Source organism: Georgenia sp. AZ-5, assembly GCF_043952095.1.
Lineage (GTDB): Bacteria > Actinomycetota > Actinomycetes > Actinomycetales > Actinomycetaceae > Georgenia.
The window spans coordinates 1,686,924-1,802,266 of the sequence record NZ_JBINOU010000001.1; the positions used below are offsets into that span (position 1 = coordinate 1,686,924).

94 protein-coding genes, 2 pseudogenes and 1 riboswitch (2 of these 97 cut by a window edge) are annotated in these 115,343 nt (G+C 74.7%); of the genes and pseudogenes, 69 read left to right on the forward strand and 27 right to left on the reverse strand.

Features of this window, described 5'->3' with window-relative positions:
- The 10 genes from nusA to ACF0H8_RS08095 form a co-directional block, all read left to right on the forward strand.
- On the forward strand, positions 1-333 hold the 3' portion of the coding sequence (gene nusA, locus ACF0H8_RS08050) for a transcription termination factor NusA (protein ID WP_395288429.1). It extends 723 nt beyond the left edge of the window; the window shows 333 of its 1,056 coding nt (coding positions 724-1,056); its start codon lies off the left edge, out of view; it ends in the stop codon at positions 331-333.
- 29 nt (positions 334-362) lie between these two features.
- On the forward strand, positions 363-743 hold the full coding sequence (locus ACF0H8_RS08055) for a YlxR family protein (RefSeq protein ID WP_395290840.1): 381 nt from the start codon (positions 363-365) through the stop codon (positions 741-743).
- A 57-nt stretch (positions 744-800) separates the two neighbouring features.
- Complete coding sequence (gene infB / locus ACF0H8_RS08060; protein WP_395288430.1) at positions 801-3,755, forward strand: translation initiation factor IF-2; 2,955 nt, start codon at positions 801-803, stop codon at positions 3,753-3,755.
- An 84-nt stretch (positions 3,756-3,839) separates the two neighbouring features.
- A complete protein-coding gene (gene rbfA, locus ACF0H8_RS08065; RefSeq protein ID WP_395288431.1) occupies positions 3,840-4,337 on the forward strand; it encodes a 30S ribosome-binding factor RbfA in 498 nt (165 codons plus the stop codon).
- On the forward strand, positions 4,334-5,410 hold the full coding sequence (gene truB, locus ACF0H8_RS08070) for a tRNA pseudouridine(55) synthase TruB (protein ID WP_395288432.1): 1,077 nt from the start codon (positions 4,334-4,336) through the stop codon (positions 5,408-5,410). The genes rbfA and truB overlap by 4 nt, the downstream gene beginning before the upstream one ends.
- Positions 5,411-5,455: 45 nt before the next feature.
- Positions 5,456-5,722, forward strand: a complete 267-nt coding sequence (locus tag ACF0H8_RS08075) for a hypothetical protein (protein ID WP_395288433.1) — start codon at positions 5,456-5,458, stop codon at positions 5,720-5,722.
- A gap of 131 nt (positions 5,723-5,853) precedes the next feature.
- Entirely contained in the window at positions 5,854-6,873 is a 1,020-nt protein-coding gene (locus ACF0H8_RS08080) for a bifunctional riboflavin kinase/FAD synthetase (protein WP_395288434.1), read from the forward strand.
- Between the two features lie 135 nt (positions 6,874-7,008).
- Positions 7,009-7,278 carry a 30S ribosomal protein S15 gene (gene rpsO, locus ACF0H8_RS08085; protein WP_395288435.1) on the forward strand — a complete coding sequence of 90 codons (270 nt, stop codon included), beginning with the start codon at positions 7,009-7,011 and terminating at the stop codon, positions 7,276-7,278.
- A gap of 239 nt (positions 7,279-7,517) precedes the next feature.
- Positions 7,518-9,953 carry a polyribonucleotide nucleotidyltransferase gene (locus ACF0H8_RS08090; RefSeq protein ID WP_395288436.1) on the forward strand — a complete coding sequence of 812 codons (2,436 nt, stop codon included), beginning with the start codon at positions 7,518-7,520 and terminating at the stop codon, positions 9,951-9,953.
- Between the two features lie 2 nt (positions 9,954-9,955).
- Positions 9,956-11,368 carry a M16 family metallopeptidase gene (locus ACF0H8_RS08095; protein WP_395288437.1) on the forward strand — a complete coding sequence of 471 codons (1,413 nt, stop codon included), beginning with the start codon at positions 9,956-9,958 and terminating at the stop codon, positions 11,366-11,368.
- A 49-nt stretch (positions 11,369-11,417) separates the two neighbouring features.
- On the opposite strand, the gene ACF0H8_RS08100 is transcribed toward ACF0H8_RS08095, so the two are convergent.
- Positions 11,418-12,083, reverse strand: coding sequence for an alpha/beta family hydrolase (locus ACF0H8_RS08100; RefSeq protein ID WP_395288438.1), 666 nt, complete (start codon positions 12,081-12,083; stop codon positions 11,418-11,420).
- Between the two features lie 269 nt (positions 12,084-12,352).
- Between ACF0H8_RS08100 and ACF0H8_RS08105 the strand changes: the two genes are divergently transcribed.
- The 3 genes from ACF0H8_RS08105 to dapB all read left to right on the forward strand — a co-directional run bounded on the left by ACF0H8_RS08105 (position 12,353) and on the right by dapB (position 15,999).
- Positions 12,353-14,728 (forward strand): glycoside hydrolase family 3 N-terminal domain-containing protein, encoded by a 2,376-nt coding sequence (locus ACF0H8_RS08105; RefSeq protein WP_395288439.1) that lies wholly within the window; start codon positions 12,353-12,355, stop codon positions 14,726-14,728.
- A 42-nt stretch (positions 14,729-14,770) separates the two neighbouring features.
- Positions 14,771-14,995: a hypothetical protein gene (locus tag ACF0H8_RS08110; RefSeq protein ID WP_395288440.1), complete on the forward strand. Its 225-nt coding sequence runs from the start codon at positions 14,771-14,773 to the stop codon at positions 14,993-14,995.
- 212 nt (positions 14,996-15,207) lie between these two features.
- Positions 15,208-15,999 (forward strand): 4-hydroxy-tetrahydrodipicolinate reductase, encoded by a 792-nt coding sequence (gene dapB / locus ACF0H8_RS08115; protein ID WP_395288441.1) that lies wholly within the window; start codon positions 15,208-15,210, stop codon positions 15,997-15,999.
- A gap of 24 nt (positions 16,000-16,023) precedes the next feature.
- Here the strand turns inward: dapB and ACF0H8_RS08120 are convergent, their stop codons facing one another.
- Complete coding sequence (locus ACF0H8_RS08120; RefSeq protein ID WP_395288442.1) at positions 16,024-16,716, reverse strand: GNAT family N-acetyltransferase; 693 nt, start codon at positions 16,714-16,716, stop codon at positions 16,024-16,026.
- 91 nt (positions 16,717-16,807) lie between these two features.
- Between ACF0H8_RS08120 and dapA the strand changes: the two genes are divergently transcribed.
- The 7 genes from dapA (at position 16,808) to ACF0H8_RS08155 (ending at position 27,056) form a co-directional block, all read left to right on the forward strand.
- Positions 16,808-17,725: a 4-hydroxy-tetrahydrodipicolinate synthase gene (dapA, locus tag ACF0H8_RS08125; RefSeq protein WP_395288443.1), complete on the forward strand. Its 918-nt coding sequence runs from the start codon at positions 16,808-16,810 to the stop codon at positions 17,723-17,725.
- A gap of 207 nt (positions 17,726-17,932) precedes the next feature.
- On the forward strand, positions 17,933-19,618 hold the full coding sequence (locus ACF0H8_RS08130; RefSeq protein ID WP_395288444.1) for a ribonuclease J: 1,686 nt from the start codon (positions 17,933-17,935) through the stop codon (positions 19,616-19,618).
- Positions 19,619-19,783: 165 nt separating this feature from the next.
- Positions 19,784-20,650 carry a purine-nucleoside phosphorylase gene (locus ACF0H8_RS08135; RefSeq protein WP_395288445.1) on the forward strand — a complete coding sequence of 289 codons (867 nt, stop codon included), beginning with the start codon at positions 19,784-19,786 and terminating at the stop codon, positions 20,648-20,650.
- A complete protein-coding gene (locus tag ACF0H8_RS08140; protein ID WP_395288446.1) occupies positions 20,647-22,119 on the forward strand; it encodes a purine-cytosine permease family protein in 1,473 nt (490 codons plus the stop codon). The genes ACF0H8_RS08135 and ACF0H8_RS08140 overlap by 4 nt, the downstream gene beginning before the upstream one ends.
- Positions 22,116-23,189: an ADP-ribosylglycohydrolase family protein gene (locus tag ACF0H8_RS08145; RefSeq protein WP_395288447.1), complete on the forward strand. Its 1,074-nt coding sequence runs from the start codon at positions 22,116-22,118 to the stop codon at positions 23,187-23,189. The genes ACF0H8_RS08140 and ACF0H8_RS08145 overlap by 4 nt, the downstream gene beginning before the upstream one ends.
- The gene (locus ACF0H8_RS08150; protein WP_395288448.1) at positions 23,186-24,196 is read left to right on the forward strand and encodes a PfkB family carbohydrate kinase; all 1,011 of its coding nucleotides are present in this window, start codon (positions 23,186-23,188) and stop codon (positions 24,194-24,196) included. The genes ACF0H8_RS08145 and ACF0H8_RS08150 overlap by 4 nt, the downstream gene beginning before the upstream one ends.
- 145 nt (positions 24,197-24,341) lie before the next feature.
- Positions 24,342-27,056 carry a DNA translocase FtsK 4TM domain-containing protein gene (locus ACF0H8_RS08155; protein ID WP_395288449.1) on the forward strand — a complete coding sequence of 905 codons (2,715 nt, stop codon included), beginning with the start codon at positions 24,342-24,344 and terminating at the stop codon, positions 27,054-27,056.
- Positions 27,057-27,098: 42 nt separating this feature from the next.
- On the opposite strand, the gene ACF0H8_RS08160 is transcribed toward ACF0H8_RS08155, so the two are convergent.
- Positions 27,099-28,577 carry a CapA family protein gene (locus ACF0H8_RS08160; protein ID WP_395288450.1) on the reverse strand — a complete coding sequence of 493 codons (1,479 nt, stop codon included), beginning with the start codon at positions 28,575-28,577 and terminating at the stop codon, positions 27,099-27,101.
- Between the two features lie 62 nt (positions 28,578-28,639).
- Here ACF0H8_RS08160 and pgsA point away from each other — a divergent pair, with 62 nt between their 5' ends.
- The 3 genes from pgsA (at position 28,640) to ACF0H8_RS08175 (ending at position 30,358) form a co-directional block, all read left to right on the forward strand.
- On the forward strand, positions 28,640-29,290 hold the full coding sequence (pgsA, locus tag ACF0H8_RS08165) for a CDP-diacylglycerol--glycerol-3-phosphate 3-phosphatidyltransferase (RefSeq protein ID WP_395288451.1): 651 nt from the start codon (positions 28,640-28,642) through the stop codon (positions 29,288-29,290).
- Positions 29,290-29,811, forward strand: coding sequence for a CinA family protein (locus tag ACF0H8_RS08170; RefSeq protein ID WP_395288452.1), 522 nt, complete (start codon positions 29,290-29,292; stop codon positions 29,809-29,811). The genes pgsA and ACF0H8_RS08170 overlap by 1 nt, the downstream gene beginning before the upstream one ends.
- Positions 29,812-30,052: 241 nt before the next feature.
- Positions 30,053-30,358, forward strand: a complete 306-nt coding sequence (locus ACF0H8_RS08175) for a helix-turn-helix domain-containing protein (RefSeq protein WP_395288453.1) — start codon at positions 30,053-30,055, stop codon at positions 30,356-30,358.
- Positions 30,359-30,432: 74 nt separating this feature from the next.
- On the opposite strand, the gene ACF0H8_RS08180 is transcribed toward ACF0H8_RS08175, so the two are convergent.
- The 6 genes and pseudogenes from ACF0H8_RS08180 to ACF0H8_RS08205 form a co-directional block, all read right to left on the reverse strand.
- Positions 30,433-31,230: a DNA-formamidopyrimidine glycosylase family protein gene (locus tag ACF0H8_RS08180; RefSeq protein WP_395288454.1), complete on the reverse strand. Its 798-nt coding sequence runs from the start codon at positions 31,228-31,230 to the stop codon at positions 30,433-30,435.
- The gene (locus ACF0H8_RS08185) at positions 31,223-32,629 is read right to left on the reverse strand and encodes an MFS transporter (protein ID WP_395288455.1); all 1,407 of its coding nucleotides are present in this window, start codon (positions 32,627-32,629) and stop codon (positions 31,223-31,225) included. Before ACF0H8_RS08185 ends, ACF0H8_RS08180 begins: the two co-directional genes overlap by 8 nt.
- Before the next feature lie 265 nt (positions 32,630-32,894).
- Positions 32,895-33,197 (reverse strand): ArsR/SmtB family transcription factor, encoded by a 303-nt coding sequence (locus tag ACF0H8_RS08190; RefSeq protein ID WP_395290841.1) that lies wholly within the window; start codon positions 33,195-33,197, stop codon positions 32,895-32,897.
- 331 nt (positions 33,198-33,528) lie between these two features.
- Positions 33,529-34,086, reverse strand: a pseudogene (locus tag ACF0H8_RS08195) (M20/M25/M40 family metallo-hydrolase); the annotation flags it as partial.
- Between the two features lie 286 nt (positions 34,087-34,372).
- Positions 34,373-34,495: pseudogene (locus tag ACF0H8_RS08200) on the reverse strand (hypothetical protein); the annotation flags it as partial.
- A 325-nt stretch (positions 34,496-34,820) separates the two neighbouring features.
- Positions 34,821-39,815 (reverse strand): ATP-dependent helicase, encoded by a 4,995-nt coding sequence (locus tag ACF0H8_RS08205; protein WP_395288456.1) that lies wholly within the window; start codon positions 39,813-39,815, stop codon positions 34,821-34,823.
- Positions 39,816-39,913: 98 nt separating this feature from the next.
- Between ACF0H8_RS08205 and ACF0H8_RS08210 the strand changes: the two genes are divergently transcribed.
- The 6 genes from ACF0H8_RS08210 (at position 39,914) to ACF0H8_RS08235 (ending at position 43,528) form a co-directional block, all read left to right on the forward strand.
- Positions 39,914-40,156: a DUF3046 domain-containing protein gene (locus ACF0H8_RS08210; protein WP_395288457.1), complete on the forward strand. Its 243-nt coding sequence runs from the start codon at positions 39,914-39,916 to the stop codon at positions 40,154-40,156.
- 77 nt (positions 40,157-40,233) lie between these two features.
- The gene (locus ACF0H8_RS08215) at positions 40,234-40,443 is read left to right on the forward strand and encodes a hypothetical protein (protein WP_395288458.1); all 210 of its coding nucleotides are present in this window, start codon (positions 40,234-40,236) and stop codon (positions 40,441-40,443) included.
- Positions 40,444-40,516: 73 nt separating this feature from the next.
- Entirely contained in the window at positions 40,517-40,912 is a 396-nt protein-coding gene (locus ACF0H8_RS08220) for a Crp/Fnr family transcriptional regulator (protein WP_395288459.1), read from the forward strand.
- A 54-nt stretch (positions 40,913-40,966) separates the two neighbouring features.
- Positions 40,967-41,473 (forward strand): NAD(P)-binding domain-containing protein, encoded by a 507-nt coding sequence (locus ACF0H8_RS08225; protein WP_395288460.1) that lies wholly within the window; start codon positions 40,967-40,969, stop codon positions 41,471-41,473.
- 376 nt (positions 41,474-41,849) lie between these two features.
- Positions 41,850-42,914, forward strand: a complete 1,065-nt coding sequence (gene recA / locus ACF0H8_RS08230; RefSeq protein ID WP_395288461.1) for a recombinase RecA — start codon at positions 41,850-41,852, stop codon at positions 42,912-42,914.
- Positions 42,915-42,919: 5 nt separating this feature from the next.
- Entirely contained in the window at positions 42,920-43,528 is a 609-nt protein-coding gene (locus ACF0H8_RS08235; RefSeq protein ID WP_395288462.1) for a regulatory protein RecX, read from the forward strand.
- 140 nt (positions 43,529-43,668) lie between these two features.
- On the opposite strand, the gene ACF0H8_RS08240 is transcribed toward ACF0H8_RS08235, so the two are convergent.
- The 6 genes from ACF0H8_RS08240 to gcvP form a co-directional block, all read right to left on the reverse strand.
- A complete protein-coding gene (locus ACF0H8_RS08240; RefSeq protein ID WP_395288463.1) occupies positions 43,669-44,568 on the reverse strand; it encodes an amino acid ABC transporter permease in 900 nt (299 codons plus the stop codon).
- Complete coding sequence (locus ACF0H8_RS08245) at positions 44,565-45,245, reverse strand: amino acid ABC transporter permease (protein ID WP_395290842.1); 681 nt, start codon at positions 45,243-45,245, stop codon at positions 44,565-44,567. Before ACF0H8_RS08245 ends, ACF0H8_RS08240 begins: the two co-directional genes overlap by 4 nt.
- A 106-nt stretch (positions 45,246-45,351) precedes the next feature.
- On the reverse strand, positions 45,352-46,230 hold the full coding sequence (locus ACF0H8_RS08250) for a glutamate ABC transporter substrate-binding protein (RefSeq protein ID WP_395288464.1): 879 nt from the start codon (positions 46,228-46,230) through the stop codon (positions 45,352-45,354).
- A 50-nt stretch (positions 46,231-46,280) separates the two neighbouring features.
- Positions 46,281-47,084, reverse strand: a complete 804-nt coding sequence (locus ACF0H8_RS08255; protein WP_395288465.1) for an amino acid ABC transporter ATP-binding protein — start codon at positions 47,082-47,084, stop codon at positions 46,281-46,283.
- Between the two features lie 565 nt (positions 47,085-47,649).
- Positions 47,650-48,780: a glycine cleavage system aminomethyltransferase GcvT gene (gcvT, locus tag ACF0H8_RS08260; protein WP_395288466.1), complete on the reverse strand. Its 1,131-nt coding sequence runs from the start codon at positions 48,778-48,780 to the stop codon at positions 47,650-47,652.
- On the reverse strand, positions 48,777-51,692 hold the full coding sequence (gene gcvP / locus ACF0H8_RS08265; RefSeq protein ID WP_395288467.1) for an aminomethyl-transferring glycine dehydrogenase: 2,916 nt from the start codon (positions 51,690-51,692) through the stop codon (positions 48,777-48,779). Before gcvP ends, gcvT begins: the two co-directional genes overlap by 4 nt.
- 148 nt (positions 51,693-51,840) lie before the next feature.
- Positions 51,841-51,932, reverse strand: a riboswitch (glycine riboswitch).
- Positions 51,933-52,079: 147 nt separating this feature from the next.
- On the opposite strand from gcvP, the gene miaB reads away from it, so the two are divergent.
- Positions 52,080-53,693, forward strand: a complete 1,614-nt coding sequence (gene miaB, locus ACF0H8_RS08270; protein WP_395288468.1) for a tRNA (N6-isopentenyl adenosine(37)-C2)-methylthiotransferase MiaB — start codon at positions 52,080-52,082, stop codon at positions 53,691-53,693.
- Positions 53,694-53,743: 50 nt separating this feature from the next.
- Here the strand turns inward: miaB and ACF0H8_RS08275 are convergent, their stop codons facing one another.
- Both ACF0H8_RS08275 and ACF0H8_RS08280 read right to left on the reverse strand, forming a co-directional pair.
- Positions 53,744-54,313, reverse strand: coding sequence for a YbjN domain-containing protein (locus ACF0H8_RS08275; protein ID WP_395288469.1), 570 nt, complete (start codon positions 54,311-54,313; stop codon positions 53,744-53,746).
- Positions 54,310-54,843, reverse strand: a complete 534-nt coding sequence (locus ACF0H8_RS08280) for a YbjN domain-containing protein (protein ID WP_395288470.1) — start codon at positions 54,841-54,843, stop codon at positions 54,310-54,312. The genes ACF0H8_RS08275 and ACF0H8_RS08280 overlap by 4 nt, the downstream gene beginning before the upstream one ends.
- Before the next feature lie 53 nt (positions 54,844-54,896).
- On the opposite strand from ACF0H8_RS08280, the gene miaA reads away from it, so the two are divergent.
- From miaA to ACF0H8_RS08295, 3 genes are all read left to right on the forward strand, one after another.
- The gene (miaA, locus tag ACF0H8_RS08285; RefSeq protein ID WP_395288471.1) at positions 54,897-55,841 is read left to right on the forward strand and encodes a tRNA (adenosine(37)-N6)-dimethylallyltransferase MiaA; all 945 of its coding nucleotides are present in this window, start codon (positions 54,897-54,899) and stop codon (positions 55,839-55,841) included.
- Positions 55,838-56,752, forward strand: a complete 915-nt coding sequence (gene dapF / locus ACF0H8_RS08290; protein WP_395288472.1) for a diaminopimelate epimerase — start codon at positions 55,838-55,840, stop codon at positions 56,750-56,752. Before miaA ends, dapF begins: the two co-directional genes overlap by 4 nt.
- A gap of 124 nt (positions 56,753-56,876) precedes the next feature.
- Entirely contained in the window at positions 56,877-58,208 is a 1,332-nt protein-coding gene (locus ACF0H8_RS08295) for a hypothetical protein (RefSeq protein ID WP_395288473.1), read from the forward strand.
- A 63-nt stretch (positions 58,209-58,271) separates the two neighbouring features.
- On the opposite strand, the gene ACF0H8_RS08300 is transcribed toward ACF0H8_RS08295, so the two are convergent.
- Positions 58,272-58,898 (reverse strand): class I SAM-dependent methyltransferase, encoded by a 627-nt coding sequence (locus ACF0H8_RS08300; RefSeq protein ID WP_395288474.1) that lies wholly within the window; start codon positions 58,896-58,898, stop codon positions 58,272-58,274.
- A 168-nt stretch (positions 58,899-59,066) separates the two neighbouring features.
- On the opposite strand from ACF0H8_RS08300, the gene hflX reads away from it, so the two are divergent.
- The 3 genes from hflX (at position 59,067) to ACF0H8_RS08315 (ending at position 63,761) form a co-directional block, all read left to right on the forward strand.
- The gene (gene hflX / locus ACF0H8_RS08305) at positions 59,067-60,647 is read left to right on the forward strand and encodes a GTPase HflX (RefSeq protein WP_395288475.1); all 1,581 of its coding nucleotides are present in this window, start codon (positions 59,067-59,069) and stop codon (positions 60,645-60,647) included.
- Positions 60,647-62,653: an ATP-dependent DNA helicase gene (locus ACF0H8_RS08310; RefSeq protein WP_395288476.1), complete on the forward strand. Its 2,007-nt coding sequence runs from the start codon at positions 60,647-60,649 to the stop codon at positions 62,651-62,653. The genes hflX and ACF0H8_RS08310 overlap by 1 nt, the downstream gene beginning before the upstream one ends.
- Positions 62,654-62,750: 97 nt before the next feature.
- Positions 62,751-63,761, forward strand: a complete 1,011-nt coding sequence (locus ACF0H8_RS08315; RefSeq protein WP_395288477.1) for an L-lactate dehydrogenase — start codon at positions 62,751-62,753, stop codon at positions 63,759-63,761.
- 1 nt (position 63,762) lies between these two features.
- On the opposite strand, the gene lexA is transcribed toward ACF0H8_RS08315, so the two are convergent.
- On the reverse strand, positions 63,763-64,446 hold the full coding sequence (lexA, locus tag ACF0H8_RS08320) for a transcriptional repressor LexA (protein ID WP_395288478.1): 684 nt from the start codon (positions 64,444-64,446) through the stop codon (positions 63,763-63,765).
- Between the two features lie 210 nt (positions 64,447-64,656).
- On the opposite strand from lexA, the gene ACF0H8_RS08325 reads away from it, so the two are divergent.
- Complete coding sequence (locus tag ACF0H8_RS08325; protein ID WP_395288479.1) at positions 64,657-65,208, forward strand: LysM peptidoglycan-binding domain-containing protein; 552 nt, start codon at positions 64,657-64,659, stop codon at positions 65,206-65,208.
- 220 nt (positions 65,209-65,428) lie between these two features.
- Positions 65,429-66,025, forward strand: coding sequence for a transcriptional regulator NrdR (gene nrdR, locus ACF0H8_RS08330; RefSeq protein ID WP_395288480.1), 597 nt, complete (start codon positions 65,429-65,431; stop codon positions 66,023-66,025).
- A 122-nt stretch (positions 66,026-66,147) separates the two neighbouring features.
- On the opposite strand, the gene ACF0H8_RS08335 is transcribed toward nrdR, so the two are convergent.
- From ACF0H8_RS08335 to ACF0H8_RS08350, 4 genes are all read right to left on the reverse strand, one after another.
- Positions 66,148-67,938 (reverse strand): AMP-binding protein, encoded by a 1,791-nt coding sequence (locus ACF0H8_RS08335; protein WP_395288481.1) that lies wholly within the window; start codon positions 67,936-67,938, stop codon positions 66,148-66,150.
- Between the two features lie 319 nt (positions 67,939-68,257).
- Positions 68,258-69,292 (reverse strand): L-glyceraldehyde 3-phosphate reductase, encoded by a 1,035-nt coding sequence (gene mgrA, locus ACF0H8_RS08340; RefSeq protein WP_395288482.1) that lies wholly within the window; start codon positions 69,290-69,292, stop codon positions 68,258-68,260.
- A gap of 55 nt (positions 69,293-69,347) precedes the next feature.
- On the reverse strand, positions 69,348-70,568 hold the full coding sequence (gene serA, locus ACF0H8_RS08345; RefSeq protein WP_395288483.1) for a phosphoglycerate dehydrogenase: 1,221 nt from the start codon (positions 70,566-70,568) through the stop codon (positions 69,348-69,350).
- Positions 70,569-70,743: 175 nt separating this feature from the next.
- Complete coding sequence (locus ACF0H8_RS08350) at positions 70,744-73,041, reverse strand: HelD family protein (protein WP_395288484.1); 2,298 nt, start codon at positions 73,039-73,041, stop codon at positions 70,744-70,746.
- A gap of 281 nt (positions 73,042-73,322) precedes the next feature.
- On the opposite strand from ACF0H8_RS08350, the gene ACF0H8_RS08355 reads away from it, so the two are divergent.
- From ACF0H8_RS08355 to ACF0H8_RS08365, 3 genes are all read left to right on the forward strand, one after another.
- Positions 73,323-74,306, forward strand: a complete 984-nt coding sequence (locus tag ACF0H8_RS08355) for a proteasome assembly chaperone family protein (RefSeq protein ID WP_395288485.1) — start codon at positions 73,323-73,325, stop codon at positions 74,304-74,306.
- 170 nt (positions 74,307-74,476) lie between these two features.
- Positions 74,477-75,901 carry a nitrate/nitrite transporter gene (locus ACF0H8_RS08360; protein WP_395288486.1) on the forward strand — a complete coding sequence of 475 codons (1,425 nt, stop codon included), beginning with the start codon at positions 74,477-74,479 and terminating at the stop codon, positions 75,899-75,901.
- Between the two features lie 401 nt (positions 75,902-76,302).
- Positions 76,303-76,509 carry a cold-shock protein gene (locus tag ACF0H8_RS08365; protein ID WP_043498042.1) on the forward strand — a complete coding sequence of 69 codons (207 nt, stop codon included), beginning with the start codon at positions 76,303-76,305 and terminating at the stop codon, positions 76,507-76,509.
- Between the two features lie 56 nt (positions 76,510-76,565).
- Here ACF0H8_RS08365 and ACF0H8_RS08370 read toward each other — a convergent pair whose 3' ends face one another.
- Positions 76,566-77,417 carry a spermidine synthase gene (locus ACF0H8_RS08370; RefSeq protein WP_395288487.1) on the reverse strand — a complete coding sequence of 284 codons (852 nt, stop codon included), beginning with the start codon at positions 77,415-77,417 and terminating at the stop codon, positions 76,566-76,568.
- Positions 77,418-77,463: 46 nt separating this feature from the next.
- On the opposite strand from ACF0H8_RS08370, the gene ACF0H8_RS08375 reads away from it, so the two are divergent.
- From ACF0H8_RS08375 to dnaE, 23 genes are all read left to right on the forward strand, one after another.
- Positions 77,464-78,717 carry a DNA polymerase IV gene (locus tag ACF0H8_RS08375; RefSeq protein WP_395288488.1) on the forward strand — a complete coding sequence of 418 codons (1,254 nt, stop codon included), beginning with the start codon at positions 77,464-77,466 and terminating at the stop codon, positions 78,715-78,717.
- Between the two features lie 54 nt (positions 78,718-78,771).
- Positions 78,772-79,149, forward strand: a complete 378-nt coding sequence (locus ACF0H8_RS08380) for a DUF3040 domain-containing protein (protein WP_395288489.1) — start codon at positions 78,772-78,774, stop codon at positions 79,147-79,149.
- Positions 79,150-80,245: 1,096 nt separating this feature from the next.
- Positions 80,246-80,677, forward strand: coding sequence for a division/cell wall cluster transcriptional repressor MraZ (gene mraZ / locus ACF0H8_RS08385; RefSeq protein WP_395288490.1), 432 nt, complete (start codon positions 80,246-80,248; stop codon positions 80,675-80,677).
- 174 nt (positions 80,678-80,851) lie between these two features.
- Positions 80,852-81,871, forward strand: a complete 1,020-nt coding sequence (rsmH, locus tag ACF0H8_RS08390; protein WP_395288491.1) for a 16S rRNA (cytosine(1402)-N(4))-methyltransferase RsmH — start codon at positions 80,852-80,854, stop codon at positions 81,869-81,871.
- A complete protein-coding gene (locus ACF0H8_RS08395) occupies positions 81,868-82,275 on the forward strand; it encodes a hypothetical protein (protein WP_395288492.1) in 408 nt (135 codons plus the stop codon). The genes rsmH and ACF0H8_RS08395 overlap by 4 nt, the downstream gene beginning before the upstream one ends.
- A complete protein-coding gene (locus ACF0H8_RS08400; RefSeq protein ID WP_395288493.1) occupies positions 82,272-84,053 on the forward strand; it encodes a peptidoglycan D,D-transpeptidase FtsI family protein in 1,782 nt (593 codons plus the stop codon). Before ACF0H8_RS08395 ends, ACF0H8_RS08400 begins: the two co-directional genes overlap by 4 nt.
- A gap of 50 nt (positions 84,054-84,103) precedes the next feature.
- Complete coding sequence (locus ACF0H8_RS08405; protein ID WP_395288494.1) at positions 84,104-85,675, forward strand: UDP-N-acetylmuramoyl-L-alanyl-D-glutamate--2,6-diaminopimelate ligase; 1,572 nt, start codon at positions 84,104-84,106, stop codon at positions 85,673-85,675.
- Positions 85,672-87,291, forward strand: coding sequence for a UDP-N-acetylmuramoyl-tripeptide--D-alanyl-D-alanine ligase (gene murF / locus ACF0H8_RS08410; RefSeq protein ID WP_395288495.1), 1,620 nt, complete (start codon positions 85,672-85,674; stop codon positions 87,289-87,291). Before ACF0H8_RS08405 ends, murF begins: the two co-directional genes overlap by 4 nt.
- Positions 87,288-88,382, forward strand: a complete 1,095-nt coding sequence (gene mraY / locus ACF0H8_RS08415) for a phospho-N-acetylmuramoyl-pentapeptide-transferase (RefSeq protein ID WP_395288496.1) — start codon at positions 87,288-87,290, stop codon at positions 88,380-88,382. Before murF ends, mraY begins: the two co-directional genes overlap by 4 nt.
- Positions 88,379-89,869, forward strand: a complete 1,491-nt coding sequence (gene murD, locus ACF0H8_RS08420) for a UDP-N-acetylmuramoyl-L-alanine--D-glutamate ligase (protein ID WP_395288497.1) — start codon at positions 88,379-88,381, stop codon at positions 89,867-89,869. The genes mraY and murD overlap by 4 nt, the downstream gene beginning before the upstream one ends.
- Positions 89,866-91,179 (forward strand): putative peptidoglycan glycosyltransferase FtsW, encoded by a 1,314-nt coding sequence (locus ACF0H8_RS08425; RefSeq protein ID WP_395288498.1) that lies wholly within the window; start codon positions 89,866-89,868, stop codon positions 91,177-91,179. Before murD ends, ACF0H8_RS08425 begins: the two co-directional genes overlap by 4 nt.
- Complete coding sequence (locus tag ACF0H8_RS08430; RefSeq protein WP_395288499.1) at positions 91,172-92,338, forward strand: UDP-N-acetylglucosamine--N-acetylmuramyl-(pentapeptide) pyrophosphoryl-undecaprenol N-acetylglucosamine transferase; 1,167 nt, start codon at positions 91,172-91,174, stop codon at positions 92,336-92,338. Before ACF0H8_RS08425 ends, ACF0H8_RS08430 begins: the two co-directional genes overlap by 8 nt.
- The gene (murC, locus tag ACF0H8_RS08435; RefSeq protein ID WP_395288500.1) at positions 92,331-93,728 is read left to right on the forward strand and encodes a UDP-N-acetylmuramate--L-alanine ligase; all 1,398 of its coding nucleotides are present in this window, start codon (positions 92,331-92,333) and stop codon (positions 93,726-93,728) included. The genes ACF0H8_RS08430 and murC overlap by 8 nt, the downstream gene beginning before the upstream one ends.
- A gap of 347 nt (positions 93,729-94,075) precedes the next feature.
- Positions 94,076-94,921, forward strand: a complete 846-nt coding sequence (locus ACF0H8_RS08440) for a cell division protein FtsQ/DivIB (protein WP_395288501.1) — start codon at positions 94,076-94,078, stop codon at positions 94,919-94,921.
- A 176-nt stretch (positions 94,922-95,097) separates the two neighbouring features.
- Positions 95,098-96,360 carry a cell division protein FtsZ gene (ftsZ, locus tag ACF0H8_RS08445; protein ID WP_395290843.1) on the forward strand — a complete coding sequence of 421 codons (1,263 nt, stop codon included), beginning with the start codon at positions 95,098-95,100 and terminating at the stop codon, positions 96,358-96,360.
- Positions 96,357-97,148, forward strand: a complete 792-nt coding sequence (locus ACF0H8_RS08450; protein WP_395288502.1) for a polyphenol oxidase family protein — start codon at positions 96,357-96,359, stop codon at positions 97,146-97,148. The genes ftsZ and ACF0H8_RS08450 overlap by 4 nt, the downstream gene beginning before the upstream one ends.
- A gap of 216 nt (positions 97,149-97,364) precedes the next feature.
- Positions 97,365-97,856: a cell division protein SepF gene (locus tag ACF0H8_RS08455; protein WP_395288503.1), complete on the forward strand. Its 492-nt coding sequence runs from the start codon at positions 97,365-97,367 to the stop codon at positions 97,854-97,856.
- Positions 97,857-97,859: 3 nt separating this feature from the next.
- Positions 97,860-98,156 carry a YggT family protein gene (locus tag ACF0H8_RS08460; protein WP_395288504.1) on the forward strand — a complete coding sequence of 99 codons (297 nt, stop codon included), beginning with the start codon at positions 97,860-97,862 and terminating at the stop codon, positions 98,154-98,156.
- 118 nt (positions 98,157-98,274) lie between these two features.
- A complete protein-coding gene (locus ACF0H8_RS08465) occupies positions 98,275-98,892 on the forward strand; it encodes a DivIVA domain-containing protein (protein ID WP_395290844.1) in 618 nt (205 codons plus the stop codon).
- A gap of 71 nt (positions 98,893-98,963) precedes the next feature.
- Positions 98,964-99,806 (forward strand): signal peptidase II, encoded by an 843-nt coding sequence (locus ACF0H8_RS08470; protein ID WP_395288505.1) that lies wholly within the window; start codon positions 98,964-98,966, stop codon positions 99,804-99,806.
- Entirely contained in the window at positions 99,799-100,731 is a 933-nt protein-coding gene (locus ACF0H8_RS08475; protein WP_395288506.1) for an RluA family pseudouridine synthase, read from the forward strand. The genes ACF0H8_RS08470 and ACF0H8_RS08475 overlap by 8 nt, the downstream gene beginning before the upstream one ends.
- A complete protein-coding gene (locus ACF0H8_RS08480) occupies positions 100,731-101,300 on the forward strand; it encodes a GNAT family N-acetyltransferase (protein WP_395288507.1) in 570 nt (189 codons plus the stop codon). Before ACF0H8_RS08475 ends, ACF0H8_RS08480 begins: the two co-directional genes overlap by 1 nt.
- Positions 101,301-101,409: 109 nt before the next feature.
- Positions 101,410-104,961: a DNA polymerase III subunit alpha gene (dnaE, locus tag ACF0H8_RS08485; protein ID WP_395288508.1), complete on the forward strand. Its 3,552-nt coding sequence runs from the start codon at positions 101,410-101,412 to the stop codon at positions 104,959-104,961.
- A gap of 180 nt (positions 104,962-105,141) precedes the next feature.
- On the opposite strand, the gene ACF0H8_RS08490 is transcribed toward dnaE, so the two are convergent.
- Both ACF0H8_RS08490 and ACF0H8_RS08495 read right to left on the reverse strand, forming a co-directional pair.
- On the reverse strand, positions 105,142-106,422 hold the full coding sequence (locus ACF0H8_RS08490; RefSeq protein WP_395288509.1) for an MFS transporter: 1,281 nt from the start codon (positions 106,420-106,422) through the stop codon (positions 105,142-105,144).
- Between the two features lie 256 nt (positions 106,423-106,678).
- Complete coding sequence (locus ACF0H8_RS08495; protein WP_395288510.1) at positions 106,679-106,912, reverse strand: RNA-binding S4 domain-containing protein; 234 nt, start codon at positions 106,910-106,912, stop codon at positions 106,679-106,681.
- Positions 106,913-107,016: 104 nt separating this feature from the next.
- Here ACF0H8_RS08495 and hisD point away from each other — a divergent pair, with 104 nt between their 5' ends.
- Positions 107,017-108,369: a histidinol dehydrogenase gene (gene hisD / locus ACF0H8_RS08500; protein WP_395288511.1), complete on the forward strand. Its 1,353-nt coding sequence runs from the start codon at positions 107,017-107,019 to the stop codon at positions 108,367-108,369.
- Between the two features lie 45 nt (positions 108,370-108,414).
- On the opposite strand, the gene ACF0H8_RS08505 is transcribed toward hisD, so the two are convergent.
- Positions 108,415-110,913 carry a RecQ family ATP-dependent DNA helicase gene (locus ACF0H8_RS08505; protein ID WP_395288512.1) on the reverse strand — a complete coding sequence of 833 codons (2,499 nt, stop codon included), beginning with the start codon at positions 110,911-110,913 and terminating at the stop codon, positions 108,415-108,417.
- Between the two features lie 119 nt (positions 110,914-111,032).
- On the opposite strand from ACF0H8_RS08505, the gene ACF0H8_RS08510 reads away from it, so the two are divergent.
- From ACF0H8_RS08510 to ACF0H8_RS08525, 4 genes are all read left to right on the forward strand, one after another.
- Entirely contained in the window at positions 111,033-112,754 is a 1,722-nt protein-coding gene (locus tag ACF0H8_RS08510) for a DUF222 domain-containing protein (protein ID WP_395288513.1), read from the forward strand.
- Positions 112,755-112,932: 178 nt separating this feature from the next.
- On the forward strand, positions 112,933-114,090 hold the full coding sequence (locus tag ACF0H8_RS08515) for a histidinol-phosphate transaminase (protein ID WP_395288514.1): 1,158 nt from the start codon (positions 112,933-112,935) through the stop codon (positions 114,088-114,090).
- Positions 114,087-114,731 carry an imidazoleglycerol-phosphate dehydratase HisB gene (gene hisB / locus ACF0H8_RS08520; RefSeq protein ID WP_395288515.1) on the forward strand — a complete coding sequence of 215 codons (645 nt, stop codon included), beginning with the start codon at positions 114,087-114,089 and terminating at the stop codon, positions 114,729-114,731. Before ACF0H8_RS08515 ends, hisB begins: the two co-directional genes overlap by 4 nt.
- Positions 114,728-115,343, forward strand: the 5' portion of a protein-coding gene (locus ACF0H8_RS08525) for a hypothetical protein (protein WP_395288516.1). Its footprint extends 269 nt past the window's final position; only the first 616 of its 885 coding nucleotides appear in the window; the start codon lies at positions 114,728-114,730; its stop codon lies off the right edge, out of view. The genes hisB and ACF0H8_RS08525 overlap by 4 nt, the downstream gene beginning before the upstream one ends.

Below are 115,343 nucleotides of genomic sequence, written 5' to 3' on the forward strand. Positions count from 1 at the left end.
GAGCTGAACGGCGAGAAGATCGACATCGTCGACTACTCCGACGACCCCGCCCGGTTCGTCGCCAACGCCCTGTCGCCCGCCCGCGTCAGCAGCGTCGAGGTCGTGGACCCCGAGGCCAAGGCCGCCCGCGTCGTCGTCCCCGACTACCAGCTCTCCCTCGCCATCGGCAAGGAGGGGCAGAACGCCCGGCTCGCGGCCCGTCTCACGGGCTGGCGGATCGACATCCACTCCGACACGGAGGACCTGGCCGCGCCCGAGGGGGCCGCCACCGCCGCCGTGCACGAGGAGTCGACTTCGCCACACGGTGAGCAGCCAGGGGCGGCGCAGGGGTAGAGTGTCCGGTGGGCACGCGCCCGGAATCCATGAGTACACGCAGCGAGACACCCACGCCCGTTACCGGGCCGGTGCGGACCTGCACGGGATGCCGGGGACGGGCCACGAGGTCTGCCCTGGTACGCCTCGTCCTGGACGCGGCCACGCAGCGCGTGGTCGTCGATCCGGGTCGCAGCGCACCGGGCCGGGGCGCCTGGCTCCACCCGAGCCGGGAGTGCCTCGACCTCGCCCTCAGGCGCCGGGCCATCCCCCGGGCCCTGCGAGCCGCGGGGCCGGTGGACACCGGCGCCCTGGGCGGGTGGTTCGACCAGCACGCTCATCCGGCGCCCGATGCGCCGGGTGAGGCAAGAGTCATCGACGAAGAAAGCGGGTTGGAAGCCGATGGGCACCCGATGAGTACCCAGCGATGAGCTGCCAGCACTAAGAGCGGTCCTCCCTGTCCCGGGACGGACCGAGACAGGAGAGTTGTGGCAAAGGTCCGCGTCCACGAGCTCGCGAAGGAGCTCGGCGTCGACAGCAAGACGGTGCTCGCGAAGCTGCGCGAGCAAGGGGAGTTCGTGAAGTCGGCGTCGTCGACGATCGAGGCCCCGGTCATCCGTCGGCTGCGCGAGGCATTCCCCGCCCAGCAGGCCGGGGGAACCCCCAACGGCGGCACGAGCGCCGCCAAGCCCGCCGCGAAGCCGGCCGCCCGTCCGGCGGCCCCGAAGGCGGAGGCTCCGCAGGAGCCCACCCAGGCCGCGTCCGCGGCACCGACCCCCGCGCCGGCGGCACCGAAGGCCCCCGCGCCCCAGGCCCCGGCCCCTCAGGCACCCGAGGCTCCCGCGCCTCAGGCGCCCGCGGCCAAGCCGGCCGCGCAGGCGCCGGCCCCGCAGGCACCCGCCCAGCACGCCCCGGCCGCGCCGTCGGCGCGTCCCGGCGCGCCCAAGCCGGGTTCCACCCGTCCGGCGGGCGGGCCCGACTCGAAGCCCGGCAGCGCCCCCCGGCCTGGCGCCGACGCGCCGCGCCCCGGCGGGCAGCGTCCGGGCGCGCCGCGCCCGGGCAACAACCCGTTCGCGACCTCTCAGGGGATGCCCCGTCAGGGCGGCTCCGGCTCCGCCGGTCCGCGTCCGGGCGGTCCGCGTCCCGGCGGTCCCCGTCCGGGGAACAACCCGTTCGCGACCTCCCAGGGCATGCCCCGTCCGGGCGGCTCCGGCGGCCCGCGCCCGGGTGGCACCGGCGCGGCCGGCCCGCGCCCGGGTGGTTCCGGGGGCCCGCGGCCCGCGGCGCCGCGTCCCGGCGGCCCGCGCCCGAACCCCGGCATGATGCCCGGGCAGAGCTCCGTCGGCCGTCCCGGCGCGCCGGCACGCACCGGTGGTGGCCGCGGCCGTCCCGGCGGTGGCGGTCCCGGTGGTGGCGGCGGCTTCGCCGGCCGTCCCGGCGGTGGCGGTCCCGGTGGCGGCGGCGGCTTCGCCGGCCGTCCCGGCGGCGGTGGCCGCGGCGGCCGCGGCGGCACGCAGGGCGCCTTCGGGCGCGCCGGCGGCCGTCCGGTGCGCGGGCGGAAGTCCAAGCGTGCGAAGCGCCAGGAGTTCGAGCAGCAGTCCGCGCCGTCGCTGGGCGGGGTGCAGGTCCCGCGCGGCAACGGCAGCACGGTCGTGCGCATCCGCGCGGGCGCCTCGCTGGCGGACTTCGCCGACAAGATCGACGCCAACCCGGCGAGCCTGGTGACGGTGCTCTTCCACCTGGGCGAGATGGCCACGGCCACCCAGTCCCTGGACGAGGACACCTTCAAGGCCCTGGGCGCCGAGCTCGGCTACCTCATCGAGGTCGTCTCCCCGGAGGAGGAGGAGCGCGAGCTCCTCGAGAGCTTCGACATCGACCTCGAGGCAGAGGAGGCCGGCGAGACCGACGAGGACCTCCACGGCCGTTCGCCCGTCGTCACGGTCATGGGCCACGTCGACCACGGAAAGACCAAGCTCCTCGACGCCATCCGGTCCACGGACGTCGTCGCGGGCGAGGCCGGCGGCATCACGCAGCACATCGGTGCCTACCAGGTGACCACCCAGCACGAGGACACCGAGCGCCCGATCACCTTCATCGACACCCCCGGCCACGAGGCGTTCACCGCCATGCGTGCCCGTGGCGCGCAGGTGACGGACATCGCGATCCTCGTGGTCGCCGCGGACGACGGCGTCATGCCGCAGACCGTGGAGGCGCTCAACCACGCCCAGGCCGCCAACGTGCCGATCGTCGTGGCCGTGAACAAGGTGGACAAGGAGGGCGCCAACCCTGCCAAGATCCGCCAGCAGCTGACCGAGTACAACCTCGTGGCCGAGGAGTACGGCGGCGACACCATGTTCGTCGACGTCTCCGCCAAGAACCGCACGGGCATCGACGACCTCCTGGAGGCCGTCCTGCTCACCGCGGACGCGGCCCTGGACCTGCGGGCGAACCCCAACAAGGACGCCCGCGGCGTGGCCATCGAGGCGAACCTCGACAAGGGCCGTGGCGCGGTGGCGACCGTGCTGGTGCAGTCCGGCACCCTGCACGTCGGCGACGCGATCGTGGCCGGCACCGCCCACGGGCGCGTGCGAGCCATGTTCGACGACCACGGGGAGAACATCACCGCGGCGCCGCCGTCGTTCCCGGTCCAGGTGCTCGGCCTGCAGTCGGTGCCGCGCGCCGGTGACAACTTCCTCGTCGCACCCGACGACCGCACCGCCCGGCAGATTGCCGACAAGCGCGCGGCCGCCGAGCGCGCCGCGACGCTGGCCAAGCGCCGCAAGCGCGTCAGCCTCGAGGACTTCACCAAGGCGCTCGAGGAGGGCAAGGTCGAGAACCTCAACCTCATCATCAAGGGCGACGTCTCCGGTGCCGTCGAGGCGCTGGAGGACGCGCTGCTCAAGATCGATGTGGGCGAGGAGGTCGCGCTGCGCATCATCCACCGCGGTGTGGGTGCCATCACGCAGAACGACGTCAACCTCGCGACGGTGGACAACGCCGTCATCATCGGCTTCAACGTCCGTCCCGCCGAGCGGGTCGCCGAGCTGGCCGACCGCGAGGGTGTCGACCTGAAGTTCTACTCGGTGATCTACGACGCGATCGACGACGTCGAGAACGCCCTCAAGGGCATGCTCAAGCCGGAGTTCGAGGAGGTGCAGCTGGGCACCGCGGAGATCCGCCAGGTGTTCCGGTCCTCCAAGTTCGGCAACATCGCCGGTTCGATCGTCCGGTCGGGCCTCATCCGCCGCAACGCCAGCGCGCGTCTCACGCGTGACGGGGTCGTGGTGGCCGACAAGCTCACCATCGAGTCCCTGCGCCGGGAGAAGGACGACGTCACCGAGGTCCGCGAGGGCTTCGAGTGCGGTATCGGTCTCGGCTACAAGGACCTCCAGGAGGGCGACATCATCGAGACGTTCGAGATGCGCGAGAAGCCGCGCGCCTGACGCTCTCACCACCCCGGCGGCCCCGCGGCGCACATATCGTGCCCGTGGGGCCGCCGTGGTCCCACCACCAGCAAGGAGACACCCATGGCCGACGCGCCCCGCGCCCGCAAGCTCGCCGAGCGCATCCAGCAGATCGTGGCCCGCATGCTCGACACCCGGATCAAGGACCCCCGCCTGGGCTTCGTCACGGTCACGGACGTCCGGGTGACCGGCGACCTGCAGAACGCGACGATCTTCTACACCGTGCTCGGCTCGGAGGAGGAGCGGCGGTCCTCCGCCGCGGCGCTCGCCTCGGCGAAGGGGCTCATCCGCTCGGAGGTCGGCAAGCAGACCGGTGTGCGCCTGACGCCGACCATCGAGTTCGTCCTCGACGCCGTCCCGGAGACGGCCGCCAGCCTCGAAGAGGCGCTGCGCACCGCCGCCGAGCGGGACGCCGAGGTCGCGGCGCTGGCCTCCCGGGCGAGCTACGCCGGCGAGCCCGACCCGTACCGCCGGCCCGCCGAGGAGGACGAGGACGAGGCCGGCGACGGTGAGCCCGCCGACGCCCAGCCGGCCGACGACCTCGGCGACCGGCGCGCGTGACCGCCCGTCAGGCTCCCGCAGGGAAGGGGCGCGCCCACGAGCGGGTCACGGTCCCGCGCGGGCACGTCCCGGCCGCTGACGGGCTGCTGGTCGTCGACAAGCCGCAGGGCTGGACGAGCCACGACGTGGTCGCCCGCACCCGGCGCCTCGCCGCGACGAGGAAGGTCGGCCACGCGGGCACCCTCGACCCCATGGCGACCGGCGTCCTCATCCTCGGCATCGGCCGGGCCACCCGGCTGCTCACCTATCTCGTGGGCGCCGACAAGGAGTACACCGCCACGGTCAGGCTCGGCCAGGCCACGGTCACCGACGACGCGGAGGGCGAGGTGACGGCAGCCGCCGGCGCCGAGGCCGTGCTGCGCGCCGACGGCGGCGTCGACGAGGCGGCCCTCGAGCGCGGGCTCGCCGCGCTGCGCGGGCCCGTCGCCCAGGTGCCCAGCGCCGTCTCGGCCATCAAGGTCGACGGGCGGCGTGCCTACGCGCGGGTCCGGCAGGGCGAGGACGTGGCGCTCCCGGCCCGCCCGGTCACGATCCACCGGCTCGAGCTCACCGCGCCGCCGCGCGTCGTGCGGGTGGGGCCGGACGGCCCGACGCTCGTGGACGCCGACGTCGTCGTGGGGTGCTCCTCGGGCACCTACGTGCGCGCCCTGGCACGCGACCTCGGCTCCGCGCTGGGCACCGGCGGTCACCTGACGGCGCTGCGCCGCACCGGCGTAGGGCCGTTCACCCTCGAGCAGGCGCGCACCGTGGAGGAGCTGGCGGCCGAGGTCACGGCGGCCGCCGACGCCGCGCTCCCGGCCGGGCTGAGCACCATGAGCCTGACGGAGGCGGCCACGGCGTGCTTCCCCGTGCGCCACCTCGACGAGGGGGAGACGGCCGCCGTGCGCTCGGGCCAGTTCCTGCCGGCGACGGCGGCAGCGGGCGTCACGGGGGCCGGCGCCACCGGGGCCGCCCGCGCCGGCAAGGCGGGGGAGGCGGTCGTCGCGGCACTCGCCCCCGACGGTCACGTCGTCGCCCTGCTGGCGGACAGGGACGGGCGGGCGAAGCCCGTGCTGGTGCTGGATCCGGCCTAGAGTTTGCCCAGGGGTGCACCGGACGCCCCTGGAGAGGACGCATCCATGAGCGAGACCACTGCTGACACCCGGGACGCGGAGCAGCCGGGCGGCTGCGCCTGCGGCGGCCACGGCCACGATCACGGCGAGGGCCACCACCACGGCGAGGGCCACCACCACGGCGAGCGCCACGGCCTTCAGGTGCGGGACCTGGCCGCGGGCCGGCGCAACCTCGGGCTCAAGGCCGCGCGCCCCGGCGAGGGGACCGACGAGGCCGAGCTGGCGGAGCAGGGGCCCCGCCCGGGCGGCGGCTGCGCCTGCGGGCGTCACTGAGGTAGCTCGCACGCAGGTAGGGTCGACTGGTCGCCGGCGGCGCCGGCCCGCCCGGCCTGACCGGGCAGGGACCGCGCGCCCCGGCGACCGCCCCACGGGGTGCCGTCACAGCTTCAGCCAGGAGGGCTTGCGTGCAGGTGTGGAGAGGGGCCGCGGAGGTCCCCGCTGACCTCGGGCCCACCGTCGTGACCCTGGGCATCTTCGACGGGGTGCACAAGGGCCACCAGGTGGTCCTCGGGGCGACGGTGGCCGAGGCGGAGGCCTCGGGCCTGACCTCGGTGGCCATCACGTTCGACCCGCACCCCGCCACCGTGCACCGGCCCGACCAGCACTTCGAGCTCATCGCGTCGCTCACGGACCGGCTCGAGCGCCTCGCCGCGACCGGGCTCGACGCCGTCCTGGTCCTCGAGTACACCCTCGACCTCGCCCACAACTCCCCGGAGGAGTTCTCCCGGCGGTACGTCCGGGACCTGCTGCACGCCGCCGTCGTCGTGGTGGGGGAGGACGTCCGCTTCGGCTGGCAGAACTCCGGCGACCAGCACACCATGGTCCAGCTCGGCCACACGCTCGGCTTTGGGGTGACCATCCTCAAGGACATCGTCTGCCAGGACAACGGCCGGCGCTGGTCCTCCACCTGGGTGCGCGAGCTGCTCGCCCAGGGCGACGTGGCCGGCGCCGCCGACGTGCTGGGCCGCCCCCACCGCGTGCGCGGGGTGGTCGTGCACGGCGCCAAGCGCGGCCGCGAGCTCGGGTACCCCACGGCCAACCTGCTCGCCGACGACCTCGGCGTGGTCCCCGCGGACGGGGTGTACGCCGGGTGGCTCATCCGCCCCGACCACGCGCCCGACGACGGCACCTCCAAGCGCCTGCCCGCCGCCGTCTCCGTGGGCACCAACCCCACCTTCCACGGCGTCGAGCGCACCGTCGAGGCCTACGTGCTCGGCCGGACGGACCTGGACCTGTACGGCGAGGAGGTCGTGGTCGAGCTCGTGGCGCGGCTGCGGCCGATGGTGGCCTTCGACGGCATTGCCGCGCTGCTCGACCAGATGGCCGACGACGTCCGCGCCACCGCGGAGATCCTCGGCGTGCCGGGGCCCCGCCGGCCCGACGCCGCGGCCGGCGTCCCCGCCGCCGCCCCCGAGGCCGGCTGACGGGTGTGGCGAACGCCCGCTCGTGGCCGCCGCCGGAGCCTGATACGCTGACCTCTGCCGTCAAGCCGGCCACGGATGCGTCATGCCCGGGTGGACATGCCCCGGAGCTCCGTGCAACGACCAAGAAGGAGAACCATGGCCCTCGCTGCGGACGTCAAGCAGTCCATCATCAAGGAATACGCCACCCACGAGGGTGACACGGGTTCCCCCGAGGTCCAGATCGCTCTGCTCAGCCAGCGGATCAAGGACCTCACGGAGCACTTCAAGACCCACAAGCACGACCACCACTCCCGTCGTGGTCTGATGCTGCTGATCGGTCAGCGCAAGCGCCTGCTCGGCTACCTGGCCCAGGAGGACATCGAGCGCTACCGCAGCCTCATCGCGCGGCTGGGTCTGCGCCGCTGAGCGACCGACCGGCTCGGACCTGTGGGTCCGGGCCGGTCATGCATGCCCGCCCGTGCGGCGGGCACGGTGTCCGGGTCGCGGCCCGGCGCCCCAACTGAAACACATCAACCACACCGCACCGCTCATGCGCGACCGGTCCTCGGTAGTGGCCTCCGGAACGCGGGCGACTGCTCCCTTCCGTGGGCCTCGATCGATGACCGCCGGGCATCGGGTGCGGACGGACCCGAAGGAGGGCACCCGTGGAGGGACCCGAGATCAAGTTCGCCGAAGCCACGATCGACAACGGCAAGTTCGGCACCCGCACAGTCCGCTTCGAGACCGGACGCCTGGCCCGCCAGGCCGCCGGCTCGGCGGTCGCCTACCTGGACGAGGACACGATGGTGCTCTCGGCCACCACGGTGGGCAAGCACCCCAAGGACCAGTTCGACTTCTTCCCGCTGACGGTGGACGTCGAGGAGCGCCAGTACGCGGCCGGCAAGATCCCCGGCTCGTTCTTCCGCCGGGAGGGCCGCCCCTCGACCGAGGCGATCCTGGCCTGCCGCCTCATCGACCGCCCGCTGCGCCCGTCCTTCGTCAAGGGCCTGCGCAACGAGGTCCAGATCGTCGAGACGGTCCTGGCCATCCACCCCGACGACGCCTACGACGTCCTCGCCATCAACGCCGCCTCGATGTCCACGCAGATCTCCGGGCTGCCCTTCTCCGGCCCCATCGGTGGCGTGCGCCTGGCGCTGATCGACGGCCAGTGGGTCGCGTTCCCGCGCTACACCGAGGTCGAGAAGGCCGTCTTCGCGATGGTCGTCGCCGGCCGCGTCGTCACCAAGGACGACGGCACCACCGACGTCGCCGTGATGATGGTCGAGGCCGAGGCCACCGACAACGCCTGGACGCTCATCAAGGAGCACGGCGCGCAGGCGCCGACGGAGGAGGTCGTGGCCGACGGCCTCGAGGCCGCCAAGCCGTTCATCCAGGCCCTCGTGGAGGCGCAGCAGCAGCTCGCCGCGGAGACGGCCAAGCCGACCGCCGAGTTCCCGCGCTTCCTGGACTACGAGGACGACGCCTACGCCGCCGTCGAGGAGCACGTCTCCGCCGACCTGGCCGAGGCCATCACCATCCCGGGCAAGCAGGAGCGCGAGGCTCGCCAGGAGGAGATCCGCGCCGGCATGCTCGAGGCGCTCGCCGAGCGCTTCGAGGGCCGCGAGAAGGAGCTCTCCGCCGCCTTCCGCGCCGCCACGAAGGAGGCCGTGCGCCAGCGCGTCCTCAAGGACGGCGTGCGCATGGACGGGCGCGGCCTGAAGGACATCCGCACCCTCTCCGCCGAGGTCGAGGTCATCCCGCGGGTGCACGGCTCGGCGCTGTTCGAGCGCGGCGAGACCCAGATCCTGGGCGTGACCACGCTGAACATGCTCCGCATGGAGCAGCAGCTGGACACCCTCAGCCCGGTCACGCGCAAGCGCTACATGCACAACTACAACTTCCCGCCGTTCTCCACCGGTGAGACCGGCCGCGTGGGCTCGCCCAAGCGCCGGGAGATCGGCCACGGCGCCCTGGCCGAGCGCGCGCTCACGCCCGTGCTGCCCAGCCGCGAGGAGTTCCCCTACGCGATCCGTCAGGTCTCCGAGGCGCTCGGGTCCAACGGCTCGACCTCGATGGGCTCCGTGTGCGCCTCCACCCTGTCGCTGCTCAACGCCGGCGTGCCGCTGCGCGCGCCCGTCGCGGGCATCGCCATGGGCCTGATGTCGGACACCGTCGAGAACGAGGCCGGGGAGTCCGAGATTCGTTATGCCGCGCTGACCGACATCCTCGGCGCCGAGGACGCCTTCGGCGACATGGACTTCAAGGTCGCCGGCACCCGCGAGTTCGTCACGGCCATCCAGCTCGACACCAAGCTCGACGGCATCCCCGCCTCCGTGCTGGCCGGCGCGCTGACCCAGGCCCGCGACGCCCGCCTGTACATCCTCGACGTGATGAACGAGGCGATCGACACCCCGGACGAGATGGCCCCGACGGCGCCGCGCGTCATCACCGTCAAGGTCCCCGTGGACAAGATCGGCGAGGTCATCGGCCCCAAGGGCAAGATGATCAACCAGATCCAGGAGGACACCGGCGCGGACATCTCCATCGAGGACGACGGCACCGTCTACATCGGCGCCGTCGACGGCCCGTCGGCCGAGGCCGCCCGCCAGGCGGTCAACGCCATCGCCAACCCGCAGATGCCCGAGGTCGGCGAGCGGTTCGTCGGCACGGTCGTGAAGACGACGTCCTTCGGCGCCTTCGTCTCCCTCACCCCCGGCAAGGACGGCCTGCTGCACATCTCGCAGATCCGTCGCCTGGTGGGCGGCAACCGCGTGGACAACGTCGAGGACGTGCTCCAGGTGGGCCAGAAGGTCCAGGTCGAGCTCGCCGAGATCGACCCGCGCGGCAAGCTCTCGCTCCACGCCGTCGTCGAGGGCGAGGAGAACGAGGGCGAGGGCGGCGAGCCCGACGGCGAGCTGCCCGCGGCGGAGCGCACCGAGGGCGGCCGGGAGGACGGCCGCCGGGAGGGCGGCCGCCGGGAGGGTGGCCGCCGCGAGGGTGGTCGCGACGGCGGACGCCGCCGTGAGCGCACGCGCACGCGCCACCACGACGGCGACGCCGAGGGCGGTGCCCCGGCGGAGACCGCCGAGGCCGACGCCTGAGGATGCCCCAGCCGCTGATCCTGGGCCCGGCCGGGGCACCGGGCACGGAGGTCCGCACCGAGCAGGACGGCAGCGTCATCCGGCGCTCCGTCCTGCCCGGCGGCATCCGGGTCCTGACCGAGGCCATGCCGGCCCAGCGCTCGACGGCGGTGGGCGCGTGGGTGGCCGTCGGCTCGCGTGACGAGACCGACGGCCACCACGGCTCCACCCACTTCCTCGAGCACCTGCTGTTCAAGGGCACGACCAGCCGCTCCGCGCTCGACATCGCCGAGGCGTTCGACGCCGTGGGCGGGGAGGCGAACGCGGCCACCGGCAAGGAGCACACCTGCTACTACGCGCGGGTGCTCGACGCCGACGTGCCCATGGCCGTGGACGTCATCACCGACATGGTGACCTCCTCGCTCATCGACGCCGAGGAGCTCGAGACCGAGCGCGGCGTCATCCTCGAAGAGCTCGCCATGAACGACGACGACCCGACGGACGTCGCGCACGAGCGCTTCACGGCCGCCGTCCTCGGCGACCACCCGCTCGGCCGGCCTATCGGCGGCACCCCGGAGACCATCCGAGCCGTCCCGCGCGACGCCGTTGTCGAGCATTACCGGCGCACCTACGTGCCCCGCGAGCTGGTGGTCACGGCCGCGGGCAGCGTGGACCACGACGCCCTGTGCGCCCAGGTGCTGGAGGCGGTGGAGGCGGGCGGCTGGGCCCTCGACGCCGGCGCGGTGCCCGCCGAGCGGCGCCTGGGCGCCGTCGTCGCCGGCGCGCGCGGCGTTGTGCCCGGCTCCGGCGCCATGGTGGTGCCGGGCCCCGAGGCCGCGCTCATCCCGGAGGCGGGCAGCGCGGTGACCGTGCGCCGTCCCACCGAGCAGGCCAACGTCGTGCTCGGCGGGCACGGCATCGCCGCCGGGGACGATCGCCGTTACGTCCTCTCGGTCCTGACCACGGTGCTCGGCGGGGGCATGAGCTCGCGCCTGTTCCAGGAGGTGCGGGAGAAGCGCGGGCTGGCGTACTCCACCTACGCCTTCGCCTCCTCCTACGCCGAGGCGGGCACCTTCGGTCTCTACGCCGGCTGCGCGCCGGCGAACGTGCCGCAGGTCGTCGAGCTGCTTCGCACGGAGTGGGAGCGCCTCGCCGCGGACGGCATCACGGCCGAGGAGCTGCGGCGCGGCGTCGGCCAGCTGCGCGGCAACATGGTGCTCGGGCTGGAGGACAACGGCTCGAGGATGTCGCGCCTCGGCCGCGCCGAGATCGTCCACGGCGAGCTGACCAGCCTGGACGAGATGATCGAGCGCATCTCCGCCGTCACGGCGGAGGAGGTCGGCGGGCTCGCCGCCGATCTCGCCGCGTCGCCGCGGTCCCTCGTGGTGGTCGGCCCCTTCGACGACGACGCCGCGTCGCGCCTGCTGCACGGCTGACGGAGGCTGCGGGCCCCGCCCGGCGCGCCGCTCCCGGCGCGCCGTGTGGTCACGCCGGCGGCGCGAGGCCCAGCACCTCGCTGAGCCACCCCGTGACGGCGGCGCGCACGGCCGGCACGTCCTTCTTCAGGGCGTGGTCGCCCGCCACGACGACCACGCGGCGGCCCGGCCCCTCCGGCGGCACGCCGAACGCGTCCCGCTCTCCCTGCACCACCAGCGTGGGCACACCGGCGCCGTCGAGCTCCGGCAGGCGGCTCGGGCGGTCCGCGCGGCCGGGCGGCTGCAACGGGAAGGCCAGGCACAGCACCCCGATCGCCCCCACGGCGCTGGCCGTCCGGCACGCCACCCGGGCACCGGAGGAGCGCCCGCCCACGACCAGGGGCAGCCCCGAGAGCTCGGCGGCCCGCAGGCGGGCGGCGACGGCCGTCCAGGCGGCGTCGAGCTGGCGGGCCGGCGCCGGCGCACGGCGCCCCGCCACCCGGTAGGGCTGCTCCACCAGCGCAACGCTGAGCCCCAACGCGGCGGCCGCCGCCGTGGCGGCGCGCAGGTCCGGCGCCTGGATGCCGCCGCCCGCGCCGTGGCCGAGCACGAGCGCGCCGCGCGGGGACGCCCCCGGCCGCAGGTGCACGCGCGCCGGACCGTGCGGGGTGTCCACCTCCGTCGTGGTGTCCGTTGTCGGGTCTGGCGCCGGGGCGTCCGGGCGGCGGGCGGTCACGGCCCGATCGTAGGCGTGCACCGGATCGTCCAGGCCCGCGGCCGTGCGTCGCCCCAGACGGCGCCGCACCGACACCGGAGGCAACCAATGGCAACTTATTGCCATTGGCGTGCCGGACGCAACAGAGTGACGTCGTTCCCGAGGATCAATTGGGAAGACGTCCGGTTCGAAGCCGAGCCGGGCTGCCGGGTCCCTCGCGATCCGGCACGCACAGCGGTACGGGGGCACCGCGGCAGGCGCGCGTGCCCGACGAGGTCGAAGGAGACCGAATGAGCAGCACCAGGAAGCGCCGGGGAGTCGCGGGCGTCCTTCTCGCGATGCCCCTCACCATCGGGTTGGCCGCGGGCGCCCTGGCGGCCCCGCCGAGCCACTCCAGCGCCGGCGGCAACCCGCCGGCGCACTCCAACGCCGGCGGCGCCAAGTCCCCGGACGTGGAGTCCCGCGTCAAGCCCATCATCAAGAAGGGCCAGCGCGAGTTCCGCGACCTCAACGCCAACGGCAAGCTCGACGTCTACGAGGACTGGCGCAAGCCGACCGACGAGCGCGTGGCGGATCTCCTCGGCCAGATGACGATCGACGAGAAGGCCGGTCTCATGCTCATCCAGACCCTGAACGCAGGGTGTGAGGGCGCGGTCGTGAATCCGGCGACGGACTACATCGAGAACCAGCACATGCACCGGTTCATCTTCCGCAACGTCGTCGGCTCCACCGCCTCCGCGTGTGGTGCTCCGGGCACCCCGCAGGTCACCCCGGCGCAGGCGGCGGAGTTCACGAACTCGGTGCAGGAGATGTCGGAGGCCACGCGCCTGGGCATCCCGGCCCTGTTCAAGTCCAACGCCCGCAACCACATCGAGCACGACGCCCGGGTGGGGATCAGCGAGGCCGCGGGTGCGTTCAGCGCGTTCCCGAAGGAGGCGGGCATCGCCTCGGCCGCTCTCGGCGACGAGGAGTACATGGGCGTGGTGGAGGACTTCGCCTCGGTCATGGGCGAGGAGTGGTCCTCGGTCGGCCTGCGCGGCATGTACGGGTACATGGCCGACCTCTCCACCGACCCGCGCTGGTACCGCGTGCACGAGACCTTCACGGAGGACGCGGACCTCGGCGCGGACATCATGGGCACGCTCGTCGAGACGCTGCAGGGCCCGGTCGACGAGAACGGCCTGTCGCTCAGCCCGGACACCGACGTCGCGCTCACGATGAAGCACTTCCCCGGCGGCGGCCCGCAGGAGCTCGGGCTAGACCCGCACTACGCCCACGGCAAGACGCAGGTCTACCCCGGGGACGGCTTCGAGGAGGCCCTCAAGCCCTTCGAGGCGGCCATCGACGCCGGTGTGTCGTCGATCATGCCGTACTACGGCGCCCCCATCGACGTCACCTACGACGGCGTCACCTTCCAGGAGACCGGCTTCGCCTTCTCCGGTGAGATCGTCAACTGGTTGCTCCGTGACCAGATGGGCTTCAAGGGTTACGTCAACTCTGACACCGGCATCATCAACGACCGCGCGTGGGGACTCGAGTCGGCCACCGTCCCCCAGCGCGTGGCGGCTGCCGTCAACGGTGGCACGGACACGCTGTCGGGCTTCAACGACGTCCAGACCATCCTCGACCTCGTGGACGCCGGGCTCGTGACCGAGGAGCGGGTCGACCTCGCTGCCGAGCGCCTGCTCGCCCCGCTGTTCGACCTCGGCCTGTTCGAGGACCCGTACGTCGACCCGGCGGTGGCGACGGCGACCGTCGGCAGCGACGAGAACCGCGAGGTGGCCCAGCTGGTGCAGCGCAAGTCCGTCGTGCCGCTGCAGAACTCCGGCGTGCTGCCCCTCAAGGCGGGGTCGAGCGTCTTCGTCATGGGCCAGTACAACGAGGACCAGGTGGCCGAGTTCGGCTACGACGTCATCAACGGCAACGAGGAGGGTGTCGAGGCCGCCGCGGACGCGGACGTCGCAGTCATCAACGTGACGGCCGCGACCGACCGGACGGTCACCGGCGCCTACCGGTCGAACTTCAACGACACCGGCTGGTTCAACCCGAGCACCAAGTCGTTCAGCGACACCGACGACCCGAGCACGACCGCCGACTTCTACGTCGTCGGCGGCCTCGACCCGGAGTACGGTGTCAACCCGGTCGTCATGGACGGCGTGCCGGGCCTCGACGGCAAGAGCCCGTGGGGCGCCTCGGACCGCTGCGTCGCCGAGGGCGGCGAGGCCGCGATCAACAACCCCAACCCGACGCCGTCTTGCACGGACAACCGTCTCGGTTTCGGCGGGGCGCTGCCGTGGGAGTCGAACGTCCTCGACTTCACCGGCATGGCCCAGTCGCAGTCGTGGCGCGTGACCCCCTCGCTCGAGGAGATCCAGACCGTCATGGACGAGGTCGGCGCGGAGAACGTCGTCCTCAGCGTCTACTTCCGCCAGCCGTACGTCCTCGACGAGGCCAGCGGGCTGCAGGACGCGGGCGCGATCGTCGCCGGCTTCGGGGTCACCGACTCCGCGCTGTGGGACGTCCTCTCGGGCAACTTCACCCCGCAGGGCAAGATGCCGTTCGCTCTGGCGAACAACGTCGAGGCCATCGCCACGCAGGCACCTGACCTTCCGGGCTACGCACCGGAGGACACGTTGTTCCCGCTCGGCTTCGGTCTGACCTACTAGGGAGTTGCTGGTCCGGGGGCCCGTGCTGCCGGCCACAGTCCCATGGAGGACCCGCTCACCTCGGTGGGCGGGTCCTCCGCCGTCTGGGCGACGACCGGGCGCTGCTTGGGCCGGCATCCGAGCCAGCGAAGGCCGTGCTTCGGGAACAGCCCGGCGGCGCTGACGAACATCTTCTCCGGCGACTTCGCGCCGCAGGGCCGGATGCCGTTCGCGCTGGCCGGCACCCGCGAGGCGATCGAGCGGCAGAACAGCGACACGCCGGGCTAGGACGAGACAGACGACAGCGCACTCTTCGAGTACGGCTTCGGCCTCACCTTCGAGGACGCCAAGTCGTGACGAGAGATTGACCGGCAACACCTGGCTGCGCCCAGGCGGGCCGCACCACCGGTCGGGCCCGCCGTCACGTCCGCCGCCCCGAGGGCGGTCCGCATGCCGTCCGTGACGGTGCCGGCCGGCGCCACGAACTAGGCTCCGTCGACGTGACTTCATCTCTTGCTGTGGCCGTGGTGGGTGCGAACGGCCGGATGGGCCGGGCGGTGTGCGCGGCGGTCGACGGCGCCGCGGACCTCGAGCTGGTGGCCCGGCTGGGCTCCTCGGACAGCATCGACTCCCTCGCCGGCGGCGCGGCGCGGGTCGCGGTGGACTTCACCGTCCCGGCCGTCGCCGAGCCCAACGTGCACGCGCTCATCGACGCCGGGCTGCACGCCGTCGTGGGGACCACCGGCTGGACGGACGAGTCCCTCGGGCGGGTCCGTGACCACCTCGCCGAGGCCAACGCCGCACGCGCCGGCGAGCCAGGCGCCGAGGACGGCCCGCTCGGCGTGCTCATCGCCCCGAACTTCGCGCTCTCCGCCGTGCTGGCCATGACGTTCGCCCAGCAGGCCGCGCGCTTCTTCGAGTCCGCCGAGGTGGTCGAGCTGCACCACCCCGACAAGGTGGACGCCCCTTCCGGCACCGCGCTCACGACGGCGCGGCACATCGCCGCCGCGCGGGCCGACGCCGGCCTGGGCCCGGTGCCGGACGCCACGTCCAGGCAGGTCGACGGGGCGCGCGGCGCCGTCGTCGACGGCATCCACGTCCACGCGGTGCGGCTGCGTGGCCTGGTGGCCCACGAGGAGATCCTGCTGGGCAACCCGGGGGAGCAGCTGACGATCCGCACGGACTCCTTCGACAGGTCGAGCTTCATGCCCGGCGTGCTGCTCGCCGTGCGCGAGGTGGTGCGCCGCCCGGGGCTGACCTTCGGGCTGGACCAGGTGCTCGACCTGGGCTGAACACCCGACGCGCGGCAGCGGGCGTCAGAGGTCCGCGTACCAGCAGATCTCCGTGACCGGCGCGCCGGCGACGTCCAGGGTGCGCCGCAGGCCTGCCGGGGCGAAGCCCGCCTGGCCGAGGAAGCGCGCGCGGCACTCGTCGCCCTGCACCGCCCATGCCTGCACGCGGGCCGTGCCCTGCTGGCGCAGCAGGTCCGCGCACGCCGCGAGCAGGCGGGAGCCGTGACCCTGCCGCCCGTGCTGGGCGGGCACCTCCAGCGCCACGATCTCCGCCACCGCCTCCTGCGCCGGGGGGCCGTCCCGCCCGGGGCCGGCGTCGCCGTCGAGCTCCACCCCGACCTCCGCGGGGGCGAACGCGGCGAAGCCGACCACCTGCGCGCCCGCCACGGCCGTGAGCACGCGGTGCCGGGGCGAGGGCGGCGCGGTGATGGCCTCGCGCCAGGACGCCGCCAGCGACGTCGCGTCGAGGGCCGCGAGGACCTCCGGGCCGAGCTCCTGCCCCGTGCCGGCCGTGAGCGTGGCGCGCAGGGTCCGGGCGTGGATGGCGCCGAGGAGGGGCGCGTCGTCGGGCACGGCGGGGCGCACGGACACGTCGGCGGACGGGCGCTCGGCGTGTGCGTGACCCGCGTGCGGATCGGCGTCGGCGCGCGGGCCCGTGTCCCCCAGCAGCCGGCCGAGCAGGTCGTCGCGGGCGCCGGGCGCGTCGGGGGAGGTCACGGCACCAGGCTAGTGCTGTCGCGGGGCACGGCCCCACCACCATGTGGGATGGCGCACTGACCGGTCCACGCGTGGGCGCTACCGTCGGGGCATGACGCAGCAGACCGACTCTCGCATCCCGTCGCGCACCTTCGGGTCCGTCTCGACGGCGATGGTCACCCCGTTCCACGCCGACGGCTCCCTCGACATCGACTCGGCGGTGCGGGTGGCGGTCAAGCTGGTCGACGACGGGTGTGACGCCCTGGTGCTCAACGGCACCACCGGGGAGTCCCCGACCACCCACCAGCCGGAGAAGGACGACCTCGTCCGAGCCGTGGTGGACGCGGTGGGGGACCGGGCGATGATCATCGGGGGCGCCGGTTCCAACGACACCGCCCACGCGGTGCGCATCGCCCAGGGGGCCGAGCGCTCCGGCGCCCGCGGCGTGCTCGTCGTCTCCCCGTACTACAACCGGCCCTCGCAGGAGGGCGTGTACCGGCACATCAAGGCCGTCGCCGACGCCGTCGACGTGCCCGTGCTCCTGTACGACATCCCCGGCCGCACGGGCGTCGCCATCGCCGACGACACCCTCGACCGGCTCGCCGATCACCCCAGGATCCTCGGCGTCAAGGACGCCACCGGCAACGTGCCGGCCGGCTTCGAGCGCATGGCCCGCACCGGCCTGGAGTTCTACTCCGGCGACGACGGCCTCAACTTCGACTGGCTGGCCCACGGCGCCTCCGGCGTCGTCTCCGTGGTCGGCCACGTCGCGGCCGGGGCCTACGCCGAGATGGTGCGGGAGGTGGACGCGGGCGACCTGCCCGGCGCGCGGGACGTCGCCGCCCGCATGCGCCCGCTCGTCGCGGCGATCATGGGCGGCGGGCAGGGCGCCGTCATGGCGAAGCACGCCCTGTACCTGCAGGGCCTCATCGAGAGCCCGGCGGTGCGGCTGCCGCTGGTGGAGGCCGCGCCGCAGGAGGTGGCGGCCCTGGAGCGGGTGCTGCGCGAGCACGCGCTGATCAGCGCCTGACGGCGCGGCGGCTGCCGCGCCCGGCTGGACCGGGCCGGGGCGCGCCTGCCCCCTCCGGGCCGGCTCGGGGGCGCCGTCACGGCGGCCGGCCCGCGTCGCCGCGGGCCACGACGGAGCGTCCGGCCAGGGCGCGCTGTCGGCCACGACGGAGCGTCCGGCCGGGGGGCGCCGTCAGCCCGGGCCGCCGCGGGCTGGCAGGATGGGGCTGTGAGTCATCCGCATCCTGAGCTGTCCCTGCCCGGTCCCCTCGCCAGGGGAGGGCTCCGCATCGTCCCGCTGGGCGGCCTCGGCGAGGTCGGGCGCAACATGACCGTCTTCGAGCACGCCGGGAAGCTCCTGATCGTCGACTGCGGGGTGCTCTTCCCCGAGGACCACCAGCCCGGCGTGGACCTGATCCTGCCCGACTTCGACCACATCGCGGACCGGCTCGACGATGTCCAGGCCATCGTCCTCACCCACGGGCACGAGGACCACATCGGCGGCGTGCCATACCTGCTGCGGCTGCGCCGGGACATCCCGCTGATCGGCTCCCAGCTCACGCTCGCGTTCGTCGAGGCCAAGCTCAAGGAGCACCGGATCAACCCGGTGACGCTGGCGGTGAAGGAGGGTCAGGTCGAGCAGCTCGGCCCGTTCGGGCTGGAGTTCGTCGCCGTCAACCACTCCATCCCGGACGCGCTCGCGGTGATGATCCGCACCTCCGCCGGCAACGTGCTGCACACCGGCGACTTCAAGATGGACCAGCTCCCCCTCGACGGGCGGGTCACAGACCTGCGCGCCTTCGCGCGCCTCGGCGAGGAGGGGGTGGACCTGTTCATGGTCGACTCCACCAACGCCGAGGTGCCGGGCTTCACCGCCCACGAGCGCAACATCGGACCGGTCCTGGACAACGTCTTCGGCCAGGCCGAGGGGCAGATCGTGGTGGCGAGCTTCGCCTCGCACGTCCACCGCGTGCAGCAGGTGCTCGACGCCGCCGCGCTCCACGACCGCAAGGTCGCCCTCGTGGGCCGGTCCATGGTGCGCAACATGACGATCGCGTCCGAGCTCGGTTACCTCAAGGTGCCGCCGAACACGCTCGTCGACGTCAAGAAGGTCGACGACTACGCGCCCGAGGACCTGGTCCTCATGTGCACCGGCTCCCAGGGCGAGCCCATGGCCGCCCTGAGCCGGATCGCGAACAAGGACCACCGCGTCTCGGTGGGCCCCGGCGACACGGTGATCTTCGCCAGCTCCCTCATCCCGGGCAACGAGAACTCCGTCTTCCGGGTCATCAACGGGCTCATGCGCCTCGGCGCGAAGGTGGTGCACCAGGGCAACGCGAAGGTGCACGTCTCCGGTCACGCCAGCGCAGGCGAGCTGCTGTACTGCTACAACATCGTCCGGCCCCGCAACGTCATGCCGGTGCACGGGGAGATCCGCCATCTCGTGGCGAACGGCGCGCTCGCCGTCTCCACCGGGGTGCCGGCGGAGCGGGTGGTGCTGGCGGAGGACGGCGTCGTCGTCGACCTGGTGGACGGCAGGGCCCGCATCGCCGGCGCCGTGCCGTGCGGCTACGTCTACGTGGACGGCTCCAGCGTCGGGGAGATCACCGACGCCGAGCTGAAGGACCGCCGCATCCTCGGCGAGGAGGGGTTCATCTCCATCTTCGCCGTGGTGGACACCGCCACCGGCCGCGTCCTCACCGGGCCGCACATCCAGGCCCGCGGCATGGCGGAGGACGACTCGGTCTTCGACGCGATCCTGCCGGACGTCACGCAGGCGCTGAGCGAGGTGGTCGGCCGCGGCAACGCCGACACGCACCAGATGCAGCAGGCCATGCGCCGCGTCGTCGGGCGCTGGGCGGCCAAGCGCCTGCGGCGCAGCCCGATGATCATCCCCACCGTCGTCGAGGCCTGACTGCCGGCCTGACCCCGTGGTGCTCAACGGCGCCGCGCCCCTCCCCGTGCCCCGCGAGATGTCATCTTCTCCGCCACGTGTCATGACATCTGACGGAGAAGATGACATCTCGCGCCGATGTGGGGCTGCGCCCCGCACGTGCAGGTTCGCTCTAGCATTCGCCCTGTGAGCACCGACTGGCAGGCGCGCGCCGAGGAGGCGGCCGGGCAGCTGCGCGCCCGGCTCGGCCTCGCGCGCGCCGACGTCGGCGTGGTGCTCGGCTCCGGCTGGGGGCCGCTGGTGCACTCCTGGGGCGCGCCCGCGGCCGCGGTCCCCATGGCGGAGGTGGCGCACTTCCGTGCGCCGGTCGCCCCCGGCCACGCCGGCGCCCTGCTGCGCTACGACCTCCCCGCCGGCGGCGGGGACGTCACCGTCGCCGTCCTCTCCGGCCGCACCCACCTCTACGAGGGCCACGGGCCCGGGCAGGTCGCGCACGGCGTGCGCACCCTCGCCGCCCTCGGGGCCGGGTCCGTGCTGCTGACCAACGCTAACGGCACCCTTCACCCGGGCTGGCCGCTCGGGCAGGTGGTCGCGCTGCGCGACCACCTCAACCTCACCGGCGCCTCGCCGCTGAGCGGCGCCGACTTCGTGGACCTGACCGACGCGTACGACCCCGCCCTGCGGGAGGAGACGGTGCGCGCCGCGGCCGACGACGGCGTCCGGCTCGAGACCGGCGTCTACGCCATGCTCGCCGGCCCGCACTACGAGACCGCGGCCGAGGCGGGCATGGTGGCGGCGCTCGGGGGAGACGTGCTCGGCATGTCCACCGTGCTGGAGACCATCGCCGCGCGGGCGGCGGGCCTGCGCGTGCTCGCGCTGTCCACCGTCACCGCCCACGAGGCGTCGGGCGAGGCGATCGACCCCGACGACGTCGTCCGCGTCGCCGAGGCGGCCGCCGCGCGCCTGGGCCCCGTCCTGCGCCGGGTGCTCGCCGGCCCTGCGGCCACGCCCGCCCCCGGGCGCGGCACGCCTATCGAGGAGATGCAGCCGTGACCGACCGTCGCGTACCCAGCAGCGAGGGCCAGACCTCCGCCTTCAGCGTGGAGATGACCGGCATCGAGGTGATCGCCGACGCCGACCGGAAGGGCCGTCCGCCGTCGCTGTTCTGGCCCTGGTTCGCCGCCAACGTCTCCGTCTTCGGCATCAGCTACGGCGCCTGGATCCTCGACTTCGGCATCTCCTTCGCCCAGGCCACGTTCGTCGCCCTCGTCGCCACGGCTCTGTCCTTCCTGCTGGTCGGGGTCGTCGCGCTCGCCGGCAAGCGCGGCTCGGCGCCCACGCTGACCCTGTCCCGCGCACCCTTCGGCGTGCGTGGCAACATCGTGCCGGGCATCGTCTCCTACCTGCTCCTCGTGGGCTGGGAGATCGTCCTCGTCTCGCTGGCCACCTTCGCCACCGACGCCGTCATCCGGCAGATGGGGTGGTCGGGCGGCAACACCGCCATGGTGATCGCCTTCCTGGTGGTCATCGCCATCGTGGTGGGCGCCGGGATCCTCGGCTTCGACATGATCATGCGGGTCCAGACGGTGCTGACCATCGTGCTCGGCGTGGTCACCCTGGGCTACATCGCCCTGACGTTCGACCGGATCGACCTCGGCGCGCTGGCGCAGCTGCCCGCGGGCTCGTGGGAGTCCGTCCTCGGCGCCTTCATGCTCGTCATGACCGCGCTCGGGCTGGGCTGGGTCAACGCCGGGGCGGACTACAGCCGCTACCTGCCCCGCTCCGCATCCTCCGGCGGCGTGGTGTTCTGGACGACCTTCGGCGCCTCGCTCGCGCCCGTGATCCTGATCGTCTACGGCCTGATGCTCGTCGGCTCCGACCCGGACCTGTCCGCGGGCATCTCCGGCGACCCGATCGGCACGCTCGCGAGCCTGCTGCCCACCTGGTACCTCGTCCCGTTCGTCCTGGTCGCCGTCGGCGGGCTCGTCTCGGGCGCGGTGCTGGACATCTACTCCTCGGGCCTGACCCTCCTCGCGGTCGGGGTCCGCATCCCGCGGTGGGCCGCCGCCGCGCTGGACGGGGCTCTCATGATCATCGGCACCATCGTCATCGTGTGGTTCGCCGAGGACTTCTTCGGCCCCTTCCAGGGCTTCCTCATCACCCTCGGCGTGCCGATCGCCGCCTGGGCCGGGATCTTCATCGCCGACCTGGTCGTGCGCCGCCGGGACTACGACGTCGTCTCCCTCTTCGACGCGCGCGGCATGTACGGCGCGGTCAACTGGGTCAACGTCGGCGCCATGCTCGTCCTCACGGCCCTCGGCTGGGGCCTGGTCACCTCCGCGGTGCCGGGGCTGACCTGGCTGGGCTACCTCTTCGAGCCGCTCGGCCTCGACGTCGCGACATGGGGCTTCTCGGGTGTCGGCGTGGCGGTGGCGCTGTTCGGCGGCCTGCTCGTCGGGCTGGCCGGCGCCGGCCGGGTGCGCCGTCAGGAGGCGGCCACGCCGGTCGCCGTCGGGGCATGACCGCGGACGCCGCCGCAGCGCAGCCGGACCGCGCCCGGGGGGCGCTGTGGGGCCTCGCCGTGGGGGACGCGCTCGGCATGCCCACCGAGGGCCTGTCGCGCGCGGACGTGGCCGGCAGGTACGGCCTCGTCGACACGTTCCACGCCGGCCCGGCCGACAGCGACATCGCCGCCGGCCTGCCCGCCGGGCACGTCACCGACGACACCGACCAGGCCGTCATCGTCGCCGAGCTGCTCCTCGAGGGCGCCGGGACGGTGGACGCCGCCGCGCTCGCCACGCGGCTGCTGGACTGGCAGCGACGGATGACCGCCGCCGGCGCCCACAGCCTCCTCGGGCCCTCGACGCTGCGCGCGCTGCGGACCATCGAGGCGGAAGGCCCCTCGTCCACCTCCGGGCGGTGGGGCGACACCAACGGCGCCGCCATGCGCATCGCCCCCGTGGGGGTGGGCGTGCCGCCCGAGCCCCTCGAGCGGCTGGTCGGGGCGGTCGTCAGCGTGTGCGAGCCCACCCACAACACCCACGTCGCCCTCGCCGGGGCCGCCGCCGTGGCGGCCGCGGTCTCCGCCGCCGTGGCGGGCGGGAACCTGGCCGCCGCCGTCGAGCACGGTCGCCGGGCGGCGCTGGCGGCCGCGGCCCACGGCCACTACACGACCGCGCCGTCCGTGGCCGCCCGCCTCGACGGCGCGGTGCGGCTCGTGCGGGAGCGGGTCGAACCGGTGGCGGACCCGGGGGAACGCATCGAGGCCGGCAGCCGGGTGATCGACGAGCTGGTGGGCACCTCGCTGGCCACGCAGGAGTCGGTCCCGGCGGCCTTCGCCGTCCTGGCGCTCGCGGACGCCGTCGCGCCCGGCGGCGCGGCGGACCCCTGGCTGGTGTGCCGCATCGCCGCGAGCCTCGGCGGCGACAGCGACACCATCGCCGCCATGGCCGGGGCCGTCTCCGGAGGGCTCGGCGGCAAGCGGGCGCTGCCGCCGGCGGCGGTCGCGCAGGTCGCCGCCGCCAACCCCGGGCTGCGCCTCGACGAGCTGGCGGACGACCTGCTGAGGCTGCGCCTGGGCGGCACGGCGTGACCGGCCCGGTGGTCCAGCCGCCGGCAGGCGCCCGGCTCGTCTCCACGGGCTCGGTGGTGGCCGACCTGCCGCTGTACGTGCCGCAGCTGCCGCCGCGCGGCGGGGACGTCCTGGCCACCACTCCGGGCACAGTCGCCGGCGGCGGGTTCAACGTCGTCGCCGCCGCCGCGCGCCACGGTGCCGCGGTCGCCCTCGCGAGCCCGGTCGGCACCGGGCCGCACGGCACGCTCGTGCGCGAGGCGCTGACCCGCGAGGGCGTCGAGCTGGTCGTGCCCGCCGCCGCTGGGGAGACCGGCCTGGTCGTCACGCTGGTCGAGCCCGATGGCGAGCGCACCTTCGTCACGACCGTCGGCGTCGAGGGGCGGCCGCGGGCGGAGGACCTCGCCGCCGTGGCCGTGCGCCCGGGGGACGTCGTCTACGTCTCCGGCTACGACCTCACCTATCCCGGCGCTGGTGTGGTCGCAGCCTGGGCGGCGGGGCTGCCTGCCGGCGTCCGGCTGCTGGTCGACCCCGGGCCCCTCGCCGGCGAGATCGCCGCCGAGCTGCTCGGCGCCGTGCTCGCGCGGTGCGACGTGCTGACGATCAACGCCCATGAGGCCGCGACCCTCGCAGCGAACGGCGATGCCGGGGCCCGCCCGGACACCGAGGCGGGACCGGCCGACCTCACGGCGCTGCGGGCGCGCGTGCCGCCGGGGTGCGCGGTGCTCGTCCGGGTGGGGGCGGCCGGCTGCTGGGTGAGCGAGGCGGCCGGCGCGGCGGCGGTGCTGGTGCCGTCGACTCCGGTGCGTCCGGTCGACTCCACCGGGGCCGGCGACACGCACACCGGCGTCCTGGCCGCCGGGTTGCTCGCCGGCCGGCCGCTGGTCGAGACGGTCCGGCGCGCGAACGTGGCGGCCGCGCTGAGCGTCCTGCGGCCGGGGCCCGCGACCGCGCCCACCGCCGCGGAGCTCGACGCGCACCTCCTGAGGGGGCCGACGGGCGAGGCGCGACGCGCGCCCCGCGCCTGAGACGGCCGCGCAGCTCCACGCGCGCCTCGGCGCCTGATCAGGCCTGGAAGAAGGGCCGGGCGCGCCGGTGCCCGTGGTGATGCGGAGCACGCCCGGCGCGGCGGCGGCGTGGCACCTGCGGGCCGGCGCTACGTTGGTCCTCATCATGGCTACCCGTGCGACTGGACGGTCGGCCTCGACGGCACGTGGATCGTCCGCGGGCGGTACTCGCGGAGGCAAGGGATCCCGTGGCGGCGGGCGCGCGACGGCATCGTCGCGCCCGAAGCGCAAGTCCCTGCTGGTGCGCGGCGTCCGTGGCATCTGGATGGGAGGAGCGCACGTGGTGGCAGGAACGGCCCGCAGTGTCGGGACCGGCGCGAAGGACCTGGACCCGGCGCTGCGCCGGGACGGACTCGCCTTCCTCCTCCTGGCGGTGGCCATCGTCATCGCGCTGCGCGAGTGGTTCTCCCTCTCTGGCATCGCCGGCGACGTCATCCACCACGTGGCCGCCGGCGTCGTCGGGGTCCTGGGCGCCCTGCTGCCCGTCGTGCTGGTCGCGATGGCCGTGCGGCTCATGCGCCACCCCGAGCGCACGCAGGCCAACGCCAGGGTCTCCATCGGCCTGGTGATGATCACGACGGCCGTGTGCGGCCTCATCCATATCGGCTCCGGGCTGCCCCGCCCGCAGGAGAGCTTCGCCGCGGTGGAGTCGGCCGGCGGGCTGCTGGGCTGGGTCGCCGGCACGCCGCTGTCGGTCCTGCTCTCCGTGTGGGGCGCCGTCCCGCTCCTGGTGCTGCTCGCCGTGTTCGGGCTGCTCGTCGTCACCGCCACGCCGGTCGCCGCGGTGCCGCACCGGCTCTCCGCCGGGATGGACTGGTTGCTCGGCCGCGGCCCGCAGGACGCCGACGCCGCCGAGGGCGCCACCGAGCTCGTCGCCGCGGACGGCACGACCCGCCCGCCCAGGCCCCGCCGCCGGAAGAAGAAGGCCGAGGAGGCCACCGAGGTCCTGCCCGGGCAGTACACCGGCGACGAGGCGTTCGTCCAGCCCCACGAGCTCGCCCCGGCCGGGGAGGAGCACGCGGCCGCCGGCCGGCGCGGCCGCGGCCGCAAGCGGCTCGAGGCCGAGACGGCCCCCACCGCGGACACCGCCGCCGGCGTGGATGAGGGCACGCCGGCGAAGGGCGAGCTCGAGGCGCCGCCGACGTCGGCACTGCCGGCCCGCGCCGAGCAGCTCGAGCTGGCGCCCGACGTCATCTACACGCTCCCCGCGGACGACGTGCTCATCAAGGGCGCGCCGCACAAGGTGCGCTCCGCCGCCAACGACCGTGTCGTCGAGGCGCTGACGCAGGTGCTCACCGAGTTCAACGTGGACGCCAAGGTCACCGGGTTCTCCCGCGGCCCGACGGTCACCCGCTACGAGCTCGAGCTGGGCCCCGGCGTCAAGGTCGAGCGCATCACCGCCCTGAGCAAGAACATCGCCTACGCCGTCGCCAGCGCCGACGTGCGCATCCTCTCGCCCATCCCGGGCAAGTCCGCGATCGGCGTGGAGATCCCCAACACCGACCGTGAGACGGTCGCCCTGGGCGACGTCCTGCGCTCCTCCGTCGCCCGGCGCACCGAGCACCCGCTCGTGGTGGGCGTGGGCAAGGACGTCGAGGGCGGCTACGTCGTCGCGAACCTTGCGAAGATGCCGCACCTGCTGGTGGCCGGTGCCACCGGCGCCGGCAAGTCCAGCTTCGTGAACTCGATGATCACCTCGATCATGATGCGCGCCACCCCCGAGGAGGTGCGCATGGTGCTGGTCGATCCCAAGCGGGTCGAGCTGACCATCTACGAGGGCATCCCGCACCTGATCACGCCGATCATCACCAGCCCCAAGAAGGCCGCCGAGGCCCTGGAGTGGGTGGTGCGGGAGATGGACGCCCGCTACGACGACCTGTCCGCGTTCGGCTACAAGCACATCGACGACTTCAACGCGGCGGTGCGGTCCGGCAAGGTCCAGCCGCTGCCGGGCAGCGAGCGGAAGATCTCCCCCTACCCGTACCTGCTGGTGATCGTCGACGAGCTCGCGGACCTCATGATGGTCGCCCCTCGCGACGTCGAGGCCTCGATCCAGCGCATCACCCAGCTGGCCCGCGCCGCGGGCATCCACCTGGTGCTGGCCACCCAGCGGCCGTCGGTCGACGTCGTCACCGGCCTGATCAAGGCCAACATCCCCTCGCGCCTGGCGTTCGCCACCTCCTCCCTGGCCGACTCGCGCGTCGTCCTGGACCAGCCGGGCGCCGAGAAGCTCATCGGCCAGGGTGACGCCCTCTTCCTGCCGATGGGCACGGCCAAGCCCATGCGCGTGCAGGGCGCATGGGTGACGGAGTCCGAGATCCACGCCGTCGTGGAGCACGTCAAGGCGCAGCTCCAGCCGACCTACCGCGAGGACGTCATCGCCCCGGCGGTGAAGAAGAAGGTCGACGAGGACATCGGCGACGACCTGGACCTGCTGCTGCAGGCGGCCGAGCTGGTGGTCACCACCCAGTTCGGTTCGACCTCGATGCTCCAGCGCAAGCTGCGGGTCGGCTTCGCCAAGGCCGGGCGGCTCATGGACCTGCTCGAGTCGCGGGAGATCGTGGGCCCGTCCGAGGGCTCCAAGGCCCGCGAGGTGCTCGTCCAGCCCGACGACCTGCCGGCCACGCTCGCGCTGCTGCGCGGCGAGGAGCCGCCGGCGGCGGACGACGACGGCGACGCCCCGTACGACGTCGAGGCGGACGAGCCGGCGGACCGGTACGCGGACGGCATCGAGGGACACGCCCCGCCCGCGGCGGAGCGCTGGGACGACGAGGACGACGACGCCGGCGGCGAGGACGCCTGGCAGCTGACGGGCCGCTAGCCGCCCGGTCCCGGGTCCGCCGCCTCCCTGGCCGGCCCGGGCCTAGTCCCGGCCCACGACGCGCGGCCCCGGGCCGGTGGGCCGCGGCGGCTCCGTGCGCTCCGGCGTCCCCATCACCTCGGTCACCCGGGCGGCGCGGGCGCCGATGGTCGCCGGATCCAGCGTGAGGCCGGGCGGGCGCGCCCCCGCCGCCAGCTCGTGCAGCAGGTGGACGCGCTGGCCGCCGGCGCGATCCACGGTCACCGCGGTCCAGCCGGCCTCCACCGTGACGTCGCCCCGCGCGGGCACGCGGACGGTGGCGGTCACGAGCACACCCGTCGCGGTCTCCATGACGCAGCACACGACGTCCTGGTTGGAGATGAAGTTGCCCATGCTCCACGCCACCCACATCCCCTCCCCGCCGGGGCCGCCCGGCAGCTCCTCGAGCGGCTGCGCGACGTGCGGGTGGGCCCCCAGGACGAGGTCGACCTCGCCCGACCCGGCGAGCGCCTGGGCGGCGCGAACCTGCTCGGCCACCGGGGCGAGGACGTACTCGGTGCCCCAGTGCAGGCTCGCCACGACGACGTCGGCGCCCGCGGCCCGCGCGGCCGCAGCCTGCGCGATCAGCTCGCCGACGTCCAGCCGCCGCAGCGCCCACTCGGCACCGGCCGGGGGACCGGGGCCGTTGACCACGCTGGTGGCCGCAATGTGCGCGACGACGACGCGCCGCCCCGCCCGCTCGAGCTCGTAGAGCTGCGGGGCGGCCGCCTCGGCCGGGCGCCGTGCCGTGCCCACGTGCCCCAGCCCGACGGCGTCGAGCACGTCGAGGGTGTGCGCCGCGCCCTCCAGGCCGCGGTCGAGGGCGTGGTTCGTGGCCGTGCTGCACCCGTCCCAGCCGAGCTCGGCGAGGGAGTGGACGAGCTCTTGGGGCGCGCCGAAGACGGGGTAGGCGGTGACGGGTTCGCCGGGCGGCGCCAGCGGCACCTCGAGGGAGCACAGCGCCAGGTCGGCGCCCGCCGTCCAGGGCTCGAGCGCGGACATCAGCGGTACGTAGTCGTAGCTGCCGTCGCCGCGCTGCGCCGCCACGTTGACCGAGTGGTGGGGGAGCACGTCGCCGGCGGAGAGGATCGTGAAGATCACCTCGCCCGGCGCGTCGTCCCCGCCCGTCGTGTGCTCTTCCCTCCCGCCGCCCGCCCCCGCGTCGTCATCGCCCGGCGCGCCGTGCCCGTCGGCACGGGCCGTGCCCTCCCCGGCGCCGGGCTCGCCCCGGCCCCCGTCGCCGTCGGAGCCCGCCGGGCCGCCCGCGCCGCCGGGGCTGCCGGGTCCGCTGGGGCCGCCGCCCGGAGCCCCGCGGCCGCTCTCGTCCGGCCGCTGAGGGGCGGCGGGAGCGTCCGCGGCGGACGGGGGAGGAGTGGGCGTGGCGCCGGTGGAGCCCTCGCCGGGGACGCCGCCCTGGCACCCGGTCAGGAGCGCGGCGGCCCACGCGAGCGCAGCGATCCGGCGCCGCCGTCGCGGCGCGCGGCCGGGGGCCACGGTGCCCATGACTCACCGTACGGCGGTGGCTGGCGCACGCGAGGTGCCACGCCGGGACCTACGCTGGGCGGGTGACGACCGACCCCGCGATGACGCCGTCCGGCGACCGCGCACCCCTGCCCGTGCCCGTGCCGCTGTGGAACATCGCCAACGTGCTGACGATGCTCCGGATCGCGATGGTGCCGGTCTTCGCGGCGCTCCTCCTGCAGGGCGACGCGACCACGCGGCTGTGGGCCGCGGTGGTGTTCGTGCTGGCCGCCGCGACGGACAAGCTGGACGGGTCGCTGGCCCGGAGCCGGGGGCTCGTCACCAACTTCGGCAAGCTCGCCGACCCCATCGCCGACAAGGCGCTGGTGATCACCGCCCTCGTCCTGCTCTCGATGGACGACTCGCTGTCGTGGTGGGTCACCGTGGTCATCATCGTGCGCGAGCTCGGCATCACCGTGCTCCGCTTCTTCATGGTCCGCCGCGCGGTCATGGCGGCCAGCAAGGGCGGCAAGCTCAAGACCTCGCTGCAGGTCCTGTTCATCACCATGCTGCTCGTGCCGTGGGCGACCTTCCTGCCCGGCGGGATCGCGGACGGCATCAACGTCGTCACCGAGGTCGTCGTGCTGGTGACAGTCGCGGTCACCCTGATCACCGGCCTCGACTACGTGGTCCAGGCGATCCGGATCTCCCGCGGGGAGCCGGCCGGGCCGGCGCTGGGCGAGGCCGAGTCCTGATGCGGGCCGCCGAGCGGGTGGTCGCCGCGCTCGAGGCCCGCGGCGCCACCCTGGCGGTGGCAGAGTCCCTCACGGGCGGCGAGGTCAGCGCCGCCCTGGTGGCCGTGCCCGGCGTCTCGGCCGTGCTGCGCGGCGCCGTCGTCGCCTACGCCACCGACCTCAAGGCCGGGCTGCTCGGCGTCGACGGCGACCTGCTGGCCGGGCACGGCCCCGTGCACCCCGAGGTCGCCCGGCAGATGGCCGCCGGCGTCGCGCGCCGGCTGGGCGCCAGCCACGGCGTGGGCACCACCGGGGTCGCCGGCCCGGGCCCGGCGGACGGTCAGCCGGCGGGCGCGGCCTTCGTCGCCGTCCACGGACCCTCCGGGACGCGGGTGCGTCACCTCACGCTCGCCGGCCCGCGCCCGGCCGTGCGGGCCGCCGCCACCGGGGCGGTCCTGGCGCTGCTCGACGCGCTCCTGGAGGACGAGCGGGCCGCGGACCGGCGCGCGCCGGCGCCGGCCCCGGGGCGGCCGGCGCCCTGAGGACGGCCAGCTGCACCCCTCACCCGGCGAGCGCAGCAAGGGAACAAGTGTCGCCCTGCTGCCGTTGTAAAGAGTGATGACATCGAACCAGTACGCGTACCGCGCGAGCTCGCGCGGCCCCGCCGGTGCACCACGCCACCCGCAGGGACGTCCCGGTGCGCGGGTGGGCGGGCGCCCCGTCCCCCCGGCAGGGTACGGTAGAACCACATCGCCCAGCAGGGCAGGGGAGGAGGGCCGCACGATGATCCTGCTTCGCCGCGAGATCGGGGACGTGCTCCGTGACGCACGGCAGCGTCAGGGCCGGACCTTGCGCGAGGTTTCCTCGGCCGCCCGTGTGTCCCTCGGCTACCTCAGCGAGGTCGAGCGGGGCCAGAAAGAGGCCTCTTCCGAGCTGCTCGCATCCATCTGCGAGGCGCTCAACGTTCCCATGAGCTTCGTGCTCCGAGCCGTCTCCGAGCGAGTCGCGGTGGAGGAGGGCGTCCACGTGCCCGACACCGTGCCCGACGAGCTGGTGCGCCGCGAAAGCCTGCTCACCCCCGTGGGCTGACGCCGCACAGGAGCCTGACGGCGAGGCCCGGACCCGAGCGGTCCGGGCCTCGTCGCGTCCGGGGCCACGGACGCTCAGGGGCGTGGCTGGCAGGCGGGGCAGTAGTACACGTCCCGGTCCGTCGGTGCTCGGCCCACCCTGTCCCGCACCACCGGGGTGCCGCAGCGCGGGCACGGCCGGCGCTCGCGGGCGTGCACGTTGCTGGTGCGGCGCGTGTCGCCCGTGGCCGTCGGGGTGCGGGCGGCGACGGAGCGGAGCATGAGGCGGCGCGCCGTCGTCACGAGGTCCCGGGCCGTGGGGCCGAGGTCGCCGGCCGCCGTCCACGGCCAGACCCTGTTGGTCCAGAGCGACTCGGCCATGTAGACCGTCCCGAGACCGGCCACGACCGTCTGGTCCAGGAGCACCTCGCCGATGCCGCGCGGCCCCTGGGCGAGGATCCGGCTTGCCGCGGCGTCGGCGTCGAGGTCGGGCGCGAGCACGTCCGGCCCGAGGTGCCCGACGAGCAGCCCCTCGTCCCGGGTCGGGACGAGGTCGAGCATGCCCAGGTTCACACCGAGGCAGGTCCACCGCTCGGTCGCCAGCACCGCGCGGACGTGCGCGGGGCGGTCCGCCCGGCTCTGCCCGGACGTGAGGTCCCCGGTGCGCACGATCCGCCACATGCCCTCCATCCGCAGATGGCTGTGGAGCGTCCGGCCGTCCTCCAGCCGGGTGAGCAGGTGCTTGCCGCGGGTGTGGTTGCCCAGCACCCGCACGCCGGCGAGGTCGACGCCGCCGAGGTTCGGCCAGCGCAGCTCGCCCCGCGCCAGCACCTGGCCGGCCAGCGCCGCGTCCAGCCGGCGGGCGACCCGCACCAGGATGTCGCCCTCAGGCACGGGGTGCCTCGCTCGCCCCGGCGGTGCGCACGGCCGGCGCCTGCGCGGCGGCGCGCGGCTCCTCCCCGGCTCCGGCGGGCGACGGCGCGTCGCCCGTAGCCGCCGCGTCGCCCGTCGCCGCCGCCTCGGGCGGCCGGCCCTGGTCCTCGCCCCCGAGGGCGAGCGCCGCGGGGTGGCCGCGCTCCTGCCGCCACGCGGGCAGATACAGCGGCGCGGCGAGCGCGAGCACCGCGCCGCCCACGGCGATGGCCACGGACACCGAGGCGCCGTCGGCGACGGCGGTGAGCACGATGGCCCCCACGGCGCCCGCCGGCTGGGCGACCATGGAGTTCAGCGAGATCACGGTCGCCCGCCGCTCCGCGGACACCCGCCGGTGCAGCAGCGTCATGTGCGCGGGGCCCGCCGCTCCGTGCACGACGTAGCACGCCAGATACGCGGTGAGGACGCCGACGACGCCGCCGAGCAGGCCGATGCCGAGCACGGCCACGCCCTGCAGGACGCGCATCGCCGCGGCGGCGCGGGCCATGCCGAGCCGGCGCCCCAGCCACGGCACGCAGGCGGCGCCCGCGGCGGACGCCAGCCATGCCGCCGAGCTGGCCGGGCCGGCCACTACCGCCCCGGCGTCCGCGCCCCCGACGAGCTCCGCGAGCCGCACCGGCGTCAGCGACTCGAACGCGACCATGCCGAAGCCCCAGAACAGCTCGACCGCCACGAGGGCGAGCAGCACGCGGTCCCGCCGGAGCAGCCCGATGCCGTCGGCGACGGCGCGCGGGGTCCCGGCCGAAGCCCGCCAGGGCGACACTCCAGCAGTCCGGCCAGGCTCGGCCATGAGCGCGACGAGGCACCCCAGGCCCGCGACCTGCATCAGCAGGGACGCGAGCACCGGGACCGCGATCGGGTCGAGCCAGGGGAGGGGGTCCCAGGCGACCAGCGCGCCGCCCGCGGCGGCGCCGGAGGCGATCGCGACGCCGAGCACTGTGCCGGAGGCGCTGAGGCCCTTGTCGATGCGTGCGCGCGGGTCGGCCGCCAGGGCGGCGTCCACGTACCACGCCTCGAGCGGGCCGCTGTCGAGCGCACGAAAGGCGCCCTGCAGGGCGAAGACGACGGCGAAGAGCGCCAGCGAGTCCGCCACGAGGTAGAGGGAGGTGGCGACCAGCCCGACGGCGGACGCCAGCAGCAGCACGGGGCGGCGCCCGAGGGAGTCGGCCATCCCCCCGGTGGGGAGCTCAAGGGCCAGGACGACGAAGCCCTGCAGCGAGACGGCGAGGCCCACCTCGCTCAGGCTGAGGCCGCGGTCCAGCGGCAGCAGCACCGTGACCGGGATGACGAGACCGACCGGCAGCCAGCGCAGGGCGGTGAGGACGAGGAAGCGGCGCTCGGCCGCCCGCGGCGCGGTCACGGGGCGATCTCCGGGAAGGCGTGCAGGTAGAGGAAGACGCGCCGCCGGCGACCGGAGGGTGCGGCGGCCGCCGGCGCGGTGCGGTACCGCTCGATCAGCTCGTCGAGCTCGCCCTCGAGCGTCGCGAGCTGCTCGGGCGTGAGGTCGAGGACGTAGTCCGAGCTGCCGGCGGCGTCGCGCCACTCGCCGGGGAGGCGGGACTGGCCGGCGAGCCAGGACTCCGCCCGGGCCTGGAACTGCCGGAGGTACTCGCCCTGGAGCCACGTCATCGCCGCCGCGGCGTCGGGGAGTCCTGGACGTCGGTGGGGAAGAAGGAGTGCCGCTCGTGCGCCGCGCGCCACCAGCGCTCGCGGCCCGAGCCGGCACCGGTGTCCTCGACGAGGCCGGCCTCCGCGAGCCTGCGCAGGTGGTAGCTGGTCGCGCCCGTGTTGGTGGACAGGGCGCGGGCCAGCGCGGTGGCGGTGGCCGGGCCCTCCAGCCGCAGCGCGCTGAGGAGTCGCGAGCGCAGCGGGTGCGCAAGGACCTTCAGCGCGCGGGCGTCCAGGCGGACCGTCGTGGCGTCGTCCATGGCGGTGCACAATACGTATGCATAACTTCTGTGTAGAGCGGCGCTCCGCCCCGCGACGCGGGCGGAGGGTCCGCGGGAGGACGCCGGTCGGCCGTTCCTCGCGGGCCCTCGCTGGGTCACGTCGCGGGCTGCCCGGGTGGGCGCGCCCCGGGGTGACCTGGGTGCTCACGCCGCTGGGAGCGGTCCCCGAGGGTGCGCCTTGCCCGACTTGCCGGCGCTGCGCTCGCCGTTGATCGACGCCGATGTCCCTTACATGAGCGAGGGTGATCGCCGCGTGCGCGATCGCGTCGCTCATGATGTCCAGCGCCTCCACGTTGACGTGGGAGAGGTCGTCGCCCGCTGTGTGGTAGTTCGGGTCGTACGTGGTACCTGCCGTGCCGCCGAACATCTCGGCCTCCGCCGGGGTCTTGGTGCCGTCGCCGCCGGTGAACAGGCCCGAGGCGGGGACCCCGTACTCGATGAACGCCTGGTAGTCCGACCGGCCGGAGAACTCCGTGTCCACCCACGGCCGGCCGATGCCGTCGAAGTAGTCGGTGAAGACGGCCTCGCTCTCGGCCGAGCCGCCGGGCACCTCGACGGGCGCCTCGTGCGTCGACTCGTCGGCGTCGTACACGCCGATCACGTAGTTGGGCGAGGCGACCACGTCGAAGTTGAGGTAGGTGGCGATGTTCCCGAGCTCGGCGCGGTCGTTGGCGTACAGGTCGTCCATGTAGTGCCAGGACCCGAGCAGCCCGTTCTGCTCGGCGCCCCACCACACGAAGCGCACCTGGTTGTTGAGCCTGTTGACCTCCGCGAGCTGGATCGCGGTCTCGAGGATCGCGGCCGAGCCGGAGCCGTTGTCGTTGATGCCCGGGCCCTCGAGCGCGCCGTCGAGGTGCGCGCCCAGCATGACCACGTTGTCCTCCCGGCCGGTGTCCGTCTCGGCGATGACGTTGAAGGTCTCGCGGTCCTCCTGCAGCGTGCGCAGGTCGAGGGTGACGGTCACCGGGCCGCCGGCCAGCTCGGCGAGGACCTCCTGTCCGAGCGCCTGGGTGATGCCCGTGGTGGGCACCCCGACCACCTCGCCGAGCGTGCCGTTCAGGGCGCCGTCGGCGTTGTTGTAGATGATCGCGGTGGCCGCCCGCCTGCTGGGCGGCCACCGACTTCTCGGCAAAGGTGCAGGTGCCGCGCTGCACGAGGGCGATCTGGCCGGCGACGTCGATCCCGTCCCAGACGGCGGCCGCGCACCCTAGCGGGTCCTTGGGGGCGACGAGGCGGCCGGTGATCCCGCCGTCGGGCGTGGAGGTGGAGTACGTCATCGGGGTGTTCGGGTGCGTCTCGGCGTCGGGAGAGGTCTCGACGAGGGAGTCGGCCAGGGTCTCGGAGTAGGTGAAGGTGAAGTACTGCCGCTCGGCTGGGACCCCGCGAGCTCGACCGGTACCACCTCGTGCTGAACACCGGGCGGCTGGACCTGGACGCGTGCGTGGCGGTCGTCGTCGCCGCCGCCCGGATCCGCGCCGGCGCGTCCGCCTGAGCACCGGTGGGGTGGGCGCAGTCCGGGGCTGGCGGCCTCGCGGCGTCGGCTCGACCCGCTGGGCGCTCGCCCCGCACGGGTTCGGCTCCCTGGACGCCGGCGCGCGGCCGTCAGCTCGGGGCGGGCTGGAGCGCCCGCAGGCGCAGCCCGCGTGGGGTGGGGCCGAAGCCCGCCTCGTCCAGGGCACGGCGGAGGGGACCGGTCGCCTCCAGCGCGGGCGTGCCGTCCAGCCGCTGGAGCGTCAGCGGGCCCAGCGCCCCGGTCCCCGCCACCTGCGCCAGCGCGCCGGCCGCGGGCCCGAGCGCGGCCGGGTCGTCGGCGAAGGAGAGGAGCGTCCGTCCGCCCCGCTCGACGTACAGGGCCAGCGCCCCGTCCACCAGCACCACGACGGCGCCGGCCTTGCGGCCCGGCCGGTGCCCCTCGCCCTCGGTGGTGGGCGGCCAGCCGAGCGCCGCCCCGTAGGGGTTGGCCGGGTCCGTGGCGGCGAGCAGGTGCACGCGGGGCCGCGTGACGCCCGCCGCCGCCCGCTCGCGGCGGGCGGTGAGGTCCGCGGCGTCGCCGCGGAGCCGGTCGACCACCTCGGGCAGGGCGAACTGGGCGGCGCCCAGCCCCTCCACGAGGTACCCGCGGCGCACCTGGCCGGACTCCTCCAGGCGCCGCAGCACCTGGTACGCGGCCCCGAAGCCGCCGGGAAGGTCCTCCAGGCCCGCAGCGCCGCGCACCAGGACGCCGTGACGCTCCAGCAGCGACACGGTCAGCGCGGTGACGCGGGCGGTGCGCGCCTCCTCCTCGCCCCCGGGCAGCGGCGGTCGCTCCACCAGCGACCACCGGCCGGCGGCGGCCGGCACCTGCACGGCGGACGCCGGCCGGGCACCGGCCAGGGCGGCCCGCGAGAACGCGGCCCGGCGCAGCCCGGCGCCCGGGCGCAGCGAGCGGGTGCGTGCCGGCGTCCGCGGCGCGGTGTGCGCCGGCCGGCCGCCGCCCAGGCGGGCGCGGACGGGGGCGAGCGTGTCGTTGGTGACCAACCCGGCCCAGACGAGCTCCCACAGCGCCTCGAGCACCTCGGCCGGCGCGGCGCTGGCGGCGCGGCCGTCGGGTCCCAGGTCGTCAGGCGGGACGAGGTCCCGGAAGAAGTGGCCGCCGCCAGTGCCGAGCAGACCGAGCAGGTGCTCGTGCAGCGCGGAGAGGGCATTCTCGGATCGCGGTGCCAGCACGGCGGCGTCCGCCGGCAGCAGCGTGAGCAGGCCGTCCACGCCGGGCAGCGCCCCGCCGCCGACCCACAGCACCTCTCCGGCGCTCGTCAGCTCGTCCAGCAGCGAGGGGGAGTAGTCGCGGACGCGGGCCGGCAGCACGAGGGACTCCAGCGCGGACGCGGGCACCAGCGCCCCGGCGAGCTGGTCCACGACCGTGAGCACCCCGTCGGCCCCGCGCAGGTCCGGCCGGGCACCGACCGGCGCCACGTGCTGCCAGCGGGGGGTGAACACGCCGAGGGTCTGCGGCACCACGGGCTCGACCTCGCTGCGGAGGCGGGCCAGCGACCGCCGCCGGATGCGGCGCATCACCTCGGCGTCGCAGTACTCCACGGCCGGGGCGGCGACGGGCTCCAGCCCGTCGGGCCCGAGGAGGGTCAGCGCCCCGTCGCCCGGCTCGGCGTCGTCCCGCCCCGCGGCGCCATGCCCGGCGCCCGGTCCCGCGGCGCCCGGCTCGGCAGGGGCCGGAACGCCCGCCGCGCCGTCGCTCCCGTCGGTCGCAGCCCGGGCGGGGCTCAGCCGGCCCTCCACGAGCACGCCGGTCCGCACGAGGTCCGCGAGCACGGCCTGCACCGCACCCGGGGCGAGGCCCAGGCGGGCGGCGACGTCACGGGCGGTGAACGGGCCGTGGGTGCGCGCGTGCCGGCGCACGAGGTCCCCGAGCGGGTCCGGCACGGGCTGGAGCACGGAGTCGGGCAGCCCGAGGGGCAGCGCGGTGCCGAGCGCGTCCCGCAGCCGGGCGGCGTCCTCGATGGTGGCCCACTGCTCCTCGCCGGCCACGCGGACCGGCATGACGCGGCGCTGGTCCTGCAGCTCGGCGAGCCAGCCGGGCACGTCGTCCGGCGCGACCGACCGGTCGGCCAGGCCCGCCGCGGGAATGGGCCCGAGCCGCCGCACGAGGTCCACCAGGCCCTCGGTGTCCTTGGCGCGGGCGCGCTCGGTGCGCAGGCCCACCTCCGCGGCCACCTCGGCGACGGCCGCGGGGTCGAGCAGGTCGGCCAGGTCGCCCAGGTCCGAACCCACGAGCTCGGCGAGCAGCGACGGGTCCAGGGTCAGGGCCGCCGCGCGCCGTTCGGCGAGCGGGGCGTCGTCACCGTAGAGGAACTGCGCCATGTAGCCCATGAGCAGCGACCGCGCGAAGGGCGAGGGCGACTGCGTGGTGACCTCCACCACCCGGACCTCGCGTTCGGCCACGCGGCGCATCAGGTCCGCTAGGGCGGGCACGTCGAAGTCGTCCTGGAGGCACTCGCGCACCGCCTCCAGCACCACGGGGAAGTCGGGGTAGCGGGCTGCGACCGCGAGGAGCTGGGCGCTGCGCTGGCGCTGCTGCCACAGCGGCTGGCGACGGTCGGGCCGGCGGCGCGGCAGGAGCAGGGAACGGGCGGCGCCCTCCCGGAACCGGGCGGCGAAGTGCGCGGACCCGGTCAGGGCCGCCACCACCAGGCCGGAGACCTCCGCGGGGTCGAGGAGCAGCTCGCCGACGTCGAAGCGGCCGAGCCCGGTCTCGCTCCCGTCGACGTCGGGCAGGCGCAGCACGATGCCGTCGTCGCTGGGGGAGGCGTTGACGTCCATGCCGGTCGCCTCGTGGAGCCGGGCCGCGAGCACCATCGCCCACGGCGCGTGGACCCGCGCGCCGTAGGGGGAGTGGATCACGACGCGCCAGTCACCGAGCTCGTCGCGGAACCGTTCCACGACGATGGTGCGGTCGTCGGGCAGGCGGCCGGTGGCCTCTTTCTGCTGCCCCAGGTACGCCACGACGTTGTCGGTGGCCCAGGCGTCGAGGCCGGCCCCCGCGAGCCGCTCGGCGGCGGTGCCGTCGTCGAGGTGGGCCGCCAGCTGCCGGGTGGTCGCGCCGAGCGCCCGGCCGAGCTCCGCCGGCCGCCCGGGGGAGTCGCCCTTCCAGAACGGCAGGCGGCCCGGCTGACCCGGAGCCGGGGAGACGAGCACCCGGTCCGGCGTGATCGCCTCGATGCGCCAGGTGCTCGTGCCGAGGGTGAAGGTGTCGCCCACCCGCGACTCGTACACCATCTCCTCGTCGAGCTCGCCCACGCGGCGGCCAGCGCCCCGCGCCCCGGCCGTGACCGTCGCGGACCCGGCACCCGAGCCGCGCCCGCCTTCCTCCGGTACCGGTCCGGTGGCGAGGTAGACGCCGTACAGGCCACGGTCGGGGATGGTGCCGCCGGAGGTCACCGCCAGCCGCAGCGCGCCCGGTCGGCCGCGCAGCACGCCCGCCGTGCGGTCCCACACGATGCGCGGGCGGAGCTCGGCGAAGTCCTCGCTGGGGTAACGCCCGGCGAGCATGTCCAGCACGGCGGTCAGCGAGCGGTCGCCGAGCGCGGCGAACGGCGCGGCCCGGCGCACCAGCGTGGCCACCTCGTCGACCGTCAGCTCCTCGACGGCGAGCATCGCGACGATCTGCTGGGCCAGCACGTCCAGCGGGTTGGCCGGGACGCGGACCTCCTCGATGAGGCCGGCCTGCGCCCGCGCCGTCGCCACCGCCGCCGGCAGCAGGTCCCCGCGATAGGTGGGCAGCACGACGCCGTGGGAGACCGCGCCCACCTGGTGCCCCGCCCGGCCGATGCGCTGCAGCGCCGAGGCCACCGACGGCGGCGCGCCCACCTGGACGACGAGGTCCACCGCCCCCATGTCGATGCCCAGCTCGAGGGAGGAGGTGGAGACGACGGCGCGCAGCTGGCCGGACTTCAGCGCCGTCTCGGTGCGCACGCGCTCCTCCCGGCTCATCGAGCCGTGGTGGGCCCGGGCGACCACGTGCCCCGTCGGCAGCGCCGTGCCGGACTGGGCGGGCGCCTCCGCCGCGCGCGCCGAGCCGGCCGCCGCCAGCACCTCGACGGCGGCGCGCCCCTCCCGGCGGGCCTCCCACTCCTCGTTGATGCGGGCCGTGAGCCGCTCGGCGGAGCGCCGGGAGTTGGCGAAGACGATCGTCGAGCGGTGCTCCCCGACCAGGTCGACCACCCGCTCCGTCAGGTGCGGCCAGACGGACGGGTGCCGCTGGTCCGGCGGTGCCCCGGCGGCGCTGCCGGACAGGTCCGGGCCGTCGTCGTCCGCCACCGCGGCGGCGCCGCCGCGCAGCGGCGTGGCCGAGGGGTCGGAGAGGTCCTCGACCGGGACGACGACGTCGATCCGCAGCTCCTTGGTGCTCGCCGGCTGGACCACGCGCACCGGCCGCCCGCCCTCCGCCGGCGGGCGGTGACCGGCGAGGAAGGTCGCGACCGTGGCCACCGGACGTACGGTGGCGGACAGCCCGACCCGCTGCGCCGGCGCGGGCAGCAGCTCGTCGAGGCGCTCGAGAGAGAGGGCGAGGTGGGCGCCGCGCTTGGTGCCGGCCACGGCGTGGACCTCGTCGACGATCACGGTCCGCACCCCACGCAGCCCTTCCCGGGCCGAGGAGGTGAGCACCAGGTACAGCGACTCCGGCGTGGTGATGAGGATGTCCGGCGGGTGTGTGGCCATCCGGCGGCGCTCGCCCACCGGGGTGTCGCCGGTGCGCATGCCGACGCGGATGTCGTTCACCGGCCGGCCGAGCCGCGCCGCCGCGGCGGAGATGCCCACGAGCGGCGATCGCAGGTTCCGCTCGACGTCGGCGGCGAGCGCCTTGAGCGGGGAGACGTACAGCACGCGGCACCGCTCGCCGTCCTCGGGCACCTCGCCGGTGAGCATCTGGTCGATCGCCCACAGGAACGCGGCTAGCGTCTTGCCGGATCCGGTGGGCGCCACCACAAGGGCGTGCTCGCCCGACGCGATGGCGTCCCACGCCCCGGTCTGGGCCGCGGTCGCCCCGGCGAAGGCATCGCCGAACCAGGCGCTGGTGGGCTCGGAGAACGGCACGGACGACATTCTGCCGCCCGGCGGTGACACCGGCCGGTCGTGCGGGCGGGGGCGGGCGGCGCAGGGCGGCGGGCGTCGGCCGGGCCCGCCCGTGGCACCCTGGAGGGGTGAAGCACTCGGAGTTCTGGCAGGTGGTCGAGGAGACCTTCGGCGCGGGCTACGGCCGGTCGCTCGCCGAGGACCTCGTCCTTGCCGGCGCGGGTGGGCGCACGGCGGCGCAGGCGCTCGCCGACGGCGTCCCGCCCCGCGAGGTCTGGGACGCGATGTGCGACGAGATGGAGCTCGACGACGCCACCCGCTGGCGGCACCGGCGCGACCCGAAGGAGCGCCGGGGCCGCGGCCGACCCTGACGGCGAGGCCGCAGAGCCGGAAGCCGGTACGCGCACCAGCTCACGGCGTCCCGGCGGCCTGGCGCTCATACGATCACGTGGACGAGGTCACCGCGGCCGTTGCGGCGTCCCACCTGTTTGCGCTGCCGACTGCGGTGACGGGGGCCGTGCTGCACGGGGCCCGGGTGCAGCGCGTGCCGGCGGGGTCCATGACGCACCACGCCGGCGAGCGTGGGCCTCACCTCGAGCTCGTCGTCGACGGGGTACTGCGGGTGCTCGTGACCGCACCGGACGGGCGCACGCGCTGACCATCCGGTACTGCCGTCGGGGCGCGCTCTCGGCGTTCTGACGCTCTTCGCCCCAGCCGACCTCGCGCTGCCCGTGTCGATCCAGGCGCTGACCGACGCCTCGCTGCTGCGGCTCTCGCCGACCGTCGCCCGCGCCCTGGCGGCGAGCGACGTCCGGGTTGCGGCCGTCTTCCTCACCGAGCTCAGCGAGCGCGTCCAGCAGTTGGTCCTGGAGATTCCCGACGACGTCTTCATGACCGTGCCGCAGCGGCTGGCCCGTCACCTGCTCGACCTGGCGTCCGCGCGGATCGGAGAGGCCGGACCGGCGGACCGGGCCGCCGAGCTCGTCGTCACGGCTCCGCAGCGCGAGCTGGCGGAGGCCGCGGGGACGGTGCGCGAGGTGTGGTCAGGGAGCTGCGGCGGCTCCGCGAGGCCGGCGTCGTCCGCACGGACCGGGACGGGATCGTCATCCTCGACCCAGCCCGCCTGAGCCGGTGGAACCCAGGTTCCTGACGGCCCCGCCCCGCGCACCGACCCTGGAGCCATGGACGCATCGCTGCCCACCACCGTCGCCGCCGTGGTCGTGGGTGCCGGGCCGGCGGGCCTCGCGGCGAGCGTGGCCCTGGCTGAGCGGGGCATCGACCACGTGGTGCTCGAGCGGGACGACGTCGGTCAGAGCTGGCGAACGAAGCGCTGGGAGTTGCTACGGCTCAACAACCCCGGGTGGATGAACCCCATGCTCGGCACGCAGGACCCGCACACCTACCTGCGGGGTGCCGACGTGGTGCGGCGGCTGGAGCGGATCGCCGGCCACGCACCGGTGCTCACCGGCGTGGAGGTCCGCGAGGTGGCCCGGCGGGACGGGCGGTGGCGGGTACGGACATCGGCCGGCGAGCTCATGGCGCGGGACGTCGTCGCCGCGACCGGAGGAGAGAACCTGCCCCGGATACCGCCGCTGGCCCGCGCTGCCGCCAGGCGTCGGGCAGCTCTACGCGGCCGCGTACCGCAACCCCCGGCAGCTGCCCGACGGCGGCGTGCTGGTGGTGGGTAGCGCGCAGTCCGGCTGCCAGATCACGGAGGAGCTCAGGTCGGCCGGCCGTGAGGTCCACCTGGCCGCGCGTTCCTGGAGGGAGTGATCACCGCCTCCGGTCGGCCCGCCCCGCACGTGGAGGAGGACGCCGACCAGCCCGTGACCCGCCAACGGCGTGTCGGGCTCAGTTCGAACACTCGTTCGTCGTAGGCTCGTCCACAGGCGACGACGGGCAGGGATCTCCACACGGCGTGGGCGGCCCCGGTCCGGATGTCAGTGGTCGGGCATAGCGTCGCCGCAGGTTGCCGTCCGGAGAGGGCGGGCCCTGTACCAGACCAGCCCTGTCCGAACACTGGGCCGCCCCCCGGGCGGCCCGCCTGCCGAGAGGTGAACCGACATGCCCGCACCCGTTGCCGACCGCAGCAAGGCCCTGGAGGCCGCGCTCAGCCAGATCGACCGCCAGTTCGGCAAGGGTTCGATCATGCGGCTGGGCGACGACACCCGCCCCAAGGTCCAGGTCATCCCCACCGGTTCCGTCGCCCTCGACGTGGCGCTGGGCATCGGAGGCCTGCCGCGCGGCCGCGTCATCGAGATCTACGGCCCTGAGTCCTCCGGCAAGACGACCGTGGCGCTGCACGCCGTGGCAAACGCCCAGCGCGCCGGCGGCATCGCCGCCTTCATCGACGCCGAGCACGCGCTGGACCCCGAGTACGCCAAGAAGCTCGGTGTGGACACCGACGCCCTCCTGGTCTCCCAGCCGGACACCGGCGAGCAGGCCCTGGAGATCATGGACATGCTGATCCGGTCCGGGGCGCTGGACATCGTCGTCATCGACTCGGTCGCCGCGCTGGTGCCCAAGGCGGAGATCGAGGGCGAGATGGGAGACTCGCACGTGGGTCTCCAGGCCCGGCTGATGTCGCAGGCCCTGCGCAAGATCACCGGTGCGCTGTCCGCCTCTGGCACGACCGCCATCTTCATCAACCAGCTGCGCGAGAAGATCGGCGTGTTCTTCGGCTCGCCCGAGACCACCACGGGCGGCAAGGCGCTGAAGTTCTACGCCTCGGTGCGCCTGGACGTCCGCCGCATCGAGACCCTCAAGGAGGGCTCCGAGCCGGTGGGCAACCGCACCCGCATCAAGGTGGTCAAGAACAAGATGGCCCCGCCCTTCAAGCAGGCGGAGTTCGACATCCTCTACGGTCACGGCATCTCCCGCGAGGGCGGGCTCATCGACCTGGGCGTGGAGAACGGCATCGTTCGCAAGTCCGGCGCCTGGTTCACCTACGAGGGCGACCAGCTCGGGCAGGGCAAGGAGAAGGCCCGGGCGTTCCTCAAGGACAACCCCGAGCTCGCCGAGGAGATCGAGAAGAAGATCCTCGCCAAGCTCGGCATCGGGCAGAGCGCCGAGAACGCCGAGGCGAACGGTGCCGCCGGCAAGCCCGGCGAGGTCCCGGTCGACTTCTGAGCCGGATGACGCGCACCACCGGTGGCGGCCGGCGGCGGCCCTCCCGTCCCCGTGACGAGCTGGAGCCGCCGCCGGCCGGCGCCGCCGCCGAGGATGCGGAGCCGGACGCCGAGGAGGTCGCGAGGGCCATCGCCCTGCGCCAGCTGGCGGCGGCGCCGCGTAGCCGCGCCCAGCTCGAGGAGACGATGGCCCGGCGGGACGTGCCGGAGGAGATCGCCGCCCGGGTGCTCGACCGGTTCACCGAGGTGGGGCTCGTGGACGACGCCGCCTACGCCGAGATGCTGGTGCGCACCCGCCACTCCGAGCGGGGGCTGGCGCGCCGGGCCCTGGCTGCCGAGCTCCGGAAAAAGGGCATCGACGACGAGACGGCCGCCGATGCGCTCGAGCAGGTCGACGACGAGGCGGAGGAGGCCGCGGCGCGCCGCCTCGTGGAGAAGAAGGCGCGCAGCACCCGGGGCCTCGACCGGCAGGTCCGCCGCCGCCGGCTGACCGCCATGCTCGCGCGCAAGGGGTTCGGCCCCGGCGTGGCCCTGCGGGTGGTCGACGAGGCGCTCGCCGAGGAGGACGGCGGCGACGACGTCCCGGACGACTGGTGGGGCGCCTGGAACGACTGAGGCGACCGAAGACCGCCGGGGATGGCGGTGAACCGCCCTGGCGCGCCACCGACCAGGGAGCACCGAGGGCGCCCACCCCCGCGGGGTGGCCGCCCTCGTCGCATGCGGGGCGTGGCTCTGCCGACGCCCCGTCGGGTGCGTCAGGGCGTCCGGCCGCCGCCTCCGGGCAGGCCCCCGCCCGCCTCCGCGGCCGCGCCGGTGGGGTCCCCGGCAGTGGCCCGGGCCTTGCCGGCGGTGCGCTTGTCGAGCCGCCGGGCGACCACCTCGGCAACCTTGGTCAGGGAGTAGTTGATGACGATGAAGATCACCGCGGCGACGAGCAGCGCCGGCAGCAGGTTGGCGTTCGAGGTGCCGACCAGGCGCGCCTGCCGCAGCAGCTCGCTGTAGGTGATGATGTAGCCGAGGCCGGTGTCCTTGAGGATGACGACGAGCTGGCTCACCATCGACGGCATCATCGCGATGAGCGCCTGCGGCAGCTCGATCAGGCGCACGCTCTTGGCATGCGTGAGCCCGATGGCGAGGGCCGCCTCCCGCTGCCCGCGCGGCAGGTTGTGCACGCCGGAACGGACGAGCTCGGCGATGACGGAGCCGTTGTACAGCGTCAGGCCGACGACAACGCCGTAGAACGGGGCGCTGCCGGCGTCCACGTAGCCGCCGTAGGAGAACACGCTCCAGAAGAAGATCATCAGGATCAGCACGGGCACGGCGCGGAAGAACTCCACCACGGCCGAGCTGACCAAGCGGACCGGGGCGAGCTGGGAGAGTCGCCCGATGCCGAAGATCAGGCCGAAGAGGTTCGACGTCACGATCGCGACGGCGGCCGCCTTGACGGTGTTCCACAGGCCCGGCAGGAAGTAGTCCTCCCAGACCGAGGCCGTGAGGAACGGCTGCCACTTGGCGGCGGTCAGCTGCCCCTTGCCGGCCAGCGCCCACACCACCCAGGCGAGGATGCCGAGGGCGAGGACGACGCCGACGATGTTGAGGGTGACGATGCGCCGGCGGCCACGGGGCCCCGGGGCGTCGAACAGGACGGTGCTCATCGGGCGACCCCCAGTCGGCGGGAGAGGAAGGTGGCGACCAGGCCGATCGGCAGCACGATGACGAGCCAGCCGAGCGCGATGACGAGGAAGATGGCGACCATCAACGAGGACTCGAACTCGATCATGGTCGTCATGAGGGTGGCGGCCTGAAGCACGCCGGCGGCCTGGGCGACCGTGGTGTTCTTGGCCAGGGCGATGAGCGTGTTGCCCAGCGGGGCGATGGCCCCGCGCAGCGCCTGCGGCAGGATGATCATCCGCACGGACTGGCCGAAGCTCAGGCCGATCGCCCGGGCGGCTTCCGCCTGGCCCGGGGGCACCGTGTTGATCCCGGAGCGCAGTGCTTCGCACACGAACGCCGCGGTGTAGACGGACAGCCCCAGCACCGCCAGCCGGAAGTTGTTGGACTCGAGGAAGGTCGGGGACTCCCGGTCCGCGAGGACCACCCCGAGCTGCCCCCACAGGCCCAGCGACGAGGCCAGGATGATCAGGGTGAGCGGGGTGTTGCGCACCAGGTTGACGTACGCGGTGCCGACCCACTGCAGGCTGGGCGCTGGGGAGACCCTCATGATCGCCAGGGCGGTGCCGATGACGAACGAGAGGATCGCCGACCAGAAGGTCAGCTCGATGTTGACCCAGAATGCTCCGAGGACGTCGTAGCTGCCCAGGAGCTCTGCCATGTCGGCGAAGTAGTCGCCCACGTGGTCCTCCGATCAGCCGCCCGGAGGGCGGCGGAAAGCGGTGCCCGGACCGGCGTGGCCGGCCCAGGCACCGCGTCGTGCCAGGTCAGGCGCAGGCCTCGAACTCGGTCGGCGGGTTCAGGTCCGGGTCGGGGGTGTAGTTCTCGCCGGCGTTCTTGGCGATGAGCTCCTCCCAGGTGCCGTCATCGATCATCTCCTGGATGGCGGCGTTGATGTCCTCGCACTGGTCGTTCTCCTGCGGCAGCCCGACGCCGTAGCGCTCCTCGGAGAACGGGTTGCCGACGACCTTGAGCTGGCCCTCGTACTGCGGCTGGGCCGCGAGGCCCGCGAGGATGATGTCGTCCGTCGTCACCGCGTCCACGGTGCCGGCGGCCAGGCTCTCGACGCACTCGGAGTAACCCTGGTACTCCTGCAGCTGGGTGCCGGCGGCGTACTCGTCCTTGACTCGCTGGGCGGAGGTCGAGCCGGAGACGGAGCACAGGATCTTGCCCTCGAGGTCCTCCGGGCCCTGAATGTCCTCGTCGTCGGCACGCACCAGCAGGTCCTGCCCGGCCACAAAGTACGGCCCGGCGAAGGCGACCCGCTCCTTGCGGTCGTCGGTGATGGAGTAGGTCGCGAAAATCATGTCGACCGAGCCGTTCTCGAGGAGGGTCTCGCGCTGGGCGGAGACGGCCTCGGTGAACTCGATCTGGTCCTCGGAGTAGCCGAGCTTCTCCGCGACGTACTTGGCGACGTCGACGTCGAAGCCGGTGTACTCGTCGCCTTCCTTCAGGCCGAGGCCGGGCTGGTCGAACTTGATGCCGATGGTCAGACCCTCGCCACCGGCGCCGCCCTCGCCGCCTTCCTCGGCGGCGGTGTCGCCGCCGGCCGCCGGCTCTTCCTCGCCGCCGCCACCACATGCCGCCAGGGTGAGGGCGGCCGCCAGCGTCAGTGCCACGCCGGCTGCCTTACGCGTGCCTCGCATCTTGTCTCCTTGCATTCGGCTCCCAGGGGGAGCGGTTGAGGTACTGCTCCTCAGTGGGTGAGCAGCTTGGAGAGGAAGTCCTTCGCCCGGTGGGACCTCGGGTTGGTGAAGAACTCCTCCGGGCTCGCCTCCTCGACGATCTGGCCGGCGTCCATGAACACCACCCTGTCGGCCGCACGACGGGCGAAGCCCATCTCGTGGGTGACCACGAGCATCGTCATGCCCTCCCGGGCCAGCGACGTCATGACGTCGAGGACCTCGTTGATCATCTCCGGGTCGAGCGCCGAGGTCGGCTCGTCGAACAGCATGACCTTGGGCTGCATGGCCAGCGCGCGCGCGATGGCCACCCGCTGCTGCTGCCCGCCGGAGAGCTGGGCGGGGTGCTTGCCCGCCTGGTTCGCCACGCCGACCCTCTCGAGCAGCGTCATCGCGCGCTGCCTGGCCTCCGAGGGCTTGACCCCCTTGGCCCTGACCGGGCCCAGCGTGACGTTCTCGAGGATCGTCTTGTGCGCGAACAGGTTGAAGGACTGGAACACCATGCCGACGTCGGCGCGCAGCCTGGCGAGGTCCTTGCCCTCCTCGGGCAGCTCCTTGCCGTCGATGGTGATGGAGCCGGAGTCGATCGGCTCCAGCCGGTTGATCGCCCGGCACAGCGTGGACTTGCCGGACCCGGAGGGTCCGATCACCACGACCACCTCGCCGCGCCGGACGGTGAGGTTGATGTCCTTGAGCACGTGCAGCTGGCCGAAGTGCTTGTTCACGCCGGTCAGGCGCACGAGCGGATCGCCGAGGGTCCGGCCCTGCACCGCCGGGCGCTCCGCGGGGAGGGCGGTGGTCTGCTGCGGGTCCGTCATGGTGGTCAACCTAACTGCCGAATGTTTCGTGATCTGTGACGCATCGGTAACAGTCAGGACACAATAAGCCCTCCGCTTGACGACCCGTTGACCAAAGCCGTCGGGGACAGCCTGTCGGCCTTGGGATAGGTGACCGCACCCGCCAGGGGCTCGCCGTTCCGCTCGGTCGGCAGGATCCCTGGCGAAGCCCTGTCCGGGACGGCACCTCGGCCGGTCTCGTGCGGCGTTGTGGCGCGCGCTCACAAATCGTCGGCGACGTCAAGCGGCGAGCGCCGCGCCGGTGCCGGCTGCCAGCGGCTCGCGAAGCACCGATGGTTCGGTGGCCGCTCGTGGGCTCGGCGGATGATCGCGCCGTCGGTGTCAGTTCGCGGCATTAGCAGCTCGCGTCGACCGCTCGTGGCACAGGTGACCGCGGCGTTAGTGACGGTTCGCGGCGTTAGTGACGGTTGGCGGCGTTAGTGACGGTTGGCGGCGTTAGTGACGGCTCGCGGCGTAGGCGACCGCTCGGGCCACTGGGGGCGGGGCGGGGAGACGCGACGCCGCGGCTCAGCGCGCCCGCTCGTAGTCAGCGCGCCCGCTCGTAGAACGGCAGCTCCACGACCACGAACGGCTCACGCCGGCCGCGGACGTCCACGTCCAGCGCGGTGCCGACGGCGGCGTGCTGCTGGTCGACGTAGGCGAGCGCCACCGGGAACCCGAGGGTGGGGCTGGGCGCGCCGGAGGTCACCTCCCCGACGACGGCGTCGCCGGAGACCACCGGGTGGTGGGACCGGGCGGCGCGGCGTCCTTGCCCCTGCAGGCCGACAAGCACCCGGCCCTGCCCGGCGTCGTGCGCGGCCCTGGCGGCCTCGAGGGCGGCGCGGCCCACGAAGTCGGCCTCCTTGCCCAGCGCCACGACCCCGCCCAGGCCCGCCTCGTACGGCGTGACGTCGCGGGAGAGCTCGTTGCCGTACAGCGGCATCCCCGCCTCGAGGCGCAGCGAGTCCCGCGCGGCCAGGCCCGCCGGGACGAGCCCGTGCGCGGCGCCGGCCTCGAGCAGCGCGGCCCAGACCCCTGCCGCGTCCGCGTTGGGCAGGAACACCTCGAAGCCGTCCTCGCCGGTGTACCCGGTGCGGGCGAGCAGGACGTCGACGCCCGCCACGGTCGCGTCCGTGGCGGCGTAGTAGCGCAACCCCGTCACAGCGTCCGCCTGCCCGGCCGGGACCAGCGCGCGCACGACCGCCTCGGCGGCCGGACCCTGCACCGCGACGAGGGAGGTGGCGGCGGACGCGTCGTCGACGGTCACGTCGAAGCCGGCGGCACGCCCGCCCAGCGCGGCGGCCACCGTGGCCGCATTGCCGGCGTTGGGCACCACGAGGTACCGGTCCTCGGCGAGCCGGTAGGTGATGAGGTCGTCGACGATCCCGCCGTCCTCGGCGCACAGGAGGGAGTACTTGGCCCGGCCCACGGCGACCGCGGAGAGCCTGCCCACCAGGGCGTGGTCGAGGAGGGCGCCGGCTGCGGGCCCCGTGACCCAAACCTCGCCCATGTGGCTGAGGTCGAACAGCCCCGCGGCCCGGCGCACCGCGTGGTGCTCGGCGAGCTCCGAGGCGTACCGCAGCGGCATCTGCCAGCCGCCGAAGTCGGTGAAGGTGGCGCCCAGCGCGGCGTGCTCGGGGTACAGGGCGGTGGTGCGGCCGGTGGTCGTGCCGGTCATGCGCGCTCCTCGAAGTCGGTCACGGGCGGGCAGGCGCACACGAGGTGGCGGTCGCCGTAGGCGCCGTCGATGCGGCCCACCGGGGGGAAGTACTTGTCCCGGCGCACGCCCGGGAGCGGGAAGACGGCCTGCTCCCGGCTGTAGGGGCGGTCCCAGTCCGCCGCCGCGATGGCCGCGGCGGTGTGCGGCGCGAGCCGCAGCGGGCTCGCCTCGACCGGGAGGTCCCCGGCGGCGACCTGGTCGATCTCGGCGCGGATGGCGATCATCGCGTCGACGAACCGGGTGATCTCGCCGAGGTCCTCGCTCTCGGTGGGCTCGACCATCAGCGTCCCGGCCACCGGGAACGCCAGCGTGGGGGCGTGGAACCCGAAGTCGATGAGCCGCTTGGCGACGTCCTCGGCGGTCACGCCGGTGCGGGCGGTCAGCTCGCGCAGGTCGAGGATGCACTCGTGCGCGACCAGCCCGGACGCGCCGGTGTACAGGACGGGGAAGTAGGGGTCGAGCCGCCGGGCGACGTAGTTGGCCGCCAGCAGCGCGCTCTTGGTGGCCGCGGTCAGACCCTCCGCGCCCATGAGGGCGACGTAGGCCCAGGAGATCGGCAGGACGCCGGCCGAGCCGTAGCGCGACGCGGACACCGGCACGCCCAGCGCGCCGGGCGCGCCATCGGCGCCGGTGGCTGCGGCGTCGGCGGGCAGGAACGGCGCCAGGTGCTCGCGCACGGCCACCGGTCCCACGCCCGGCCCGCCGCCGCCGTGCGGGATGCAGAACGTCTTGTGCAGGTTGAGGTGGGAGACGTCCCCGCCGAACCGGCCGGGCTGCGCCAGGCCCACGAGCGCGTTGAGGTTCGCGCCGTCGATGTACACCTGCCCGCCGGCGGCGTGCACGGCGTCGCAGACCTCACGCACGTCGCCGTCGTAGACGCCGTGCGTGGAGGGGTAGGTGATCATGATCGCGGCCAGGTCGTCGGCGTGCTCGGCGATCTTCGCGCGCAGGTCCGCCGCGTCGATGGTGCCGTCGGCGGCGGTGGCGACGACGACCACGCGCATCCCGGCGAGCACCGCCGAGGCGGCGTTGGTGCCGTGCGCCGAGGCGGGGATGAGGCAGACGGTGCGGCGCTCCTCGCCCCGGGAGCGGTGGTAGCCGCGGATGGCGAGCAGCCCGGCCAGCTCGCCCTGGGAGCCGGCGTTGGGCTGGACGGAGACGCGGTCGTACCCGGTGATCACCGCCAGGCGCCGCTCGAGGTCCTCGATGAGCTCGCGCCACCCGGCCGTCTGGCTGTCGGGGGCGAAGGGGTGGACGGAGGCGAACTCCGGCCAGGTCATCGCCTGCATCTCGGTGGTCGCGTTGAGCTTCATGGTGCACGAGCCCAGCGGGATCATCGTGCGGTCCAGCGCCAGGTCCTTGTCCGCCAGGCGGCGCAGGTAGCGCAGCATCTGCGTCTCGGAGCGGTGGGCGTGGAAGGTGGGGTGGGTCAGGTACGCGGACGTGCGGGCCAGGGCGGCGGGCAGGACCTCCGGAGCGGCGCCGTCGGCCACCGCGGCGGCGGCCGCGTCCACCCGGGCCGCGGCGCCGGCGACGCCGAAGGCCTGCGCGACGGCCGCCAGGTGGGCGGGCGTGGTGGTTTCGTCGCAGGAGACGCCGACGTGGTCGGCGTCGACCAGGCGCAGGTTGACCCCGGCGGCCTCCGCGGCGGCGACGACCGCGCCCGCCCGGCCGGGCACCCGTGCGGTGAGGGTGTCGAACCAGCTCTCGTGCACCAGCTCCACGCCGTGCCCGGCGAGGACCGTCGCGAGGGTCCGGGCCGCGTCGTGGGCGTGGCCCGCGATCGCGCGCAGCCCCTCGGGGCCGTGGTAGACGGCGTACATGCTGGCCACGATCGCGAGCAGCGCCTGAGCGGTGCAGATGTTGGAGGTGGCCTTCTCGCGGCGGATGTGCTGCTCGCGGGTCTGCAGCGCCAGGCGGTAGGCGGGGTCGCCGGCGGAGTCCCTGGACACCCCGACGAGCCGCCCGGGCAGGGACCGCTCCAGGCCCTTGCGCACGGCCATGTACGCGGCGTGCGGGCCGCCGTAGAACAGCGGCACGCCGAAGCGCTGGGCCGAGCCGACGGCGACGTCGGCCCCCTGCTCGCCCGGCGGGGTGATCAGCGTGAGGGCGAGCAGGTCGGCGGCCACGGTGACCATGGCGCCGCGCTCCTTGGCGGCGGCCATGACGCCGGAGGCGTCCCACACCCGGCCGGAGGTGCCGGGCTGCTGGATGACGACGCCGGTCAGCTCCCCGTCCGGCAGGCCCGCGGCGAGGTCGGCGACGACGACGTCGAACCCGAGCGCCTCGGCCCGGCCACGCACCACGGCGATGGACTGGGGCAGGAGGTCGGCGTCGAGGACCACGGCGCCGGCGGCCCGGGCCTTGTTGACGCGGCGCATGAGCAGCACGGCCTCGGCGACGGCGGTGGCCTCGTCCAGCAGGGAGGCGCCGGCGACCGGCAGGCCGGTGAGGTCCTCGACCATCGTCTGGAAGTTCAGCAGCGCCTCGAGCCGGCCCTGGGAGATCTCCGGCTGGTACGGCGTGTAGGCGGTGTACCAGGCCGGGGACTCGAGGACGTTGCGCTGGATCACCCCGGGCGTGACCGTGCCGTGGTAGCCCTGGCCGATCATCTGCACGCGCATGGCGTTCTTCTCCGCCATCTCCCGCAGGCGGGCGAGGACCTCGGTCTCCGACAGGGCCGGGGGCAGGTCCAGCGGTCCGGCCTGCCGGATGCCCGCGGGCACGGCGGCGTCGGCGAGGGCGTCGAGGCTGGGCAGGCCGAGCTCGTCGAGCATGGTCGCCGTGTCGTCGGGCCGGGCGCCGATGTGGCGGTCGGCGAAGGTGGCCGCGACCGGCTCCGTCAGGGGGGCGAGGGTCTGGTGTGCCATGGCGGACTCCCGGGTCGGGCGGCGCGGGCGCGCCGACGATGAGGTCCTCCCCGCTCTGTCACGTGACCTGAGAGTTTCCGCGGGCCGGGGCCCGCTTGCACCGTCGGTGAGCGGCGCCTGGCTGGCCGTCGCTGCTCTTCAGAGTTGCCTCGTCACGGCGGTGCCGGTGCCTGAGAGATTCCTGGGGAGGAGTTGCTCCTTCGGCGCCCGCTGCGCGCGGGACTCTCCCGCCGCGAGTCGTCGGCGTGTGAAGTTGTGGCCGGCAGCGCTAGCGGGCGCTGCTCGGCGTCGCCCCGAGTGTGTCAGATTTCCGTTTCGGGTGGGTAGCCCGTCCGCGCGCGCAGGGCCGTGGGCCGGCGGCGCCCGGCAACCTAGACTGCTGCCACCATGACTGCTGCTCCACCGGCCGAGACCGCCCCCGCCGTGCCCGCCCCCGCCGTGCCCGTCCCCGCCGTGCCCGTCCCCGCCTCGCACGGACTCCCGCGCACCTACCTGGTGCGCACGCTGGGCTGCCAGATGAACGTGCACGACTCCGAGCGCCTCGCCGGCATGCTGGAGGCGCAGGGCTACGTGCCGGTCGAGTCCGTGCCGGAGGCAGCCGCCCGCGCCACGGAGGCCGGTGACGGCGGCGCGGACGTCGTCATCCTCAACACCTGCTCGGTGCGCGAGAACGCCGCGACCCGCCTGTTCGGCAATCTCGGCCAGCTCGCCTCGGTCAAGCGCACCCGCCCGGGCATGCAGATCGCCGTCGGCGGCTGCCTCGCCCAGCAGATGCGCTCCGGCATCGTCGAGAAGGCGCCGTGGGTCGACGTCGTCCTCGGCACCCACAACCTCGACGTGCTGCCCGCCCTGCTCCAGCGCGCCCGGCACAACTCCGAGGCGCAGGTGGAGATCGAGGAGTCCCTCAAGGTCTTCCCCTCCACGCTGCCCACCCGGCGCGAGTCCGCCTACGCGGCGTGGGTTTCCATCTCGGTCGGCTGCAACAACACCTGCACCTTCTGCATCGTCCCGCACCTGCGTGGCAAGGAGCGCGACCGCCGGCCCGGCGACGTCCTCGCCGAGGTGCAGGCCGTCGTCGCCCAGGGCGCCATCGAGGTCACCCTGCTGGGACAGAACGTCAACAGCTACGGCGTCGGCTTCGGCGACCGCGGCGCGTTCGCCAAGCTGCTCCGCGCGTGCGGGGAGATCGAGGGCCTCGAGCGGGTGCGGTTCACCTCCCCCCACCCGGCCGCGTTCACCGACGACGTCATCGAGGCGATGGCCGAGACGCCCAACGTCATGCCGAGCCTGCACATGCCGCTGCAGTCCGGCTCCGACGCCGTGCTGCGCGCGATGCGCCGCTCCTACCGGCAGGCGAAGTACCTCGGGATCATCGACCGGGTCCGCGCCGCCATCCCCGACGCCGCCATCACCACCGACATCATCGTCGGGTTCCCGGGGGAGACGGAGGAGGACTTCCAGGCGACGCTTGACGTCGTCGAGGCCAGCCGGTTCTCCTCCGCGTTCACCTTCCAGTACTCCCGGCGCCCGGGCACCCCGGCCGCGGACCGCGAGGACCAGGTGCCCCAGGAGGTCGTCACCGAGCGCTACCAGCGCCTGGCCGCCCTGCAGCAGCGGATCTCCACCGAGGAGAACGAGCGCCAGGTGGGGCGTACCGTCGACGTGCTCGTCGCCGAGGGGGAGGGGCGCAAGGACGGCGCCACCCACCGCATCACCGGCCGCGCCGCCGACAACCGGCTCGTGCACGCGGCGCTGCCCCCCGGCCTGACCGAGGGCGAGCGCCCCCGGCCCGGCGACATGGTCACCGTCGAGGTGACCCACGGCGCCCCGCACCACCTGGTCGCCGACTCCGCCCTGGCCGGCGGCACGTTCCGGCTGCGCCGCACCCGCGCCGGCGACGCCTGGGCACGCCGCGCGGGTCTGGTCGAGGAGCCGCACGGCCACGGCGAGCCCGCGCCCGCCGGGCCGATCACGCTCGGGATGCCGACGCTGCGGCGCTGAGCCGCGGCGGCGGCCGGCCCGCGCGGCCCCGCGCCAGCCGCGGCTCGCGCTCAGAACTCCGGCGAGGGCTCCTCGATCGGCGGCATGGACCGGCCGAGCGCCTGGAAGAACTGCACCCCGGCGGCGAGCCCGCCCTCGATGATGTCGAGCAGCTGGCGGTCGGTCGCGCCCGCGCCGACGTCGGCCATGATCTCGGTCCGCACCGTCAGCCCGTCCTCGGTGGGCGCGGTGAACACGGTGGGCCAGATCTTGTCCCGGTTCCAGTCGTTGACGGCCTGCGCGACGGCGGGCACCAGCTCGTCGGGGATCAGCCGGCCCCACGTGCCCCGGACGCTGAGGAAGTCCTGCTCCTCCCCGGCCAGGCGCAGCTGGAACTGGTAGCCGTCCCACATCCCCGACAGCGACGCGTCCGGCTCCGCGCGCACGTGGTAGCCGCGGCCGGTCACGACGTCGTAGATGCGGGTGGCCGTGACCGGCGTGGTCCGTTCCGCCGGCGGCCCCGGCAGGTGCCGCGGCTCCGCGCGCGCCACGGGCGGCTCGGGTGCGGACCGCGGCTCCTCCACGGGCTCGGGCCGGTCGCCCGGGCGGCGCTCGGGGCGCTGGCGCCGCCACCAGCTCACGACAGCGCTCCGGGGGCCTGCTCGGCCGGGTCGGGGTAGCGCAGCTCGAGGTCCCGCATCATGCGCATGCCCTGGCCGATCCCGCGCTGGATCAGGCGGGTGAGCTGCTCGTCGCTCACCCCGGCGCCCAGCGGCGTGGACACCTCCGCGACGACGCTGAGCCGGCCGTCGTCGAGCACCCGGACGTAGCACTTGGGGCCGACGTACTCCCGGTTCCAGCTGTCGATGAGCTCGAGCACCTCGCCCAGCCGCTCGAGCGCCAGCCGCCGGTGCCAGGAGCCGCGCACCTGGAGCACGGACTGGTCGGGGCCGAGCAGGTACAGGTGGAAGACCGCCTGCGCCCACATCGCCCCGAGGTCCCCGTTGCGGTCGCGGAAGTGCGGGTAGTCCAGCTCCTGCAGGGCGGCCTCCAGCCGCGCCCGGGTCAGCGGCAGCACGACGTCCCGGGCGCCGGTCGCGCCGGTCGTCGCACCGGGGCCGCCCGGTGCCCCCGGGCGCCGCCCCGATTCCTCGAAGCCGGGCCTGGCCATGGTCCGAGGGTACGCGCGGGGGTGCGGGCGCGCGCCAGGTAGGTTGGGCACTCGTGCGGCAGGCGACGGACGAGGCGGGCGGCGCCGTGCGCGTCGTCGCCGTCGTGGGCATGACGGCGACCGGCAAGTCCGCCCTGGCGCTCGACCTCGCGGAGGCCCTCGGCGGGCCCGGCGCCGTGGAGGCCGTCAACGCCGACGCGATGCAGCTCTACCGCGGCATGGACATCGGCACCGCCAAGCTCCCGCCCGCGGAGCGCCGGGGCATCGTCCACCACCAGCTCGACGTCCTGGACGTGCGCGAGGAGGCCACCGTGGCCGCCTACCAGCGGGCCGCACGCGGCGACGTCGAGGCCATCCGGGCGCGCGGCCGCCTGCCCGTGCTGGTCGGCGGGTCCGGGCTGTACGTCCGGGCGGTGCTGGACCGCCTGGACTTCCCGGGCACCGACCCCGCCGTGCGCGGGGCGCTGGAGGAACGCGCGGAGCGCCTGGGCACCCGCCCCCTGCACGACGAGCTCACCGCCCAGGACCCGGCCGCCGCCGCGCGCATCGACCCGCGCAACACCCGCCGGGTCGTGCGGGCACTGGAGGTCATCGCCCTGACCGGCCGGCCCTACTCCGCCTCGATGCCCGAGCACGTCTACGAGGTCCCGGCGGTCCAGCTGGCCGTCGCCGTCCCGCGCCCGGAGCTGGACCGGCGCATCGCGGCACGCGCGGCGCAGATGATCTCCGGCGGGCTGGTGGAGGAGACCGAGGCCCTGCTGGCCCGGGGCCTGGCGGAGGGCCGCACCGCCCGGCGCGCCGTCGGCTACGCCGAGGCGGCCGAGGTGGTCGCCGGGCGCATGACCCGCGAGGAGGCCGTGGAGGCGATCACCGTGGCGACCCGCCGCCTCGCGCGGCGGCAGGAGAAGTGGTTCCGGCGCGACCCGCGCATCACGTGGATCCCGGTGGCCGAGCCCACAGCCATGGTCCGCGCGGCGCTGCGTACCCTTGGCCTATGACATCCCCCTTCGGTGCCCTCGCCGGGCGTGCCCTGACCACCGGGCACGGCACGGAGAACGACTTCGTCCTCGTGCCCGACCCGGACGGCGCCCTGGAGCTCACCGCTGCCGAGGTCGCCGCCGCGTGCGACCGGCACGCCGGTGTGGGGGCCGACGGGCTCATCCGCGTGGTCCGCTCCGCCGCGCTCCCGGAGGGGGCCGACATCCTGGCGCAGGACCCGGGCGCGGAGTGGTTCATGGACTACCGCAACGCCGACGGGTCGCTGGCCGAGATGTGCGGCAACGGGGTGCGGGTCTTCGTGCACTACCTGCGGGTGCGCGGGCTCGTCGAGCTCGGCGCGGGGGAGAGCGTCGTGGTCGGCACCCGTGGCGGGCCGCGGCGCGTGACGTTCGACGGCGAGCTGTACACGGTCGAGATGGGCACCTGGGCGATGCCCGGCGGGCTGCCCGCCGTCCAGGCCGGCTACGACGTCGTCGTGCAGGTGCCCGGCCTCTCCGGCCCGCGCGCGGGCCTGCGGGTCACGGTGCCCAACCCGCACACCGTCGTGGCCCTGCCCGACGAGGCCGAGCTCGCCGGGGCGGTGCTCACCGGCGGCGCCTCCTACGAGCCCGCGCCGCCGGAGGGCACCAACCTCGAGCTGGTCGTCCCCCTGGGGGAGGACGACGGCGACGGCGAGGCCGTGGGCCGGGTCCGGATGCGGGTGCTCGAGCGCGGCGTGGGGGAGACCCGCTCGTGCGGCACCGGGACGTGCGCCGCGGCGCTCGCGGTGCGAGCCTGGGGCGGTCCCGGCGCGCCGGACACCTGGCGGGTGCTCGTGCCCGGCGGCGAGGTCGTGGTGCGGGTGCTCGGCGACACGGTCACGCTCACCGGCCCAGCCGTCCTCACCGCGGACGTCACGCTGCTGAACTGACCGGCGCCGGCGTCGGCGTCGGTCGTCCGGCGTGGTCGCGGTCCGGCGTGGTCGGGCTCCGGCGCTGTCGCGAGGGCGCGGCGGGTAGCGTGGACGGCTGTTGCAGCCTCGAACGGGACGGACGATGCCGAAGAAGAAGCACAAGCCGCGCAGGACCGCCTCCCAGCGGCGGCGCCACCAGGGCGCGCCGCGGCGTGACGCCCACCGGGCCGTGCCCGCGGACACCGGCGCGCTGCTGCAGGAGCTGGAGGACTGGGCGCGCGGGCTCGACCTGTTCCTCGAGGACAGCACCTGGCTCGTCGACACGGCCATCGACCTCAAGAGCGACTTCCTGGACTCCCCGGACCCCACGGCCTGGACCGAGGCGGAGATCCGCACGGTCCTCACCGAGCTGTTCCCCCGCAAGGTGGTCACCGACGCCGGCGACCGGCGCCTGCTCGCCCCTGCGATGACCTTGTTCTTCACCTTCCTGCTCGCCACCGGGCGCTGGCGCTCACCGCTGGGCGAGGCGGAGGTGACGGCGCTGATGGAGCAGCTCGCCGCCGACGTCCCGCAGGCCTTCGAGGACGCCTCGCGGCGCACCATGGGCGGGAACATCATCGAGCACGCACTCCAGGACGGGGTGGACGTCCGCGACCCTGCCGCCCTCGCCGACTTCGTCGCGCGTGACAACAGCCTCCCGTACGACGAGCGGGTGGCGATCAGTGACGGTGTGGCCCCGAACACGGACGGGCCGGAGGGGGCTCTCAACCCGTTCGCGTCGATCTGGCCGGTCACGCTCGGTCCCACGCCGCGACTCGATGTGCTCGCCGCCGGCCCCTTCGAGGCCGCCGAGGTCGCCGCCTCGTTCGAGCGGTCCCCGATCCTGCGCCGTGCCCGGGCCCTGGTCGGGTGGGTGGGTGCGGGAAGGCCCGTGACCTCCACCGGCGCCCTGCGCCGCGCCGACACCCTGGAGCTCATGCGGCTCACGGGGATCGAGCGGGACGAGGAACCTCGGTCCATGTGGGAGGTGCCCGAGCTGGCCGTCGTCTGGGTGGCCGTGGCGCGAGCCGGCTACGTCGAGATCGGCAAGACGCGCGTGACGCCGGGCGGGCGGGCGCTGCCGCCGGTGGACGGGCCCGCGGAGGCGGTGGCCGGCGCCGGTGCCGGCCTGCACGCCGCGGTCCTCCACGCCCTCCTGGACGACCGCGGCGGGGAGGGGAGCATCGCCCACGAGCCGGACCTCCTGCTCGGCGCGCTCCTGCGCGCCGCGGAGCCGGAGGGGTTCACCTGCCCGGAGCCGCCGGTGACCGGCGACGACTGGGACCCGGCCGCGATGCCGGCGCTCCTGCTGCACGCCGACCTCGTCCAGCTGGCCCGGATGGGCATCGTCGAGCGGCAGGCGGACACGTTCCGGCTGCCCGAGCTCCTCCACCCGGTGGTCCCCGCGGCGCTGTCCATGCTCACCACGGATTGAGGGCCGGCCGGGCGCCCGCACGTGAGGGCGGCCGCGTGCCGTCCTGACTGGCACGGCGGGCGCTCAGGGGCGCGGCGGCCGCACCGTGAGCACGCGGAAGCCCTTCGAGCTCGCCGTCCGGGCCACGTCCATCCCGAGCTCGTCGGCGAGCCACCGGTGCAGCGAGTCCGCCCCGAGGTTCTTCTGCACCACGAGCTGCGCCCGGCCCCCGGGCGCGAGCAGCCCCAGCCAGCCGCGCAGCAGCTCGTGCAGCGCCGCCTTGCCCACCCGGATCGGCGGGTTGGACCACAGCTCGTCGATCCGGGTGCCCTCGGCGGCGAACCGCTCGAGCGCCTCGCCGGCCTCGAGGGCGGTGACGTTCGCCAAGCCCAGCGCCGCGGCGTTGCGGCGGGTGAGGTCCAGCGCCCGGGCGTTGACGTCCACACCGACGACCCGCGCGCCCGGGGAGGCGAGGGCCATCGCGAGGGTCACGGGCCCCCACCCGCACCCGACGTCGACGAGCGTGCCCTGCTCGGGCGGGTCGTCCACGGCGTCGAGCAGCACCCGGGTGCCCAGGTCGAGGCGGTCGCCCGAGAAGACCCCCGGCGCCGTGGTGACCCGCACCTCGTGGCCCCGCAGCCGCACGTCGAGCGTGCGCAGCTCTCCGGGGGAGGCGGGCCGGGCGGTGAAGTAGTGGTCGGGCGCGCTCACCCAGCCAACCTATACGCCGCCTCCCGCGGCGGCCGCGGTTGCCGGCCGCTGCCCCGCAGCGGCCGGCTCCGGGTGCCCGCCGCCACGTCCACCGATTTCCCTCTGGGGATAACAGATGGCCGTGGCACTCCCGCCGTGGGATCCTGGAGGCATCCACGGAAGGACACCATGACCCCCACCAACCCCACTCACGCCGAGCACCTGGACGAGACGGCGGGAGGCGCCCAGCGAGCCGCCGAGGACGTCGTCGCACGCATCCTCGCCCGCGCCGGGAACTCGCTGAGATCCACCGAGGGGACGGCCCTGGAGTCCGGCGACGGCGCCCCGCCGGAGACGGGCGAGGACTGGGACGGTGAGCAGCTCGAGCGTGAGGAGCGCGCGGCGCTGCGTCGCGTGGGCGGCCTGTCCACCGAGCTCGAGGACGTCACCGAGGTCGAGTACCGGCAGCTGCGCCTTGAGCGCGTCGTCCTGGTCGGGCTGTGGTCCACCGGCACGGCGGAGCTGGCCGAGGTGTCGCTGCGCGAGCTCGCGGCGCTCGCGGAGACGGCGGGCTCCGTCGTCCTCGACGGGCTGCTCCAGCGCCGGCTCACGCCCGACCCGGGCACCTACCTCGGCTCCGGCAAGGCCGCGGAGCTCGCGGAGCTGGTGCGCGCCTGCGGCGCCGACACCGTAATCGTCGACGGCGAGCTCAGCCCCTCGCAGCGGCGCGGGCTGGAGGACGTCGTCAAGGTCAAGGTCATCGACCGCACGGCCCTGATCCTGGACATCTTCGCCCAGCACGCGAAGTCCCGGGAGGGCAAGGCCCAGGTCGAGCTGGCCCAGCTCGAGTACCTCCTCCCGCGCCTGCGTGGCTGGGGCGAGTCGATGTCCCGCCAGGCCGGCGGCCGGGTCGCCGGCGGCGCGGGGATCGGCTCGCGCGGCCCCGGTGAGACGAAGATCGAGCTGGACCGCCGCCGCATCCGCACCCGCATGTCCCGCCTGCGCCGCCAGATCAAGGACATGGCCCCGGTCCGCGAGACCAAGCGCGGTTCCCGCCGGCAGAACCAGGTGCCCTCGGTCGCGATCGCCGGGTACACCAACGCCGGGAAGTCCTCCCTGCTCAACCGGCTCACCGGCGCCGGCGTCCTGGTGCAGAACGCCCTGTTCGCCACCCTGGACCCCACGGTGCGGCGCGCCACGACGCCGGACGGGCGCGCCTACACGCTGGCCGACACGGTCGGTTTCGTCCGGTCGCTGCCCACCGAGCTGGTCGAGGCGTTCCGCTCGACGCTGGAGGAGGTGGGCGAGGCCGACCTGCTGCTCCACGTGGTCGACGCGGCCCACCCCGACCCCGAGGGGCAGGTGCGGGCGGTGCGCGCCGTCGTCGCCGACATCCCCGGCGGGCCGGAGGTGCCCGAGCTCGTCGTGCTGAACAAGGCAGACCTGGCCGCGCCCGAGGACCTCGCGGCCCTGCGCACGCGCTACCCGGAATCCGTCGCCGTCTCCGCCCGCACGGGCCAGGGCATCGAGGAGCTCGCGCACCGCATCGCCGAGCTGCTGCCCCGGCCCGCCGAGGAGGTGGACCTCGTCGTGCCGTACCCGCGTGGCGACCTCGTCTCCCGCGCGCACACGGACGGGGAGATCCTCCACGAGGAGTACGTCGAGGGCGGCACGCGCCTGCAGGCGCGCGTGGACCCGGAGCTGGCCGCGGACCTGCGTGCGGCCGCCTCCACGGGTGCCGACGCCCCCGCGGCCCGCTCCGCCTCCTGATGGCGGACGTCCCCGCCATCCTGGCTGACGCCGTCGCGTCGCTGGGCGGCGCGGCGCGGCCGGGCCAGCAGAAGATGGCCGACGCCGTCGCCGAGGCGCTGAGGTCGGGCGAGCACCTCCTCGTCCAGGCGGGCACCGGCACCGGCAAGTCGCTCGCGTACCTGGTGCCGGTGCTCGCGCACGCCGTCGAGGCCGGGCAGCGCGCCGTCGTGTCGACGGCGACCCTCGCCCTCCAGCGGCAGGTCCTGCTGCACGACGCCCCGCGGGTGGCGGGCGCCGTCGCCGAGCACACGGGCCTGCGTCCCGACGTGGCCCTGCTCAAGGGCTGGCACAACTACCTGTGCAAGCACAAGGTCGCCGGCGGCTACCCGGTGGACGAGGAGCCGGGGCTGTTCACCGTCTCCGCGGCCACCGGCGCCGATCCCGCGGCGGGAGCCGGCGTCACGCCGGAGCGATCCTCGCTGGCCGAGCAGGTCGTGCGGCTGCGCGAGTGGGCCGAGGAGACCGCCACCGGCGACCGCGACGACCTGGTGCCCGGGGTGAGCGAGCGGGCCTGGCGGCAGGTGTCGGTCACCAAGATGGAGTGCCTGGGCGCGAAGTGCCCCATGATCGCCGAGTGCTTCCCCGAGGCGGCCCGGCAGGCGGCCCGGGACGCCGACGTCGTGGTCACGAACCACGCCATGCTCGGCATCGCCGCGGCCGGCTCGCCCAACGTCCTGCCCGAGCACGACGTCCTGGTGGTGGACGAGGCGCACGAGCTGGCCGACCGCGTCACCGCCCAGTCGACCCTCGAGCTCAGCGCCGGCGTCGTCGAGCGCACCGCACGGCTCGCGCGCCGCCACGCCGGGGTGAACAACGAGACCCTGGAGAAGGCCGTCGCCGCGCTGCGCCAGCGCCTGGAGGTGGTGCCCGACGGCCGGCTGCCGGACGGGCTCCCCGCCGGGGTGCACGACGCCGTCGTGCTCGTCGAGGCCGGCGCCCGCGAGGCCGTCAGCGCGATGAAGCCCACGCCGGGCGCGGAGGACGCCGGCGGCCGCGCGATGGCGCGCTCGGCGATGGTCGTGCTGCTCGAGGTGGCGGAGCGGCTGCTGGGCGACGGCGTCGCGCAGCGGCGGGACGTGCTGTGGTGCGAGCGGCCGCGCGTGGGCAACGAGCAGCCGCGGCTGCGCCTGGCGCCGCTCGACGTCGCCGGGGCCGTGGCCGAGCGCCTGCTCGCGGGGCGCGCCGCCGTGCTGACCTCGGCCACCCTCACGCTGGGCGGGACGTTCGACGCCATGGCCCGCTCCCTCGGCCTCACCCTCGACGACGAGCGCGCCTGGCGGGGGCTTGACGTGGGGTCGCCGTTCGACTACCCGCGGCAGGGCATCCTGTACGTCGCCCGGCACCTGCCGCCGCCGGGCCGGGACGGCACGAGCGAGCAGGCCCTGACCGAGCTCGTCGAGCTGGTCCGCGCGGCCGGGGGCGGCACCCTCGGCCTGTTCTCCTCGCGCCGTGCCGCCGAGGCCGCCGCCGAGCGGCTGCGCGCCGAGATCGACACCCCGGTGCTGTGCCAGGGCGAGGACCAGCTGCCCACCCTGGTGCGGCGCTTCGCCGAGGACGACGCCACCTCTCTCATGGGCACGCTGTCGTTGTGGCAGGGCGTCGACGTGCCCGGGCGCACGTGCCGCCTCGTCGTGATCGACCGCATCCCGTTCCCCAGGCCGGACGACCCGGTGAAGTCGGCGCGGTCGGAGGTCGTCGCGGCGGCGGGCGGCAACGGGTTCATGTCGGTCGCCGCCACCCACGCCGCCCTGCTGCTCGCCCAGGGCGCCGGGCGCCTAGTGCGCTCGACCACCGACCGCGGGGTCGTGGCCGTGCTCGACCCGCGCCTGGCCACCGCCCGCTACGGCACCTTCCTCACCCGGTCCATGCCGCCGCTGTGGCGCACCCACGACGGCGAGGTGACGCGGGGGGCGCTGCGGCGCCTGGCCGCGGCGGACGCGGCGCCGGTCGGCGCCCCCGGCTGACCGGGTCTCGTACCGCGCCCCCGGGTGGCCTGCACCGGCGGGCCTGCCCGGCGCCGCCTAGGGTGGCGGAGGAAGAAGGACCGAGCGGGAGGTAACCATGACGGAGCGGGCCGACGTCGGCGGGCGCAGCGAGCTGCTCGGCACGTCCGGACCGGGGGAGCGCAAGGCCAGCAAGGTCGCCATCGTGGGGGCCGGTGCCGTCGGGTCGACGCTCGCCTACGCCTGCCTGCTGCGCGGCGCCGCTCGCGAGGTGGTGCTCTTCGACGTCAACAAGGCCAAGGTCGAGGCCGAGGCGCTGGACATCGCCCACGGCATCCAGTTCACGCCCATGGGCTCGGTCGGCGGCTCGGACGACATCGGGATCTGCGCGGGAGCCGACGTCGTCGTCATCACCGCCGGCGCCCGGCAGAAGCCGGGGCAGTCCCGGCTGGACCTCGCCGGCGCGACCATCGACATCATGCGCGACCTCGTGCCGCGCGTGGTGGAGGTGGCGCCCGACGCCGTCTACATCATGGTCGCCAACCCGGTCGACGTCGTCACCTATGCCGGGCTGAAGATCTCCGGCCTGCCGGACAACCAGTTCTTCGGCTCCGGCACCGTGCTGGACAGCAACCGGCTGCGGTACCTGGTGGCGCAGGAGTGCGGGGTGGCGGTGCAGAACGTGCACGCCTACATCGCCGGCGAGCACGGCGACTCGGAGATCCCGCTGTGGAGCTCGGCCATGATCGGGGCGGTCCCGCTCCTGCAGTGGGGGCAGACCGTGACCGGCGGCATGCTCGACGACACCGCGCGCGCCCGGATCGCCGCCGACGTCGTGAGCTCGGCCTACCGGATCATCGAGGGCAAGGGGGCGACCAACTACGCCGTCGGGCTGGCCGTGGTGCGCATCATCGAGGCGGTGCTCCGCGACGAGCACCGGGTGCTCTCGGTTTCGTCACTGCTGGAGGACTACCTCGAGATCTCCGACGTGTGCATGGCCGTGCCGACGATCGTGGGCAGCTCCGGCGTCGGCCGCCGGCTCGTGCCGGTGGTGACGGAGACGGAGCGTGCCGGCCTGGCCCGCAGCGCGGAGTCGATCCGGTCCGTGGCCAAGCGCTTCGGGTTCTGAGTCAGAGGCTGCGCAGCACGGTCACCACGCGGCCCAGGATCTGCGCCTGGTCGCCCGGGATGGGTGAGAAGGTCGGGTTCTGCGGCAGGAGCCAGACGTGGCCGTCCCTGCGCTGGAACGTCTTGACGGTGGCCTCGCCGTCGATCATCGCGGCGACCACCTCGCCGTTCTCGGCCACGGGCTGACGGCGCACGACCACCCAGTCGCCGTCGCAGATGGCGGCGTCGATCATGGACTCGCCGACCACCCTGAGGAGGAAGAGCTCACCGTCGCCCACCAGCTGCCGGGGCAGCGGGAAGACGTCCTCGACCGCCTGCTCGGCGAGGATCGGTCCGCCCGCGGCGATGCGCCCGACGATGGGCACGTAGGTCGGCGCCGCGGCCTGGAGCCCCTCGCCGTCGAAGGCGCCCACGGGCACCGGCGTGTTGCGCGGGTCCTCGATGAGCTCGATCGCGCGCGGACGGTTCGGGTCCCGGCGCACGTACCCCTTCCGCTCCAGGACCCCCAGCTGGTGCTTGACCGATGACGGGCTGGTGAGGCCGACGGCGTCGCCGATCTCGCGCATGCTCGGCGGGTAGCCGCGGGAGGCCACCGCGGAGCGGATGGTCTCGAGGATCAGCACCTGCCGCTCCGTGAGATCCCCGGCGTCGGGCTGGACCTGCGTCGGCTCCTCGGAACTGCTCACGTCGGTGGTCCCTTCCTCCCGCGCCCGACAGGGCGGCGGCCGGCGGCGGAGCCGGGCGGGTCCGCCGATGTCAGTGGTCGCTGGTGTGCTTCAGCGTAGAAGCGAACAGCCCGTATATCAAACGTCTGTTCGACGGTGTGTCGACAGCAGGGTGAATTCGCCCTAATCTGTCGTACACATGTTCTACGAACATAAGTTCGAGGAGGAGCAGTGAGCGCTCTCGTAGCCCAGCCGGCATGGCAGCCGGCCCCGCGCCCGGGCACCCGGGGCGGCCGCCGTCCGGCGCGCCCGGGCGACGCACGCCCGGACCGCAGCCCGACGCCGCGCCGCGGCAACCTGCAGCTCGTCGGCCCGGGCTTCGTCCCGCCGGCGGCGGCCCGTCCGGCCGGCATCGCGGCGCCATCGACGGCTGTCACCGTGCCGGTTCCTGCGCTGGAGCGAGAGCGCCGCTCCGCGGCGGTGCGGGGACAGCTTCGCCTGACGGCGCTCGGCCGGCGTGTGGTGGCTGCGGCGGTCCTCCTGCTCGCGGCGTCGATCTCCGTCGGGCTGGGCCTCGGGCTCGGCGGCGCGGCCGCCCCGGGGACGCCCGGTGAGGTCGAGACCGTCACGGTGGCCGCCGGGGAGACGCTCTGGACGCTGGCCGGAGCCGCCGCCGCGCCGGGGGAGGACGTGCGCGACGTGGTCGCGCACATCAGCGAGCTGAACGCCCTAGACTCCGGCGAGCTCCGGGCCGGGCAGCAGCTCCTCGTGCCGGCGCGCTGAGCCGGCAGGCAGGCGCCGACGGATGGGGCTCGAGACCTGGCCGGCGTGCCGGCCGCTCCCGGCGCCGCCCGCGCCGGGACGCCCGGCCGCGGCCGATTGCGCTTCCGAGCCGGACGGTCCTACCGTGGCGGGGACGTCCGCACCGAGGTGGGCGGACCCGGGACGCCAGGTGCCCGGGGTGCCCGGCCGGACACGGCCCGACGAGGGGAGAAGTGCAGGCGTGCACTGCCCGTTCTGCCGCCACGGTGACTCGCGTGTGATCGACTCCCGCACCACCGAGGACGGCTCGATGATCAGGCGGCGTCGGCAGTGCCCCAGCTGCGGTCGTCGCTTCACCACCCTCGAGACCTCGAGCCTGACCGTGGTGAAGCGCTCCGGCGCCAGCGAGCCGTTCAGCCGGGACAAGGTCGTCGCCGGCGTGCGCAAGGCGTGCCAGGGGCGCCCCGTCTCCGACGACGACCTCGCTCTCCTCGCGCAGCAGGTCGAGGAGACCGTGCGCGCGAGCGGCGCCGCCCAGATCGACGCCCACGAGATCGGGCTGGCGATCCTCGGGCCGCTGCGTCAACTGGACGAGGTCGCCTACCTGCGGTTCGCCAGCGTGTACTCGTCCTTCAGCTCCCTGGAGGACTTCGAGGACGCCATCGCCGCGCTGCGTGCGGAGCGGCAGGGGCGCACCTCCGCGCCGGAGGGCCGGGCGGAGGCCCCCGACGGCCCCGCCTCGGCCGCCGACCGTGCTGCGCCGAACATGCGGACGGACGCCCCGCGCTCCGCTAGCCTTGGCGCAGCCGGCGTGCCCGAGCAGTCACCGGCGCACTGACACCGTCGGTGGCGGCGGAGGGGAAGCCGCCGCCACCGACGGTCAGCCTCTGTCCGGGCGTGGGCGGCGCGCTGTCGCGGTGATCCGCCCGGCGCGCCGGGAGCGCCCCGAGCGGGCGCGCCTCAGGAGGCGTCGGCATCCTTGCGCGGGTGAAGCCGGCCCGCCCCGCGCAGCTGCTCCCCGACGCTGTGGACCTTGGCCCCGACGGACCCCACCTGCTCCCCGACCTCGAGGAGCTGGTCGCGGACCTTGCGCCGCAGCACCTTGCCGAGCTGGGAGCGCGGCAGCTCGTCGAGCACCGCGATCCGCCGGGGCATGGCGTAGTGGGACAGTCGTTCGTGCGTCCACCGGCGCACGGCCTCCAGGTCCACGCGTGCGCCGGGCTCGAGGACCAGGGCGGCCACGACCGACTCCCCGCTCGCGCCGTCGGGAAGCCCCACCACCGCGACGTCCCGCACGCCGGGCATCGAGCGCACGGCGTCCTCGACCTGGGACGGGTAGATGTTGAACCCGCCCGAGATGATCAGCTCCTTGATCCTGTCGGCCAGCACGACGTAGCCGTCGTCGTCGAGCCGGACGATGTCACCGGTGCGCAGCCAGCCGCCGTCCAGCAGCACCTCCGCCGTCTCCGCGGGCTTGCCGTAGTACCCGGCGAACACCTGCGGCCCGCGGATCAGCAGCTCCCCTGGGGAGCCGGGCGGCACCTCCAGGGCGGGCTCCTCGGGGTCGACGACGCGGATCTCCGTGGAGGGGAACGGCACGCCCAGCGCGCCGGGGCGCCGGTCCGGGCCGATCGGGTTGCCGAGCGCCACCGGCGAGCACTCCGTCATCCCGTAGCCCTCGATGATCAGCCCGCCGGTGACGGACTCCCACCTGCGGGCGACCTCCCGGTCCAGGGCCATCGCGCCCGAGATGGCGAAGCGCACCGAGGACAGGTCGGCGCCCCGCTCCTCGGCGGCCTGGGCGAGGCGGTCGAACATCGGCGGCACGCCCGGGAAGAACGTCGCCGGTCGGCGCCCCATGGCGGCCAGGGTCATGTCGACGTCGAACCGGGGGAGCACGACCTGCGTCGCCCCCATCCGCACGGCGAAGGTGAGCGAGAGCGTCAGGCCGAACGCGTGGAAGAACGGCAGGACGGCGTAGAACGTCTCCTCGCCCTCCACCAGGCCCGGGACCCAGGCCCGGCCCTGCGCCACGTTGGCCATGAGGTTGCGGTGGGTGAGCGCGACCGCCTTCGGGGTGCCGGTCGTGCCGCCGGTGTGCAGCAGCACGGCCAGGTCCTCGGGCCCCGGCTGCGGGTGCCCGGCCGGGAGGGGCCGCGCGGACCGCTGCCCCGCCTCCCAGCTGAGCACCCCGGCGGGGACCGGCCCGCGCATCGCGTCGCGCTGCTTCCGCGCCGCGGCCACCGGCAGGCGCAGCAGCAGGCGGGACCGCCGGGGCAGCGCCGCGGTGAGGTCGACCGCCAGGACGGTGCGACCCTTCCGGTCGCCGCCCGGCGCCACGCGGTCGAGCGCCTTCTCCCAGCAGACCACCACCCGCGCGCCGTGGGCGTCGAGCTGCGCCTGGATCTCCGTCGGCGGGGCCAGCGGGTTGTGCTCGGCGACGACGGCGCCCAGGCGCAGCGCGGCGTAGAACGCCACGACGTGCTGGGGGCAGTTCGGCAGCACGAGCGCCACGCGGTCACCCGCGCGGACGCCGGCCGCGGCGAGGACGGCGGCCGCGCGGCCCACCTGCTCGGCGAGCTCGGCGTACGTGGTTGTCGCACCGAGGAAGTCGAGGGCCACCTTGGGGCCGTGCGCCTCGGCGGCGTCGTCGACCAGGGTGGGCACCGGCCGGTCGGGCACGGTGATCTCGGCCGGGACGCCGGGTGCGTAGTGCGGGCGGGCGGGGGAGCGCGTGTCGTTGTCGCTCATGAGCCTCGTTTCGCTCGAGGGACGGAGCAGCGGGTGCTGACGGGCCGCCGTGGACTGAGGCCGCCGTGGACTGAGGCGACTGTAACTTACGGCACCGTAGGTTCGCGCGAGGGGGCGAAGCCGCCAAGGTGGAGACCCCGGTGCCGACGGCGGCCCCGAGGTGGAGCGCCCACGCCGTGCGTGCAAGCCCGCCGGCCGAAGTCTGTGCGGGTCCGGTCCGCACCACCACCGGGTGCGGCCCGCTGACGCGGGCGACGGTCCCCACCGGGCGGGAGACCGCGCCGCGCTGGCGATCCCCGCTGGCACCTGACTGCGGCGCCTACAGGTCGGACGACCGGGCGGCCCAGATGTTGATGTCCTGGTCGACGGCGTGCTCGTCGATACGGGCGAGCTCCTCCTCGGTGAACTCGAGGTGGTCGAGCGCGGCCACGGAGTTCTCGAGCTGGGTGACGCTGGAGGCGCCCACGAGCGCCGTCGTCACGCGCGGGTCGCGCAGCACCCAGGCGATCGCCATCTGGGCGAGGGTCTGGCCGCGGCCCTCGGCGATGTCGTTGAGGGCGCGGACGTGGGACAGCGACTCGTCGTTGAGGAACTCCTCGCGCAGCGGGCCCTGGCGAGCGGCGCGCGAGCCCTCGGGGATGCCGTCGAGGTAGCGGTCGGTGAGCATGCCCTGCGCCAGCGGCGAGAAGACCACGGCCCCCATGCCCCGCTCGCCGAGGACGTCCAGCAGGCTCGGCTCGCCCTGCTCGATCCAGCGGTTCAGCATCGAGTACGACGGCTGGTGCACCAGCAGGTCCAGGCCGATCTCGTCGGCGATCGCGAACGCCTCGAGGGTGCGCTGCGCGGAGTACGAGGAGATGCCGGCGTACAGCGCGCGGCCGGAGTCGACGGCCGTCTTGAGGGCGCCGATGGTCTCCCGCAGGGGCGTCGTGTCGTCGAAGCGGTGCGAGTAGAAGATGTCGACGTAGCCCAGTCCCAGGCGTTCCAGGGACTGGTCCAGCGAGGCCAGCAGGTACTTGCGGGACCCGCCGTTGCCGTAAGGGCCCGGCCACATGTCGTAGCCCGCCTTCGTCGAGATCACCAGCTCGTCGCGCAGCCCGCGCAGGTCCTCGGCGAGCATCCGCCCGAAGGACCGCTCCGCCGAGCCGGGCGGGGGCCCGTAGTTGTTCGCCAGGTCGATGTGCGTGATGCCCAGGTCGATCGCGCGCAGCACGATGTCCCGCTGGGTCTCGTACGGGTTGGCCTCGCCGAAGTTCTGCCACAGGCCCAGGGCGATCGCGGGCAGGTCCAGGCCGCTGCGGCCGCAGCGGCGGTAGGTCATGGAGTCATAGCGCTCGGGCGCGGGAACGTACATGCTCCGACCGTACTGCGGTCGTTCCCGCCCCCGCGCCGGCCGTCGTCGCGTGAGCTCAGTCCTCGGGGTTCGGGCGAACCATGACGCGCAGCCGGAGGGTGTCCTCCATCTCGCGCACCGCCTCCACCGCCTCGCGCGGCAGCTCGGAACCGATGTCCGTGACCACGTAGCCGATCTCGCCGCGGGTGCCGAGGATCTGGCCCTCGATGTTGGCGCCGTGCTCGGCGAAGGTCTGGTTCACGAGCGCCAGCACCCCGGGGGTGTTGCGGTGCACGAAGGCCACCCGGTAACGGGCGGCGTCGGAGGGCTCGAGCGCCAGCCGAGGGAGGTTGACCGACAGGTCGGTGGAGCCGGTCCGCAGGTACTTGGAGAGCTTGCCCGAGACGAAGGAGCCGATGTTCTCCTGCGCCTCCTGGGTCGAGCCGCCCACGTGCGGGGTGAGGATGACGTTCGGCAGCCCGCGGAGCTCGGACTCGAAGTGGTCGCCGGTGCGCTTGGGCTCGTTGGGGAAGACGTCGACGGCGGCACCGGAGACCGAGCCGTCGAGAATCTTCTCCCGCAGCACCGAGTAGTCCACGAGGAAGCCGCGGGAGAGGTTGAGGAACGCCGCCCCGTGCTTCATCTGCTCGAACTGCTCGCGGCCGAACATGCCGGCGTTGCCCTCGCGCCCGTCGACGTGGAGGGTGACCACGTCGGCCACGGCGAGCAGCTCGGCGAGGGAGCCCATGCGCTGGGCGTTGCCCAGCGCGAGCTTCTCGGCGGTGTCGAAGAAGACGACCCGCATGCCCAGCGCCTCGGCCACGACCGACAGCTGCGTGCCGATGTTGCCGTACCCCACGATGCCGATGGTGCGCCCACGGACCTCGTGCGAGCCGGTGGCCGACTTGTCCCAGGTGCCGGCGTGCAGCGCCTTGTCGCGCACCGTGAGGCGGCGGGTCAGCGCGATGATCTCGGCCACCGCGAGCTCGACCACGGAGCGGGTGTTCGAGAACGGCGCGTTGAACACGGCGATGCCACGGCGGGCGGCGGCGCGCAGGTCGATCTGGTTGGTGCCGATGCAGAACGCGCCGATGGCCACCAGGTCGGGGTGCTTCGCGAGCACCCGCTCGGTCACCTGCGTGGTCGAGCGGATGCCGAGGATGTCGACGCCGTCGAGCGCCTCGATCAGCTCGCCCTCGTCGAGGGCACCCGGGTGCCGGACGACCTCGAGGCCGGCGCGGGCGAGAACCTCGTCGGCGTTGCTGTGCGGGTTTTCCAGGAGGAGTGCGCGTGCCACCGGGTCATCGTCCGCCTGTCTCGCGATGCGGAGCAAGTAAGTCCACCACGTGGGCGAAGTGGGATCGGTCACCCGTGCCGCTGTGCCGCTGTGCCCCGCCGGGCCGGGACGGGCGGGGACGGCCGCGGCGAGACGGGCGTGGACGCCTCGCCCGACGCCGCGCCGTCCTCCCGCGTCACTCCGGTCGAAAGCCCTCCGGCAGCGGCCGCTCGTGCACCACGCGCAGCCGGCGGGTCGGCCGCGTCATGGCCACGTACAGGTCGCCCGTGCCCCCGCGGAGGATGTCCGCGGGCTCGGCGAGCACGACCACGTCGAACTCCAGCCCCTTGGCCTCGTGCGGGTCCAGCACCGCCAGGCGCGCGCCGAGCGGCTCGTTCTCGCCCGAGGCGAGCGCGGCGCGCAGGTCCGGCACGCCGGCCAGCTCGGCGGCCACCTCGGCCCGGCGCGCAGCGGGCACGATGACGGCCACCCGGCCGGCGCCGACGCCGTCGGCGGCGTCCAGCCCGGCGAGCTCTTCGCGGGCGGCCCGCCCGACGGCCGCCGGGACGCCCCCGGCGCCGGCGGTCGTCAGGGTGAGGGCGTCGGGCAGGTCGCGGGCGGCGCGCACCGGGTAGGCCGGCGCGGCGTCGAGCGCGGCGAGGACCGCCGTGGCGGCGTCCATGACCGTGGCGGGCGTGCGGTAGCTGATGGTCAGGACGGCCTCGCGCAGGTGGGCGCCGGCGGCGCGGCCGAGCACCTGGCCCCAGGACCGCGCGGGCTGGTGGCCGCTGCGCTGGGCGAGGTCGCCCACCACCGTCATGGAGCGGGAGGGGCAGCGGCGCAGCAGGGCCCGCCACGCCATGGGGGAGAGCTCCTGGGCCTCGTCGACGACGACGTGGCCGTACGTCCAGGAGCGGTCGGAAGCCGCGCGCTCCGCCGTCGTCAGCCGCGGGCCGGTGGCGGCGAAGCGCTCGGCCAGCATCTCGGCGCTCACCATGCCCATGCCCAGGCCCTGCGAGGCGATGGCCTCCTGGGCGAAGCGCAGCTCCTCGGCGGCCTGGATCTTGGCCTCTGCGGCGGCGCGGTTGGCCTCCGCCTGCTCGTGCACGCCCAGCAGCTCGGCGAGCTCGTCCAGGAGCGGGATGTCGGCGACCGTCCAGGCCGAGCCCGGCTCGCGCTGGAGCAGGGTGCGGTCGCGGGCGGACATGCCCCCGGTGTAGCGGGCCAGCAGGTCGGGGCGGGCGTAGAGCTTCTCGAGCAGGCCGTGCGGGGTGGTGGGCATCCAGCACAGGTTGATCGCCACCCGGACGTCGCGCGCGGTGCGCACGTCCTCCATGAGGAAGGCGCGCTCGTCGGCGTCGTCCACGCCCTTGGTGCCCGCGTACTCGCGGACGAGGTGGTCGAGCATCGTCCGGGCGAACGTGTCGCGGGCCTGGTTGTGCGGCAGGCCGGTGCGCCGCGCCCTGGCCATGGCCGCGCGCACGTCCTCGGGCCGCAGGTGCAGCGTGGTGCCCTCGACGCGCAGCTCGCGGACCTCGTCGGGGACGCGCTGGAGCCCCCGGACCGCCCGGGCCAGCACCTGGGCCATGGCCGCGCGGCCCTTCACCGCGGCGACCTCCTCCGGCTCGTCGGCGGTCGCCGTCGTGCCCGGCAGCAGGTCGCCCATGGTGGTGGCCACGACGTCGGTCTCGCCGAGGGAGGGCAGGACCTGGTCGATGTAGCGCAGGAACACCCGGGAGGGGCCGACGAGCAGCACGCCGGAGCGCTCGAGGCGCTCGCGGTGGGCGTAGAGCAGGTACGCCGCCCGGTGCAGGGCGACGGCGGTCTTGCCGGTGCCCGGGCCGCCCTGGACGACAAGGACCCCGTCCAGCGGCGAGCGGATCACCGCGTCCTGCTCGGCCTGGATGGTCGAGACGATGTCGTGCATGCGCCCGGAGCGGGCGGCGGACATCGCCGCGAAGAGCGCCCCCTCACCGGTCAGGCCGCTGGCGACCGCCTCGTCCAGGTTCTCGTGGTCGAGCAGCTCGTCCTCCACGCCGACGACCGTGCGCCCGCGCGTCATCAGGTGCCGGCGGCGGACGACGTCGCCCGGGTGTGCCGCGGTGGCCTGGTAGAAGGGGCGCGCGCTGGGGGCGCGCCAGTCGACCAGCAGCTGGTTGTGCTCGGCGTCGGACATCCCGACCCGGCCGACGTAGCGCGGCTCGCCCTCCGCCCGCAGGTCCAGCCGGCCGAAGACGAGCCGGTTCTCCACGTGGTCCAGGCGCGCGACGGCGTCGGCGTAGTGCGCCGCGAAGGCGTCCCGCTCCGACCGGTTCTGCGGGGATCCCGACGGCCCCTCGCGGCGCACGTCCGCCAGCCGTGCCTCGTAGGCGGCGCGCAGCTCGTCCAGCCGGGTGTAGACCGTGTCGACGAAGACCTGCTCCTCCTCGACGGCGACCTGAGACACCGCGGCGGCGCGCGAGCCGTCCTCGGGCGTGTGGGCCGGTCCTGGCACGCGGGCTCCTGTGAGGTTCGGTGGCCACCGCTGGCGCGGTGGTGTGCCGGCGGCACGGCCATCCATTATCCGACACCTGGCCCCGCGTCGCAGTAACTTCCGCCACCCGGCGCGGGCGTGGCTGCCGGGCGCGGCGGCGCGCCGGCGTGCCCGCCGGGCGCGTTCTGGCAGGCTGTGCCGGAGGTCACGGCAGGTCGGCGCCCAGGTGCGCGCGGTCGCGGAATGACGCGACGGCCTGCAGCGTTGTGCCCGGCAGAACCTGAACGTGAGAGGAGTCCATGATGAGCGATCCCCGGGACCTCTACGCCGTGAGCCCGCAGGCGTACGACGTCGCGCCCGTCCCCGTGCTGGTGCACGCCATGCGCGGCTCGCTGGACGCCGGGCACGCCGGCGCGCTGGTCGCCCGCCACCTCCTCGACTCCCTGCCCACCGAGCGGCTCGCCACGTTCGACGCCGACGCCCTGATCGACTACCGGTCGCGACGCCCGGCGATGGTCTTCGAGGACTGGCGGTACACGGAGTACGAGGAGCCGGTGATCGCCCTGGACCTGCTCCGGGACGACGAAGGCACGCCGCTGCTGCTGCTCCACGGGCCGGAGCCGGACCTGCAGTGGAACGCCTTCACCGCCGCGGTGCTCGGGCTGGTGGAGGCCCTGGGCGTCCAGCGCACCATCGGCGTGCACGGCATCCCGATGGCGGTGCCGCACACCCGCCCCGTCTCGGTGACCGCCCACGCCACCCGGGACGGCCTGGTCGACCCGCAGCGGCACATGATGGGCGCCGTGCAGGTGCCCGGCTCGGTCATGGGGCTGCTCGAGCTGCGGCTGGGCCGGGCCGGCCACGACGCGATCGGCTTCTCCGCGAACGTGCCGCACTACCTCGCCCAGTCCGAGTACCCGCAGGCGGCCGCCGAGCTGGTGCGCCAGATCTCCGGCAACACCGGTCTGGCGCTGCCGGTGGGCGAGCTCGAGGCCGCCGCCGCCGAGACCATGCAGCAGATCGAGGCGCAGGTCTCGGGCTCGGCCGAGGTGGGTGCCGTGGTGCACGCCCTGGAGCAGCAGTACGACGCCTTCATGGAGGCCGCGGCGCAGCCGGGGCAGCGCACTCTTCTCGCCCAGCCCGACGACATGCCCACCGCCGACGAGATCGGCGCGGAGCTCGAGGCCTTCCTCGCCGAGCAGTCGGGCGGCACCGGGGCCGGCCCCGAGGACGGCGCCGGCGCCCCGGACGGGCGCCCCGACGGCCCCGTCGGCGGCCGGGACTGAGCGTCCCGGCGGCGGCCGGAACGGGCGTCCCGGCGGCGGCCGGGACCGGGCGCCCGACCTGACGGTGCCCCCACCCGCGCGGGTGGGGGCACCGTCGTGTGAGCAGCCTCATGACGACCGCGGCGGCGTCCGACCGACGGAACCGGCGGCTCCGCGAGACAATGACGGCGATGTCCCCCTTCCGTGATCCCGCGCCGGCACGGCTCGCGTACACCGTGTGGGGGGCCGGGCTGGCGGCGTACGTCGTCGCCGTCACCGGACGCACCTCGCTCGGCGTCGCCGGGCTGCAGGCGGTCGACCGTTTCGAGATCAGCGCCGCCGCCCTCTCGATGTTCTCCGTGGTGCAGCTCGCCGTCTACGCCGCGGCGCAGGTGCCGGTGGGGATCGTGCTCGACCGGGTGGGCAGCCGGAAGGTGTTAGTCACGGGGGCCGTGATCCTCGCGGCCGGGCAGGCCATGCTCGCAGTGGTCGACACCCTGCCGATGGCGCTGGTCGCCCGCGTCCTGGTGGGCGTGGGCGACGCCACCGCGTTCGTCTCGGTCCTGCGCCTCGTGCCGGCGTGGTTCGCCGCCCGTCGCGTGCCGGTGCTCACGCAGATGACCGGCATCATCGGCTCGACCGGGCAGATCGTCTCCGCGGTGCCGTTCATGGCGGTGCTGCTCGACCACGGGTGGACGCCGGCGTTCCTCTCGCTCGCGGGCCTGGGCCTGTTCATGGGGGCCGTGGCGGCGATCGTCGTCCGTGACCGTCCCGGGCCGGCGCAGGGCGCGCTCCCGACCGGCGGTCGGCCGACGGACGGCGGCCGCGCGCAGGGGTCCGGGCGCGGCGAGGCCGTCCAGCCGGTGGGCACCGGCGCCGAGGTGCCGGCCGCGGCCGTGGACGCCCCCGCGCGGCAGAAGGTCTCCTTGCGCGACGTGCTCGCCGAGCCCGGGACGTGGCTGGGGTTCTTCACGCACTTCGTGTGCCTGTTCCCGACCAACACCTTCACCCTGCTGTGGGGCGTGCCGTTCCTGACGGAGGGGCAGGGCATCAGCGCCGGCGCCGCCAGCGCCCTGCTCACGCTCTCGGCGCTGGTGGGCGTCGTGACCGGGCCGGTCACCGGCATCCTGCAGGGGCGCCACCCGCTGCGGCGCTCGTGGCTCGTCCTCGGGGCCGTCGCCGCCACCATCCTGGTCTGGGCGTCGGTGCTCGTGCCCTCCACGCCGCGCCCGATGTGGCAGCTGGTCCTGCTCGTCGTGGTCCTGACGATGTCGGCCACCGCCTCGAACATCGGCTTCGACTTCGCGCGGACCTTCGTGCCGCCGGCCCGGCTGGGCACTGCCACGGGCGTGGTCAACGTGGGCGGGTTCGCCGCCTCGCTCGTCTCCGTCTTCCTCGTGGGGCTGGTGCTGGACCTCGCCGCCCCGGCCGGCGGGTACGTCCTCGAGGACTTCCGCGCCGCGTTCGCCACCCAGGCGGTGCTCTGGGTCGTCGGGCTGACGGGGCTGCTCCTGGCCCGCCGGGCCACCCGGCGGCGCATGGCCGAGCGCGGTGTCGTCGTACCGCCGGTGCGTGAGGTGGTGGCGCGGATGCGCCGGCAGCGTCACGAGCGCTGACGCGGGCCCGCGTCCGGTCCGCCGGCACCCCGCCTGTCTCTCCGAGCCCGCGTCCGTCCCGGACCGGCCTCCGCCGTCCGTCCCGGACCGGCTCCGCCGTCCGTCCCGGACCGGCTCCGCCGTCCGTCCCGGACCGGCTCCGCCGTCGGTGGGGCCCCGGAAGCGCGCGCCGAACGGGGAGCGGCGGTCCGATGTCCGAATCGCTGGATAGCCGGTGTGACTTCTGCCATGCTGGCGCCGTTGCATCTGCGTTTCCCTGACGTGCGGTGCGGGACCGGCGGGAGCCGGCCCCGGGGACCGGCCCTCCCCGGCCGGGACCAGCAAGGAAGTGGGACGGCACTGCGGCACGAACGGGGTCGGCACGGGGCCGGCCCACCAACGTCCCGGAAGGACACAGCAAGATGGCACAGGGGACCGTGAAGTGGTTCAACGCTGAGAAGGGCTACGGCTTCATCGAGCAGGACGGCGGCAACGCCCCCGACGTATTCGTCCACTACTCGGCGATCCAGTCCGACGGTTACCGCTCGCTCGAGGACGCGCAGCGGGTCGAGTTCGAGATCACCCAGGGGCCCAAGGGCCCGCAGGCCGAGAACGTCCGGGCGCTCTGACTCACCGTCACGACTGAGGACCACGGCTGAGGGGCCCGCGCACCGGCGCGGGTCCCTCAGCCTTCCCCGGGAGCGACCTGGTCATGGACAGGCGGCGCCGTGCCCCGGAACGCGTCCAGCGCCGCTCCGTGGACGAGCCGCACGGGCAGCGGCAGGCGGCGCAGGTCCCGCTCCAGCGACTCCACCGGCAGCGGCGCGTCCGAGGCGGCCAGCACGACGTTGCCGTACCGGCGCCCGCGCAGGATGGCTGGGTCGGCGATCAGCGCGACGTGACCGAAGACCGCCTCGAGGGTGGCCACCTCGCCGCGGGCGCCGTGCAGGGGCGGGCGGTCGGTGAGGTTGACGAGGTAGATCCCGCCGGGCGTCAGCACCCGGTGCACCTCGGTCGCCGCCTCGACGGTGCGGACGTGACGCGGCACCCGGCCGGACGCGAAGACGTCCCGGACCGCCACCTCCCAGATCCCGTGGGCGAGCGCGGCCGTCACCGCTCGGGCGTCCCCGGTGCGGATGCGCAGCCGCGGCGCCCGCGGCAGGTCGAACCACTCCCGCACCAGGTGGGCGAGGACCTCGTCGAGCTCGACGGCGAGCTGGGTCGATCCCGGCCGTCGTGCCTCCAGCGCCCGCGGCAGCGCGCAGCCCGCGGCGCCGAGGTGCAGGGCGCGCACGGGCCCCGGCGGCCGGGCGGCGTCGAGCACCACAGCCATCTGCTGCATGTACTCGAACTCCAGGTGGGACGGGTCGGCCAGGTCCAGGTGGGAGCTCTCCGTGCCGTCCAGGAGCAGCGTGACCCGGTGGGGCGCCCCGGGCTCCCGGCGCACGCTCGCCGTGCCCAGCGATGTGCGGACCGGCTCGGAGGGCAGGTCGCGCTCGGGGCGGCGCGGAGAGGCGCGGCGACGACGGTCGGGCACCCGGCCACGTTAGCCTGGGGCGGGCAGGCGAACCGGGGGTGACGACATGAGCCGAGCCCCGCGCAGCGAGGCGGCCAGGCGCTCCTGGGGCGAGGACGACACCGGCTGCACGATCCTCCACGTCGACATGGACGCCTTCTTCGCGTCCGTCGAGCTCCTCGACCACCCCGAGCTGCGCGGCCGGCCCGTGATCGTGGGCGGCCAGCACCGCGGCGTGGTGAGCGCGGCCAGCTACGAGGCGCGCGCCTACGGCGTCCACTCGGCCATGCCCGTGACCCGCGCCCGGCTGCTGTGCCCCCAGGGCGTGTTCCTCCCGGGCCGGCACGCCCGGTACGCCGAGGTCTCCCGCGAGGTCATGGCCGTCATGGCGGAGGTCACGCCCGTCATGGAGCAGGTCAGCATCGACGAGGCGTTCCTGGACGTCGCAGGCGCCGTCCGCCGCATGGGCTCGCCGGTGACCATCGCGCGATGGATCAGGCGGGAGGTCCGCTCCCGCACCGGCGTCCCCGCGTCCGTCGGCGTCGCCGCCACCAAGCACGTCGCCAAGCTCGCCTCCGCCCACGCGAAGCCCGACGGCCTGCTGCTGGTCCCGGCCGACGCCACCGTCCCGTTCCTGCACTCGCTGCCGGTAGGGGCGCTGTGGGGCGTGGGGGAGAAGACCCGGGCGGCGCTCGAGCGCCGGGGGCTGGACACGGTCGCCGACGTCGCCGCCACACCCCTGCCCGCGCTCCACCGCATGCTCGGCGTGGCCGCCGGGCAGAAGCTGCACGAGCTGGCGTGGGGCATCGACCCGCGCCGCGTCGTTCCCGGGCGCGTGGAGAAGTCCGTGGGGACGGAGACGACGTTCGTCGAGGACATCACCGACCGGGAGGTGCTGGAGAGGGTCCTGCTCGACCAGAGCCACCAGTGCGCGGCCCGGCTGCGCGCCGACGGGGTGCTGGCCGCCACCGTGGCGATCAAGGTGCGCATGGCCGACTTCACCACGCTGACGCGGTCGCGGACGCTGCCGGCGCCGACGGACCTCGGCCAGCAGATCGTCGCGGCCGCCCGCGACCTCCTGGCGGGCGTCCAGATCTCCGCGGACGGTGTCCGCCTGCTGGGTGTGCGGGCCGAGAACCTCACGAGCGTGCGCTCCAGCGGCATCCAGGCCGCCCTCGACGAGGACCCCCAGAAGGCGCGCGCCGAACGCGCCATGGACGGCGTCAGGGCGCGCTTCGGTCCCCAGGTCCTGCGCCCCGCGTCGCTGTTGGACAACAAACGGCCTTCGGCTTTCCCGGGCGCTCGCCGGGACATATCCTGATGCACACACCGTCGACAACGGCGGGCGGCGGTCTGGCGGGAATCTGGAGGTCCCATGCCTCTCTCCGAGTACGAGCAGCGCATGCTCCAGCAGATGGAGCAGCAGCTGCGTTCCGACGACCCCCGGCTCGCCAGCGCCCTCGCGGACAAGCCGCGAACCGACGTCCGCCGGCTGAGCCTGGGCGTGCTGCTCTTCCTCCTCGGCCTCGGCGGGCTCGTCGGTGGCGTGGCCACCGGTTGGGTCTGGCTCGGGGTGCTGGGCTTCCTGGCGATGCTCGGCGGCGTCATGCTGGCCATCAGCGGCCCCCGTGGGGCGGCCGGCAAGCGCAGCCGCGCGAAGAAGCCCGGTGGTCCCGGCGCCCCGACGTCCGGGAGCTTCATGCAGCGGCAGGAAGACCGCTGGAACAAGCGCAACGAGGAACGCGGCCGATAACGCACCCTCTGCGTCCTCGGTGCCGAGGATCGGACGGCGAGTAAGTCACCAGCCCGTGGCCCAGTGCCACGGGCTGCGTGCATCCCGCGCCGTAGGGCGGCGCGCGCCGAAGCGTTGAGGTGCGTCGCCTTCCGGCGCTCGCTCCCCGCCGGCGCTACTCAGCGCCCTCCACCCCCTCCCCGCCGACGCTCCACCCCGCTCCCCCCCGGCGCCACGCAGCGCCCTCCACCCCGCTCCCCGCCGGCGCCACGCAGCGCCCTCCACCCCGCTCCCCGCCGGCGCCACGCAGCGCCCTCCACCCCGCTCCCCGCCGGCGCCACGCAGCGCCCTCCACCCCGCTCCACCGGGGCGGGCGCGCCACCTCGCGCCACCGGTCAGCTGACCTAGCCCGGCTCCGCAGAGGCGGGTCCTTTCGCCGGGCGGCCCGCTCTCCACCGTGCGCCACCGCCGACGCGCTCCCTCCACCCGGGCCGGCGCTCCGCCGCCCCTGGGGCCGGTTCAGGAGCTTCGTCCGCCTCCAGCAGCGGCGATTGCGACACTCTGGTCGCTTTGACGTGCGGCATAACCGCAAGATCGTCACATCCGCCGCCACCCTGGCGCTGTCGCGACACCTCTCCGCCATCGCGCTCCACGGGGCTCCACCGCGCGGCGCCGTCGCCACCTGGCACCACCTCGCGGCGCCGTCGCCATCCCGCCCCACCGCGCGGAGCCGTCGCCATCTGCCCCCACCTCGCGGCGCCGTCTCCACGCCGCTCCACCTGCCGGGAGGCCCTGACGCGAGCGGCGCCCCTGTTGCGGGCCCCACATCCCTCCACCGCTCGGACCCGTCGGCGGCAGACGGGCGATCGGATCGGCGGGAACCCGCCATTCCTGCTCGCCGAGCGAACGGCGGCGTCCCGGACTCCACCGCGCGGGCAACAGCGTGGCCCCCTCGGGGCGCGCATTTCCCTCCACCCCCCCGCCACCGGCCGTGACCTGCGGCATCACCGCGCAGGTTCGCTTTTCTGCGCCGATTTCGCATTGACGGGGGAGGGATGTGGAGTAATGTGGGGCACGCGGGGGGAAAGGGGTGTTTGCGAGGGAGGGGGGTGCCGGTGTGTTCCTGGGGACGTACGAACCTCGTCTGGACGACAAGGGCCGGCTCATCCTGCCCGCGAAGTTCCGCGACCAGCTCGCGCCCGGGATCGTCCTCACGCGCGGCCAGGAGCGGTGCCTCTACGCCTTCCCAGCCCGCGAGTTCGAGGACATGCACGACCGTCTGCGCCAGGCGCCAGTCACCAGCAAGCAGGCGCGCGACTACCTGCGCGTCTTCCTCTCCGGTGCCAGCGACGAGGTGCCGGACAAGCAGGGCCGCATCACCATCCCCGCGAACCTGCGGCAGTACGCCGGGCTCGACCGCGACCTCGCCGTCATCGGCGCCGGGGCGCGCATCGAGATCTGGGACGCGACCGCCTGGTCCACCTACCTCGCCGAGCAGGAGGAGGCCTTCGCCGAGACCGCCGAGGAGGTGGTCCCCGGCCTCTTCTGACCGACCCGCCTGACCCGATCCCGCACGAACGACCGCCGGACCTCCGCACGACGAGGTCTCTCACCGCGACTCTGACGCACTTCCCCGGCGCCAGAGCAGGCGGAGGGAGTCCTGGCCGGGCGGCGGACCGGCACCGAAACACCCAGCCCCACCCCCACGCACCAGGAGAGCCCCATGAGCCAGGCGGACGCAGCGTCGCTGCACGTGCCGGTCATGGCGGAGCGGTGCCTGGAGATCCTCGGCCCGGCGGTGAGCGCGCCGGGCGCCGTTCTCGTGGACGCCACGCTCGGCATGGGCGGGCACGCCGAGGCGGCCCTGGGGCGCTTCCCCGACCTGCTGGTGGTCGGCATCGACCGCGACCCGCAGGCCATCGCGCTCGCCGGCGCGCGCCTGGCGGCCTACGCCGACCGGTTCACCGCCGTGCACGCCACCTACGACCACATCGACGAGGTCGCCGCGGAGCACGGCGCCGGCGGCCGGGTGCAGGGCGTGCTCATGGACCTGGGCGTCTCCTCCCTCCAGCTGGACGAGGCGGGACGGGGGTTCGCCTACGCGCAGGACGCCCCGCTGGACATGCGCATGGACCAGTCCGCCGGGCGCTCGGCGGCGGACCTGCTCGCCGAGGCGAGCGAGGCCGAGCTGCGCCACATCCTGCGCGCGTACGGCGAGGAGAAGTTCGCCGGCCGGATCGCGGCGGCCATCGTGCGCCGTCGCGAGACCGAGCCGCTGAGGCGGACCGGCGAGCTCGTCGAGATCGTCCGCGAGTCGATCCCGGCGGCCGCCCGGCGCACCGGCGGCAACCCGGCCAAGCGGACGTTCCAGGCGCTGCGCATCGCCGTCAACGGCGAGCTGGAGGTCCTCGAGCGGGCCCTGCCCCGGGCGGTCGAGGCCCTCGCCGTCGGCGGGCGCATCGTCGTGGAGTCCTACCACTCGCTGGAGGACCGCGCGGTCAAGACGGTCCTCGCCCGGGGGGCGACGTCGTCGGCGCCGCCGGACCTCCCCGTCGAGCCCGAGAGCCACAAGCCGTACCTCCGCCTGCTCACCCGGGGCGCGGAGGAGGCGGACGAGGCGGAGAAGGCCCGCAACCCGCGGGCGAAGTCCGTCCGCCTCCGCGCCGCCGAGAGGCTGCGCCCCACCCCCGCCCACCTGATCGACCGGACCAGCCCCCGGAGCCGAAGGAGTCCCGCCGCATGAGCGCCGCCCCCGCCCGCGCCCCGAGAACCGCCGCCGCGTCCGCCCCCAGGCCCGCACCCAGCCGGCGGCCCCGCCTCGCCGTCGTGCCCAGCCCCGCGCCGGCACGCAGCGTGGTGCCGTACCTGCTGCTGTGCGCGGCGGTCCTCGCCGCATCGCTGCTCGGCGCGCTGCTGCTCAACACCCACATGGCCGCCACCGCCTACGAGATCCACGACAAGCAGGTGGCCCTGGGCCGCCTCGACGAGGCCGAGGCCTCCCTGCGCGCCCAGGTGGAGGAGGCCGGCTCGCCCGCCTCGCTGCAGCAGCGGGCCGACGAGCTCGGCATGGTCCCCGCGGAGAACCTGCGCTTCATCCGGCTGTCCGACGGTGCGCTCCTCGGTCCCGCGCCCGAGAGCGCCGGATGACGACCCGCCCAGCAGAGGTCGGCGACCGCCGACGTCGCCGTCAGGCCGTCCTCATCGCGGTCATGACGGTGATCTTCTTCTTCGGCGGCCGCCTGGTCTACGTCCAGGCGCTCCAGGGCCCCGACCTGGCCGCCGAGGCGCGCGACTCGCGCACCCGCACGTCCGACATCCGCGCCCCGCGCGGGAACATCGTGGACGCCGACGGCGAGGTCCTTGCCACGTCGGTGGAGCGTTACAACGTGGGCGTCAACCAGCAGCTGGTGCGCAACTACGTGCGCAAGGACCCGGAGACCGGCGAGGTGCTCGGCACCGGCGCGGCGGAGGCCGCGGAGGTGCTCGCCCCGCTGCTGGACCGGGACAAGGCGGAGCTGGGCGCCGAGCTCGTCGGCGACTCCACGTTCGTCTACCTCGCCAAGGGGCTGACCCCGGAGCAGTGGCGGGAGATCGAGGCGCTGAACATCCCGGGCATCGAGCCCGAGGAGACCACCGAGCGGCTGTACCCCAACGGCAGCACGGCCGGCAACATCATCGGCTTCGTGGGGCGCGAGGGCCAGGGCCTCGCCGGCCTGGAGCTGACCTTCGACGAGCAGCTGACCGGCACCGACGGCAGCCTGACCGTGGAGATCGGCGGCACCGGCCAGGTCATCCCGACCGGGCTGCGAGAGGAGGTCCCCGCCGAGCCGGGGCAGACGGTGCACACGACCATCGACAGGGACCTGCAGTACTTCGCCCAGCAGTCCGTCGACGAGGCCGTCGCGAAGTGGGGCGCCCAGTGGGGCGCCGTCGTGGTCGAGGAGGTCGGGACCGGGCGGATCCTCGCCATAGCGGACTCCAACACCGTCGACCCCAACAACTACCAGGACTGGGACCAGGCCGACTGGGGCTCGCGCGCCGTCCAGGCCCCCTACGAGCCCGGGTCGACGGGCAAGCTGCCCACCTTCGCCGCCGCGCTCGAGGAGGACGCCGTGGAGACCGACACGGTCTTCACCGTCCCGGACACCCTGACGATGCCGAACGGCCAGACGTTCTCCGACAACGACGACCACCCCACCGAGCAGCTGACGACCACCGGCATCCTCACGGACTCGTCCAACACCGGCACCGTGCAGATCGGCGACCTCATCGACGACCGGGTCCGCTACGGCTACCTGCGGGCGTTCGGCTTCGGCGAGAAGACCGGCATCGAGCTGCCCGGCGAGACCTCCGGCGTGCTGCGCGAGCCGGAGAGCTGGGACTCGCGCACCCGGTACACCACGATGTTCGGCCAGGGCATGAGCGTGAGCCTCCTGCAGAACACCTCGATGGTGGCCACCCTCGGCAACGGCGGCGTGCGGATGGACCCGCACATCGTCGACGGCCTCACCGACGGGGAGGGCGAGTTCGCGCCCACCGAGGTCGGCGAGGGGGAGCGCGTCGTCAGCGAGGAGACCGCGGACCAGATGGTCGCCATGATGGAGTCCGTGGCCGCCGACGGCGGTACGGGCGTGCTCGGGCAGGTCGAGGGCTACCGCGTCGCCGCCAAGACCGGCACCGCGCAGATCGTCGACGGCTCCGGCGGCCTGAGCAACCGGCTGGGCTCCTACGTCGGGCTGGCCCCGGCCGAGGACCCCAAGGTCGCGGTCGGCGTGGTCATGTACAAGCCGCCGGGGATGTCCTACGGCGGCGTCATCGCCGCGCCCGTCTTCTCCGAGGTCACCGGATTCGCCCTGCGCCAGATGGGCGTGCCGCCATCGACCACGCCTCCGGCGATGCTGGCGCGCACCCCGGGGGAGGGGTGAGCCGGGCCACGTCGGCTGGCCGGGCCGTCGCGGGCCGCAACAATGGAGCAGTGACAGACCAGCCCGACGCCCTGCGCCCCACCGACCCGCCCGCCCACCGCCTGGGCGACCTCGCCACCACCTTCGGCCTCGACCCGGCCGGTCAGGGCCCCGGCTGGCAGGACGTCACCGTGCGCGGCGTCAGCGCGGACAACCGGCGCCTCGCCCCCGGCGAGCTGTTCGCCGCCCACACCGGCGGGCACGTGCACGGCGCCCGCTTCGCGCCCGCCGCCGTGGCGGCCGGGGCGACGGCGGTGCTCACCGACCCCGCCGGCGCCGAGCTGCTCGCCGGCCGGGAGCTGGGGGTGCCGGTGCTCCGGGCCCCCGACGTGCCCGCCGTGCTCGGCGAGCTCGCCGCGGAGCTGTACGGCCACCCCGGACGGGCGCTCGGCACCTTCGCCGTGACCGGCACCAACGGGAAGACCACGGTCGCGTTCATGGTCGACCACGCGCTGCGCGCCCTCGGCCGCAGGACCGGCCTGGTCGGCACCGTCGAGGTGCGCGTGGCCGACCGGGCGGTGCCCGCGACGCTGACCACCCCGCAGCCCGCCGACCTCCAGGCGCTGCTCGCGGCGATGGTCGAGGCGCGCGTGGACGACCTCGTCATGGAGGTCTCCTCCCACGCCCTCGCGCTGGGCCGGGTGGACTCCCTGGTGTACGACGTCGCCGGGTTCACCAACCTCACCCAGGACCACCTGGACTTCCACGGCACGCTCGAGGACTACTTCCAGGCCAAGGCCTCCCTCTTCACCCCCGCCCGGTCCCGCCGCGCGGTGGTGCTCGTCGACGACGAGTGGGGCCGGCGGCTCGCGGAGCAGACCCGCGCCGCCGGGGGCGCCGACCGCGTCGTCACCGTGGCGGTGGGCGCCGCCGCCGACGCCGACTGGCGCGTGGGTGACGTCGAGGTCGGCGCCGCCGGCACGGCCTTCACCCTCACGCACCGCGACGGGCGCGCGCTGCGCACCGCCACCGCGCTGCCGGGGGCGTTCAACCTCGCCAACGCGGCGCTGGCCGCGGCCATGGTGCTGGCGTCCGGCGTCGACGTCGCCGACCTCGACCGGGCGCTGCGCGCCGCGGGCGGGCTGAGCCCCGCGGTCCCCGGCCGGATGGAGCAGCTCTCCACGCGCCCCCGCGTGATCGTCGACTTCGCGCACAACGCCGACGCCCTCGCCCAGGCCCTCGCCGCGCTGCGACCTTCCACCACCGGCCGCCTGTGGGTGCTGTTCGGCGCCGCCGGCGAGCGGGACCGCACCAAGCGCCCCGTCATGGGCCGCCTGGCCGCCGAGGCCGCGGACGTCGTCGTCGTCACCGACGACGACCCGCACGACGAGCCGCCCGCGCAGATCCGCGAGGAGGTGCTGACCGGCGCCCGCGCTGTGACCGGTTCCACCGTGCGGGAGATTGGGCGCCGAGAGGAGGCCATCCGTACGGTGGTACTCGAGGCCGGCGAGGACGACACCGTCCTCGTGGCCGGCCGTGGTCACGAGACCGTGCAGGAGATCGCCGGCGTGGCCCACCACCTGGACGACCGCGACGAGGTGCGCGCCGCCCTTGAGCTGCGCACCGGAGGACACGCTCGATGATCACCATGAACCTCGCGGAGGTCGCCGCCGTCACCGGCGGGCGCCTCGCGGGTACGCCCCACGCCGCCGTCGTCACCGGCGAGGTCGTCGCCGACTCGCGCGCCGCCGCCCCGGGCGACCTCTTCGCCGCCTTCGTGGGCGAGCGCGTGGACGGGCACGACTTCGTCGCCGCCGCGCTGGCGGCCGGCGCCGCCGGGGCGCTGGTCTCCCACCCCGGGCCGGTGCTCGCCGCCGGCGCCGACCCCGGCCGGCTCGTCGTCGTCGAAGACGTCGCGGCGGCCCTGGGTGCGCTGGCCCGCCACGTCCTCGCCGAGCTGCGCCGCCGCCGGCCGGAGGGCGACCCGCTGCGCGTCGTCGCCGTGACCGGCTCTTTCGGCAAGACCACCACCAAGGACCTGCTGGCCCGGCTGCTCGAGCCGCTCGGGGAGCGGATCGCCCCCCCCGGGTCGTTCAACAACGAGATCGGCCTGCCCCTCACCGTGCTGCGCGCCCGCGAGACCACCCGGACGCTGGTGCTGGAGATGGGCGCCGACCGCGTGGGCAACCTCGAGTACCTCACCTCCGTGGCGCCGCCGGACGTGGCCGTCGTGCTGGCCGTGGGCCGCGCCCACCTCGGGGAGTTCGGCGGCATCGAGAACGTCGCCCGCGCCAAGTCGGAGCTCGTGGCCGGCCTGCTGCCCACCGGGACCGCGGTGCTCAACGCCGACGACCCCCGCGTGGCCCCCATGGCCGCCCTCGCCCCGGCCCGCGTGCTGACGTTCGGCCGCTCCGCCGGCGCGGACGTGCGCGCCACGGACGTGACGCTCGACGACGCCGGCCGGGCCGCCTTCACCCTCACCGCGCCCGCCGGCAGCGCCCCGGTGCGGCTGGCCCTGGTGGGGGAGCACCACGTCGGCAACGCGCTGGCCGCCGCCGCCGTGGCGCTGGACCTGGGGCTCGCCCTCGAGGACGTCGCGGCCGCCCTCGCCACCGCCGGCGCGGCCAGCCCGCACCGGATGGACGTGCGAGACCTGGGCGACGTCCGCCTCATCGACGACTCCTACAACGCCAACCCCGACTCCATGCGCGCCGGGCTGCGCGCGCTGGCCACGCTCAGCGAGGCCGGCCCGGCCGGCTCCGCGGCGCGACGCCGCGTCGCCGTCCTGGGCGAGATGCTCGAGCTCGGCGCGGACTCCGCCGCCGAGCACACCGCGGTGGGCGCGGATGCCGTGGGCGCCGGCGTCGACCTGCTGGTGACGGTCGGGCGGGGCGCCGCCCCGCTGGCCGCCGGCGCGCGCGCCGCCGCCGGGACCGAGACGCCCGCCGGGAGAGCCGCCGCCGGCGCCCCGCCGCCCCGGCGGGCGCAGGTCGTCGAGGTCGCCGACGTCGACGCCGCCCGCGCCTACCTGGCCGAGTCGCTGCGGCCCGGTGACGTGGTGCTGCTCAAGGGCTCGAACGGCTCGGGCATCTGGCGCCTGGCCGACTCCCTCGTCGCCGAGGCCGCGACCGTGGTCGCGCCGGCGGGTCCGGGGCAGTCCGCGCCCACCGCGACGGAGCCCGCGCCCGCCGCACAGGGCGACGCGGCCGCCGCACCGGGCGCGCCGGTCGAGACCTGGGGCCGGGTGATGCCCTCATGATGGCGGTCCTCATCGCGGGCGCCGTCGCGCTCGTGCTCGCACTGCTCGGCACCCCGCTGTTCATCCGTCTGCTGGTGAAGAAGAACTACGGCCAGTTCATCCGCGAGGACGGCCCCACCGCGCACTTCACCAAGCGCGGCACGCCCACCATGGGCGGGGTGGTGATCATCGCCGCGACGGTGCTCGGCTACGCGATCGCCAACGTCGCCACCGGCCGCATGCCCAACGCCTCGGGCCTGCTGCTGCTCTACCTCATGGTGGGCCTGGGCCTGATCGGCTTCCTGGACGACTACATCAAGATCTCCAGGGAGCGCTCCCTCGGACTCAACCCCAGGAGCAAGATCGTCGGGCAGGCGCTCATCGGGATCTCCTGGGCCGTGCTGGCCCTGCAGTTCCCCAACGAGAACCACCGCACCCCGGCCTCCACCGAGATCTCCTTCATCCGGGACACCGGCATCGACCTCGCCTGGGCCGGTGCCGGGCTGGGCCTCGTGCTGTTCGTGCTGTGGGCGAACTTCCTCATCACCGCGTGGTCGAACGCCGTGAACCTCACCGACGGGCTCGACGGCCTGGCCACCGGCGCGTCGGTGCTCGTCTTCGGCGCCTACACGGTGATCACCATCTGGCAGTCCAACCAGTCCTGCCAGTACCTCGCCGGCCCGGACCAGGGCCTGGCGGCGTGCTACGAGGTCCGCGATCCCCGCGACCTGGCGATCGTCACCGCCGCCATCGTCGGCGCCTGCTTCGGCTTCCTGTGGTGGAACACCTCCCCGGCGCGGATCTTCATGGGTGACACCGGCTCGCTCGCCCTCGGCGGCGCGCTGGCCGGGCTGTCGATCCTGACCCGCACCGAGGTCCTCGCCGCGATCATCGGCGGCCTGTTCGTCATCATCGTCATGAGCGACGTGATCCAGATCGGCTTCTTCAAGATGACCGGCAGACGGGTGTTCCGCATGGCCCCCCTGCACCACCACTTCGAGCTGAAGGGGTGGGGCGAGGTGACGATCGTCGTGCGCTTCTGGATCATCGCCGCGCTGTTCGTCGCCGGCGGCGTCGGCCTCTTCTACGCCGAGTGGGTCTCCCAGCTATGAGCCGGCCCGACACCACCGATCTCGCCGGCGCCCGCGTCGCGGTCGTCGGCCTGGGCACCTCGGGCCGGGCCGCGCTCGAGGCGCTCGGCGGCACCGGCGCGACCCTCGCCGGCTTCGACGCCGCCGAGGCCGCGCTGGACGCCGTCCGCGACGCCGGCGCCGCCCCGGCCGCCACGCACCTGCGGGCCGCGTCCGACCCGGAGAGGCTCGCCGAGGAGGTGCTCGGGTGGCGGCCGGACGTCGTCGTCGTCTCGCCGGGGATCCCGGCGGTCTCCCCGCTGCACACCCGGGCCGCGGCGGCCGGCGTCGCGACGTGGAGCGAGGTGGAGCTCGCCTGGCGGCTGCAGGCGGCCCGCCCCGACGGCACCCGGGCGCCCTGGCTGACGCTCACCGGCACCAACGGCAAGACCACCACGGTCGGCATGCTCGCCTCCATCCTCACCGCGGCGGGGGAGCGGGCGGTGGCCGTCGGCAACGTCGGCGCCCCGATCGTCACGGCCACCACCCGCCGTGGCGCCGACGCGCCCGAGGTGCTCGCGGTGGAGCTGTCCAGCTTCCAGCTGCACTCCACCCGCACGGTCTCCCCGCAGGCCAGCGCCTGCCTCAACGTCGCGCCCGACCACATCGACTGGCACGGCTCCTACGAGCGGTACCGGGCCGACAAGGCACGGGTGTACGAGCGCACCCAGGTCGCCTGCGTCTACAACGAGGCCGACCCGCAGACCCGCCGCATGGTCGAGGAGGCCGAGGTCGTCGAGGGCGCCCGCGCCGTCGGCTTCACCACCGCCACGCCCGCCGTCGGCCAGCTGGGCCTGGTCGAGGAGTTCCTCGTCGACCGAGCCTTCGGCCCCGACCGGCAGCGCACCGCGCTGGAGCTGGGGACCCTGGAGGACCTGGCCCACCTCGCCCCCGCCGGCGGGGAGGTCCCCGGCCACGTCGTCGCCAACGCGCTCGCCGCGGCCGCGCTGGCCCGCGCCCACGGCGTCGCCCCCGCGCAGGTGCGCGAGGGCCTGCGCGCCTTCCCCGCCGGCGAGCACCGCATCGAGCTCGTGGCCCGGGTGGACGGCGTGGCCTACGTCGACGACTCCAAGGCCACCAACGCCCACGCCGCGGCCGCGTCACTGCGGGCCGTGCCCGCGGGCACGTGCGTCTGGATCGCCGGCGGCCTGGCCAAGGGCGCCCGGTTCGACGACCTCGTCGCCGCGCAGCGGGAGCACCTGCGCGCGGCCGTCCTCATCGGCAAGGACCGGGAGCCGCTGCGCTCGGCGCTGGCGCGACACGCGGCCGACGTCCCCGTGATCGAGGTCGACGCCGACGATGATCGGGTCATGCCGACGGCCGTCGCGGAGGCAGCCCGGCTCGCCCGACCCGGCGACACCGTGCTGCTGGCCCCTGCGTGCGCGTCGATGGACCAGTTCCGCAGCTACGCCGCCAGGGGCGAGGCGTTCGCCCGCGCGGCACGCGAGCTTGGGAGAAGCGGCAGATGACCACGCTCGACGGCGTTCGCGGCCCCCGCGGGGGTGCGCGCGGCGGCGCACGGCCGGCCCGGGGGGCCCGGCTGGGCTCGCGCCAGGCCGGGGGCGCGGGTGCCGCCCGCGCCGCGGCCGCCGAGCGGCGCGAGCCGGCGGCGCTGAGCTACTTCCTGGTGGGCGGGTCGGCCCTGCTGCTGCTCGCCATCGGCGTGGTCATGATCCTGTCGGCCTCGACCATCGAGTCGATCCGCGACAACGACGGCAACCCCTACGCCGAGTTCTTCGGCCAGCTGAAGTTCGTCCTGGTGGGCCTGCCGCTCGGCCTGGCGGCCTCGCGGGTCCCGGTCGAGTGGTACCGGCGCCTGGCGTGGCCGACCTTCGTCGGGACCATCGGCCTGCAGCTGCTGATCTTCACCCCGCTCGCCCGAGGCCAGGGCGGCAACGTCAACTGGATCTACGTGCCCGGCATCGGCCAGACGGTCCAGCCCTCGGAGTTCCTCAAGCTGGGGCTGGCGCTGTGGCTCGGTCTCGTCCTGGCCCGCAAGGGCCGGCTGCTGGCGGACTGGAAGCACGTCGTGCTCCCCGGCGGCGTCGGCGCCGGCGCGGCGATCCTGCTCGTCCTCGGCGGGCACGACATGGGCACCGTCATCATCCTGGCGGCCCTGGTGGCCGGGGCGTACTTCGTCGCCGGGCTGCCGCTGCGGTGGTTCGGCGCGGCCGGCGTCGTGGGCCTGGGCGCCGTCGCCTTCCTCGTCGCGTCGTCCCCCAGCCGCATGACCCGCGTGCTGTCCTTCCTCGGCCTGACCGAGGCGGACCCCTCCGGTGCCGGCTTCCAGACCATGCACGGGCTGTGGGGCCTGGGCACCGGCGGCGTCTCCGGCGTCGGGCTGGGCGCCTCCCGGGAGAAGTGGTCCTACCTGCCCGAGGCCCACAACGACTTCATCTTCGCGATCCTCGGCGAGGAGCTGGGGCTGCTCGGCACCCTGCTGGTGCTGCTGCTGTTCGCGGTGCTCGCCGTGGGGATGTTCCGGGTGGTGCGGCGCCACCGCGACCCCTTCGCGCAGATCACCACCGCCGCCATCGCGACGTGGATCCTCAGCCAGGCGCTGGTCAACATCGGCGTGGTCATCGGCGTGCTGCCCGTCATCGGCGTGCCGCTGCCGCTGGTCTCCGCCGGCGGCTCGGCGATGATCTCCACGCTCATCGCCATCGGCGTCGTCCTCGCCTTCGCCCGCAGCGAGCCGGGCGCCGCGAAGGCCCTGGCCTCCCGGCGCGGCGTGGTGCGCCGCTCGCTCGCCGTCGTGGGGGTGGGGCGCCGTGGCTGACCTGGGCGTGCTGCTGGCCGGCGGCGGGTCCGCCGGCCACGTCAACCCGCTGCTGGCGACGGCTGCCGCGCTGGTCGCACGGCCCGGCGGCGCCGACGTGACCGTGCTGGGCACCGCGGCCGGGCTCGAGCACACCCTCGTGCCCGAGGCCGGCTACCCGCTGCGGATCGTGCCCCGCGCCGCCCTGCCGCGCCGCCCCTCCCCGGAGCTGCTGCGCCTGCCCGGCAACCTCCTCGGCGCCGTCCGCGCCGCCGCCGAGGCGATCACCTCCTCCGGCGCCCAGGTCGTGGTGGGGTTCGGCGGCTACGTCGCCACGCCCGCCTACCTCGCCGCAAGGCGGCTGGGGGTCCCCGTGGTGATCCACGAGCAGAACGCCCGCCCCGGCCTGGCCAACCGGCTCGGCGCCCGGTGGGCCGCCACGGTCGCCCTGACCTTCCCGTCCACCCCGCTGCGCGCCCCACGCGGGCGGACCGAGGTCACCGGGCTGCCGCTGCGCGCCGCCGTCGCCGCGCTCGTCACGGACCGCGCGACGGCGGAGGGCGCCGCCTCCCGCCGCGCCCGCGCCGCCGCCGAGCTCGGCCTCGACCCGCGGCGCCGCACCCTGCTGGTCACCGGCGGCTCCCTCGGCGCCCAGCGGCTCAACGAGGCCGTGCCCGCGGCCGCCGCCGAGCTGGTGGCGACCGGCGCCCAGGTGCTCCACCTGACCGGGCGCGGCAAGGACGCGCCCGTGCGCGCCGCCGTCGCCGCCGCGGCCGAAGGGGAGCCCGACGTCGCGAGCCGCTACCACGTGCGCGACTACCTCAGCGCGATGGAGCTCGCCTACGCCTGCGCCGACCTGGTCCTGTGCCGCTCCGGAGCGGGCACCGTCAGCGAGCTCGCCGCGCTGGGCCTGCCGGCCGTCTACGTCCCGCTGCCCGTGGGCAACGGCGAGCAGCGGCTCAACGCGGCGGACGTCGTCGCCGCCGGCGGCGGCGTGCTCGTCGACGACGCCGACCTGGACGGCGCGTGGGTGCGCTCCCGCGTCACCGCGCTGCTGGCCGACGGCGGCGCGCTCGCCCGCATGGGTGCGGCGGCGGCCGGGGCGGGCCCCCGCGACGGCGCCGCGCACCTCGCCGAGCTGGTCGCCGAGGCGGCCGCGACGGGGGCGCGGCGTGACTGAGCGCTTTCACCTGGTGGGCGTCGGCGGGGCCGGCATGTCGGCCGTCGCCGAGCTGCTCGCCGCCCGCGGGCACGAGGTCTCCGGCTCCGACCAGCGCGACTCCCCGGCGCTGCGGCGGCTGCGCGGCCTGGGCGTGCGCACCTTCGTCGGCCACGACGCCGCGCACGTGCCGGACGGCGCGTCGGTGGTGGTCTCGACGGCCGTGCGCGAGACCAACCCCGAGCTCGCCGCGGCGCGGGCCCGCGGCCTGCGCGTGCTGCACCGCTCCGAGGCGCTGGCCCTGGCCGCGCAGGGACGGGACTTCGTCGCGGTGGCGGGCGCGCACGGCAAGACGTCCACGTCGGCGATGCTCGCCGTCGCCCTGCGGGAGGCCGGCCAGGACCCGTCCTACGCCATCGGCGGCACGGTGCTGGCCCTGGGCACCGGCGCCCACCTGGGCGAGGGACGGGCCTTCGTCGCGGAGGCCGACGAGTCCGACGGGTCGTTCCTGAACTACGCGCCCAGGGTGGCCGTGGTGACCAACATCGAGCCGGACCACCTGGACCACTACGGCTCCGAGGCCGCGTTCCGCCGGGCCTTCGAGGACTTCACCGGCCGGCTCGTGCCGGGCGGGCTGCTCGTCGCCTGCGCGGACGACCCGGGCGCGCTGGCCCTGGCCGAGCACGCCGCGGGGCGCGGCACCCGGGTGATCACGTACGGCACGGGCCAGGGCGGGGCGCCCGGCGCCGCGCACGTGCGGGTGACGGGCACCGAGCTGGTCCCGGGCGGCTCACGGGCGGTGCTGCGCGGCGGGGCGGGCGGGGACGTGCCGCTGGCGGTCTCGGTCGGCGGGGCCCACATGCTCCTGAACGCCACCGCCGCCTGGTGCGCCGGCGTGGAGCTCGGGGTGGGGCCGGAGGCGATGGCCCGGGCCCTGGCCGCGTTCACCGGCACCGGTCGGCGGTTCGAGGACAAGGGTGCCGCGGCCGGGGTGCGGGTGGTCGACGACTACGCGCACCACCCGACCGAGATCGCGGCCACGCTGCGCACCGCGCGGCTGGCGGCGGGGGAGGGCCGGGTGCTCACGCTCTTCCAGCCGCACCTGTACTCACGCACCCAGAACTTCGCCGAGGCGTTCGCCCGGGCGCTGGCGCTGGCCGACGAGGTCGTCGTCACGGACGTCTACGCCGCCCGTGAGGACCCGGTGCCGGGCGTGGACGGGTCTCTCATCACCGACGCGATGGGCCGCCAGGGCGCGGGCGCCCGGGCGCGGTACGTCGCGGACCGCCGCGAGGCTGCCCACGAGGTCGCGGCCGCGGCAAGGCCCGGCGACCTGGTGCTGACCGTGGGCGCGGGCGACGTCACGGAGCTGGGCCCGGTGATCCTCGCCGACCTCGAGGGCCGCGGATGAGACCGCCCGCGGCACCCCGCCCGCCCCGCCGCCCCGCGGCCGGGCAGCCGGCCGAGCGGGCTGCCGCCGCGCCGCCGCGGCCGCCGCGCGGGCAGGGCCCGGCCCGGGGTCGGGCCCGGCCCGGCCAGGGCGACACCGGCGGGCGCCAGCCCGCCAGGGGCGCGGAGCCGGCCGCCGGGGCCCGGCCCGCCGACGGCCCGGGGAGGAACGCCTCCGCCTCGGGCGGGAAGCCCGCAAGCTCCACGCGCGTCGCCACGAGCGCGGCCGGCAGGAAGCCCGCCGGCAACGCGCCTTCCGGCACGAGCGCGGCAGGGCAGGAGACCGGCGTCACCACGTCCGCGGGCACGGTGGCGACCCGCTCCGGCGCCGTGACGCGCCCGGGCGGCGGAGCAGCGGGGGAGGCCGCCCGGCGCGTCGACGCGGGCCCGATCCGGACCGCCACGCGCCGCGGACGCTCCAGCGTCAGCACGGGGCTGACCGCGCGCATGGCCGAGCGCGACGCCGCCGCACGCCGGCTCGTCCTCGTCCGCGTCGCCGTCGCGGCGGGCGTGGTGGCGGTGCTGGGCTTCCTCGCGTGGGTGCTGCTCGCCTCCCCCTGGCTGGCGCTCGAGGCGGACGGGATCGACGTCCGCGTCGAGGGCACCACGGTGGACGAGGCGGCGGTGCGCACGCTGGTCGAGCCGGCCGTGGGCACCCCGCTGCTGCGGGTGAGCACCGCCGGGCTCGCCGAGCAGGTCTCGGGCCTCGCCGCCGTCAAGGAGGCGCAGGTGTCGCGGGCGTGGCCGAACGGCCTCAGCGTCGACATCGTCGCCCGGGTGCCGGTCGCCGCCGCCCCGGCCGACGGCGGCTGGGCGCTCCTCGACGGCGAGGGCGTGCAGGTCATGACCGTCCCCGAGGTGCCCGAGGGACTGCCCGAGGTCACCGTGCCGCTCGGGGCGAGCGAGGAGACCGGGCCGGCGCTGGAGGCCGTCCTCACCGTGCTCGGCGCGCTGCCGGAGGACCTGCTCGGGCAGGTGGCGCAGGCGGGCGCCAGCGGCCCGGCGCACGTCACCTTCACGCTGGCGGACGGCGCCACGGTGCGGTGGGGGAGCGCCAAGGACAACGAGCTCAAGACCGAGGTGCTGCGGGTGCTGCGGCAGCAGCCGGCGGGCGTCTACGACGTGACCGTGCCCCGCTCGCCGACCACCGCATGACCGGCGCGCGGCGTGTGCGAGAACCGACACAGCGATTCACCTGCGACACACCTGGCGCGGTGATTGCCCCGCCCCGTCGCGGGACCTAGCGTCCCTGTACGGGAGCAATATGACATAAGTCTAACCCTCAGGTAAAGGTTTAGGGTTGGGCGAGGATGACGACGAGAGGGACCGACGTGGCGGCACCGCAGAACTACCTGGCAGTGATCAAGGTGGTGGGCATCGGCGGTGGCGGCGTGAACGCCGTCAACCGGATGATCGAGGTCGGTCTCAAGGGCGTGGAGTTCATCGCCGTCAACACCGACGCCCAGGCCCTCCTCATGTCCGACGCGGACGTCAAGCTCGACGTCGGCCGTGAGCTGACGCGCGGCCTCGGCGCCGGCGCGGACCCGGAGGTGGGGAAGAAGGCCGCCGAGGACCACGCCGAGGAGATCGAGGAGGTCCTGCGCGGGGCCGACATGGTCTTCGTGACCGCCGGCGAGGGCGGCGGCACGGGCACCGGCGGCGCCCCGGTGGTGGCCCGCATCGCCCGGTCGCTCAGCGCCCTGACCATCGGCGTGGTGACCCGGCCGTTCACCTTCGAGGGCCGGCGGCGTGGCGTCCAGGCCGAGTCCGGGATCGAGGCGCTGCGCGCCGAGGTCGACACCCTCATCATCGTCCCCAACGACCGGCTGCTGTCGATCAGCGACCGCAACGTCTCGGTGCTCGACGCCTTCAAGTCCGCCGACCAGGTGCTCGTCTCCGGTGTCCAGGGCATCACCGACCTCATCACCACCCCGGGGCTGATCAACCTCGACTTCGCCGACGTCAAGTCCGTCATGCAGGGCGCGGGCAGCGCCCTCATGGGCATCGGCTCCGCCCGCGGCGAGGACCGCGCCGTTCAGGCGTCCGAGCTGGCGATCTCCTCCCCGCTTCTCGAGGCGAGCATCGACGGCGCCCACGGCGTGCTGCTGTCGATCCAGGGCGGCTCCGACCTGGGCCTGTTCGAGATCCACGAGGCGGCGCGCCTGGTCCAGGAGGCCGCGCACCCCGAGGCGAACATCATCTTCGGTGCGGTGATCGACGACGCCCTGGGCGACGAGGTCCGCGTGACCGTCATCGCCGCGGGCTTCGACGAGGGCAGCGGCCCATCCGGCTCCACCGCGAAGCTCGGCGCCCGCCCGCAGGTGACAGCGCCGCCCACGGTGCCCGCCCCGGTCGTGCCGAGCGTGCCGTCCCCCGAGGCCGCCGAGCCGGCGCACCGGGCGCCCGCCACCCCGGCCCCGCCGGCCCCGGTGGCCGAGCCGGTCCTGGCCCCGGCCGGGAACCAGGTGCCGGCCTTCATCGACGAGGACGGCGAGCAGCGCCAGCGCGCCTTCGAGGTTCCCCGCATCTTCGACGAGGAGCCCCCGCGCTCGCGCCGCGACGAGGACCTGGACATCCCCGACTTCCTGAAGTGACGGCAGGCGCGGGCGTACCCGCCGTGGGGCTCCTGCCGGCCGAGCTCGGCCCCGGCGCGCGTGGTGGGTTCACCACGCGCGCCGGGGGCGTCTCCGCGGGGCCCTACGCGGGGCCCGGCGGGACCGGCGGGCTGGACCTGGCGCTGCACGTGGGGGACGAGCGCGCGGCCGTCCGGGAGAACCGCCGGCGGGTGGACGCCGCCCTCGGCGCGCCGGTGGCCTGGATGGACCAGGTCCACGGCAACGCCGTCCGCGTCGTGGACCGGGCGACGGACGCGACAGGGGAGTGCGACGCGCTGGTCGCCGTGCCCGGCGCGGCCACCGGCTCCGGTGCGGCCCCCGGCGTCGGCGTGCTGGTCGCCGACTGCGTGCCGGTCCTGCTCGCGGACCCGCGCGGCGCCGTCGTCGCCGCCGTGCACGTGGGGCGGCAGGGGCTGGTGCGCGGCGTCCTGGAGGCCGCGCTGGCCGTCATGGCGGAGCGCGGCGCGCCCGCCGCGGAGCTGTACGCCGCCGTGGGACCGAGCATCTGCGGGCGCTGCTACGAGGTACCGGCGGCGCTGCGCGACGAGGTCGACGCCGTGGTGCCCGGCACGGCGGCGACGACGTCGTGGGGGACGCCGTCGCTGGACCTGCCCGCGGGGGTGCTCGCGCGGCTCGCGGCCGCGGGCGTGCGGCGGGTGCACCACGTCGCCGTGTGCGCGGCCGAGGACGAGAGGTTCTACTCCTACCGCCGTGCCGGCGGGGCCCCGACCGGACGCTTCGCGGGCGTGGTCGCGGCCGGCGCCTGACGGGCACGGTCGACGCGTCTGGCGGGCTCGGCGCACGAGCGACTGACGGGCTTCTCGCAGGCGCCTGCTCCGCGCCCTATCGGGCGCCGACGGGGCCGGGTAGGCTGCGACACGCCGCCCGACGTGCTCAGACGTCACCTCGGCCTGGTCTAGCGTCGGGCACAGCGGCCTGCGTGAGCACGCGCCCGGCCGGCGGATGAGCAACGAGGAGCAGCGATGGCCGGAACCATGCGCAAGATGATGGAGTACCTGTCCCTGGCGGAGCCGGACGACGAGCTCTACGACGACGCGCCCGAGGGTCCGGCCGACGAGGACTCCAGGCCGGAGCGGCCCGAGCCCCGCGAGCGGGTCGAGCACACCGCCGAGGTCACGCCGATCTCGCGCGTGGCCGCCTTTCACACCGAGGAGCCCGCCGCCGTGGAGGACCTTCGCCGCATCGTGACCGTGCACCCCGCGACCTACAACGAGGCCCGGGTCATCGGCGAGGCGTTCCGCGACGGCACCCCGGTGATCATGAACCTCACAGGCATGAGCGAGTCGGAGGCCAAGCGCATGGTGGACTTCTCCGCCGGGCTCGTCTTCGGCCTGCACGGCGCCATCGAGCGGGTCACCAACCGCGTGTTCCTGCTCTCTCCGGCCACCGTCGAGGTGGACTCCAACCGCCCCGACGGCGACCGCATCCCCGGCCGCCTCTTCAACCAGAGCTGAGACTTGAGCCTCATCCTCGGCATCGTCGACTGGATCCTGCTGCTCTACGTGTACGTCCTCATCGGACGGCTCGTGATCGACTGGATCCAGGTGTTCGCCCGGAGCTGGCGCCCCACGGGCGTCGTCCTCGTGCTCGCGAACTTCCTCTACGGCCTGACCGACCCGCCGCTGCGCTACCTCCGGCGTCTCATCCCGCCGCTGCGCATCGGCCCGGTCGCGATCGACCTGGCCTTCATGGTGCTGTTCCTCGGCGTCCTGATCGCCAGGACGCTCATCCGCATGCTCGCGTTTTCTCTGTGACTGGAGTGACGACTAGTGTCAGTCCCGGCACCCCCCTTCGAAGGTCCGCTACGGTTGCACCCGTGAGCAGCGGCATCGAAGGCTCATGACCGAACGACACGACACCGAGGTGACGACTATGGCGCTGCTCACGGCAGACGACGTCCTCAACAAGAAGTTCCAGCCCACGAAGTTCCGTGAGGGCTACGACCAGGACGAGGTCGACGACTTCCTCGACGAGGTGGTCAACACGTTGCGCGTGGTGACCGGCGAGAACGAGGAGCTCAAGGCCAAGCTGGCCGCCGCTGAGCGTCGCGTCGCCGAGCTGAGCCGCGGCGAAGGCGCCGAGGCCCGCGCCGCCGCCGAGCCCGAGCCCGTCGTCGAGGCGCCGAAGCAGCAGCCCGCGCCGGCCCAGCCCGCGTACGCCGCCCCCGCCCAGGGCGGCACCTCCGAGCCCGAGTCGGCCACCGGCATGCTCGCCCTGGCCCAGCGCCTGCACGACGAGTACGTGCGCAACGGCAAGGAGGAGGGCGACCGCATCATCGCCGAGGCGCAGGCCGAGGGGCAGCGGATCGTCAAGGAGGCCGAGGACCAGCACAACCGGACCCTGACCCAGCTCGAGCAGGAGCGGTCCCTCCTGGAGCGCAAGATCGACGAGCTGCGCACCTTCGAGCGCGACTACCGCACCCGCCTCAAGAGCTACCTCGAGTCGCTGCTGGCGAACGTCGAGGGCGGTGCCAAGGCCGAGGCCATCTGAGCCCAGCACCGACACGACGGCGACGACCCCCCGGGGCCGTCGCCGTCGTCGTACGTGCGAGACTTCTCGGGATGGACGACGAGCACCTCAGGGCCGCACCGGCCGTGCAGCACCCGGAAACTGACCCCACGGCCGACCGCCCGCGCCCGGGGGGCCCGCAGGAGGACGGCGGTGCCGGCGCCGCGGCGGCCGACGGCGGCGTCCCCGCCCCGGCCGGCCAGGGCGACGCCGAGGTCGCGACCCCCACGGACGCCCCCGTCCGGGTTCCCGCGGACGCGCGGCGGCGGCGCCGCCTCGTCGGGCTCCTGCTCGGCCTGACGGCGGTCGTCGCCGTCGTCGACCAGGTCACGAAGCTCCTCGCCGAGGAGCGGCTCGAGCCCGGCGTCGTGACGCCGTTGCTGGGCGACCTCCTCGGCCTCCAGCTGATCTACAACCCGGGCGCGGCGTTCTCCTTCGCCACCGGCATGACCTGGATCTTCACGCTCATCTCGCTCGTGGTGCTCGTCGTGATCCTGCGGGTGGCGCGCCGGCTGGGATCGGTCGGGTGGGCGGCCGCGCTCGGTCTGCTGCTGGGCGGCCTGCTCGGCAACCTCTACGACCGGCTCTTCCGTGAGCCCGGCTTCGCCGTCGGGCACGTTGTCGACTTCATCAACTACGGCGGGTACTTCGTCGGGAACGTCGCGGACATCGCGATCGTGGGGGCGGCGGTGCTCATCGGCATCCTGGCGCTGCGCGGACGCGAGGTCGACGGCACGCTCGCGGGGGAGGTCGTGGCGGCCGGCGCGTCCGAGACCGCTGGTGCGGCCGCGGCGGCCGGCGCGTCCGAGACCGCTGGCGCGCCCGTGGCGGCCGGCGCGTCCGAGACCACCGGCGCGGCCGGGACGGTCGGCGCGGGGGAGGAGCGGGATGCCTGAGGTCCGTTCGCTCCCGGTGCCGGACGGACTGGTGGGCGAGCGGGTCGACGCCGCCCTGGCACGGCTGCTCGGGCTGTCCCGGAGCCGCGCCGCGGAGCTGGCGACCGGCGGCCACGTGACGCTCGACGGGCGCACGCTCGGCAAGTCCGACCGGCTGGTCGCCGACGGCTGGCTGGAGGTCACGCTGCCCGACGCCGTGCCCGCCGCCGAGCCGGTCCCCGTGCCCGTGGAGGGCATGGAGATCCGGTACGAGGACGACGACGTGGTGGTCGTCGACAAGCCCGTCGGCGTGGCGGCCCATCCGAGCCCCGGCTGGGACGGCCCGACCGTCATCGGCGCGCTTGCCGCGGCGGGGCACCGCATCTCCACGTCGGGGGCGGCCGAGCGGCAGGGGATCGTGCATCGGCTCGACGTCGGCACCTCCGGGCTGATGGTGGTCGCCCGCTCCGAGCGCGCCTACACCGCGCTCAAGCGCGCGTTCAAGGAGCGCACGGTGGAGAAGGTCTATCACGCGCTCGTCCAGGGGCACCCGGACCCCTCCGCGGGAACCATCGACGCGCCGATCGGCCGCCACCCGAGCCTGGACTACAAGATGGCGGTCGTCGCCGGCGGCAAGGAGTCGGTCACGCACTACGAGACCGTCGAGGCCATGCCCGGCGCGTCACTGCTCGAGATCCACCTGGAGACTGGCCGTACCCACCAGATCCGCGCGCACATGGCGGCGGTGCGGCACCCCTGCGTCGGCGACGTCACCTACGGCGCGGACCCCAGGCTCGCCGCCCGCCTGAGCCTGTCCCGGCAGTGGTTGCACGCGGTCCGCCTCGGGTTCGAGCACCCCACCACGGGTCAGTGGATCCAGGTGACGAGCCCCTACCCCGAGGACCTCGCGGCGGCGCTCGAGACGATGCGGGACGGGGGCCGCTGATGGCGCGGACACACGGCGTCGCGGGATGGGCCGAGGACCTTGACGGCGGGCCGGTCGGCGACGGCGCCGGAGGGCTCGCCGTCGTCCGGGTGACGCGCCGCGAACAGCTCGAGCAGGCCTGGGCCGTGCGGATGGAGGTCTTCGTCGACGAGCAGCACGTGCCCGCCGAGGAGGAGGTCGACGACCTCGACACCGCGGAGACGACCACGCACGTCCTCGCCGTCGACACCGCCACGGGCGCGGTGCTCGGCACCGGCCGCCTCCTCACGGACCCGGCACACGCCGGCGAGGTCCATCTCGGCCGACTGGCGGTGCGGGCGGCCGCGCGCGGCCGCGGCGTGGGCGCCCGGCTCGTCGTCGCCCTCGAGGGCCTCGCGCTCGCCGAGCACGGGGTGGCGGCGAGCCGGCCGGGAGCCGGGGACGAGGCCCTGGCGGTCACGGTGGTCCTCTCCGCCCAGGAGCATGCGACGGGGTTCTACCGGCGGCTCGGCTACGAGCTTCTCGACGGGCGGCGCTACCTCGACGCCGGCATCTGGCACCGGGACATGGCGCACCGCATCAGCTCCTGAGACGCCCGCCGCCGGGCCCGACCGACAGCCGCGCCCGTGTGGCGTGTGCCGCTCGGGACACGCGCGGGGCGTCCCGGGAGTGTCTGCGGGGCCACCTAGACTGACCCGCATGGCAGCCGGAGGATCTGAAGATTTCGTCCACCTCCACGTGCATACCGAGTACTCGATGCTCGACGGCGCCGCCAAGCTGGACCCGCTGTTCGCCGAGGTGAACCGGCTCGGTCAGAAGGCCATCGCCATGACCGACCACGGCTACATGTTCGGCGCGTACGACTTCTGGGCCAGGGCCCGCAGCGCCGGCGTGAAGCCCATCATCGGAGTCGAGGCGTACCTCACCCCGGGCACCGCCCGGGCGGACAAGACCCGCGTGCGCTGGGGCGACGAGTCCCAGGCCGACGACGACGTCTCGGCCCGCGGCTCCTACACGCACATGACGATGCTCGCGCGCACCACCGAGGGCATGCACAACCTCTTCCGCATGGCCTCCCTCGCCTCGCTGGACGGGCAGATGGGCAAGGCCCCGCGCATGGACCGCGAGCTGCTCACCACCTACGGGAAGGGGCTCATCGCCACCACCGGCTGCCCCTCCGGCGAGGTGCAGACGCGCATCCGTCTGGGCCAGTACGAGGAGGCCCGCCGGGCGGCCGGGGAGTTCCAGGACATCTTCGGCAAGGAGAACTACTACGTCGAGCTGATGCAGCACGGTCTCGACCTCGAGTCCCGGGTGATCCCGGACCTGCTGCGGCTGTCCAAGGACATCGGCGCGCCGCTGCTGGCGACGAACGACTCCCACTACGTCAAGGCCGAGGACGCCACCACGCACGACGCGTTGCTGTGCATCAACTCCGGCTCGGTCCTCGCCGACCCCAACCGGTTCAAGTTCACCGGCGACACGTACTACGTCCGATCCGGCGCCGAGATGCGCGAGGTCTGGCGGGACTACCCCGAGGCGTGCGACAACACCCTCCTGGTCGCCGAGCAGTGCGACGTCTCGTTCCGCACCACCAACGACGGCGCGAACTACATGCCGCGCTTCGACGTCCCGCCGGGGGAGGACGAGCACTCCTGGTTCGTCAAGGAGGTCGAGGCCGGGCTGCACTACCGGTTCCCGGACGGCATCCCGGACGACGTGCGCAAGCAGGCCGAGTACGAGGTCGGCATCATCACCCAGATGGGCTTCCCGGGGTACTTCCTCGTCGTCGCCGACTACATCAAGTGGGCCAAGTCGAGGGGTATCCGTGTGGGCCCGGGCCGTGGCTCCGGGGCCGGGTCGATGGTGGCCTACGCGATGCGCATCACCGACCTCAACCCGCTCGCCCACGGCCTGATCTTCGAGCGGTTCCTGAACCCGGACCGTGTGTCCATGCCCGACTTCGACGTCGACTTCGACGAGCGCCGGCGCGGGGAGGTCATCGACTACGTCACCAAGAAGTACGGCGACGACCGCGTGGCGCAGGTGGTCACCTACGGCACCATCAAGGCCAAGCAGGCGCTGAAGGACTCCTCCCGCGTGCTGGGCTACCCCTACGCGATGGGGGAGAAGCTCACCAAGGCGATGCCGCCGTCGGTGATGGGCAAGGACATCACCCTGCACGGGATCTTCGACCCCAGCGACAAGCGGTACGCCGAGGCGGAGGAGTTCCGCCAGGTCTACAACGCCGACCCTGAGGCGCAGAAGATCGTCGCGACGGCGCAGGGCCTGGAGGGCATCAAGCGGCAGTGGGGCGTGCACGCCTGCGCCGTCATCATGTCCTCGCACCCGCTGATCGACATCATCCCGATCATGCGCCGCCCTCAGGACGGCGCCATCATCACGCAGTTCGACTACCCGACCTGCGAGGGCCTCGGCCTGCTGAAGATGGACTTCCTGGGCCTGCGCAACCTCACCGTCATCGGCGACGCGCTCGACAACATCGTCGCCAACGACAAGGACCCGGTCGACCTCGAGCGGCTGGGGCTCGACGACCCCAAGACGTACGACCTGCTCGCACGCGGCGAGACGCTCGGCGTGTTCCAGCTCGACGGCGGCGGCATGCGGACGCTGCTGCGACTCATGCGCCCCGACAACTTCGAGGACATCTCCGCCGTCGGCGCCCTGTACCGCCCGGGCCCGATGGGTGCGAACTCCCACACGAACTACGCGCTGCGCAAGAACGGCCAGCAGAAGATCGAGCCGATCCACCCCGAGCTCGAGGAGCCGCTCAAGGACATCCTGGGCACGACCTACGGCCTGATCGTCTACCAGGAGCAGGTCATGGCCATCGCGCAGAAGGTGGCGGGCTTCACGCTCGGCCAGGCCGACCTGCTGCGCCGCGCGATGGGCAAGAAGAAGAAGTCGGAGCTGGACAAGCAGTACGCCGGCTTCGAGGCTGGCATGCTCGAGCGCGGCTACTCCAAGGAAGCCGTCAAGACGCTCTGGGACATCCTGCTGCCCTTCTCCGACTACGCCTTCAACAAGGCGCACTCGGCCGCCTACGGCGTCGTCTCGTTCTGGACCGCGTACCTCAAGGCCAACTACCCGGTCGAGTACATGGCGGCGCTGCTCACCTCGACGCAGGACAACAAGGACAAGCTCGGCATGTACCTCGCCGAGTGCCGCCACATGGGCATCACGGTCCTGCCGCCGGACGTCAACACCTCCGCGGCCAACTTCACCCCCGTGGGCAACGAGATCCGCTTCGGCCTGGCCGGTATCCGCAACGTCGGCGCCAACGTGGTGCAGGCGATCCTCGACACCCGCGAGGAGAGGGGCGCGTTCACCTCGTTCAACGACTTCCTCGACAAGGTCCCGGTCGTCGTCTGCAACAAGCGCACCATCGAGTCGCTCGTCAAGGCAGGCGCGTTCGACACGCTCGGGCACACCCGGCGCGCGCTGGTGGCGCGGCACGAGGAGGCCGTCGACGCCGTCGTCGACGTCAAGCGCAACGAGGCCGTGGGCCAGTTCGACCTCTTCGCGGCCCTCGGCGGGGACGACGGCGGGGCCGGGGCGGGGTTCAGCGTGGAGATCCCGGACCTGCCCGAGTGGGACAAGAAGCAGAAGCTCGCGTTCGAGCGGCAGATGCTGGGGCTGTACGTCTCCGACCACCCGCTCGCCGGCCTGGAGCACGTGCTGCAGCGGGCGGCGGACACCCAGGTCGCGTCGTTGCTGGAGGACGACGCACGGCCGGACGGCTCGAGCGTGCACATCGCCGGCCTGGTGACCTCGCTGCAGCGGAAGATGACCAAGAACGGCAACCCGTGGGCCATCGCGACCGTCGAGGACATGACCGGTTCCATCGAGGTGCTGTTCTTCCCGCAGACCTTCGCCACTGTCTCCACCGCGCTGGCGGAGGACACCATTGTGACGGTCCGCGGCCGGCTCAACCGGCGCGACGACATCCCGACCATCTACGCCCAGGAGATGACGCTCCCCGACGTCTCCGACGCCGAGGACGGGCCAGTGAGCCTGACCGTCGCCGCGAACCGGTGCACCGGGCCCGTGGTGGAGCAGCTCCGGGTCGTCCTGGCCAACCACCCGGGCTCGTCGGAGGTCCGGCTGCGCCTGACCAGCCCCGGCCGCGCCACTGTCATGAAGCTTGCGGACAACCTGCGGGTGGCGCCGAGCTCGGCGCTGTTCGGTGACCTCAAGGCGCTGCTCGGGCCGAGCTGCATGGTGCACTGAGCACGTTCGGGCAGATGGCCGGTCGTCTCCTGCTTCCAGTCCGGTCGAGCTGCCGTGTGCGCTGCCGATCGCGGCTTGCGGGCTGTCGTTCGCACCGGCCGCTCTGTCGGGGCGCCCGGCGCCGCGACGGCCCGCGGTCCTGAGGGCTGGCCGGTGTGCGAGACCGGCCAGCCTGCTCGGTCACTGAGCCGTCGGCGTTGCGGTGCGCGCGTCCGCGTCGTGCGTGACGCCGAAACGGCGCCAGATGGCGGTGAGCAGGAGTGCGGAGAGCACGGCGCAGGCACCGAACAGGACGAAGTTCGAGCCCACGCCGAGCCCCGCGGCGAGGAGCAGCCCGCCGACCTGCGGGGCGGCCACGGCGCCGACGCGGCCCATGCCGAGCCCGAAGCCGAGGGCCGTCCCGCGCAGGTTGGCGGGGTAGTAGGTGGCGATGGCGGCGATGATGAGGGCCTGCGTGCCGTGCGTGCCGACGCCCGCCAGGACGAGGATCAGGTAGACGGCTCCGACCGGCGGCTGGGTGACGAGGAGCAGGAGCGAGACGCCCGCCAGGCCGGCGGCGACCACACCGGTGGGGACGGTCCCGAACCGGTCGCCCGCCCACGCGGTCACCACCGAGCCGGCTACCGCGCCGAGGTTGAGGGCGAGGGCGAACATGAGCGAGGAGCCGAGGTCGTAGCCCGCGATCTCCATGAGGTTCGGCAGCCACGTGCCGAGGCCGTACCAAGCCATCAGCGTCACCACGGTGGTCAGGGCGAACAGGACCGTGACGAGCAGGAACGGCGGCCGGAGGATCGTGCCGAAGCCAGGCCGATGCGGGGGGTCCGCGTGGGTGCGGGCATGCCCGGCGTCGGACGGGAGGACCTTGATCGCCAGCGGCACGAGCACCAGGAGCGCGACGAGCGCGACGGCGAACATCGGCCGCCACCCGAACGCGGGGATCACCGGGATGCCCAGCAGCGCGGCGAGGGAGCCGCCGATCGGGACGCCAGACATCATCACCGTCGCGGTGGCCGCGCGCCAGCGCGTCGGCACCAGGTCCGCGGCCAGCGCGTTCGCACTCGGAACGAGGCCGCCGAGCCCCAGGCCGGCGAGGAAGCGCAGTGCGCCGAAGGTGATCGGGTCCGGGGCGAGCGCGCAGAGCGCGGTGAAGATCGAGAGAACCACGGCCGACCCGATGATGGTCCGCTTGCGGCCGATGTGGTCGGCGAGCCGGCCTGCCCCCAGGGCGCCGAGCATCATGCCGAGGAAGGCCACGGAACCGACCGTGCCCGCCTGTGCGCTGTCCAGCCCCCACTCCTCGCGCAGCCGGGCCTGGACGGTGCCGTAGACGATCAGGTCGTAGCCGTCGAAGACGACGAAGAGCCACGCCACGAGCACCGCGGCGAGGGCGCGGGGACCGGGGGTGCGCTCGGTCGAGGGCGGGGGTTCTGTGGGCAGCGTTCGTACGGGCATCGTCGCCATGGGTGTCTCTCCTGCGAGCGGGACAGGCGGGGTGACCGCCAGCACATTTGCCGAAGACCTTAGGCGTGCCTTCCGGCACGGGCAATAACAGGGCGGACCGTTCTGCACAACGGAAAAGATCCTCGACGTGGGTGCGTATGGATCGGCCGCCGGGATGCGCTCCAGCCCGTCGGGGCAGGCGTACCAGCGCGCGCGTCTCGCTCGCTTGCCCGTCTTGACACCCGCCCGCCTGGTCACCGCCGAGGAGCGCCCGGCGTCACCCGACGCGCGCTGACACCGTCCCCGTCGGCGTCTCCACCGCCACGACCATGCCGTGAGAGAGCTGGCGGCCCCGGCGCGTCTCCACGGCGCCGTCGACGCTCACCTCGCCGTCGGCGATGAGGTCACGAGCATGGGCGCCCGACTCGGCCAGGTTCGCCAGCTTGAGGAACTGCCCGAGGCGGATGGTGCCGGTGGTGGGAACGGTGGGGATGTAGTCGTCCGTGGTCATGAGCCCATCGTCCGCCCTCCTGGCCGTGGAGGCGGCACGCGGGCCCCCTCCGTGTGCCGGGAGGTCCCCAGGAGCCCAGGGCTGGCGCCGTTAGGATCGAGGCCATGCTCAAGCGCATCGACCTGCGTGGTCAGACCCTGTCCGCCGCCGAGCTCGCCGCCGTGCTCCCGCGCGCGGCGCTCGACGTCGAGGGCGCGATGGCGCAGATCAGGCCGGTGCTCGAGGACGTTCGCGCCCGCGGCGCAGCGGCGCTGCGGGACCTGGGGGAGCGCTTCGACGGCGTGCGCCCGGAGCACCTGCGGGTCCCGGCCGCGGTCATCGCCGAGGCGCTCGAGCAGCTCGACCCCGCCGTGCGGGAGGCGCTGGAGATCTCCATCGAGCACAACCGCAAGGGGCACACCGCGCAGCTCCCGCGCGAGACCAGCACCGAGATCGCGGACGGCGGTGTGGTCCGCCAGCGCTGGGTACCGGTGCGCCGGGTAGGTCTCTACGTACCCGGTGGGCTCGCCGTCTACCCCTCCAGCGTGGTGATGAACGCCGTCGCCGCGCAGGTCGCGGGCGTGGAGCAGCTGGCCATCGCGAGCCCGCCCCAGAAGGACTTCGGCGGGCTGCCCCACCCGGTGATCCTGGCGGCCTGCGCGCTCCTCGGGGTCGGCGAGGTCTACGCGGTCGGCGGCGCCCAGGCGGTGGCCATGTTCGCCTACGGCGCCCGCGCCGAGAACGACACCGACCGGGCGGACGCCGCCGCGGCCGGCCTGGCCGGCGAGGAGCTGTGCGAGCCGGTCGACGTCGTCACCGGCCCGGGCAACATATACGTCGCCGCCGCCAAGCGGGCCGTGATGGGGACGGTGGGCATCGACGCCGAGGCCGGCACCACCGAGATTGCGGTGCTGGCGGACGGCGGCGCCAACCCGGCGTTCGTCGCCGTCGACCTGATGTCCCAGGCGGAGCACGACCCCGCCGCGGCCTCCGTGCTCATCACCGACTCGACCGAGCTCGCCGACGCCGTCGACGCGGAGATCGCGCGCCGCGTGCCGGCCACCAAGCACGCCGAGCGCATGCGGACCGCGCTGGCGGGGCCGCAGTCCGGGACGGTGCTCGTCTCGGACATGGACCAGGCCGTGGCCGTCGCCGACGCCTACGGCGCCGAGCACCTGGAGATCCAGACGGCGGACGCGGCGGCGGTCGCCGGACGGATCCGCAACGCCGGGGCGATCTTCGTCGGCCCGTACTCCCCGGTCCCGCTCGGGGACTACCTCGCCGGCTCGAACCACGTGCTGCCGACCGGCGGCACGGCCCGCTTCGCCAGCGGTCTCAACGTCACCGCTTTCATCCGCTCCGTGCAGGTCATCGAGTACGGCGAGACCGCCCTGAAGGGGCTTGCCGCCCCGCTGACAGCCCTGGCCACCTCCGAGGACCTGCCGGCCCACGCCGAGGCGGTCAACGCGAGGTTCTGACGCCGGCGCGCCAGGTCCCGGGGCCGAGCCTTGCTTCCCAGGACCTCAGCGCTGCGCGAGCACGAACGGGTGCACGGCGGCCGCGCCGGCCTGACGCAGCATCCGGGCGGCGACAGCGAGCGTCCAGCCGGAGTCGGTGTAGTCGTCCACGAGGACGACGGTCCGCCCGGGCAGCCCGGCCAGTGCCGCCTCGCTGAGGCCGAGGTGCAGCCGTCGTTGGACGCCCGCCAGCCGCTGGGCCGAGTTGACGTCGTGCCGCCCGGCCGCCCGGTCCGGGGCCGGCGACACCTCCCCGACGACCGGCGCACGCAGGATGTGCGCCACGCCGCGGGCGAGATGGGTCACCAGCTGCGGCCGGGTCGCGGAACCGATGACGATGACGCCGTCCACGCCTGCCGTCCCGTCGCCGCGCCGGAGCGAGCCCGTCCACTCCTCGAGCACCTGCTGCACGGGCTGGCGAAGGGCGGCCGGAAGGAGGCCGTCGTGCCCGCGCACTGCCTCGGCCGTGCTCGTCCCGGCCCGGGACCCGGCCGTGCCGCGCCCGGGTGCTTCCGGTCCGCGCCCAGCTGTCGCCACGTCTGCCCCGGGCTCTGCTGAGCCGGCGGGGTCCGTGACCGACCGGGTGCCGTCCCGAGACTCCTCGGCCGCCGGTGCGCCCCCATCGTGGCCCGGCTCGAAGAGCTCACGCAGAGCGACCGACCATCCCAGCCCGTCCAGTCGTGCGAGGGCCCGACCCGGCTCGGCGCGCTCGGCGTCGGGAATCTTCCCGCGCAGGTCCAGGCCGAGAGCGTCCATTCCGGTGGGCCACTGGCGCCGTGGGGTGATCTCGATGCCCGGCCGGTCCAGGGCGGCTCGTGCCTGCCGCACGGCGGCGCCGTCGACCGATCCCTCGAGCGTCATGCCGCCGCACAGGTCGCAGCGGCCGCAGCGCCATCCGTCGGTGAGCTCGGGGTCGTCGAGCTGGGCGCGCAGGTACGCCATGCGGCACGAGCCGGCGGGCAGCTGCTCGTAGCCGAGCATGGCCTGCTGCTCGGCCTCGCGGGTTGCCGCGACCCGGGCGTACCGCTCGGCGTCATAGGTCCAGGCCTGGCCTGTCGCCTCCCAGCCGCCGCGCACCCGGCGCACCGCGCCGTCGACGTCGAGCACCTTGAGCATCGTCTCGAGCCGGTTGCGCCGCAGGTCCACCTGCGTCTCCAGCTTCGCGGTGGACATCGTCCCGCCCTCGGCCAGCGCGGCCAGCGCCTCGCGGACGGACCTTTCGGCGGGGAAGGCGAGGGAGCCGAAGTAGTCCCAGATGTCCCGGTCCTCCTGGCCGGGCAGGAGGACCACGTCCGCCCGGGCGACGCCGCGTCCGGCACGGCCGACCTGCTGGTAGTAGGCGATGGGGGAGGACGGGGCCCCCAGGTGGATGACGAAGGCGAGGTCCGGCTTGTCGAAGCCCATGCCGAGCGCCGACGTCGCGACGAGCGCCTTGACCCGGTTCTCCTTCAGGTCCGCCTCGAGCTGCTCGCGTTCCGCGGTGTCGGTCTGGCCGGTGTAGGGGCGGACCTCGTGCCCCGCGGCGCGGAGCTGCTCCGCGACCTGCTGTGCGGCGGCGACGGTGAGGGTGTAGATGATGCCGGAGCCCTCGTAGCGGCTCAGCTCGCGCGACAGCCACGCGATGCGGCTGGGCTGGTCGGGCAGCCGCAGCACACCCATGTGGAGGGAGGGGCGGTCAAGAGACCCGCGGAGCACCAGCACGCCCGCCTCGGCCCGGCCGACGCCGAGCTGCTCGGCGACGTCGGCGCTCACGCGGGCGTTGGCCGTCGCGGTGGTCGCGAGCACGGGAATGCCGTCTGGAAGCTCGCCGAGGAGGGTCTTGATGCGGCGGTAGTCCGGGCGGAAGTCATGGCCCCAGTCGGAGATGCAGTGCGCCTCGTCGACGACCACGAGGCCGGCGCTCGCGGCCAGGCGCGGCAGCACCTCGTCGCGGAAGCCCGGGTTGTTGAGCCGCTCCGGCGAGCACAGCAGCACGTCGACCTCGCCGGCGGCGATGGCGGCGTGTATCTCGTCCCACTCGGTGACGTTCGACGAGTTGATGGTGACCGCCCTGATGCCGGCGCGTGCGGCGGCGCCGATCTGGTCCCGCATCAACGCCAGGAGGGGCGAGATGATCACCGTCGGGCCCGACGGCGGTCGGCCGGCCGCCCCGGCGCGCAGCAGGGCGGTGGCGACGAAGTAGACGGCGGACTTCCCCCAGCCGGTGCGCTCCACGACCAGCGCGCGCCGGCGACCCGCGACGAGCGCCTCGATCGCCGTCCACTGGTCCTCGCGGAGGCGGGCGTCATCTCGGCCCACCAGCGCCCGCAGGGCGGCCTCGGCCTGGACCCGGAGCGCACCGTCCGGCAGAGCCGCCTCGCCGTGGGGGCGCACGTCGGCGCCCGGTGCGGTCGCGTCGCCCTGAGTGCGCACGTCGCCGCCCGGTGCGGTCGCGTCGCCCTGAGTGCGCACGTCGACGCCGGGCGTGGCGGTGGTCGGCGCGACGGCGTGGTGCTGATCGCTCATGGTGGTCCTCTCGTCGGCCTCCACGCTCTCACACGGCGGTGACGCCGGAGCCGGGGGTGTGCAGAGGCGCGCGACAGCCGTGATCCCGGAATGTCAGTGGTGGCTCTTAGCGTGGGGTCATGGTCGAGGAGGACGTGGCGGGGCTTCCGCCGGGCGGCGAGGACGGCGCGGTGGGCGCCGTCTCGGTGCTTGAGCGGGCGCTGTCCCGCACGCCCGCGGCGGCCGCGGCGATCGACCTGGCGTATGACTTCCCGTGGCGCACCGCCAAGGAGGCCGAGGCCGGGCGGGTGGTGGTGGAGTACGCCCCGCGGCTGGTCTCGCGGTACGGGATCTCCTCGGCGCGGGCGGTGGCGCTGGAGCACCGGGCGCCGGGCTGGCCGCTGGCCCGGGCCCTGGCCGGGTTGGCCCTGGCGGACGCCGATGACGCGACGGTGGTCGAGGCGATCGCCGGGTGGGAGCGGCTGGCGTCCTGGGCGGCCTCGCAGCAGGCCCGGGCGGTGCTGGAGCTGACCGACCGGCGCGGGCCGTCCACCGCCGGCGCGGCCAGCGCGGCCGCGGAGATCGCCGCCCGCCTGGGCATCACCCACCACGGCGCCGAGGCCAAGCTCGGCTTCGCCTCGGCCCTGGACCTCTACCCCGAGGTCGCCGACGCCCTCACGGCCGGGCGGATCGACAAGCGCAAGGCCGAGGTCCTCGCCGCCACCGAGGCCGGGCTGAGCGTGCCCGAGCAGCGCCGCGTCCTGGCCGACCTGCTCACCCCCACACCCGACACCACCCCCGGCACCGGCGACGCGGCGGATGGCGCTGAGGGCGCGGGGGATGGCGCTGAGGGCGCGGCGGACGGTGCTGAGGGCGCGGCGAACGGCGAGGCGGGCACCGGCGCCGAGTCCGGGGCCGGAGGCCTGGGGCCGGTGGTGGAGGTGGTGGAGGACCTGACCGGCCCGCAGCTGCGGGCCCGGCTGCGCAGGGCCGCGCTGACCACCGGCGGGCCCGCCGCCGGGGCGAAGCGGCGGGCGAAGGCCTTCGCCGACCGGCACGTGAGCATCACCCCCGCCGGGGACGCCATGGCCTGGGTCGTGGCCCTGGTCCGTGCCGACCACGCCGAGGCCACCCGGGTCCTGCTCGACGCCCTGGCCGCCGCCGCCAAGGGCCCGGCCGACCCGCGCACCCTGGACCAGCGCCGCGCCGACGCCCTGACCGACCTGGTCACCACCACCCTGGCCCGCGGCGTGGACCTCACCGGCGCGGAGCTGCCCACCTTCCACGGCACCAAGCCGCACATCCAGGTCACCATCGCCGCCACCACCCTGCTCGGCCTGGACGAGGGCGTCGCCGAGCTCGGCGGCTACGGGCCCATCCCCGCCGACCTCGCCCGCGCCATCGCCGCCGACGCCACCTGGCGCGGGCTGTTCACCGACGCCGCCGGCCACTTCGCCGCCCTGGGCACCAAGGGCTACCGGCCCGGGACGAACCTGACCCGCCAGGTCATCGCCCGCGACGTGGTCTGCACCTTCCCCGGCTGCCGCCAACCGGCCTGGAAGGCCGACCTGGACCACATCAGCGCCTACGACCCCGCCCTGGCCGAGCGCCTCGCCCAGACCACGACCACCCGGCTGCAGGCCCTGTGCCGGCGCCACCACAACCTCAAGACCACCAAGTACTGGACCGCCGTGCGCGACCCCCGCGGCCACATCCGCTGGACCGCCCCCACCGGCCACACCTACACCTCACCACCGCCCACCCCACCGGGCGCCCCACCCCCGCCAACTCCGCCCGACCGTGACCCGCCAGCAAACACCCCGCCCGACCGCGACCCGCCCGACGACCCACCCCCCTTCTAGCCAGACCGAACGACGGCCGCCGCGCTCCGCGGGCTGCCCGACAACCGCCGCCGGCGGGATCCACGCCACCACGGGCAGGCGGCGAGCACCACGTGCTCGCCACCTGCTCTGGAGGGGTACAGCCGTCCGCGCACTGGCCGAGATCCTCGCGCCGTGCGGCGCCGCCTAGACTCGCCCTGTGACCCTCCCTCCCACCACCGAGGCCACCGGCGACCGTGTGCGCCTCCCGCTGCGCGCCGGCCTGGAGGGCCTGGAGCCCTACGGTGCCCCGCAGCTCGACGTCCCGGTGCTGCTGAACGTCAACGAGAACCCCTATCCGCCGTCCGACGCTGTCGTGGCCGACATCGCCGACGCCGTCGCCAAGGCGGCGCACGGGCTGAACCGCTACCCGGACCGCGACTTCGCCGAGCTGCGCTCCGAGCTCGCGGAGTACCTGCGCGCCGAGTCCGGGGTGAGCTTGCGGCCGGAGCAGATCTGGGCCGCCAACGGTTCCAACGAGGTCATGCTGCACCTGCTCCAGGCCTTCGGCGGCACGGGCCGGACCGTCCTGTCGTTCGCGCCGACGTACTCCATGTACCCCGAGTACGCGCGCGACACCCTCACGGGGTGGGTCACGGGCCGCCGGGAGCAGGACTTCACGCTGGACGTCGACCACGTCCGGGCACAGATCGCCGAGCACCGCCCAGCGGTGATCCTGCTCGCCAGCCCGAACAACCCCACCGGCACCGCGCTGGACCTCGCCACCATCGAGGCGGTCTGCGAGGCCGCGGCCGAGTCGGGGCCGACGGGGCCCGACGGCGCGCCGACGGCGTCCGTCGTCGTCGTGGACGAGGCCTACGGGGAGTTCCGCCGCGAGGGCACGCCCAGCGCGCTCACCGTGCTCGACCGGTACCCGCACCTGGCCGTCTCCCGGACGATGTCGAAGGCCTTCGGCATGGCCGGTCTCCGGCTCGGGTACCTGGCCGCCGCGCGCGAGCTGATCGACTACCTGCGGGTCGTGCGCCTGCCCTACCACCTCTCGGCCGTGACCCAGGCGGCCGCGCTGGCCGCGCTGCGGCACCGCGCAGAGCTCATGAGCCAGGTGGCGTCCCTCCGCGCGGAACGCGACGCTCTGGTGGACTGGCTGCGCGGCCACGGGCTCCGCGTGGCAGAGTCGGACGCCAACTTCGTGCTGTTCGGGCTGTTCGACGACCGCCACCAGGTGTGGAATGGTCTGCTGGAACGCGGCGTACTGATCCGTGAGGTCGGGCCCGAGGGCTGGCTGCGGGTGTCCGTCGGGACGCCGCAGGAGACGGCCGCCTTCAAGGCGGCCCTGGAGGAGGTGCTGGGCTGGTGACGCAGCAGGGCGTGGACACGAAGGTGGCCGAGCGGCCCGCGAACGCGCGCACGGCTCGTGTGGCGCGCAAGACGTCGGAGTCCGACGTCCTCGTGGAGGTCAACCTCGACGGCACGGGCCGCACTGACATCTCCACCTCGGTGCCCTTCTACGACCACATGCTCACCGCCCTCGGCAAGCACTCGCTGATCGACCTACGCGTGCACGCCACCGGTGACACCCACATCGACGTGCACCACACCGTCGAGGACGTCGCGATCTCGCTCGGCGAGGCGCTGCGGCAGGCGCTCGGCGACAAGCGTGGGATCGCCCGCTTCGGCGACGCGCTGGTGCCGCTGGACGAGGCGCTGGCCCAGGCCGTCGTCGACGTGTCCGGCCGGCCCTACCTCGTCCACACCGGTGAGCCCGCGGGGCAGGAGTACCACCTCATCGGCGGCCACTTCACCGGCTCCCTGACCCGGCACGTCCTCGAGTCGATCGCGCACCACGCCGACATCTGCCTGCACGTGCGCGTCCTCGCCGGTCGCGACCCGCACCACATCGTCGAGGCCCAGTTCAAGGCCCTGGCACGCGCGCTGCGCGCCGCCGTCGCCCTGGACCCGCGGGTGGAGGGCGTGCCCTCCACCAAGGGAGCACTGTGACCACCAACGACGACCGGCCGGAGCCGGACGACGTGCCGCCGGCGGACGCCGCAGCCGGCCGGGACGACACCGCCGCCGGCGGCGACCCCGCCCGGGGCAGCGGCGGCACCGTGGGCGGCAGCAGAGGCGCGGGGAACGAGGACGACGACGCCACCCGGGGTAGCGGCGTCTCCCGGCGGGGGAGCGAGCCCGCGCCCGGGGACGCACCGTTGACCGAGGAGGAGGTCGAGCGCATGCTCGCCGCGCTCGGCGCGGTGGAGGAGACCACCGAGCCCGGCTCGTCCGACGCCGCCGGCTCGTCGGACGCCGCCGGCTCCCCGGCGCCCGAGCCAGCCGGCCCCGGTGCCGCTCGGGAGCGCCCGGGCTCCATCGCCCTCGTCCTCACCCCCGTCGCGTCGGCCTCCGCCCTCGCGGGGCTGTGCGCCATGAGCGGGATCGACGTCGACGTGGTGCCCTCCGGGTCCGGCGCCATCGCCGTGCTCCAGATCGCCCCGAAGGCGCCCACCGACGAGTGGGACATCTCCGAGCTCATGGGCGCCGACGGCGGAGCCAGCGTGCCGCCCGAGGCGGAGGAGCTGGCCGTCACCCTCTCGAAGCTCCTGCGCGCCGGGG

Coding starts and splice junctions, on each gene's coding strand:
- ACF0H8_RS08400 (WP_395288493.1), top strand. CDS start 82,272: ATGACGACCCGCCCAGCAGAGGTCGGCGACCGCCGACGTCGCCGTCAG.
- ACF0H8_RS08155 (WP_395288449.1), top strand. CDS start 24,342: ATGGCTACCCGTGCGACTGGACGGTCGGCCTCGACGGCACGTGGATCG.
- ACF0H8_RS08235 (WP_395288462.1), top strand. CDS start 42,920: ATGACGCGCACCACCGGTGGCGGCCGGCGGCGGCCCTCCCGTCCCCGT.
- ACF0H8_RS08380 (WP_395288489.1), top strand. CDS start 78,772: ATGCCTCTCTCCGAGTACGAGCAGCGCATGCTCCAGCAGATGGAGCAG.
- gcvT (WP_395288466.1), bottom strand. CDS start 48,780: ATGACCGGCACGACCACCGGCCGCACCACCGCCCTGTACCCCGAGCAC.
- ACF0H8_RS08240 (WP_395288463.1), bottom strand. CDS start 44,568: ATGAGCACCGTCCTGTTCGACGCCCCGGGGCCCCGTGGCCGCCGGCGC.
- ACF0H8_RS08495 (WP_395288510.1), bottom strand. CDS start 106,912: ATGACCACGGACGACTACATCCCCACCGTTCCCACCACCGGCACCATC.
- ACF0H8_RS08250 (WP_395288464.1), bottom strand. CDS start 46,230: ATGCGAGGCACGCGTAAGGCAGCCGGCGTGGCACTGACGCTGGCGGCC.
- ACF0H8_RS08145 (WP_395288447.1), top strand. CDS start 22,116: ATGACCGCGGACGCCGCCGCAGCGCAGCCGGACCGCGCCCGGGGGGCG.
- ACF0H8_RS08505 (WP_395288512.1), bottom strand. CDS start 110,913: ATGAGCGATCAGCACCACGCCGTCGCGCCGACCACCGCCACGCCCGGC.
- gcvP (WP_395288467.1), bottom strand. CDS start 51,692: ATGGCACACCAGACCCTCGCCCCCCTGACGGAGCCGGTCGCGGCCACC.
- ACF0H8_RS08075 (WP_395288433.1), top strand. CDS start 5,456: ATGAGCGAGACCACTGCTGACACCCGGGACGCGGAGCAGCCGGGCGGC.
- ACF0H8_RS08170 (WP_395288452.1), top strand. CDS start 29,290: ATGCGGGCCGCCGAGCGGGTGGTCGCCGCGCTCGAGGCCCGCGGCGCC.
- miaB (WP_395288468.1), top strand. CDS start 52,080: ATGACTGCTGCTCCACCGGCCGAGACCGCCCCCGCCGTGCCCGCCCCC.
- ACF0H8_RS08365 (WP_043498042.1), top strand. CDS start 76,303: ATGGCACAGGGGACCGTGAAGTGGTTCAACGCTGAGAAGGGCTACGGC.
- ACF0H8_RS08160 (WP_395288450.1), bottom strand. CDS start 28,577: ATGGGCACCGTGGCCCCCGGCCGCGCGCCGCGACGGCGGCGCCGGATC.
- dapF (WP_395288472.1), top strand. CDS start 55,838: ATGACATCCCCCTTCGGTGCCCTCGCCGGGCGTGCCCTGACCACCGGG.
- ACF0H8_RS08360 (WP_395288486.1), top strand. CDS start 74,477: ATGTCCCCCTTCCGTGATCCCGCGCCGGCACGGCTCGCGTACACCGTG.
- ACF0H8_RS08355 (WP_395288485.1), top strand. CDS start 73,323: ATGAGCGATCCCCGGGACCTCTACGCCGTGAGCCCGCAGGCGTACGAC.
- ACF0H8_RS08315 (WP_395288477.1), top strand. CDS start 62,751: ATGACGGAGCGGGCCGACGTCGGCGGGCGCAGCGAGCTGCTCGGCACG.
- ACF0H8_RS08475 (WP_395288506.1), top strand. CDS start 99,799: ATGCCTGAGGTCCGTTCGCTCCCGGTGCCGGACGGACTGGTGGGCGAG.
- ACF0H8_RS08225 (WP_395288460.1), top strand. CDS start 40,967: ATGGACGCATCGCTGCCCACCACCGTCGCCGCCGTGGTCGTGGGTGCC.
- rbfA (WP_395288431.1), top strand. CDS start 3,840: ATGGCCGACGCGCCCCGCGCCCGCAAGCTCGCCGAGCGCATCCAGCAG.
- ACF0H8_RS08470 (WP_395288505.1), top strand. CDS start 98,964: ATGGACGACGAGCACCTCAGGGCCGCACCGGCCGTGCAGCACCCGGAA.
- murD (WP_395288497.1), top strand. CDS start 88,379: ATGAGCCGGCCCGACACCACCGATCTCGCCGGCGCCCGCGTCGCGGTC.
- dapA (WP_395288443.1), top strand. CDS start 16,808: ATGACGCAGCAGACCGACTCTCGCATCCCGTCGCGCACCTTCGGGTCC.
- ACF0H8_RS08280 (WP_395288470.1), bottom strand. CDS start 54,843: ATGGCCAGGCCCGGCTTCGAGGAATCGGGGCGGCGCCCGGGGGCACCG.
- ACF0H8_RS08110 (WP_395288440.1), top strand. CDS start 14,771: ATGGAGGACCCGCTCACCTCGGTGGGCGGGTCCTCCGCCGTCTGGGCG.
- ACF0H8_RS08425 (WP_395288498.1), top strand. CDS start 89,866: ATGACCACGCTCGACGGCGTTCGCGGCCCCCGCGGGGGTGCGCGCGGC.
- ACF0H8_RS08375 (WP_395288488.1), top strand. CDS start 77,464: ATGAGCCGAGCCCCGCGCAGCGAGGCGGCCAGGCGCTCCTGGGGCGAG.
- recA (WP_395288461.1), top strand. CDS start 41,850: ATGCCCGCACCCGTTGCCGACCGCAGCAAGGCCCTGGAGGCCGCGCTC.
- ACF0H8_RS08245 (WP_395290842.1), bottom strand. CDS start 45,245: ATGGCAGAGCTCCTGGGCAGCTACGACGTCCTCGGAGCATTCTGGGTC.
- hisD (WP_395288511.1), top strand. CDS start 107,017: ATGCTCAAGCGCATCGACCTGCGTGGTCAGACCCTGTCCGCCGCCGAG.
- ACF0H8_RS08295 (WP_395288473.1), top strand. CDS start 56,877: ATGCCGAAGAAGAAGCACAAGCCGCGCAGGACCGCCTCCCAGCGGCGG.
- ACF0H8_RS08455 (WP_395288503.1), top strand. CDS start 97,365: ATGGCCGGAACCATGCGCAAGATGATGGAGTACCTGTCCCTGGCGGAG.
- ACF0H8_RS08255 (WP_395288465.1), bottom strand. CDS start 47,084: ATGACGGACCCGCAGCAGACCACCGCCCTCCCCGCGGAGCGCCCGGCG.
- ACF0H8_RS08310 (WP_395288476.1), top strand. CDS start 60,647: ATGGCGGACGTCCCCGCCATCCTGGCTGACGCCGTCGCGTCGCTGGGC.
- ACF0H8_RS08510 (WP_395288513.1), top strand. CDS start 111,033: ATGGTCGAGGAGGACGTGGCGGGGCTTCCGCCGGGCGGCGAGGACGGC.
- ACF0H8_RS08480 (WP_395288507.1), top strand. CDS start 100,731: ATGGCGCGGACACACGGCGTCGCGGGATGGGCCGAGGACCTTGACGGC.
- ACF0H8_RS08205 (WP_395288456.1), bottom strand. CDS start 39,815: ATGTCGTCCGTGCCGTTCTCCGAGCCCACCAGCGCCTGGTTCGGCGAT.
- murF (WP_395288495.1), top strand. CDS start 85,672: ATGATCACCATGAACCTCGCGGAGGTCGCCGCCGTCACCGGCGGGCGC.
- ACF0H8_RS08175 (WP_395288453.1), top strand. CDS start 30,053: ATGATCCTGCTTCGCCGCGAGATCGGGGACGTGCTCCGTGACGCACGG.
- ACF0H8_RS08105 (WP_395288439.1), top strand. CDS start 12,353: ATGAGCAGCACCAGGAAGCGCCGGGGAGTCGCGGGCGTCCTTCTCGCG.
- rpsO (WP_395288435.1), top strand. CDS start 7,009: ATGGCCCTCGCTGCGGACGTCAAGCAGTCCATCATCAAGGAATACGCC.
- hflX (WP_395288475.1), top strand. CDS start 59,067: ATGACCCCCACCAACCCCACTCACGCCGAGCACCTGGACGAGACGGCG.
- ACF0H8_RS08490 (WP_395288509.1), bottom strand. CDS start 106,422: ATGGCGACGATGCCCGTACGAACGCTGCCCACAGAACCCCCGCCCTCG.
- ACF0H8_RS08465 (WP_395290844.1), top strand. CDS start 98,275: ATGGCGCTGCTCACGGCAGACGACGTCCTCAACAAGAAGTTCCAGCCC.
- ACF0H8_RS08190 (WP_395290841.1), bottom strand. CDS start 33,197: ATGGACGACGCCACGACGGTCCGCCTGGACGCCCGCGCGCTGAAGGTC.
- mraY (WP_395288496.1), top strand. CDS start 87,288: ATGATGGCGGTCCTCATCGCGGGCGCCGTCGCGCTCGTGCTCGCACTG.
- rsmH (WP_395288491.1), top strand. CDS start 80,852: ATGAGCCAGGCGGACGCAGCGTCGCTGCACGTGCCGGTCATGGCGGAG.
- dnaE (WP_395288508.1), top strand. CDS start 101,410: ATGGCAGCCGGAGGATCTGAAGATTTCGTCCACCTCCACGTGCATACC.
- ACF0H8_RS08055 (WP_395290840.1), top strand. CDS start 363: ATGAGTACACGCAGCGAGACACCCACGCCCGTTACCGGGCCGGTGCGG.
- ACF0H8_RS08395 (WP_395288492.1), top strand. CDS start 81,868: ATGAGCGCCGCCCCCGCCCGCGCCCCGAGAACCGCCGCCGCGTCCGCC.
- mgrA (WP_395288482.1), bottom strand. CDS start 69,292: ATGTACGTTCCCGCGCCCGAGCGCTATGACTCCATGACCTACCGCCGC.
- ACF0H8_RS08335 (WP_395288481.1), bottom strand. CDS start 67,938: ATGAGCGACAACGACACGCGCTCCCCCGCCCGCCCGCACTACGCACCC.
- ACF0H8_RS08095 (WP_395288437.1), top strand. CDS start 9,956: ATGCCCCAGCCGCTGATCCTGGGCCCGGCCGGGGCACCGGGCACGGAG.